Source organism: Cetobacterium sp. NK01 (assembly GCF_024506395.1).
Lineage (GTDB): Bacteria > Fusobacteriota > Fusobacteriia > Fusobacteriales > Fusobacteriaceae > Cetobacterium_A > Cetobacterium_A somerae_A.
The window spans coordinates 979,954-1,095,296 of sequence record NZ_JANIBO010000001.1 but is presented as its reverse complement, the minus strand read 5'-3'; the positions used below and the strand labels follow the sequence as shown (position 1 = coordinate 1,095,296).

General features: G+C 30.2%; 99 protein-coding genes, 19 tRNA genes, 8 rRNA genes and 2 riboswitches (2 of these 128 only partly in view). Of the genes, 74 read left to right on the top strand and 52 right to left on the bottom strand.

The window, feature by feature from the left end; all coding sequences use genetic code 11:
• From NON08_RS05525 to NON08_RS05495, 7 genes are all read right to left on the bottom strand, one after another.
• A 23S ribosomal RNA gene (locus tag NON08_RS05525) occupies positions 1-341 on the bottom strand (it extends 2,576 nt beyond the left edge of the window).
• 176 nt (positions 342-517) lie between these two features.
• Positions 518-2,030: ribosomal RNA gene (locus NON08_RS05520) — 16S ribosomal RNA — on the bottom strand.
• A 426-nt stretch (positions 2,031-2,456) separates the two neighbouring features.
• Positions 2,457-2,573 (bottom strand): 5S ribosomal RNA (rrf, locus tag NON08_RS05515).
• A gap of 49 nt (positions 2,574-2,622) precedes the next feature.
• Positions 2,623-5,538: ribosomal RNA gene (locus NON08_RS05510) — 23S ribosomal RNA — on the bottom strand.
• A gap of 136 nt (positions 5,539-5,674) precedes the next feature.
• Positions 5,675-5,750, bottom strand: a tRNA-Ala gene (locus NON08_RS05505).
• A 52-nt stretch (positions 5,751-5,802) separates the two neighbouring features.
• Positions 5,803-7,315: ribosomal RNA gene (locus NON08_RS05500) — 16S ribosomal RNA — on the bottom strand.
• Between the two features lie 207 nt (positions 7,316-7,522).
• Complete coding sequence (locus NON08_RS05495) at positions 7,523-8,860, bottom strand: DUF1576 domain-containing protein (RefSeq protein ID WP_256690426.1); 1,338 nt, start codon at positions 8,858-8,860, stop codon at positions 7,523-7,525.
• 153 nt (positions 8,861-9,013) lie between these two features.
• On the opposite strand from NON08_RS05495, the gene NON08_RS05490 reads away from it, so the two are divergent.
• Both NON08_RS05490 and NON08_RS05485 read left to right on the top strand, forming a co-directional pair.
• Complete coding sequence (locus NON08_RS05490) at positions 9,014-10,099, top strand: carbohydrate kinase (protein WP_256690425.1); 1,086 nt, start codon at positions 9,014-9,016, stop codon at positions 10,097-10,099.
• Entirely contained in the window at positions 10,096-11,016 is a 921-nt protein-coding gene (locus NON08_RS05485) for a pseudouridine-5'-phosphate glycosidase (protein WP_256690424.1), read from the top strand. Before NON08_RS05490 ends, NON08_RS05485 begins: the two co-directional genes overlap by 4 nt.
• Before the next feature lie 90 nt (positions 11,017-11,106).
• Here NON08_RS05485 and NON08_RS05480 read toward each other — a convergent pair.
• From NON08_RS05480 to NON08_RS05340, 29 genes are all read right to left on the bottom strand, one after another.
• Positions 11,107-11,181, bottom strand: a tRNA-Gln gene (locus tag NON08_RS05480).
• A gap of 47 nt (positions 11,182-11,228) precedes the next feature.
• Positions 11,229-11,537 carry a septation regulator SpoVG gene (spoVG, locus tag NON08_RS05475; RefSeq protein WP_256690423.1) on the bottom strand — a complete coding sequence of 103 codons (309 nt, stop codon included), beginning with the start codon at positions 11,535-11,537 and terminating at the stop codon, positions 11,229-11,231.
• A gap of 32 nt (positions 11,538-11,569) precedes the next feature.
• A complete protein-coding gene (gene ispE / locus NON08_RS05470; RefSeq protein ID WP_256690422.1) occupies positions 11,570-12,430 on the bottom strand; it encodes a 4-(cytidine 5'-diphospho)-2-C-methyl-D-erythritol kinase in 861 nt (286 codons plus the stop codon).
• Positions 12,430-12,720: an RNA-binding S4 domain-containing protein gene (locus tag NON08_RS05465; protein ID WP_256690421.1), complete on the bottom strand. Its 291-nt coding sequence runs from the start codon at positions 12,718-12,720 to the stop codon at positions 12,430-12,432. The genes ispE and NON08_RS05465 overlap by 1 nt, the downstream gene beginning before the upstream one ends.
• Positions 12,721-12,794: 74 nt before the next feature.
• Positions 12,795-13,547 (bottom strand): nucleoside triphosphate pyrophosphohydrolase, encoded by a 753-nt coding sequence (gene mazG, locus NON08_RS05460; RefSeq protein ID WP_256690420.1) that lies wholly within the window; start codon positions 13,545-13,547, stop codon positions 12,795-12,797.
• The gene (locus tag NON08_RS05455; protein ID WP_256690419.1) at positions 13,534-16,305 is read right to left on the bottom strand and encodes a DEAD/DEAH box helicase; all 2,772 of its coding nucleotides are present in this window, start codon (positions 16,303-16,305) and stop codon (positions 13,534-13,536) included. Before NON08_RS05455 ends, mazG begins: the two co-directional genes overlap by 14 nt.
• Before the next feature lie 126 nt (positions 16,306-16,431).
• Entirely contained in the window at positions 16,432-17,784 is a 1,353-nt protein-coding gene (locus tag NON08_RS05450) for a 2-hydroxycarboxylate transporter family protein (RefSeq protein WP_256690418.1), read from the bottom strand.
• A gap of 60 nt (positions 17,785-17,844) precedes the next feature.
• Positions 17,845-19,395, bottom strand: a complete 1,551-nt coding sequence (citF, locus tag NON08_RS05445; protein ID WP_185890847.1) for a citrate lyase subunit alpha — start codon at positions 19,393-19,395, stop codon at positions 17,845-17,847.
• Between the two features lies 1 nt (position 19,396).
• Complete coding sequence (locus NON08_RS05440; protein ID WP_040406397.1) at positions 19,397-20,296, bottom strand: aldolase/citrate lyase family protein; 900 nt, start codon at positions 20,294-20,296, stop codon at positions 19,397-19,399.
• A gap of 10 nt (positions 20,297-20,306) precedes the next feature.
• Positions 20,307-20,588: a citrate lyase acyl carrier protein gene (gene citD, locus NON08_RS05435; protein ID WP_023049999.1), complete on the bottom strand. Its 282-nt coding sequence runs from the start codon at positions 20,586-20,588 to the stop codon at positions 20,307-20,309.
• Between the two features lie 21 nt (positions 20,589-20,609).
• A complete protein-coding gene (locus NON08_RS05430; RefSeq protein ID WP_023050000.1) occupies positions 20,610-21,728 on the bottom strand; it encodes a sodium ion-translocating decarboxylase subunit beta in 1,119 nt (372 codons plus the stop codon).
• A gap of 30 nt (positions 21,729-21,758) precedes the next feature.
• Entirely contained in the window at positions 21,759-22,115 is a 357-nt protein-coding gene (locus tag NON08_RS05425; RefSeq protein WP_023050001.1) for a biotin/lipoyl-containing protein, read from the bottom strand.
• A gap of 18 nt (positions 22,116-22,133) precedes the next feature.
• Positions 22,134-22,445, bottom strand: a complete 312-nt coding sequence (locus NON08_RS05420) for an OadG family protein (RefSeq protein WP_240219144.1) — start codon at positions 22,443-22,445, stop codon at positions 22,134-22,136.
• Positions 22,446-22,469: 24 nt separating this feature from the next.
• The gene (locus NON08_RS05415; protein ID WP_040406399.1) at positions 22,470-23,855 is read right to left on the bottom strand and encodes an oxaloacetate decarboxylase subunit alpha; all 1,386 of its coding nucleotides are present in this window, start codon (positions 23,853-23,855) and stop codon (positions 22,470-22,472) included.
• 178 nt (positions 23,856-24,033) lie between these two features.
• Positions 24,034-24,687 (bottom strand): GntR family transcriptional regulator, encoded by a 654-nt coding sequence (locus tag NON08_RS05410; RefSeq protein WP_256690414.1) that lies wholly within the window; start codon positions 24,685-24,687, stop codon positions 24,034-24,036.
• Positions 24,688-24,699: 12 nt separating this feature from the next.
• Positions 24,700-26,037 (bottom strand): adenosylmethionine--8-amino-7-oxononanoate transaminase, encoded by a 1,338-nt coding sequence (bioA, locus tag NON08_RS05405; RefSeq protein WP_256690413.1) that lies wholly within the window; start codon positions 26,035-26,037, stop codon positions 24,700-24,702.
• Between the two features lie 90 nt (positions 26,038-26,127).
• Positions 26,128-27,342 carry an RNA polymerase factor sigma-54 gene (gene rpoN, locus NON08_RS05400; RefSeq protein WP_256690412.1) on the bottom strand — a complete coding sequence of 405 codons (1,215 nt, stop codon included), beginning with the start codon at positions 27,340-27,342 and terminating at the stop codon, positions 26,128-26,130.
• 59 nt (positions 27,343-27,401) lie between these two features.
• The gene (locus NON08_RS05395; protein WP_256690411.1) at positions 27,402-28,106 is read right to left on the bottom strand and encodes an energy transducer TonB; all 705 of its coding nucleotides are present in this window, start codon (positions 28,104-28,106) and stop codon (positions 27,402-27,404) included.
• Positions 28,099-28,488, bottom strand: coding sequence for an ExbD/TolR family protein (locus tag NON08_RS05390; protein WP_256690410.1), 390 nt, complete (start codon positions 28,486-28,488; stop codon positions 28,099-28,101). Before NON08_RS05390 ends, NON08_RS05395 begins: the two co-directional genes overlap by 8 nt.
• A gap of 4 nt (positions 28,489-28,492) precedes the next feature.
• Positions 28,493-29,101 carry a MotA/TolQ/ExbB proton channel family protein gene (locus tag NON08_RS05385; protein WP_256690409.1) on the bottom strand — a complete coding sequence of 203 codons (609 nt, stop codon included), beginning with the start codon at positions 29,099-29,101 and terminating at the stop codon, positions 28,493-28,495.
• Between the two features lie 89 nt (positions 29,102-29,190).
• On the bottom strand, positions 29,191-29,565 hold the full coding sequence (locus NON08_RS05380) for a hypothetical protein (RefSeq protein WP_256690408.1): 375 nt from the start codon (positions 29,563-29,565) through the stop codon (positions 29,191-29,193).
• A 98-nt stretch (positions 29,566-29,663) separates the two neighbouring features.
• Complete coding sequence (locus NON08_RS05375; protein WP_256690407.1) at positions 29,664-30,518, bottom strand: ABC transporter substrate-binding protein; 855 nt, start codon at positions 30,516-30,518, stop codon at positions 29,664-29,666.
• Positions 30,515-31,294 carry an ABC transporter ATP-binding protein gene (locus NON08_RS05370; RefSeq protein WP_256690406.1) on the bottom strand — a complete coding sequence of 260 codons (780 nt, stop codon included), beginning with the start codon at positions 31,292-31,294 and terminating at the stop codon, positions 30,515-30,517. Before NON08_RS05370 ends, NON08_RS05375 begins: the two co-directional genes overlap by 4 nt.
• A gap of 2 nt (positions 31,295-31,296) precedes the next feature.
• The gene (locus tag NON08_RS05365) at positions 31,297-32,289 is read right to left on the bottom strand and encodes a FecCD family ABC transporter permease (protein WP_256690405.1); all 993 of its coding nucleotides are present in this window, start codon (positions 32,287-32,289) and stop codon (positions 31,297-31,299) included.
• A gap of 60 nt (positions 32,290-32,349) precedes the next feature.
• Positions 32,350-33,492, bottom strand: a complete 1,143-nt coding sequence (locus NON08_RS05360; RefSeq protein WP_256690404.1) for a M23 family metallopeptidase — start codon at positions 33,490-33,492, stop codon at positions 32,350-32,352.
• A 133-nt stretch (positions 33,493-33,625) separates the two neighbouring features.
• The gene (locus NON08_RS05355) at positions 33,626-34,375 is read right to left on the bottom strand and encodes an ABC transporter ATP-binding protein (RefSeq protein WP_256690403.1); all 750 of its coding nucleotides are present in this window, start codon (positions 34,373-34,375) and stop codon (positions 33,626-33,628) included.
• A 2-nt stretch (positions 34,376-34,377) separates the two neighbouring features.
• Positions 34,378-35,409: a FecCD family ABC transporter permease gene (locus NON08_RS05350; RefSeq protein WP_256690402.1), complete on the bottom strand. Its 1,032-nt coding sequence runs from the start codon at positions 35,407-35,409 to the stop codon at positions 34,378-34,380.
• Positions 35,406-36,263 carry an ABC transporter substrate-binding protein gene (locus NON08_RS05345; RefSeq protein WP_256690401.1) on the bottom strand — a complete coding sequence of 286 codons (858 nt, stop codon included), beginning with the start codon at positions 36,261-36,263 and terminating at the stop codon, positions 35,406-35,408. Before NON08_RS05345 ends, NON08_RS05350 begins: the two co-directional genes overlap by 4 nt.
• A 44-nt stretch (positions 36,264-36,307) precedes the next feature.
• The gene (locus tag NON08_RS05340) at positions 36,308-37,150 is read right to left on the bottom strand and encodes a sirohydrochlorin cobaltochelatase (protein WP_256690400.1); all 843 of its coding nucleotides are present in this window, start codon (positions 37,148-37,150) and stop codon (positions 36,308-36,310) included.
• A 121-nt stretch (positions 37,151-37,271) separates the two neighbouring features.
• Positions 37,272-37,451: riboswitch (cobalamin riboswitch) on the bottom strand.
• Positions 37,452-37,612: 161 nt separating this feature from the next.
• On the opposite strand from NON08_RS05340, the gene NON08_RS05335 reads away from it, so the two are divergent.
• Positions 37,613-39,322 (top strand): ABC transporter ATP-binding protein, encoded by a 1,710-nt coding sequence (locus NON08_RS05335; RefSeq protein WP_256690399.1) that lies wholly within the window; start codon positions 37,613-37,615, stop codon positions 39,320-39,322.
• A gap of 35 nt (positions 39,323-39,357) precedes the next feature.
• Here the strand turns inward: NON08_RS05335 and NON08_RS05330 are convergent, their stop codons facing one another.
• The 4 genes from NON08_RS05330 to NON08_RS05315 all read right to left on the bottom strand — a co-directional run bounded on the left by NON08_RS05330 (position 39,358) and on the right by NON08_RS05315 (position 45,482).
• On the bottom strand, positions 39,358-40,788 hold the full coding sequence (locus NON08_RS05330) for a cation:dicarboxylate symporter family transporter (protein ID WP_256690398.1): 1,431 nt from the start codon (positions 40,786-40,788) through the stop codon (positions 39,358-39,360).
• A gap of 49 nt (positions 40,789-40,837) precedes the next feature.
• Positions 40,838-42,181, bottom strand: a complete 1,344-nt coding sequence (locus tag NON08_RS05325) for a CoA-disulfide reductase (protein ID WP_256690397.1) — start codon at positions 42,179-42,181, stop codon at positions 40,838-40,840.
• A 29-nt stretch (positions 42,182-42,210) separates the two neighbouring features.
• Positions 42,211-43,491, bottom strand: a complete 1,281-nt coding sequence (locus NON08_RS05320) for a serine dehydratase subunit alpha family protein (RefSeq protein WP_256690396.1) — start codon at positions 43,489-43,491, stop codon at positions 42,211-42,213.
• 233 nt (positions 43,492-43,724) lie between these two features.
• Entirely contained in the window at positions 43,725-45,482 is a 1,758-nt protein-coding gene (locus NON08_RS05315; RefSeq protein WP_256690395.1) for a sigma-54 interaction domain-containing protein, read from the bottom strand.
• Between the two features lie 153 nt (positions 45,483-45,635).
• On the opposite strand from NON08_RS05315, the gene NON08_RS05310 reads away from it, so the two are divergent.
• Complete coding sequence (locus NON08_RS05310) at positions 45,636-46,007, top strand: NifB/NifX family molybdenum-iron cluster-binding protein (RefSeq protein ID WP_256690394.1); 372 nt, start codon at positions 45,636-45,638, stop codon at positions 46,005-46,007.
• A 2-nt stretch (positions 46,008-46,009) separates the two neighbouring features.
• Complete coding sequence (locus NON08_RS05305) at positions 46,010-46,453, top strand: DUF134 domain-containing protein (RefSeq protein ID WP_256690393.1); 444 nt, start codon at positions 46,010-46,012, stop codon at positions 46,451-46,453.
• Positions 46,454-46,482: 29 nt separating this feature from the next.
• On the opposite strand, the gene NON08_RS05300 is transcribed toward NON08_RS05305, so the two are convergent.
• The 7 genes from NON08_RS05300 to NON08_RS05270 all read right to left on the bottom strand — a co-directional run bounded on the left by NON08_RS05300 (position 46,483) and on the right by NON08_RS05270 (position 54,453).
• Positions 46,483-47,253 carry a MetQ/NlpA family ABC transporter substrate-binding protein gene (locus NON08_RS05300; protein WP_256690392.1) on the bottom strand — a complete coding sequence of 257 codons (771 nt, stop codon included), beginning with the start codon at positions 47,251-47,253 and terminating at the stop codon, positions 46,483-46,485.
• Positions 47,254-47,255: 2 nt separating this feature from the next.
• Complete coding sequence (locus NON08_RS05295) at positions 47,256-47,906, bottom strand: methionine ABC transporter permease (RefSeq protein ID WP_256690391.1); 651 nt, start codon at positions 47,904-47,906, stop codon at positions 47,256-47,258.
• The gene (locus tag NON08_RS05290) at positions 47,896-48,903 is read right to left on the bottom strand and encodes a methionine ABC transporter ATP-binding protein (protein WP_256690390.1); all 1,008 of its coding nucleotides are present in this window, start codon (positions 48,901-48,903) and stop codon (positions 47,896-47,898) included. The genes NON08_RS05295 and NON08_RS05290 overlap by 11 nt, the downstream gene beginning before the upstream one ends.
• A 76-nt stretch (positions 48,904-48,979) precedes the next feature.
• Positions 48,980-49,067: riboswitch (SAM riboswitch) on the bottom strand.
• 70 nt (positions 49,068-49,137) lie between these two features.
• Positions 49,138-50,187 carry an alanine racemase gene (locus tag NON08_RS05285; protein WP_256690389.1) on the bottom strand — a complete coding sequence of 350 codons (1,050 nt, stop codon included), beginning with the start codon at positions 50,185-50,187 and terminating at the stop codon, positions 49,138-49,140.
• 82 nt (positions 50,188-50,269) lie between these two features.
• Positions 50,270-52,012 (bottom strand): phosphoenolpyruvate--protein phosphotransferase, encoded by a 1,743-nt coding sequence (ptsP, locus tag NON08_RS05280; protein ID WP_256690388.1) that lies wholly within the window; start codon positions 52,010-52,012, stop codon positions 50,270-50,272.
• A 91-nt stretch (positions 52,013-52,103) separates the two neighbouring features.
• On the bottom strand, positions 52,104-52,367 hold the full coding sequence (locus NON08_RS05275) for an HPr family phosphocarrier protein (RefSeq protein ID WP_023050032.1): 264 nt from the start codon (positions 52,365-52,367) through the stop codon (positions 52,104-52,106).
• Between the two features lie 223 nt (positions 52,368-52,590).
• Entirely contained in the window at positions 52,591-54,453 is a 1,863-nt protein-coding gene (locus NON08_RS05270; protein WP_256690387.1) for a replication initiator protein A, read from the bottom strand.
• 764 nt (positions 54,454-55,217) lie between these two features.
• Here NON08_RS05270 and rpmH point away from each other — a divergent pair.
• From rpmH to NON08_RS05135, 27 genes are all read left to right on the top strand, one after another.
• Positions 55,218-55,352, top strand: coding sequence for a 50S ribosomal protein L34 (gene rpmH / locus NON08_RS05265; RefSeq protein ID WP_023050045.1), 135 nt, complete (start codon positions 55,218-55,220; stop codon positions 55,350-55,352).
• 64 nt (positions 55,353-55,416) lie between these two features.
• A complete protein-coding gene (gene rnpA, locus NON08_RS05260) occupies positions 55,417-55,758 on the top strand; it encodes a ribonuclease P protein component (protein ID WP_256690386.1) in 342 nt (113 codons plus the stop codon).
• A 13-nt stretch (positions 55,759-55,771) separates the two neighbouring features.
• On the top strand, positions 55,772-56,008 hold the full coding sequence (yidD, locus tag NON08_RS05255) for a membrane protein insertion efficiency factor YidD (protein WP_256690384.1): 237 nt from the start codon (positions 55,772-55,774) through the stop codon (positions 56,006-56,008).
• 1 nt (position 56,009) lies between these two features.
• The gene (locus tag NON08_RS05250) at positions 56,010-56,618 is read left to right on the top strand and encodes a YidC/Oxa1 family membrane protein insertase (protein ID WP_256690383.1); all 609 of its coding nucleotides are present in this window, start codon (positions 56,010-56,012) and stop codon (positions 56,616-56,618) included.
• 10 nt (positions 56,619-56,628) lie between these two features.
• Positions 56,629-57,366: a protein jag gene (locus NON08_RS05245; protein WP_256690382.1), complete on the top strand. Its 738-nt coding sequence runs from the start codon at positions 56,629-56,631 to the stop codon at positions 57,364-57,366.
• Positions 57,367-57,377: 11 nt separating this feature from the next.
• Entirely contained in the window at positions 57,378-58,745 is a 1,368-nt protein-coding gene (gene mnmE, locus NON08_RS05240) for a tRNA uridine-5-carboxymethylaminomethyl(34) synthesis GTPase MnmE (RefSeq protein ID WP_256690379.1), read from the top strand.
• Between the two features lie 87 nt (positions 58,746-58,832).
• Positions 58,833-60,683: a tRNA uridine-5-carboxymethylaminomethyl(34) synthesis enzyme MnmG gene (mnmG, locus tag NON08_RS05235; RefSeq protein WP_256690377.1), complete on the top strand. Its 1,851-nt coding sequence runs from the start codon at positions 58,833-58,835 to the stop codon at positions 60,681-60,683.
• A 107-nt stretch (positions 60,684-60,790) separates the two neighbouring features.
• Entirely contained in the window at positions 60,791-61,606 is an 816-nt protein-coding gene (locus NON08_RS05230; RefSeq protein WP_256690376.1) for a histidinol-phosphatase HisJ family protein, read from the top strand.
• Positions 61,607-61,627: 21 nt separating this feature from the next.
• Complete coding sequence (locus NON08_RS05225) at positions 61,628-62,194, top strand: hypothetical protein (protein ID WP_256690375.1); 567 nt, start codon at positions 61,628-61,630, stop codon at positions 62,192-62,194.
• A gap of 153 nt (positions 62,195-62,347) precedes the next feature.
• Positions 62,348-63,493 (top strand): GspE/PulE family protein, encoded by a 1,146-nt coding sequence (locus NON08_RS05220; RefSeq protein ID WP_256690373.1) that lies wholly within the window; start codon positions 62,348-62,350, stop codon positions 63,491-63,493.
• Positions 63,490-64,644 carry a type II secretion system F family protein gene (locus NON08_RS05215; protein WP_256690372.1) on the top strand — a complete coding sequence of 385 codons (1,155 nt, stop codon included), beginning with the start codon at positions 63,490-63,492 and terminating at the stop codon, positions 64,642-64,644. Before NON08_RS05220 ends, NON08_RS05215 begins: the two co-directional genes overlap by 4 nt.
• A 9-nt stretch (positions 64,645-64,653) precedes the next feature.
• A complete protein-coding gene (locus NON08_RS05210; RefSeq protein ID WP_256690371.1) occupies positions 64,654-65,094 on the top strand; it encodes a type II secretion system protein in 441 nt (146 codons plus the stop codon).
• On the top strand, positions 65,079-65,531 hold the full coding sequence (locus tag NON08_RS05205; RefSeq protein WP_256690370.1) for a prepilin peptidase: 453 nt from the start codon (positions 65,079-65,081) through the stop codon (positions 65,529-65,531). Before NON08_RS05210 ends, NON08_RS05205 begins: the two co-directional genes overlap by 16 nt.
• Positions 65,528-65,863: a hypothetical protein gene (locus tag NON08_RS05200; RefSeq protein ID WP_256690369.1), complete on the top strand. Its 336-nt coding sequence runs from the start codon at positions 65,528-65,530 to the stop codon at positions 65,861-65,863. Before NON08_RS05205 ends, NON08_RS05200 begins: the two co-directional genes overlap by 4 nt.
• Positions 65,844-66,368: a type II secretion system protein gene (locus tag NON08_RS05195; protein ID WP_256690368.1), complete on the top strand. Its 525-nt coding sequence runs from the start codon at positions 65,844-65,846 to the stop codon at positions 66,366-66,368. Before NON08_RS05200 ends, NON08_RS05195 begins: the two co-directional genes overlap by 20 nt.
• Positions 66,337-66,879, top strand: a complete 543-nt coding sequence (locus tag NON08_RS05190) for a hypothetical protein (protein WP_256690367.1) — start codon at positions 66,337-66,339, stop codon at positions 66,877-66,879. Before NON08_RS05195 ends, NON08_RS05190 begins: the two co-directional genes overlap by 32 nt.
• Positions 66,876-67,568 carry a hypothetical protein gene (locus NON08_RS05185; RefSeq protein ID WP_256690366.1) on the top strand — a complete coding sequence of 231 codons (693 nt, stop codon included), beginning with the start codon at positions 66,876-66,878 and terminating at the stop codon, positions 67,566-67,568. Before NON08_RS05190 ends, NON08_RS05185 begins: the two co-directional genes overlap by 4 nt.
• Positions 67,569-67,615: 47 nt before the next feature.
• A complete protein-coding gene (locus tag NON08_RS05180; RefSeq protein ID WP_256690365.1) occupies positions 67,616-68,188 on the top strand; it encodes a hypothetical protein in 573 nt (190 codons plus the stop codon).
• Positions 68,189-69,745, top strand: a complete 1,557-nt coding sequence (locus tag NON08_RS05175) for a type II secretion system protein GspD (protein ID WP_256690364.1) — start codon at positions 68,189-68,191, stop codon at positions 69,743-69,745.
• Position 69,746: 1 nt separating this feature from the next.
• A complete protein-coding gene (gene rfaE1, locus NON08_RS05170; RefSeq protein WP_256690363.1) occupies positions 69,747-70,733 on the top strand; it encodes a D-glycero-beta-D-manno-heptose-7-phosphate kinase in 987 nt (328 codons plus the stop codon).
• 8 nt (positions 70,734-70,741) lie between these two features.
• On the top strand, positions 70,742-71,218 hold the full coding sequence (ispF, locus tag NON08_RS05165) for a 2-C-methyl-D-erythritol 2,4-cyclodiphosphate synthase (RefSeq protein WP_256691228.1): 477 nt from the start codon (positions 70,742-70,744) through the stop codon (positions 71,216-71,218).
• A gap of 60 nt (positions 71,219-71,278) precedes the next feature.
• Positions 71,279-71,354 (top strand) — tRNA-Val (locus NON08_RS05160).
• Between the two features lie 4 nt (positions 71,355-71,358).
• Positions 71,359-71,435: transfer RNA gene (locus tag NON08_RS05155), tRNA-Asp, on the top strand.
• 5 nt (positions 71,436-71,440) lie between these two features.
• Positions 71,441-71,516 (top strand) — tRNA-Phe (locus NON08_RS05150).
• Between the two features lie 15 nt (positions 71,517-71,531).
• A tRNA-Cys gene (locus NON08_RS05145) sits at positions 71,532-71,606 on the top strand.
• 86 nt (positions 71,607-71,692) lie between these two features.
• Positions 71,693-72,145, top strand: a complete 453-nt coding sequence (locus tag NON08_RS05140) for an S-layer homology domain-containing protein (protein ID WP_256690362.1) — start codon at positions 71,693-71,695, stop codon at positions 72,143-72,145.
• A 20-nt stretch (positions 72,146-72,165) separates the two neighbouring features.
• Positions 72,166-73,515: a glucose-6-phosphate isomerase gene (locus tag NON08_RS05135; RefSeq protein ID WP_256690361.1), complete on the top strand. Its 1,350-nt coding sequence runs from the start codon at positions 72,166-72,168 to the stop codon at positions 73,513-73,515.
• Between the two features lie 42 nt (positions 73,516-73,557).
• Here NON08_RS05135 and NON08_RS05130 read toward each other — a convergent pair whose 3' ends face one another.
• Positions 73,558-74,373 carry a carboxypeptidase-like regulatory domain-containing protein gene (locus NON08_RS05130; RefSeq protein WP_256690360.1) on the bottom strand — a complete coding sequence of 272 codons (816 nt, stop codon included), beginning with the start codon at positions 74,371-74,373 and terminating at the stop codon, positions 73,558-73,560.
• A gap of 103 nt (positions 74,374-74,476) precedes the next feature.
• Here NON08_RS05130 and NON08_RS05125 point away from each other — a divergent pair, with 103 nt between their 5' ends.
• The 4 genes from NON08_RS05125 (at position 74,477) to leuS (ending at position 79,724) form a co-directional block, all read left to right on the top strand.
• Positions 74,477-75,040, top strand: coding sequence for a DUF1694 domain-containing protein (locus NON08_RS05125; protein ID WP_256690359.1), 564 nt, complete (start codon positions 74,477-74,479; stop codon positions 75,038-75,040).
• A 1-nt stretch (position 75,041) separates the two neighbouring features.
• On the top strand, positions 75,042-76,313 hold the full coding sequence (gene murA / locus NON08_RS05120; protein ID WP_256690358.1) for a UDP-N-acetylglucosamine 1-carboxyvinyltransferase: 1,272 nt from the start codon (positions 75,042-75,044) through the stop codon (positions 76,311-76,313).
• Positions 76,314-76,325: 12 nt separating this feature from the next.
• Complete coding sequence (gene rlmB, locus NON08_RS05115; RefSeq protein ID WP_023050517.1) at positions 76,326-77,036, top strand: 23S rRNA (guanosine(2251)-2'-O)-methyltransferase RlmB; 711 nt, start codon at positions 76,326-76,328, stop codon at positions 77,034-77,036.
• Positions 77,037-77,111: 75 nt separating this feature from the next.
• Entirely contained in the window at positions 77,112-79,724 is a 2,613-nt protein-coding gene (gene leuS, locus NON08_RS05110) for a leucine--tRNA ligase (RefSeq protein ID WP_256690357.1), read from the top strand.
• 50 nt (positions 79,725-79,774) lie between these two features.
• Here leuS and NON08_RS05105 read toward each other — a convergent pair whose 3' ends face one another.
• Together NON08_RS05105 and aroE are read right to left on the bottom strand one after the other, a co-directional pair.
• Entirely contained in the window at positions 79,775-80,128 is a 354-nt protein-coding gene (locus tag NON08_RS05105) for a hypothetical protein (protein WP_256690356.1), read from the bottom strand.
• A gap of 20 nt (positions 80,129-80,148) precedes the next feature.
• Positions 80,149-80,952 (bottom strand): shikimate dehydrogenase, encoded by an 804-nt coding sequence (gene aroE / locus NON08_RS05100; RefSeq protein ID WP_256690355.1) that lies wholly within the window; start codon positions 80,950-80,952, stop codon positions 80,149-80,151.
• Between the two features lie 100 nt (positions 80,953-81,052).
• Here aroE and NON08_RS05095 point away from each other — a divergent pair, with 100 nt between their 5' ends.
• From NON08_RS05095 to NON08_RS04975, 25 genes are all read left to right on the top strand, one after another.
• Positions 81,053-81,706 (top strand): Crp/Fnr family transcriptional regulator, encoded by a 654-nt coding sequence (locus tag NON08_RS05095; protein WP_256690354.1) that lies wholly within the window; start codon positions 81,053-81,055, stop codon positions 81,704-81,706.
• Between the two features lie 199 nt (positions 81,707-81,905).
• Positions 81,906-83,418, top strand: a 16S ribosomal RNA gene (locus NON08_RS05090).
• A gap of 52 nt (positions 83,419-83,470) precedes the next feature.
• Positions 83,471-83,546, top strand: a tRNA-Ala gene (locus NON08_RS05085).
• A 136-nt stretch (positions 83,547-83,682) separates the two neighbouring features.
• Positions 83,683-86,592 (top strand): 23S ribosomal RNA (locus NON08_RS05080).
• Between the two features lie 49 nt (positions 86,593-86,641).
• A 5S ribosomal RNA gene (gene rrf, locus NON08_RS05075) occupies positions 86,642-86,758 on the top strand.
• Between the two features lie 10 nt (positions 86,759-86,768).
• Positions 86,769-86,844, top strand: a tRNA-Asn gene (locus tag NON08_RS05070).
• Between the two features lie 124 nt (positions 86,845-86,968).
• A complete protein-coding gene (locus NON08_RS05065) occupies positions 86,969-88,579 on the top strand; it encodes a hypothetical protein (RefSeq protein ID WP_256690352.1) in 1,611 nt (536 codons plus the stop codon).
• Positions 88,579-89,814, top strand: coding sequence for an exopolysaccharide biosynthesis polyprenyl glycosylphosphotransferase (locus tag NON08_RS05060; RefSeq protein WP_256690351.1), 1,236 nt, complete (start codon positions 88,579-88,581; stop codon positions 89,812-89,814). Before NON08_RS05065 ends, NON08_RS05060 begins: the two co-directional genes overlap by 1 nt.
• Before the next feature lie 4 nt (positions 89,815-89,818).
• The gene (locus NON08_RS05055) at positions 89,819-90,616 is read left to right on the top strand and encodes a glycosyltransferase family A protein (RefSeq protein WP_256690348.1); all 798 of its coding nucleotides are present in this window, start codon (positions 89,819-89,821) and stop codon (positions 90,614-90,616) included.
• Positions 90,617-91,675, top strand: a complete 1,059-nt coding sequence (locus NON08_RS05050; RefSeq protein WP_256690347.1) for a glycosyltransferase — start codon at positions 90,617-90,619, stop codon at positions 91,673-91,675.
• Complete coding sequence (locus tag NON08_RS05045) at positions 91,672-92,793, top strand: EpsG family protein (RefSeq protein ID WP_256690346.1); 1,122 nt, start codon at positions 91,672-91,674, stop codon at positions 92,791-92,793. Before NON08_RS05050 ends, NON08_RS05045 begins: the two co-directional genes overlap by 4 nt.
• A 14-nt stretch (positions 92,794-92,807) precedes the next feature.
• Entirely contained in the window at positions 92,808-93,923 is a 1,116-nt protein-coding gene (locus NON08_RS05040) for a glycosyltransferase family 4 protein (protein WP_256690345.1), read from the top strand.
• Positions 93,905-94,891, top strand: coding sequence for a glycosyltransferase (locus tag NON08_RS05035; protein ID WP_256690344.1), 987 nt, complete (start codon positions 93,905-93,907; stop codon positions 94,889-94,891). The genes NON08_RS05040 and NON08_RS05035 overlap by 19 nt, the downstream gene beginning before the upstream one ends.
• Positions 94,892-94,896: 5 nt before the next feature.
• Positions 94,897-95,664, top strand: a complete 768-nt coding sequence (locus NON08_RS05030; protein WP_413774042.1) for a glycosyltransferase — start codon at positions 94,897-94,899, stop codon at positions 95,662-95,664.
• Between the two features lie 180 nt (positions 95,665-95,844).
• Positions 95,845-95,932 (top strand) — tRNA-Leu (locus NON08_RS05025).
• A gap of 9 nt (positions 95,933-95,941) precedes the next feature.
• Positions 95,942-96,017 (top strand) — tRNA-Met (locus tag NON08_RS05020).
• A gap of 30 nt (positions 96,018-96,047) precedes the next feature.
• Positions 96,048-96,123 (top strand) — tRNA-Gly (locus NON08_RS05015).
• Between the two features lie 7 nt (positions 96,124-96,130).
• Positions 96,131-96,206, top strand: a tRNA-Lys gene (locus tag NON08_RS05010).
• A 6-nt stretch (positions 96,207-96,212) separates the two neighbouring features.
• Positions 96,213-96,289 (top strand) — tRNA-Arg (locus tag NON08_RS05005).
• 5 nt (positions 96,290-96,294) lie between these two features.
• Positions 96,295-96,371, top strand: a tRNA-Ile gene (locus NON08_RS05000).
• Between the two features lie 7 nt (positions 96,372-96,378).
• Positions 96,379-96,453: transfer RNA gene (locus NON08_RS04995), tRNA-Glu, on the top strand.
• Between the two features lie 7 nt (positions 96,454-96,460).
• Positions 96,461-96,544, top strand: a tRNA-Ser gene (locus NON08_RS04990).
• A 33-nt stretch (positions 96,545-96,577) separates the two neighbouring features.
• Positions 96,578-96,653 (top strand) — tRNA-Phe (locus NON08_RS04985).
• Positions 96,654-96,668: 15 nt separating this feature from the next.
• Positions 96,669-96,744, top strand: a tRNA-Val gene (locus tag NON08_RS04980).
• 3 nt (positions 96,745-96,747) lie between these two features.
• A tRNA-Asp gene (locus NON08_RS04975) sits at positions 96,748-96,824 on the top strand.
• Positions 96,825-96,915: 91 nt separating this feature from the next.
• On the opposite strand, the gene yfcC is transcribed toward NON08_RS04975, so the two are convergent.
• Positions 96,916-98,415, bottom strand: coding sequence for a putative basic amino acid antiporter YfcC (gene yfcC / locus NON08_RS04970; protein ID WP_256690342.1), 1,500 nt, complete (start codon positions 98,413-98,415; stop codon positions 96,916-96,918).
• Between the two features lie 137 nt (positions 98,416-98,552).
• On the bottom strand, positions 98,553-99,764 hold the full coding sequence (locus tag NON08_RS04965; RefSeq protein WP_256690341.1) for a NupC/NupG family nucleoside CNT transporter: 1,212 nt from the start codon (positions 99,762-99,764) through the stop codon (positions 98,553-98,555).
• A 484-nt stretch (positions 99,765-100,248) separates the two neighbouring features.
• Here NON08_RS04965 and yaaA point away from each other — a divergent pair, with 484 nt between their 5' ends.
• From yaaA to NON08_RS04900, 13 genes are all read left to right on the top strand, one after another.
• Positions 100,249-100,455, top strand: a complete 207-nt coding sequence (gene yaaA, locus NON08_RS04960) for a S4 domain-containing protein YaaA (protein WP_256690340.1) — start codon at positions 100,249-100,251, stop codon at positions 100,453-100,455.
• A gap of 31 nt (positions 100,456-100,486) precedes the next feature.
• Positions 100,487-101,587 carry a DNA replication/repair protein RecF gene (recF, locus tag NON08_RS04955; protein WP_256690339.1) on the top strand — a complete coding sequence of 367 codons (1,101 nt, stop codon included), beginning with the start codon at positions 100,487-100,489 and terminating at the stop codon, positions 101,585-101,587.
• Complete coding sequence (locus NON08_RS04950; protein WP_256690337.1) at positions 101,565-102,116, top strand: DUF721 domain-containing protein; 552 nt, start codon at positions 101,565-101,567, stop codon at positions 102,114-102,116. Before recF ends, NON08_RS04950 begins: the two co-directional genes overlap by 23 nt.
• Positions 102,103-104,013 (top strand): DNA topoisomerase (ATP-hydrolyzing) subunit B, encoded by a 1,911-nt coding sequence (gyrB, locus tag NON08_RS04945; protein ID WP_256690336.1) that lies wholly within the window; start codon positions 102,103-102,105, stop codon positions 104,011-104,013. Before NON08_RS04950 ends, gyrB begins: the two co-directional genes overlap by 14 nt.
• 47 nt (positions 104,014-104,060) lie before the next feature.
• Complete coding sequence (gene gyrA / locus NON08_RS04940; RefSeq protein ID WP_256690335.1) at positions 104,061-106,514, top strand: DNA gyrase subunit A; 2,454 nt, start codon at positions 104,061-104,063, stop codon at positions 106,512-106,514.
• Between the two features lie 23 nt (positions 106,515-106,537).
• Positions 106,538-107,311: a universal stress protein gene (locus NON08_RS04935; protein WP_256690334.1), complete on the top strand. Its 774-nt coding sequence runs from the start codon at positions 106,538-106,540 to the stop codon at positions 107,309-107,311.
• Positions 107,312-107,315: 4 nt separating this feature from the next.
• Complete coding sequence (locus NON08_RS04930) at positions 107,316-107,777, top strand: metallophosphoesterase family protein (protein WP_256690333.1); 462 nt, start codon at positions 107,316-107,318, stop codon at positions 107,775-107,777.
• Between the two features lie 26 nt (positions 107,778-107,803).
• The gene (pheS, locus tag NON08_RS04925; RefSeq protein WP_256690332.1) at positions 107,804-108,820 is read left to right on the top strand and encodes a phenylalanine--tRNA ligase subunit alpha; all 1,017 of its coding nucleotides are present in this window, start codon (positions 107,804-107,806) and stop codon (positions 108,818-108,820) included.
• Between the two features lie 16 nt (positions 108,821-108,836).
• Positions 108,837-111,230: a phenylalanine--tRNA ligase subunit beta gene (gene pheT / locus NON08_RS04920; protein WP_256690331.1), complete on the top strand. Its 2,394-nt coding sequence runs from the start codon at positions 108,837-108,839 to the stop codon at positions 111,228-111,230.
• Positions 111,231-111,259: 29 nt separating this feature from the next.
• On the top strand, positions 111,260-112,468 hold the full coding sequence (locus NON08_RS04915; protein ID WP_256690330.1) for an L-serine ammonia-lyase: 1,209 nt from the start codon (positions 111,260-111,262) through the stop codon (positions 112,466-112,468).
• Positions 112,469-112,537: 69 nt separating this feature from the next.
• Positions 112,538-113,104, top strand: a complete 567-nt coding sequence (gene pth / locus NON08_RS04910) for an aminoacyl-tRNA hydrolase (protein ID WP_256690329.1) — start codon at positions 112,538-112,540, stop codon at positions 113,102-113,104.
• Positions 113,105-113,209: 105 nt separating this feature from the next.
• Positions 113,210-114,520, top strand: a complete 1,311-nt coding sequence (rsxC, locus tag NON08_RS04905; protein WP_256690328.1) for an electron transport complex subunit RsxC — start codon at positions 113,210-113,212, stop codon at positions 114,518-114,520.
• A 10-nt stretch (positions 114,521-114,530) separates the two neighbouring features.
• On the top strand, positions 114,531-115,343 hold the 5' portion of the coding sequence (locus NON08_RS04900; RefSeq protein WP_256690327.1) for an RnfABCDGE type electron transport complex subunit D. It continues 120 nt past the right edge of the window; the window shows 813 of its 933 coding nt (coding positions 1-813); it begins with the start codon at positions 114,531-114,533; its stop codon lies off the right edge, out of view.

The window sequence follows — 115,343 nt, the reverse complement described above, 5'->3', positions numbered from 1 at the left end:
CGTATCAATATGTCGAATACCTTGCAGTTCTTCAGACGATCTTCCCGCTACCCCGTAGATGCAACGGCTGCATCCTTGGCACATCTACGGTTTGGGCTCACCCCCGTTCGCTCGCCGCTACTTAGGGGATCGTTTTTACTTTCTTTTCCTCGGGTTACTTAGATGTTTCAGTTCACCCGGTTCCCTCTTTCGTGCTAAGACTCCATCTTAGCAGATTTCTCCATTCGGAAATCTTGGCATCACAGTTCGATTGCAACTCCACCAAGCTTATCGCAGCTTACCACGTCCTTCATCGGCTCTTACTTCCTAGGCATCCTTCGTGTGCCCTTAATATTTTAACCTTGTAATATAATTCATATTATTTAGACAGACTAACTACTCAATTTAAGATTGACTTAAAAATGAATTGTTAGTTAATTTAGAATATTTTCTCAATATCTACTATATAGTTTCCAATGTCCAAGTTTGATAGTAAAGAACACTATCAATCGAATAGAGAAAAAGTTAGTCTCCTTAGAAAGGAGGTGATCCATCCGCACGTTCCCGTACGGATACCTTGTTACGACTTCACCCCAATCGCTAATCACACCTTAGGAACATCCCTCCTTACGGTTAGGCCTGCTACTTCAGGTGCAACCAACTCTCGTGGTGTGACGGGCGGTGTGTACAAGACCCGAGAACGTATTCACCGCAACATGCTGATTTGCGATTACTAGCGATTCCAACTTCATGTACTCGAGTTGCAGAGTACAATCCGAACTAAGAACAGCTTTAAGAGATTAGCTCACCCTCGCGGGTTGGCAACTCTCTGTACTGCCCATTGTAGCACGTGTGTAGCCCAGCGTATAAGGGGCATGATGACTTGACGTCATCCCCACCTTCCTCCTGCTCATCGCAGGCAGTATCGCATGAGTGCTCAACTTAATGGTAGCAACATACAATAGGGGTTGCGCTCGTTGCGGGACTTAACCCAACATCTCACGACACGAGCTGACGACAGCCATGCACCACCTGTCACTAAGTTCCGGCAAGCCGGCACGAATCCATCTCTGGAAACTTCTTAGGATGTCAAACGCTGGTAAGGTTTCTCGCGTTGCGTCGAATTAAACCACATGCTCCACCGCTTGTGCGGGTCCCCGTCAATTCCTTTGAGTTTCACACTTGCGTGCGTACTCCCCAGGCGGATCACTTATCGCGTTAGCTTGGGCGCTGAGGTTCGACCCCCAACACCTAGTGATCATCGTTTACGGCGTGGACTACCAGGGTATCTAATCCTGTTTGCTCCCCACGCTTTCGCGCTTCAGCGTCAGTATCTGTCCAGTGAGCTGACTTCTCCATCGGCATTCCTACAAATATCTACGAATTTCACCTCTACACTTGTAGTTCCGCCCACCTCTCCAGTACTCTAGAAAAACAGTTTCCAACGCAATACGGAGTTGAGCCCCGCATTTTAACATCAGACTTATTTTTCCGCCTAGACGCGCTTTACGCCCAATAAATCCGGATAACGCTTGCGACATACGTATTACCGCGGCTGCTGGCACGTATTTAGCCGTCGCTTCTTCTGTTGGTACCGTCACTTTCTTCTTCCCAACTGAAAGCACTTTACAATCCGAAGACCTTCATCGTGCACACAGAATTGCTGGATCAGGCTTGTGGCCCATTGTCCAATATTCCCCACTGCTGCCTCCCGTAGGAGTAAGGGCCGTGTCTCAGTCCCCTTGTGGCCGTTCACCCTCTCAGGCCGGCTATCCATCGTCGCCTTGGTGGGCCATTACCCCACCAACTAGCTAATGGAACGCAAGGCTCTCTCTTGGCGCATATAGCTTTCATAAGTTTCCCATGCGAGAATCTCATAATATCCGGTATTAGCTGTCGTTTCCAACAGTTGTCCCAGACCAAGAGGCAAGTTCCTTACGCGTTACTCACCCGTCCGCCATCCTCATTACCCGAAGGTAAATCGAATCGACTTGCATGTGTTAAGCATTCTGTCAGCGTTCATCCTGAGCCAGGATCAAACTCTTCATTCAAATATATTTAAAGTCCTAAGACTTACGTTTACACCATTTATTGGTTTGCCATTTCTGGCATTTGTTATTTTCATAACTTCTGACTATTTTCTCTATTCGGTTGTTAATGTCCTTTAGTTTTCGTTCGTCTGTGGTGTTCCCCACTGACATATATAATCATACCACAGCATATGAATTTTGTCAACAAACTTTTTTTGTTTTTTTAAAATATATATAGTAATTTATATCATTAGACTTTGTTTTTATTGACTTTGTTTGCTAAAAAAATATTTTTTATTTTTTTATTTTAATAAAAATTCAACTTATTTAAATTTAAATTTTTCTAAAAAAAAGAAAAAAACTTTTAATACCACAATTGTTTTTCTAGGACTTATAGTAGCAATAAAGATGCTTCTATAAGTATTTTTTTTGCAAAAAATAAAAAAAGATTGGCAACTTCCTATCCTCCCAGGGGGCTGCCCCCCAAGTACTTTCAGCGTTTATGGGCTTAACTTCCAGGTTCGAAATGTTACTGGGTGTACCTCCATAGCTATCGTTGCCAATCAATATTTATTTGTGTTCTTGAACACTTGAAACTATATAGTAGTATATTAAGGTTAAAACTTCGATATATTAGTATTGGTCAGCTAAAAGTCTCACAACTCTTACACCCCCAACCTATCAACCTCCTAGTCTCGAAGGTATCTTAAAGAGTACTTATCTTGAAGTCAGTTTCCCGCTTAGATGCTTTCAGCGGTTATCTGTTCCAAACGTGACTACCCAGCTGTGCCACTGGCGTGACAACTGGTACATCAGAGGTTTGTCCATCCCGGTCCTCTCGTACTAAGACAGATCTTCTCAATACTCTAACGCCTACAGTGGATAGGGACCGAACTGTCTCACGACGTTCTGAACCCAGCTCACGTACCGCTTTAATGGGCGAACAGCCCAACCCTTGGGACCTTCTCCAGCCCCAGGATGCGATGAGCCGACATCGAGGTGCCAAACTCTACCGTCGATATGGACTCTCGGGTAGAATCAGCCTGTTATCCCCAGGGTAGCTTTTATCCGTTGAGCGACGACCCTTCCATTCGGAATCGCCGGATCACTATGTCCTGCTTTCGCACCTGCTCGACCCGTCAGTCTCGCAGTTAAGCTCTCTTATGCCATTGCACTCTACGGTTGATTTCCATCCAACCTGAGAGAACCTTTGAACGCCTCCGTTACTCTTTCGGAGGCGACCGCCCCAGTCAAACTGCCCACCTAGCACTGTCTTCGAGGGTACAAACCTCAAATTAGAATTCCGACATAGTATGGTTGGTATTCCACCAGTGACTCCGCGTAATCTAGCGACCACACATCTTAGTCTCCCAACTATCCTATACATACGATGCCAAAACCCAATACCAAGCTACAGTAAAGCTCCATGGGGTCTTTCCGTCCTACTGCAGGTAACCGGTATCTTCACCGGTAATACAATTTCACCAGGCCTCCCGTCAAGACAGCTCTCAGATCGTTACACCATTCGTGCAGGTCGGAACTTACCCGACAAGGAATTTCGCTACCTTAGGACCGTTATAGTTACGGCCGCCGTTCACCGGGGCTTCAATTCGGAGCTCTCACTCCTCCTCTTAACCTTCCGGCACTGGGCAGGTGTCAGCCCATATACGTCGCCTTACAGCTTAGCATAGACCTGTGTTTTTGTTAAACAGTCGCCTGAGACTCTTCACTGCGGCCTCTCATAGCTTTGCGTCGCGTGTACGCTCACCATAAAAGGCACCCCTTCTCCCGAAGTTACGGGGCTATTTTGCAGAGTTCCTTAACGAGAGTTAGCCTGTCCGCCTTAGATTTCTCATCCTGACCACCTGTGTCGGTTTGGGGTACGGGCACTAATATCTTTATAACGCTTAGAAGCTTTTCTCGGCAGTGTGGTATTTGCACCTTCCATCTTACGACTCCTCATCACACCTCACGTTTAGTCTAGCGGATTTTCCTACTAGACCACGCTACATGCTTGAACTGGCACTTCCGTTCGCCAGCGTGCATAACCTCCTGCGTCCCTCCATCACTTGATATCAGTGGCACAGAAATATTAATCTGTTTTCCATTCGCCTACGCAATCTAGCCTCGGCTTAGGACCCGGCTTACCCAGGGGAGACAAACTTTACCCTGGAACCCTTGGTCTTCCGGCGTGGGGGATTCTCGCCCCCATTCTCGCTACTTATTCCTGCATTCTCACTTCTGATACCTCCAGAGTCTCTTGTCGATTCTCCTTCAACGGCCTACAGAACGCTCTCCTACCAGTCGCTTACGCAACTCCACAGCTTCGGTTTATAACTTACCCCCGTTACATTGTCGGCGCAGAGACTCTCGACCAGTGAGCTATTACGCACTCTTTAAAGGTATGGCTGCTTCTAAGCCAACCTCCTGGTTGTTTGTGAATCTCCACCTCCTTTCCCACTTAGTTATAATTAGGGACCTTAGCTGGTGGTCTGGGTTGTTTCCCTTTTGACCATGGAAGTTAATTCCCATAGTCTCACTCCTGAGCTCTAGAATTATGGTATTCGGAGTTTGATTGACTTCGGTAAGCAGTATGCCCCCTAGGTCATTCAGTGCTCTACCCCCATAATTGAACACTCAAGGCTGCACCTAAATGCATTTCGGAGAGAACGAGCTATCTCCTGGTTCGATTGGCTTTTCACCCCTAAACCTACCTCATCTCCCAACTTTTCAACGGCGGTGAGTTCGGGCCTCCACTGTGTCTTACCACAGCTTCACCCTGGACAGGCTTAGATCACCAGGTTTCGCGTCTACGCCCAGCGACTATGTCGCCCTATTCAGACTCGGTTTCCCTTCGGCTCCGTTAAACTTAACCTTGCCACTGAACGTAACTCGCAGGATCATTCTCCAAAAGGCACGCCATCACCCCAAAGGGCTCTGACCGCTTGTAAGCACACGATTTCAGGTTCTATTTCACTCCCCTCCCGGGGTTCTTTTCACCTTTCCCTCACGGTACTATGCGCTATCGGTAAGTAAGAGTATTTAGCCTTACGAGATATGGTCCTCGCAGATTCACACAGAATTCCTCGTGTTCCGTGCTACTTGGGAGAGATCATACATTTGATACGGTTTACCTGTACGAGGCTTTCACTCTCTACGGCAGGCCTTTCCAGACCTTTCCAGTTCGGCGTATCAATATGTCGAATACCTTGCAGTTCTTCAGACGATCTTCCCGCTACCCCGTAGATGCAACGGCTGCATCCTTGGCACATCTACGGTTTGGGCTCACCCCCGTTCGCTCGCCGCTACTTAGGGGATCGTTTTTACTTTCTTTTCCTCGGGTTACTTAGATGTTTCAGTTCACCCGGTTCCCTCTTTCGTGCTAAGACTCCATCTTAGCAGATTTCTCCATTCGGAAATCTTGGCATCACAGTTCGATTGCAACTCCACCAAGCTTATCGCAGCTTACCACGTCCTTCATCGGCTCTTACTTCCTAGGCATCCTTCGTGTGCCCTTAATATTTTAACCTTGTAATATAATTCATATTATTTAGACAGACTAACTACTCAATTTAAGATTGACTTAAAAATGAATTGTTAGTTAATTTAGAATATTTTCTCAATATCTACTATATAGTTTCCAATGTCCAAGTTTGATAATGTTTTGGTGGAGATAAGCGGAGTCGAACCGCTGACCTACGCAGTGCAAGTGCGTCGCTCTCCCAACTGAGCTATATCCCCATACTTACAAAGAACAGTATCAATCGAATAGAGAAAAAGTTAGTCTCCTTAGAAAGGAGGTGATCCATCCGCACGTTCCCGTACGGATACCTTGTTACGACTTCACCCCAATCGCTAATCACACCTTAGGAACATCCCTCCTTACGGTTAGGCCTGCTACTTCAGGTGCAACCAACTCTCGTGGTGTGACGGGCGGTGTGTACAAGACCCGAGAACGTATTCACCGCAACATGCTGATTTGCGATTACTAGCGATTCCAACTTCATGTACTCGAGTTGCAGAGTACAATCCGAACTAAGAACAGCTTTAAGAGATTAGCTCACCCTCGCGGGTTGGCAACTCTCTGTACTGCCCATTGTAGCACGTGTGTAGCCCAGCGTATAAGGGGCATGATGACTTGACGTCATCCCCACCTTCCTCCTGCTCATCGCAGGCAGTATCGCATGAGTGCTCAACTTAATGGTAGCAACATACAATAGGGGTTGCGCTCGTTGCGGGACTTAACCCAACATCTCACGACACGAGCTGACGACAGCCATGCACCACCTGTCACTAAGTTCCGGCAAGCCGGCACGAATCTATCTCTAGAAACTTCTTAGGATGTCAAACGCTGGTAAGGTTTCTCGCGTTGCGTCGAATTAAACCACATGCTCCACCGCTTGTGCGGGTCCCCGTCAATTCCTTTGAGTTTCACACTTGCGTGCGTACTCCCCAGGCGGATCACTTATCGCGTTAGCTTGGGCGCTGAGGTTCGACCCCCAACACCTAGTGATCATCGTTTACGGCGTGGACTACCAGGGTATCTAATCCTGTTTGCTCCCCACGCTTTCGCGCTTCAGCGTCAGTATCTGTCCAGTGAGCTGACTTCTCCATCGGCATTCCTACAAATATCTACGAATTTCACCTCTACACTTGTAGTTCCGCCCACCTCTCCAGTACTCTAGAAAAACAGTTTCCAACGCAATACGGAGTTGAGCCCCGCATTTTAACATCAGACTTATTTTTCCGCCTAGACGCGCTTTACGCCCAATAAATCCGGATAACGCTTGCGACATACGTATTACCGCGGCTGCTGGCACGTATTTAGCCGTCGCTTCTTCTGTTGGTACCGTCACTTTCTTCTTCCCAACTGAAAGCACTTTACAATCCGAAGACCTTCATCGTGCACACAGAATTGCTGGATCAGGCTTGTGGCCCATTGTCCAATATTCCCCACTGCTGCCTCCCGTAGGAGTAAGGGCCGTGTCTCAGTCCCCTTGTGGCCGTTCACCCTCTCAGGCCGGCTATCCATCGTCGCCTTGGTGGGCCGTTACCCCACCAACTAGCTAATGGAACGCAAGGCTCTCTCTTGGCGCATATAGCTTTCATAAGTTTCCCATGCGAGAATCTCATAATATCCGGTATTAGCTGTCGTTTCCAACAGTTGTCCCAGACCAAGAGGCAAGTTCCTTACGCGTTACTCACCCGTCCGCCATCCTCATTACCCGAAGGTAAATCGAATCGACTTGCATGTGTTAAGCATTCTGTCAGCGTTCATCCTGAGCCAGGATCAAACTCTTCATTCAAATATATTTAAAGTCCTAAGACTTACGTTTACACCATTTATTGGTTTGCCATTTCTGGCATTTGTTATTTTCATAACTTCTGACTATTTTCTCTATTCGGTTGTTAATGTCCTTTTCCATAATTCTTGCCGGCGGTGTTTCCCGCTGACAAAAATTATAGTATCATAAATTTTAAACTAAGTCAATAACTTTTTTAATTTTATTTTTTTATTTGTAATCATCATGTAGATTATCCTCTGTTTTTCTAATTAAATCATGCAATGCTTTTTGTCTTTGTAAATATTTAGCTCTTCTTTTATTCACACTTTCTTTAGTTGTATTTATTATAGGTAATAAAAATCCTGCTATAATTCCTGCAGAAAATCCATTGTTATAAAGATTTAGTCCGCCATGAATAACACCTATACTTTGAACTACAGCTATATGTAACATTCCTGCAACTACTCCCCAGATTGGCCCATATACTCCTGCTACTGGTGCTAAAGATGTTCCGAACAAACCTGACAAAGCAATTGTAAATCCATCTGTTTTACTTCCAAATTTTCCTAAAAATACTCCTAGTAAAATCGGTGTTATATTCAATATTGTTTTTCCATAGGCTGAAAATCCAACTATTGTTAATATTCCTGCTAGTAATGGTCCATTTAATGTTTGTCCTAATAGGATTGGGTACATCATTGCTACAAATCCCATTATTCCCATATTTATAAAAGTTAGTCCATATCCATACTTAACAACAAAATCACTTTTTAACCCTGTATCTTTTAATAAAGTCTTATATCCTGCAAAACTTTTATTGTTTATATAGTAACCTATGAATATCAACGATAAAAATACTCCGCTAGCTATAACCTTTAATTCTAAATCATGCTCAGTTGAAATTATTCTTTGAGGAACAACAACAAATTGATAAAGTTTTAATACAGAAGCTATTACTGCTCCTAATATTCCACCAGTAAATCCTAAATTATAAAGATTGAACCCTTCATGAAATCCAGCCATTTTTTTGGCTAAAGGAGTTACAATAAAACCAATTACAATCCCTAAAACAATTGCATTTATATACGCATACTCACTTAATACATGTATATTAAAAGCTACTTCACTTATAAATGGTGCTAAAGCACTTGTAAAAGAAATTGTTACAAGAATATCTTTAAAATCTATGTGCTCATACTTCGAATAAAGAATCCCTCCTACATAAAAAGGAAGTATATTTAGTATATTCTTTCCAAAGAAAGAAAATCCAAAAACTGTAAAAAACGAAGCTATTGCAATTCCATTTAATGGAGTTCCTAAAAGTCTCATTAAAGTATAGTTAAATATAAAAATTAAAAAAGCATTTAAAAATGTTGCTCCCATACCACCTATAACTAAAAAATCAGTTATTAATACTGTCGGCGATGTTAAAATCCTTATAAATCCACCTAAAACGTTTTCCTTTCCTCTAAAAACAAAATAAACAAACATAGCAAAAAGTATTCCTGCTATTACTTCTGTTAGAAGCCAAATCTTTTTGCTTCTATTTCCCTTAAAATTATCCAATCTATCACCCCTTTTAACTCTCTATTAAAATTTTAATATTTTTTCCATTAAAAATCAATTTTTTTATGTATAAATCATTGACTTTTCAATACTTCAATGATAATATTTAAACAAAAGTTTATTTATATAAACATTTGTTTAAAGGAGGTGTTTATGACCAACAGAGAAAAAGAGATTCTAAAGTGGATTGAAGAGAATCCTTTTATATCTCAATCGGAATTAGCAGAAAAAGCTGATATTGCTCGTTCTTCTGTTGCAGTGCATATTTCTAATCTAATAAAAAAAGGAAAAATAATTGGAAAAGGATATATCATTCAGAAAAAATCTTTTATTTCTGTTATTGGAGGAACTAATATTGATATTTCTGCTCAATCTTATCTTCCTTTAAAAGATTATGATTCTAATCCTGGAAAAGTTAGTACATCTTTTGGTGGAGTAGGAAGAAATATTGCTGATAATCTATCTAGATTAAATCAAGATGTTGAATTAATAACAGTAATAGGTGATGATTTTAATGGTGAAGAAATCAAAAGAAATTGTAGAGTCTTAGGCATTAATATGTCCAACTCTTTAACAATTAATAACTCACCCACATCAACCTATATATCAATTTTAGATGATAATAATGATATGAAGTTAGCTATCTCAGCTATGGATTTATACGAAAATCTTACTATAGATTTCATTAAATCTAAAAAAGAGATTTTAGATGAATCTAAACTTTGTATAATTGACACAAATATTCCAAAAGAAACAATTAAATACATAGTTGATAATTTTTCAATTCCTATATTTTTAGATTGTGTTTCTACAACTAAAGCTTTAAAAATAAGAGATTTCATTGGAAAGTTTCATACTTTAAAACCAAATCAACTTGAAGCTGAAGCACTTTCAGGAATAAAAATAACCAATCAAGAATCTTTAGAAAAGTGCGCTAACTTTTTCATTGAAAAAGGAGTTAAACAAATTTTTATCTCTATGGGAGAAAATGGAGTTTTTTACTCTAATGGTACAAATTTCGGTCATATGAAACCTTTTAAAACTAAGGTTATTAATACTACTGGAGCTGGCGATGCCTTTATGTCTGGGATTGCCTATAGTTATTTAGAAGAGTTAGATATTATTGAAAGCTGTAAAAATGGAATCGCTTGTGCTGCAATTGCAATTGCAAGCGAAAAAACTATAAGTGATAACATGTCTTTAGAAAATATGAATAGAATCAAGGAGGAAAATTTATGAATTTAGCAAAATATTTAGAAATTTCAAAAGAAGTTAAGGAAGCTCTGGAAAACAACAAACCTGTTGTAGCTCTTGAATCTACTATAATATCTCACGGTATGCCTTATCCTCAAAATGTTGAGACAGCTTTAAAAGTTGAAGAGATTGTTAGAGAAAATGGAGCTGTTCCAGCTACAATTGCAATCTTAAATGGAAAACTTAAAGTTGGATTAAGTAAAGAAGAAGTTGATTATTTAGGTAAAAAAGGACTTGAAGTAACAAAAGCTAGTAGAAGAGATATCCCTGCTATTTTAGCTTCTGAAGCTGACGGAGCAACAACTGTTGCATCAACTATGATAATAGCTGCTCTTGCAGGAATAAAAGTATTTGCTACTGGTGGAATTGGTGGAGTACATAGAGGTGCTGAAACAACAATGGATATATCTGCTGATTTAGAAGAATTGGCAATGACTGATGTTGCTGTTGTTTGTGCTGGAGCCAAATCAATTCTTGATATTGGTTTAACATTAGAATTTTTAGAAACAAAAGGAGTTCCCGTATTAGGATACCAAACTAAAGAATTACCAGCTTTCTATACTAGAAAAAGTGGATTCAAAGTGGATTATCAAATGGATACTCCTGAACAAATTGCAAAAACTTTAAAAGCAAAATGGGATGTAAATTTAAAAGGTGGAGTTGTTATTGCAAATCCAATTCCTGAAGAGTTTGCTATGGATTTTGATACTATTACTACAGCTATCAACAACGCTGTTGCTGAAGCCGAAGAAAAAGGAATCAAAGGAAAGGATAGTACACCATTCTTGCTTGCAAAAGTAAAAGATATAACAAAAGGAAAAAGTTTAGAATCTAATATTCAGTTAGTTTTTAATAATGCTAAACTTGCCTCTAAAATAGCTAAAAATTATTGCGAATTATAATATAAATTCCCTCTTAAAATTTTTAAGAGGGAATTATTTTTATATAAAAAAATGGGAACCTTTTAAGTTCCCGTTAAATACTATTTTAAATGGCTGGGGTGGCTGGATTCGAACCAACGCATGACGGAGTCAAAGTCCGTTGCCTTACCGCTTGGCGACACCCCAACATCAGTAAAATAATATCATTTTTTTTTGACATTGTCAACGATTTTTTATTCTTCTACAATTTCTTCTACTACTTCTATTGGTGTTAATTCCTGTGACATAACTTCTTTATACTTAGCTATAACTGAATCTGTTATATCTTTTCTAAGTTCAGGTGTTATTGGATGAGCTATATCCTTATATTCTCCATCAGGCATTTTTCTTGAAGGCATAGCAACAAACATTCCTTTTTGACCATCAATTACTTTTAATCCGTGAATTACAAAACACTCCTCAAAAGTAACATCAGCATAAGCTTTTAACTTAAGTTCGTTCTCATTTTTCACTGTTCTTAATCTTACATCTGTAATTCTCATTCTAAATGCACCTTCCTTATGATTTAGTAGTTTTATTTAAAATTGCAAAGAAAGATCTCGCAATCGTTAAATCTGTGTCTTAGATTACTAACTTTTTCTTCAATATCCTTTATTAAAAATGCATAATACGCACTCCCACTTCCTGACATAAAAAACTTTAAATCTTCTACTTCTAATAATCTTTTTCTAAATTCAATCAAATTTTTATCTGATTGCAAAAGTGCTTCTTCCAAATTATTTTCAATATTTTTTTCTACCAGTGCTAAATTATTTTCCTCTAACCCTATTATTATTTGATCAATATTTGATTTTTGAGGATTTTTTATATTTTTTATCTCTTTATACGCTTCGATTGTAGATACTCCAAAAGGAGGTTTTATCAAAACTAAAGATACCTTAAGGTTATTTTTTATCTCCTTTAGTTCTTCACCTATCCCTTGAACTCTTGCTGGTTTATTTAATATAAAAAAAGGAACATCTGCTCCAACGCTTTTTCCTAAATCTACCAACTCTTGAAAAGATAAAATATTTTGATGATAATTATTTAAAAAATTTAAAAATACGGCTCCATTAGAACTTCCTCCTCCTAATCCTGCTTGATGAGGAATAATCTTCTCTAAAAATATTTCTATTTCTAAAGAATCTAATTTTGCCTTTTCATAAAATTTTTTATATATTTTATAAAGAATATTACTTGAATCTACAGGAATATCCTTTTTATTTGTTTTTATTTTTAAATCGCCAATTTTATCTTCAATTTTTATTGTTAATTTATCACATAAATCAATTGGTATCATAGTCATATCTAGTAGATGATATCCATTTTCCAAAACTCCAACTATATTTAGACCAATATTTATTTTGGCATTTGATTGAAGATTATATACATTCATTAAAATATATCCTCCTCACCATCTAAATCAATAATAATCCCTTTACTATCTAATAGTTCAACTAGCTCTGATGTCTTATTTTTAGCTACATTTCCTTGTGGAACTTCTAAAATTTTAAATTTAAAATATTTATTATAATATTCTAACTCTAATTCCATTCCCACTTTTACTTCTGTACTAGCTTTAGCTACTTTCCCATTTAATTTAGCTTTTCCTCCATCTACAACTAGCTTTGCTATAGGTCTTCTTTTAATTATTCTACTTACTTTTAAAAATTTATCTAATCTCATCTTGCCACTTCCCTTTTCGTAATATTATATATACCTTATTTTTTTCATATGTCAATAGCTCTAAAAAAATATTTTTATTTTTTTGCCTCTTCCCATAATCTATCCATCTCTTCTAAAGTTGCCTCTTGTAGGTTACAATGCTTTTCAACGTATCTAAAACGCTTTTCAAATTTATTAGAAGCTTGATTTAAACAAAGCTCTGGATTTATTCCTAAATGTCTAGATAAGTTAACTAAAGCAAAAAATAAATCTCCTAACTCCTCTTTAGCTTTTTCTTCATTTCCAACCATGACTTCATCTCTTAATTCATCTATCTCTTCTTCAATCTTATCTATAACTCCATGTATTTCAGACCAATCAAATCCTACCTTTGATGCTTTTTTTTGCAATTTTTCAGCTCTTAAAAGTGCTGCCATTCCCTTTGGAATTCCATCTAAAACAGAGGTTCTTTCAGCATGCTCTTTTTCATCTTTTTTTATCTTCTCCCAATTAATTAAAACTTCATCTGTTGTTTTAATATCTGCATTATTTCCAAAAACATGAGGATGTCTCCTTATCATCTTTTCTGAAATACTATCAATGACATCTTCTATTTTAAACTCACCTTTCTCTTCAGATATATTAGATTGAAAAACAATTTGAAGCAACAAGTCCCCTAATTCACTTTTTAATTTTTCTCCACCTTCATCCATAGCTTCTAAAACCTCATAAGTTTCTTCTAGTAAATGAGGTTTTAAAGTATTTAAAGTTTGTTCTTTATCCCAAGGACATCCATCAGGTTCTCTTAATTTTTTTATAATTTCCACCAAATCGTCAAACTTTTTCATTTAAATCATCATCTCCCTTATACCAATATAAAAATTTTAAAATATCTTCAAAATAATACAAGCCACTATCTTTTTGTGAATATCTAGCTTTTTTCTTTTCAATAAGGTTCATTATTTTTTCAAAATTTATATAATCATTATCAAATTTCAAAAAATATTCACTATCTTTTTGTACTATTTCCTGTATTTTTAATTCTTTAGCTAGTATTTTTATCTCTAAGTATCTCAATAAGCTTATAACTTCTTTAGGTAAATCTCCAAATCTATCTATTAATTCCTCTTGTATTTCATATAGCTTTTTTAGATCTCTTGTATCTACAAGTCTTCGATAGATTATTAATCTTTCATCTCCCTCTATATAATCTTTTGGAATATAAGAATCTTCTTGTAATATAATTTTTGTCTCAAAATCTTCTTTATAATCTCCTTTTACCTTTGAAATCTCTTCTTGTAAAAGTTTTGTATATAAATTATAACCAAAAGTTTCTAAAGCTCCATGCTGCTTATCTCCTAAAATTTCTCCTGCTCCTCTTATCCTCATATCTTCTAAAGATAACTTAAAACCTCCTCCAAATTCTCCTATTTCTTTTAAAGTTTCTTTTCGTTCAGAAGCTTTTTTCCCTAATTTTTTATCTTTATCTACTATTAAATAACAGTATCCTTTTCTTTTTCCTCTTCCTACTCTTCCTCTAAGTTGATAAACTTGTGAAAGTCCTAGTTTATCTATTCCTTCTATAAGAATAGTATTTGCATTTTCTATATCAATACCGTTCTCTATAATCGTTGTACTTAAAAGAATATCTACATCTCCATCTTGAAACATCTTTAATTTATCTTTTATACTTTTAGGAGTCATCTTTCCATGAATGTAATCTATTACAACAAACTTTGGTAAAATTTTCTTTAATTCATTTAATTTATCTTCAATTCTTTTAACTCTATTAAAAATATAAAAAACTTGCCCTTCTCGAGCAATCTCTTTCATTATTACTTCTCTAATCTCTTTTTTTTCATTATTTATAAAACTTGTTTCTACAGGCACTCTTCCTTCAGGTGCAGTTTCTATAACAGATATATCTCTAATTCCTAATAAAGCATAATTTAGAGTTCTTGGTATTGGTGTTGCTGTTAGTGTAAGCATATCTACATTGTTTTTCATTTTCTTTAATTTTTCTTTGTCTTTTACTCCAAATTTTTGCTCTTCATCAACTATAATAAGACCTAAATTTTTAAATTTTAAATCTCCTGACAAAACTCTATGAGTTCCAATAACAATATCTACACTTCCATTTTCTACTTTTTTTATTATTTCTTTTTGTTCTTTATCCCCACTTAATCGACTTAATAACTCCAATGTTATTGGATAATCTTTGTATCTTTCTATAAATCTATCATAATGTTGTTGGGCTAAAACCGTTGTAGGTGCTACAATTAAAACCTGCTTTCCATCCATTACACATTTAAAAGCAGCCCGAATAGCTACTTCTGTTTTTCCATACCCCACATCTCCACAAACAATTCTATCCATAACTTTAGAAGATTCCATATCCCTTTTTACATCTTTTATAGCATTTTTTTGATCTCTAGTTTCTATATAAGGAAATTTTTCTTCAAACTCCTCTTGCCAAACTGTATCTGGAGAAAACTTATAACCTGTATGAAGAGCTCTTCTAGCTTGAATTTCTACAATTTCTTTAGCAAATTTTAGCATATCCTCTTCTAACTTCTCTCTTCTTCTTTTAAAACCTCGTCTTCCTAAATTGTATAGTTCTGGAGTTTTTCCTGTAGATACTAAAAATCTTTCTATTTTATTTAATCCTTCTATAGGAACAAATAACCTATCTTCATCAGCGTACTTTATAGTTAAGTAGTCTTTTCCATCAATCTCTTGGATACCTAAATAAATACCTACTCCATAATTTTCATGAATAATATAATCTCCTTCTCTAATTTGAGAGATGTTTTCATATCTTATTCCATCTTTTTGATTTAAAGTCTTAACTTTTTCCGTATCTCCTTCACTTTTTATAACATCTATTTTTTTTGAAATACTCTCTATCTTTTCATAAAGTTTTCTTATTTCATCTTCTCGATCTCTATCTCTTACTATACATTCTTCTAATTTATAATTTACTATTTCAGAATTTTCTAAGTAAATATCACATTTTCTATTTTTTTTTATTTTTTCTAAAATTTCTAAAAAATCTATTTTTATCAAATTATTTTTGTTAATATACATATTTACTCTACTTATTTTCTCTAAGCTTTTTTGATCTATTAAAGAAAAATATGTTATTCTATCTATTTCATCTCCAAAATACTCTATTCTTATTGGATTTTCTCCATTTAAAGGAAATATATCTACTATATCTCCCCTTATAGAAAACTCCATTCTTTTTTCAACTAAATAATTTTTTTTATATCCATTTTTTTCTAAAACTTCTATTAAATTTTTTCTTTTTATTCCAACTCCTAATTCTATTGTTAAAACATCACTATTTAGAGAATATTTTGTTAAAAGCCCTTCTAAAGATGTTAAAATTATTAATTTTTTATTACTTTTTAAACTTTCTAAAAGTTGATAGTTTACTTTATAATAATCATCTTCCTCTTGTATATTTGAAAGTTCAATTAAATCTATTTCTTTTTGATCAATTAGATTTTCAAAATAAATATCTATATTTTTATTAGAGGACCCTATATATACTACACTATTTTTATTCTCTATTAAAAATTTCGGAATATCTTTTCTAAACATATACGCCTCCTAATTATTCTTTACTTTATCTTTATTATACATTATTTATTTTAAATTAAAAGAAAAAGAGGTCGGAGTAATCCAACCTCTTTTAATGTATGTAAATTAAATTAACTAAGAGCTAAATTATGCAAAGAATCCAAATACCATAGATCCTAGGATAAGCATCATTGCTCCTCCTACTCTTGAAGAGATTTGCGCGAAAGAAATAAGTTCCATTCTATCTGCTGCTCCAAGAACTGCGATATCTCCTGATCCACCTCTATTAGCCATACATAATCCTGCTGTAATAGCAGCTTCTACTGGGTAGAACTTCATCTTTTTAGACGCTAACATAATTAATATTACTGCTCCTAAAACGATTGCTAAAGCGATTACTAAGTTAGCTATAGATAGAGAGTTTATAATCTCTTGTACATCTGTACCAAATCCTACTGCTCCCATTAATACCCAAATTGTATATTTAGAGAAGTACGCTTGAATCTCTTTTGCTCCAGCTTTTAATGCTGCAGGAACAACGTTTAATATATTTAAAATGATAGAGTAAATTACTAAGAATGCTAATCTATGCATTTCAAATGGGAACTTTAATGAAGTCCAAATTACTCCTGAAATATGAGAAAACATAAATAATACACCTATAAAGATAAATGCTGAAGCAATATCTTTTGGAGTAACTACAATTTTAGGTCCAGCTTCCTCTTTTACAGCTTCTTTAGTATCATCTAATATTAAATTTCCATTTCCTGTTAATCCTGGATGTTTCTTTCCAAGTTCTTTTAAGAATGCTCCTGTAAAGATAGCTATAACGTTAGCTATTGTTAATATAGAGATTGCAAATGCAAACCAATCTTTTGGATTTCCACCAGTTTTTTGAGCCCACATCTCTGACATAGGGATAGCTCCTGCTCCAGTTCCTCCACCCATTATAGGTAAAACATAGTTCATAATAATATCTAAAGGTTCTTTTCCAAATATAAGTCCAGCTCCTACTCCACCTAATGTAGCTCCTGCAACTCCAATTAAAATTAATGGAATATAACCAGCTATTGATTGAAGAAGTGTTTTTCTATTTACTGTTAAAACTGAACCAACTATTAAAGCTGGAATAAATAACTCCAAGAAGTTTACTGGTTGTTCACCATAGAAAACATCAATTGCTTTTAAAACTTTTGCTGGAACTAAATTATAAGTACCCATTACTGCCGATGCAAAGAATACTAGAACTGTTCCTCCACCAATGTAGTCATTCCATATTGGAATTCTATCACCAATTTCTCCAAATAAGATACCAAATACTGCTAATATACCGAATATTACTAGAAAGTTACCTCTTAAAAAAGCTGCTTCTTTTCCACCAAAAGGTAAATACACAGTTAATGCAACTATTGCTAATAAACCTAGGAACATTTGAATTGATAATCCGCTCCACTTTGACTGTCTTGGATCAAACAGTTCTTTGAAATTTTTTTGTGCCATTTTTCTCCCCTTATTTCTTTAATTTATATATGTTTTTTGAATTTTGATTTATATACCCTACTATCTTTTTATTTTTCTAACAACATCAATTATGCTACCGTCTCTATATTCAACAACAGCTACAACTTGATCTTCAAACTCTATCTCTTTTGGCTCTCCAACAATAAAGTTTGCTAATTCTCTTAATTTCTCCATAGTTACTAGCTCAATTCCAGCTTTTTGGAATCTTTCTAATAAGTCAGTTCTAGTTGGATTTACAACTACTCCATAGTCTGTTACAACTACATCTACTGTACTTCCTGGAGTAACTACAGTTGTTACTTTATCAATTATTGTAGGTATTCTTCCTCTTGTTAATGGAGCAACTATAATTGATACATTTGCTGCTGCTGCTGTATCAGAGTGTCCTCCTGAAGCTTCTCTAATAACTCCATCTGAACCTGATATAACGTTAACATTAAAGTCCTTATCTACTTCTAAAGCACTTAAGATAACAAAGTCTAACTTATTTACAGCTGGTGAACAATTAAATGGATTTGCATAGAAATCAGCACTTACTTCTACGTGCTTTTCATTTCTTCCTATTGATTCAACTGCTGCTAAGTCAAAACATTGTGTATCATAAAGTTGTCCCATTAGCCCCTCTTCTAATAAGTCAACGAAAGCTTTTGTTATTCCCCCTAAACCAAAGCTACACTTTATATTTCTTTTTAATAACTCTTCTCTTATAAATCTTGTTACTGCTAATGAAGCTCCTCCTGAACCTGTTTGCATAGAGAAACCATCATTAAAGTATCCTGATGCTAACATTACATCTAAAACTTTTTTAGCCATTAATAACTCTTTTGGATTTGATGTAAATCTTGTAGCTCCAGACATTATTCCATTTGGATCTCCAATCTCGTCAACTACTACAACATAATCAACTTGTGTTTGTGGAATACTCATTGGGCTATTTGGATAGTCAACTAAAGTATCTGTTATTATGATTACTTTATCAGCATGAGCTGCATCTACCTTTGCATACCCTAATGATCCACAAAGTGATTTTCCTTTTACTCCGTTAGCATTTCCCATGCAATCTGATGATGATGCTCCTAAGAACGCTACATCTATTTTTATATCTCCTTCAACAATAGCTCTTGCTCTTCCTCCGTGAGATCTTATAACTGCTGGGTAATCCCCTAACATTCCATTAGATATCTCTTTTGCTAAATCTCCTCTTAACCCACTTGAACCTAATCTATTTACTACACCAGCTTTAATATGCTTTACAATTCCTTCATGTGCTTTAGTAAATGAACTAGCTTCTACTCTCAGGTTTTTGAATCCCATCTCAGCTAATTTATCTAAAACCATTGGTAAAACTTTATCACCATTTCTAAAGTGGTGGTGGAAAGATATAGTCATTCCATCTTTTAATCCTGAGTTTCTTATAGCTTCTTCTAAAGAATCTACAACTTTAGTTCTCTTTATAGCACCTTTTAAAGATTCAGCATTTTCATTAACAGATCCTTCAGGTTGATTAGTAAATGGAGCTTTATATGCTTTTCTTTCTCCGTAACCTTTTATTGTTTTTAAAAGATTTTCGTCAACTCTTTTATTTATCATATTACTCGTCTCCTCCTAATCTTACCCCAGCTGCTTTTGCTAGTCTTAAAACATGTTCAGCTCTTTCAATAATTGGCTTATCTACCATTTTACCATCCACTGTAAATACACCTTTATTTTGCTCTAAAGCTTCTCTTGTTGCATCTACAATTTTCTTAGCTTTCTTTATATCAATATCTGAAGGAGTATATACTTTGTGAAGTAACTCAATTTGTCTTGGGTGAATTAATGATTTTCCTGAGAATCCCATTTGCTTAATCATTGTTGCTTCTTTTATAAATCCTTCGTCATTATTTACATCTGAGTAAACAGAATCTAAAGCATCTATTCCAGCTGCTCTAGCTGCCATTACTATTAATCCTCTTCCTGTGAATAACTCTACACCTTCTGGAGATCTATTTGTTTTTAAGTTAGTTACATAGTCCTCTCCACCAATAGCCATTCCTACTAGTCTCTTTGAAGAAGTTGCAATTTGGTAAGCGTTTAAAGCTCCTAATGGACTCTCTATAGCTACCATTAACTTTGTTGTTCCAACTGGAATTCCAGCCTCTTTTTCAATTCTTTCTACATGAGCCTCAACATCTAAAACATCTTTTGGTGTATCTGTTTTAGGTATTCTTATGATATCTGGCTGAGCTCTTACAATAAATTCTAAGTCCTCTACTCCATACTCTGTATCTAAAGCATTGATTCTTACAACTGTTTCTATATTTAAACTCTTATATACTGGTCTCATCTTTTGTAACATGTTGTAAACTAAAAATCTAGCTGAATCCTTTTCTGTTACAGCAATTGCATCCTCTAAGTCAAACATTATTGAATCTGGTCTATATATATGTACATCTTTTATTACTCCTGGATTATTTCCTGGAATAAAAAGCATCGAACGTCTTAATTTCATTTTTTTCCTCCTACTTCCAAGTGAATTTTTGTTGAGCTGCTCTTGTAACAACTGTTTGGATTCTACTTTTGATTACTGGCTCTATTGCCCCTTTGTCATTAACTAAAACTTTAGCTGAAGTAACTCCAAGCTCTTCTAAGCTTTCTAAAATTACTCTTCTAACGTCATCTCCGTATTGTCCCATTACAACGCTTTCAATTTCTAATTCAATTCCTGTAGCATTTGGCTCAATTATTACGTACATATCACTCGATTCAAGAGTACCTGCCACTGCTTTTACTTTGATCTCCATCTCCTGGCCTCCAATTTATTTTTATTTAAACATTGCTAGTAACACTCCTGCTGCTACTGCTGAACCTATAACTCCCGCTACGTTTGGTCCCATTGCATGCATCAGTAAGAAGTTACTTGGATTTTCCTCTTGTCCTACTTTTTGAACAACTCTAGCTGCCATTGGTACAGCACTTACTCCTGCTGCTCCTATCATTGGATTTATTGTACCTTTGCTAAGTTTGCACATAACCTTTCCAAAGATTACTCCTCCAGCCGTTCCAAAAGAGAAAGCGAAAAGTCCTAAAATTATTATTTTTATTGTTGCAAGATTTAAAAATGCTTCTGCATTTGTTGTAGCTCCAACTGTTAATCCAATAAATATTGTGATTATATACATTAAAGCTCCCTTTATATGTTCAACTAAGTTTGGAACAAGTCCACTTTCCTTAGCTAAGTTTCCAAACATTAACATTCCTACTAGCGGAATTGCTGATGGAATTATTAAAGTTACTACTATTGTTACTACTATTGGGAAAAGAATTTTTTCTCTCTTACTTACAGTTCTAAGCTGAGTCATCTTTATTTGTCTTTCCTCTTTAGTTGTAAACAATCTTATAATTGGTGGTTGAATTACTGGTACTAACGCCATATACGAATACGCTGCAACCGCTATTGGTCCTAACATATGTGGTGCTAATTTTGAAGTTAAGTAAATTGCTGTTGGTCCATCTGCTCCACCTATAATACCTATAGATGCTGCTTCATTACCATTTAATCCCAATAGAACTGCTCCTACAAAAGCTCCAAAAATTCCAAGTTGTGCTGCTGCTCCAAGAAGTAAACTCTTAGGATTTGCAATTAACGGACCGAAGTCTGTACTTGCTCCAATTGCTAAGAATATTAACGGAGGATAAACTCCATATTTAACTCCTTGATATAAAATATTTAAAAGTCCATCTTTATCCATTATTCCTTCACTTACTGGTGCTGGTAGATTAACTAATAGCATTCCAAAAGCTATTGGAAGTAAAAGATATGGTTCATACTGCTTCTTTATTGCTAAAAACAATAGGAATAAGGCAACTAATATCATAATACCTTGATTTACTGTCATCATTGCAATTCCTGTTGTTGCAAATAGATTATTTAAAAACTCCATTTTAACTCCTCTCTACTTCGTTCATTATTATTAAGCTATTGTTGCTACTACTACTCCACCATCAATTGTGTCACCTTTATTTACAGTAATTGACTCTACTACTCCATCAACTGGTGATACGATTGGATTTTCCATTTTCATAGCTTCTAATATTAGTAAAGTGTCTCCTGCTTTTACTCTAGCTCCTGGAGTTACCTCTATTGATACTACTAAACCTTGCATAGGTGCTTCAACTTTTGTTCCATTTCCTGCTGGTGCAGATACTGGAGCAGCTGGTGCTGCAGTTGTTGATGCTGGTGTTGATATTGTCCCATTTACTTCTTTAACTGATTCTACTTCTACCTCGTATACTTTTTCTCCAATTTTAACTTTATATACTTTTATCATCTTTAGTTACACTCCTATTTAGTTTAATTCTTTTATTCCTACAACTCTTACATTGGCATCTTTATCTTCTCCAGCTGCCTCTATACATGCTACCATCATTGCTACTCTCATCTCTTCACTTGTTATTTTAGATGGATCAAACTTTTCTCTTTCAACTTTTTTTGGTGCTGCTGCTGGTGTAGCTTTTTTTACCTCTTGAACTTTTTCTGCTGGGATATATTTAAACAGAGAAAGAACAAAAGCTAATATAGCTAATATTGTAAATACAACTAGCATACTTATTAAAGTTATTTCAAGAGACGTTATAAGTGATATTGCTCCTTTAAACATTCTTATAAATCATTCTCCTTTCAACTAAAAAATTATATTTATATTTCTGTACTCTTTTTCTACTTTAGGTTTATTTCTATTTTCTAAGTATGGCTTAGCAATTTGTGGGAACATAGCATACATTAAAACATCTTCTGGACATTTTGCTAAATCTCCTATCTCCTTTGCTATTTCAGCATATTCAGGTTTTAAAAGATCTGCTGGTCTTCCTGTAAATACTGGCTCATCTCCAATAATCTTCTTCTTTATATCTTCAGACATTGGTGCTGGAGATTTTCCATATAGACCTTTTACATAATCCTTTATCTCTTTAGGAACCATTTTATATCTTTCTCCAGTCAATACGTTAAATACTGCTTGAGTTCCTACCATTTGACTTAATGGTGTTACTAACGGAGGGTATCCTAAATCTTCTCTAACTCTTGGAATCTCTTTTAAAACATCCTCATATTTATCAGCTGCTTTTTGAGCTGTTAGTTGAGAAACTAGATTTGATAACATTCCTCCTGGTAGCTGGTATTCTAAAATACTTGGCTCAACAAAGTAAGCTTGCATATTTAAAACCTTTTCATCCATATATTTTTTTCTAATTGGCTTAAAGTACTCTGCAATCTCTTTTAAAAGTGTTAAATTAAGTTCTGGATCTCTTTCTCCACCTTCAAAAGTTCTAACCATAGATTCTGTTGCTGGTTGTGCTGTTCCTCCTGCAAAAGTTGAAATTGATGTATCTATAATATCAATTCCTGCATCTACAGCTCTTAAATATAGCATACTTGCTATTCCACTTGTAGCATGAGTATGTAACTCTAATGGTACATTAATTACTGACTTAATCTCTTTTATTAAGTTATATCCTGTTTCAGGTAGTAATATTCCAGCCATATCTTTTATAACGATTGAATCAGCACCCATACTTTCCATCTCTTTTGCTAACTCTTTATAGTACTCTGTTGTATGAACAGGACTTATTGTATAAGCGATTGAAAGCTGACAGTGTCCACCATATTTTTTAGTAGCTTCTGCTGCAACCTTTAAGTTTCTTGTATCGTTTAAAGCATCAAATATTCTAATTATATCAATACCATTCTCTATTGATTTTTTTACAAATTCTTCTACTATATCATCAGCATAGTGTCTATATCCTAAAAGGTTTTGCCCTCTTAATAGCATCTGTAACTTTGTATTTTTTGCTCTCTTTTTTATCTCTCTTAATCTCTCCCAAGGATCCTCATTTAGAAATCTAATACAAGCATCAAAAGTGGCTCCTCCCCAAACTTCTAATGCATGATATCCAACTTCATCCATTTTTTCTACAATTGGAAGGATCTCTGCAGTTGTCAATCTTGTGGCTATTAGAGATTGATGTCCATCTCTTAGACAAGTTTCTGTTATTTTAACTTTATTTTTCAAAATATCCTCCTTGGTATCCGGTGTCCCGTATTCTGTATACAATTTTTCATCTACACTAAAGTATACAATATTTTTTGTATTTGTCAAACTATTTTTTGTATGTTTAATATAATGAAAAATATAATTTTAGTACAGTGTGAACTACTTTTCCAAAAAAAAATCAGAATTTCTTCTGATTTTAACTTTCTACCTGATTCATTAAGAACTCTTTTGCCTCTAATAAATGCTTTTTATTTACTGCTATTGCTTCCTCTTTTTTTCCTGCTTTTATTAGCTCCACTATTTGTGTATGATCTCTATGGGCACTTAATCTTCTATTGTTATTTTCAGCTGATATTTTTCTAAATTTTTTAAGATAAAGATTCAAGTTATTTATTAAAGTTACTACTCTTGGTAAATCTGAAATACTATATAGAATCTTATTAAACTCTGAAAAATATTTAAAAACTTCTAAAGATTTCTCTTCATCGTTGACTATAGATGCTGCTTTAGCAACGTTTTCTTCTAATCTTTCAATATCTTTATTTGTTACTCTTTCGAATAACTCTTCGAATATAACTGTTTCTAAAGCAATTCTTATTTTCACTACCTCATCTACATCTTTTTTTGTAGTTTTTGGAACAGTTACCCCACCCTTTTCTCTTGCTTCTATTAGTCCCTCTAACTCCAACATTCTAATAGCTTCTCTCAATGGAGTTCTACTTATATTAAGTTTTTCTGCAAATTCCTCTTCTACTATTCTACTTCCTTCTTTAATCTTTCCATTCACAATCTCGTCTTTTAAATAATCGTAGACTTGTTCACGTATAGATTTTTTCTTTTTTATAACCATCATATTCCCCTTTTATTCGATTGTCTCCAGATATTCCCTAAGTGATTCAATAAAGATATCTAACATTTTATCTATCTCTTCCTCTTTGATTATATAAGGTGGCATAAAATAAACAATATTTCCTAATGGTCTTAAAATAGCACCTTTTTTTAAAGCTATTTTGTATATTTCATATCCGGCTCTTTCTCCAGGAATATCAACTAATTCAATAGCTCCAATTAATCCTATTTGTCTATATTCTCCAAAATATGGGATATCCTTTAATTTTTTTTCTGCAGCTTTTCTTAGATAATCACCTTTGTTTCCTATAACTTCTAGTATATTTTCTTCTTTAAAAATTTTTAATGTTTCAACTGCTATTCTACATCCTATTGGATTTCCAGAATAACTATGAGAGTGTAAAAATGATTTTCCTTCTGAATAATCTGCATAAAAAGCATTATACAATTTATCAGTTATCAATACTATAGACATAGGAAAATATCCCGCTGTTAATCCTTTTCCTATACACATAATATCAGGACTAACATCTGCATGCTCTATAGCAAACATTTTACCTGTTCTTCCAAATCCCATTGCTATCTCATCTACTATTAAGTGAATATTCAATTTTTTTGTTAACTCTCTTAACTTTTTTAAGTATATTGGAGAGTATATTCTCATTCCAGCTACACCTTGAACCATAGATTCAATAATTACTCCTGAAACAGTATCTCCATTTTCCTTCAAATATTCTTCCATATAAATGAAACACTCAGCATTACAGCTCTCTCTTTTTTTCCCAAAAGAGCATTTAAAACAATCTGGCCCTTTTATCTTTGCTCCCTCTCTTAAAAGAGGTTTATATACATCTGTAAATCTATCCATATTTCCAACACCTAAAGCTCCAATTGTTTCTCCATGATAAGCTCCTTCTATTGAAACAAACTTATTTTTTTGAGGATTTCCCATTTGGGTATGATATTGAAAACTTAATTTTATAGCTACTTCTGTACTTGATGAACCATTATCTGTAAATATAAGCTTATTTAATCCTTCTGGGGCAACCTCTGTTAATCTTTCTCCTAGTTCAATTGCTGCCTCGTGAGAAAAGTTTGCAAAAATTATATGTTCTAATTTATCTATTTGCTCTTTTATAGCTGCATTAATTCTTGGATTACAATGTCCAAATAAATTTACCCACCAACTTGAAACACAGTCCATATATCTATTTCCAAATTCATCTTCTACGTATAATCCATCTCCTTTTACTATTACCATAGGAGGCAGCTGTTCGTAATCTTTCATCTGTGAGCAAGGATGAAAAATATGTTCTAAATCTTTTTTTTGTAAATCACTTAGGTTTTTCATTTAAGGTACACCTCTTCAATTATAAAATTCATATATTTAATACAAAAATAATCTTTAGTGCCTATTATAACATAAATACTTTTTTATTACCTATTTTTTTCTTTTTCTACTAGATGGAATTCCAAGTTCCTCCCTATATTTTCCAACTGTCCTTCTCTGTAAATTGAAGTTTTTTAATAAAAGTTTTTCTAAAATTTTTTCGTCTGAAAGTGGTGAATTTTTATTTTCATTTTTAATAATCTCTATAATTTCATCCTTTATTATATTCGCTTTATCATCCAAAATAATATAATTTCTTAAATTTTCTACTTTTCCATTTATTTTTATATATTTATCTTTTAAAGCTCTAGAGATTGTTGATTCATGTAAAGTTAACTCATAAGCTATATCTTTTACTTTCAAAGTTTTCAATGGTTTATTGAAAATAATATATTCTTTTTGATAATTTAATACGTAGTTTCCAACTTTTAATAGTGTTTCCTGTCTTTTTTTTATACCTCTTTCTATTGCTAAAAGTAATGCAAATTCATTTTTTGATCCCTCATCATTTTTTAGTTTTATTTTTGGAATATCCTCTTCATTTAAACTTACAATAATATTATTTTCTAAAATTTCTGCTATTAAATCTGGTATTATATACCTAGTTTTCTTATTAACATAAAATCCTCTAGCTGGTTTAGGATTTAACTGCTTTATTATCTCTACATAGTTTGCAACCTTTTCCATTGTTATATCTCGTTCTAAAGCTATTTTTTTTAAATCATTTTTTGCTATATCCTCTAAATTTTTTTCTAAAATAAGCTCCAAAGTAGGAGTTAAAATATCTTTATGATTTAACTGTATTTTTAAACAGTCTATTAAATTTTCTGCTCCTACTCCCAAAGGTTCTAAAGTCTTTAAAATACTTAATGCTTTTTTAAAAGGTATTAATTTAAAATTTCCATCTTTTCTTAATTCTTCTAAATTCCCTATTAAATAACCTTTTTCATCTAAATTATTTATTAGATACCCTAAAATTTCCTTAGTTTTTTTCTCTAAATCTAAATAAGTAACTTGTTCCTCTAAATAATCAATTAAACTCTCATCTTTTTCACTAATATTTTCAATATAATTTTCATAATCATCATTTTTTAATATTAAAGGCTTTGAGTATATTATCTCTATATTTGGATTTTTTATACTTTCATCTCTTAAGTAATCTCTTAATTCTTTTAAACTCATTTTTAAAATATCTATAGATAATTTCATCTCCATAGAAAGTGCCAACTTTAAACTTTGATCTAAGGTTAATTTAAAATCTACCATTTTTCCTCCCCATAAATATAAAACAGGTAGAGTTCATATTTCTTACTCTACCCAATCTCTTATCCCTTTTTAAACTTAAATTCTTTTTCAAAATGAACTCTTATTATTTTTCCTTTATATGTAATTGGTTTAAATTTCCATTTTTTTAATGCTTTTTCAACTTCTTCTTTAAAACCAAATTTAGTTTCTCCTGATATAAATTCTATATTTTTTATACTTCCATCTAAATCTACAAGAAATTTTACCTTTACTATTCCTACCCCATTATATCCAATTTTTCTAGCTTTTAGTGGATATTGAGGATCAATTTCTTTTATTATTTCATACTCTATTCCATCTAAAGAGACTGCTGTAAAGACTCCATCTTCCCCTTGTAAAAATCTATTTTGATCTTTAAATTCATTATATTTTTCCTTTTTCTCAGAAACTTTATCTTTTTTATTTAAACTACTATCTTTAGATTTTTTTTTCTCTAGATTTTTTTTAGTATTATCTTTTTTTATAACTTCTTTTTTTATAATTTTTTCTTCAACTAATGTTTTTTTCTTTTCTTCAACTTTATTTTCTATACTTTTTTCCTTTTTTTCTTTCTCCTCTTTTTCCAAAGAAACATTTGTAATATTACTAATTGCTTTTCTATTTTTTACTGATACTATCACACTATTTTTCTCTTTAAATTTTATCTCCTCATCTTTTGAAAATCCAATTATAGAAAATATAATTATCCCATGTAGAAAAGCAGATAAGAGATAAAATTTATTCATAAAAATTCAGCTCCACTTTATCTACACCATTGTTTTTTAAAATACCAATCGACTTTACTATAACCTCATATTTTAAATCTTTATCTGCACTTATTGTCATTTCATTTATGTTTATTATTTTCTCTCCTATTTTTTCCAGAATAACAGGATTAGAAACTTTATCAATCATTAAAAAATAATTTTCATCTTTATCTATAACTAATTCATACACTCCTTTAGATGATTCTGAAACTATCTCACCTTTTGGAAGCTCTAATTTAAATCCACTATATTTATCAAAAGTTGTAACTAACATAAAAAAAATCAAAAGCAGGAAAACAACATCAATTAAAGGAGTTAAGTCTGGAGTTGCTAAACTTCTTCTTTTAGTTCTTCTTTTCATTATCTTACCTCTTCACTATATTTACTATAAATGTCGCTACTTTTTCTACTTCTAAACTCATTTTTTCTATTTTCTTGTTAAAAATATTATAAGCTATTATCGAAGGAATAGCTATTATTAAGCCCCCTGCAGTTGTTAATAATGCCTGAGATATTCCTCCTGCTATAGCATTTGGATCTCCAGTTCCAGAGATTGCAATTTTTCCAAAAGCTTGTATCATCCCTGTCACTGTTCCTAAAAGTCCTATCATTGGTGCTGTATATGCTATTATCCCTAAAATATATGTATTTTTTTCTAAAATATCCATCTCTTCTAACTCTATCTCTCTCAAAAGTTCATCACTATTTTTATAATCTCCAACTAAACAATAACGAATTAAAAATTTTGTAAGAGTTTTACCTACAACACCTTTTTCTTTTTTTGAAAATTCGATTGCTTCATCGTATTTTTTATCTATTAAAAGTTCTTTAATCTCTTTTTTAAACATTGAATCAACTGATGTTTTATTTTTTATAAAACACAAAGACCTCTCTAAAATTACTCCTAAAGAAACAACTGATAAAATAAGTAAAATATAAAGAATCGGTCCACCAGCTTTTATATAATATAACATCTCACCCTCCAAAATTTTAATAATATTTATACTTAAAGTATATATTATTCAACAAAAAAGAGCAAGGAATTAACCTTGCTCTTTAGTAACTAATTGTTAGTTTTATTAGCTTTTAACATATCATATCTCATTTTCATTTGCTCTGTTTTCATCTCAGCTTGAATATTAGCTCTATCCTTATTTATTTTTTCAATATTTGTAAAATTAGGATTTTCTTTAGCCATCTCTTTCATCATAGCTACTTTATTTTCTTGAAGTTTAATTCTTCCCTCTTGAAGCTTTGGATTTGTTCTCATTTTTTCTCTCATTAAAGCTTTTTCTTCACTTGTTTGACATTGACCTACCATCATTTTTCCACCATTATTATATGTGTTATTTGACATTCTGTGTCCATTATTTCCTTTTGCCATTGCCACTGTTCCTAATCCTAAAGCCATCATAGATACTAATAAAAATTTTTTCATTTTCATACCTCCTAAGTTTTCTTTGTCTTTTCTTTACACACTTATATTAACAAAGTTTTATGGCTAAAATATGGCAAATTTTAAAAATTTGACTTTTTTTATTTTTTTAATTGAAAATAAACTTTTTCTATTTCATCGAAAACTCTATGGGAAGCTCTTAGTATTTCACTTGAATCAATTACGTGTATGTTTTTAGTTTTATAAGCTTTTGTTTCTTCAATTAAAGGTATTCCATTTACTATCCCGTCAATATTTTTTATACTTCTAGTTCCTATTATATAATCTGGATTTTCTTTTAAAATATACTCTGAAGAAACTATTGGTTTTTTACCCATTTCTGGTACTATGACCTCTAATCCCAATGTTTCTAATATTTCTACAGGAAGAGATTTTTTTTCAAAAGATGTTGGAGGAGTATCAGAATATAATACTAAAGCTTTGCCCTCTAATTTTAAATTACCTTTTATATAGTTTAATTTATTATTCAATTCTTCTACAACCTTTATACTCTCACTTTCTTTATTTGTTAGTTTTCCTAAAATCAATGTATTTTTTAAAATGTCATTTAAATTTTTATTAGAAAAAGTTATTGAAGGAATATTAAATTTATCTAATCCTATCTTTTCATTTCCCATAACATTAAAAATAACCAAATCGGGATTATAAGATAATATCTTTTCTAATGATGGTTTTGATATATTTCCAGCTAATGGTAATTTTTCTGTTTTTTCTTTTGGCCATATCTCTTTACTATGGTTTGCTATTGCTACAATTTTATTTCCAGCTCCAAGTTTATATAAAATTTCTGCAGCACCAAAGTTATATACAACTATTCTGCTATACTCTTTTAAGATTATCTTTTCTCCTTTTTCCCCAATAACATATTTCCCATCTATATCTAAAGAAAAGATATTTGAGAATAATAGAAAAAAAATCACAATTATCCTTTTCATTTTTCACCTCTTTTTGGCAATACGTATATATCTTCGTCTAAGTTTAAAATCTCTGGTTTAAAACCATATACTTTTTCTAACCACTCTTTTTTTATTACATCTTTAGGTCTACCTGCAATTGGTATTTTTCCATCTTTTATAAAAAGAATTCTATCACAAAATAAAGATGCTAAATTTATATCATGTATAACGATTATTCCTATAAGATTTTTCTTTTTTATTCTCTCTTTTAATAACTCTAAAAATTCTAAAGAATAATTTATATCCAATGCTGAAGTTGGTTCATCTAGGAGAATTACTTCTCCCTCTTGAATAAATGCTCTTCCTAACAAAACTCTTTGAAATTCTCCTCCACTTAAACTCTTTATATCTCTATTTAAATACTCTTGTAAATTTAATTTTTTTATTACATCTTGTATAATTTTTTCATCCTCATCACCAAGACCTTTAAAACTATTTTTTAAATGTGGTACTCTTCCTAGCTTTAAAATTTCTAACACTGTAAAATTTAAATTTTGACTTGACTTTTGAGCTATAAAAGACACTTTTTTAGCAAAAGATTTTCTTGAAAAATTTTCACTATCCAAATTATCAAGGTATATTTTTCCATTAGTTTTTTCTAAAAATCCCATAATAACTTTTAAAAGTGTAGATTTTCCACATCCATTAGCTCCTAATATTCCTACTAATTCTCCTGGTATAAAGTCATGAGTTATGTTTCTCAAAATCTCATTTTTCCCATATGAATATGCTACATTTTTTAATTTTAAAGTCATCGTTATACACCTCTTCTATTTTTAAAAGCTAAATATATAAAAAATGGTGCTCCAAATATAGCAGTTACAATTCCTATTGGTATCTCCATTGTAGTAGAGACTCCTCTTGAAATTGTATCGCAAAATAAAAGAAAAAATCCACCATAAAACATTGATAATGGAACTAATTTAATATTACTGCTTCCAAATATAATTCTTATTAAGTGAGGAATTATAAGTCCTACAAATCCAATCATACCTGTAAAGGCAACTGAAAAGCCAACCATAAATGTTGATATCATAAGTACTTTATATTTAAATTTTTTTATATTTATTCCTAAACTATGAGCCTCTTCATCAGAAAGGAGGATTACATCTAAGTTATATCTATTTATATAAAAATATATCAATGAAAATGTCAAAGGAATTAATAGAATTATAATTTTTTTCCAATCCCCTCCTCCTAAATATCCCATTGTCCAAAGAACCACTCTAAAACTATCCTCTCCAACTAGATACATTGTTAAAGAGATTATTGCTCTTAAAAGAGCTGATATTGCTATTCCTATAATTAAAAGGGTAGATAAATCTAAATTTCCTCTTTTATTATTAGAAAGTTTAAAAATTAAAATTGAAGTAATAAAAGAAAAAATTGAACCAAAAATTCCAAAATATGTTTCTGAAAAACCTAATAAAAAAGCTATTACTGCTCCAAATGTTCCACTTGCTGAAATTCCAATTATATAGGGATCTGCCATTGGATTTTTAAAAAGAGTTTGAGTTATAGCTCCACTACTTCCAAGCAACATACCAACTATTATTGCCATAATAGTTCTTGGAACCCTTAAATTCCAAAAAATTTTATATTCTAAAGAGTTATTGTCTCCTCTACCAAAAAGTAATTTTATTCCATTAAAAAAATTTATTTCATAATTTCCTATGAAAAGTGAGACACAAAATAAAAATACTAAACATACTACTGAGGTTGTTATTATAACTTTATTTTTTGAAATCATTATACATCTCCTTAAACTTTTATCAAAAAATAAATCCCCCAATCAATTGGGGGATTTTTATTAAAATTTTAGATACGTCAACGGATTCTCTATTTTTCCATTTTTTCTTATTTCAAAATGTAAGTGAGGCCCACTAACCCTTCCTGTAGCTCCACTTAATGCTATATGTTGATTCTGAGATACTTTTTGACCTTTTTTTACATCTATTTTGCTTAAATGAGCATATCTTGTTTCATACCCATCTGAATGTTTGATTATAATAAGCTTCCCATACCCACTTGCTCTACCTGCAAAACTAACAACACCTTCTCTAGCTGAAACAACTTTTGTTCCTGTTTTAGCTTTTAAATCCACTCCTGCATGATTTAAAACTCTTTTTAATACTGGGTGTTTTCTAGAACCGAAACTACTAGTTAAACTCATAGCCATCAATGGATTTGAAAAAGTACCTAAATTAGTTTTTTTAACATATTCTTGCTTAAAACTATTTAAATATCTTGAGACTTTAGGTTCTCTTAAGAAAATTTTAGCACCTACTAAAAGTCTATCAACTTCATTATCTTCTTTTATTGTTTTAACATCCACTTCAAATCTCTTTGACAAACCTTCAAAAGTATCTCCTTTTTTTACGGAATAGAATATTCCTGGTTCTGTAGGAATATTAATTTTCTTTCCTATCTGAAGTACTCTTAAGTTTTTATCAATATTATTTGCATAGATATAATCTGTTCTTATTTTATATTCTTTAGATAAATCTGAAATTGTATCTCCTTTTTTAATAACATACTCCATATTTTCTAAAACTATTTTTTCTTCTAAATCAATAGTATTATCAAGTTCTGCTAATTCTTGTCCCTCTTGATCGTCCCACTCTTTAGCTATTTTATTCTCTAATTCTAAATCCTCTAACGATGATTCATCTACTATAGATTCTTCTATTTTTTTATTTTCTATCTTAGTTACTTCACTTTTTGACGAAGTAATTTTATTTTCAACATTTTCTTCAGTATTTTTTTCTATAGTTTCTGTTTTTTCCATTACAACGGTTTCAGTCTCTATATTACTCTCTATTTTTACAACCTCTTTATTTTCAATTATCTCTTTATTTTTAGCCTCGTTATTCTTTAATGTAAACTCTCTGTAAAAAACTGATGTTACTAAAAAGACTAAAATACCTATTACTATCTTTTTCCCTCTTTTCATAACCCACCATTCTTTTCCTTAATTTTGTTATTTTTATAAATTTTTATAAATTTTACCATATTTTTATCTTTTTAGTCTAGCTTTTATTTTTTTTGTATTTTTTCTGAATATAATTAATTTTTTTATAAAGAATTTATAAAAAAATTACTATTGGTTTGTTATTTAAGGGATGAGTTATCACTTTTACCTCTATTTGGAATATCTCCTTTATTTTGTCGGATACGATTACCTCTTCTGGTGTTCCTTCATATTTTATCTCACCATTTTTTATAGCAAAAATATAGTCACAATAACGACTTGCTATATTTATATCATGAATTACTGCAACTATTGTTTTATCAAGACTTTTTACTAAATCCATAATTTGATATTGATATCTAACATCTAAGTGATTTGTTGGCTCATCTAATAATAGCACTTCACTTTGTTGTGCTATAGATCTAGCTATTAAAACTCTCTGCATCTCCCCTCCAGAAAGTGTTAAAAAACTAGAGTCTTTTAGATGTTTCATCCCAACCTTTTCTAAAGCTTCATCTATTTCATTTTCATAATCTTTTTTAGAAAATAACGAACTTTTATTATACTTTCCCATTTCAACAATTTCTTTAACTGTAAAATCAAAGATTACCTTTTGATTTTGACTTAAAACAGATATCTTTTTAGATAAATCTTTTACAGAATAATCATTTAGTTCAATTCCATCTAAATAAATGCTATTTTTTTTAGGGATATAATTTCTATAGATATTTTTTAAAAGGGTGCTTTTTCCACATCCATTTTCTCCAATTATCCCAATAAATTTTTTTTCTTTTATATTTAATTTTATATTTTTTAAAATATCTTTCTTTTCTATTTTAAAATCTAAATTATCTATTTTTATCACAATTATCCTCCAAAATTATAACTATTTTTTCTTAACATACTCATAAAAAATGGAGCACCTAACATAGATGTTATAACTCCTATTGGAATCTCTTGTGTTTTAAATATAACTCTAGTTAAAGTATCTGTTCCTAATAAAAATAAAGCACCCAAAAGAATTGCGCAAGGTATTAATCTTTTATGATTACTACCTACAAGTCCTCTACATATATGAGGAATTACTAATCCAACAAATCCAATTACTCCTGTTGCTGAAACTATAAAACCAGTTAAAAAAGTAGAAATTATGACAATAAAAAATCTTAATTTTTTTACATCAACTCCTAATGTTTCAGCTAATTCATCTCCTGCTATTAAAATATTTAATTCTCTATATTTTAAAGTTACTAAAATAATTGAACATATTAAAACTAAAAATAATATTATTAAATTTTCCCATCTAGCTCCTGCTAAACTTCCAGAAATCCAAAACATTGCTCCTCTTAATTGTGATTCATTTTTTGCTGTAGTTACCAAAAATGTTGTAATCCCTGAAAATAATGATGAGACTGCAACTCCTATTAAAACTAATTTTGTACTAGAATATCCACTATTTCCCGCTAAATAAAATACCAAAAAAGCTGTAAAAGTTCCAAATATAAAAGCTCCTACTCCTGGTGAAAAAGACCATCCTAAAATACTTCCCAATACAATAGATATTACAGCTCCTGTACTAGCTCCTGAAGATATACCTAAAATATATGGACTAGCTAAAGAATTTTTCGTCAAGGCCTGCATTAAAATTCCAACTAAAGATAATCCTGCTCCACTTAATAAAGCTAAAATAACTCTTGGTACTCTTAAATTCCATACAATCATCTCTGTAGATTTTTTCCATTCAATAAAAAAAATCTCTCTTTTTAATATTTTATTTACTAAAATCTTCCAAACATGAACTGGAGATAATGAAACACTTCCTATTGTCACTGCTACTGTTCCTAAAATTATAATTAAAATAAGAGATATTATAATTATATTTCTATCTTTTACTTTCACTTTTTATCCTCACTTAATCCACTGGAAATTATTTCAATTCCTTTACTAACCTTTATTCCTGGTGAAATATAACTCAATGGTATTCTTATAAATCTATTCTTTTTTACAGCTTCTAATTGAGATATTGGAGAGTTATTTTTTAAATATTTTATTTTATTTTCATAACTCGTATTACCATAATCTATAACTATTATAAACTGAGGATTTTCGTCTAAAACTTTTTCCCAAGCTCCAACTCCGAAAGAAAAATTTGTATTTTTAAAAATATTTTCTCCTCCTGCTATATCAATCATAGTATTTCCTATTCCATTTCCACCTACTACAAAAGGAGCTGATTCTTGGCTATCATATGCGAAAACTTTAACTTTTTCTTTAAATTTATTTTTCTCTTTTATTATACCTATATCTTCCTTCATTTTCTTAACAAGATTACAAGCATTTTCTTCTAAATTAAATATATTTCCAAAATTTAAAATGTCATTATAAATATCCTCTATTTTTGAAGTATCTTGAGATTTAGTAAAAAAAACTTCTACACCATTCTCTTTTAGTTCCTCTACTGTTCCTAAATTTTTAGGTGTTGCTATTGATTTCCAACCAGTTAAAAAATTAGGATTTAAAGCATAAAATTGCTCTTTTGTAGGTGCTGATTTTGATAAAATAGGAATTTTATCATATTTTTCTTTTAACTCAGGCAATATTTCATCATCTAAATATGAAGTTCCTAAAAGTTGATTTTCTGCTCCTATAGCTAATAAAATCTCTGTTGTAAATTGTGATGTTGAAACTGCTCTAATACTCTCTCTAGAGAAACTTAAAGTAGTTATTAATAAAAATAATACTATTTTTTTCATACTTTCTCCTTTTAATAAAAAGCGGAAGAGTTTAACTCTTCCAATTAATGAGAAGCTTTTCTTCCTTTAGCATACTCTGCTTTTTTTACTAATATGTCTTCAGGTTGTCTAGATTCTAACTCTTTAGCTTTCTCTATAAATATATTTTGAATAGATTCAATCTCTCCCAGTCCTTTTAAATTTACCTCTATCTCAAAACCATTTTCTTCTAGAGCCTCTTTCCAATCTTCTGCTATATCATTTTTAGCATGATCTCCTGCCACAAACATAAGAGGCATTAAAGTAACTTTTCTTTTATTATCTCTTTTTAATTCTTTCACAACATTTTCTAAACTAGGATATCCCTCAACAGTCCCAATATATATAGAGTTTTTTAAATCTCTAGTTATGTAGGCCAGCATAGGATATGCTGACAATGCTGGATGTTCTGTTCCATGTCCTATCATTACAACACCTTCATCGTGTTTTAAATTGCCAATTTCTTTTTCTATAACTTCAATTAAGTTAAAATAATCCTGCACTTCTGTCAATAAAGGAGTTCCTACTCTAATATCTTCAAATTTATCAGAGTAAATCTCTACTTCTCTTTTAAGAGCTTCCATCTCTGTTCCATTTATTATGTAAGTAGGTTGTATAATTACATGTTGATAGCCTTGTTCTATTAATTTCTCTAAAATTTGAGAAGTATTTAAATTTTCAATACCTCTTTTAGATAATATTCTATTTATAATTCTTGATGTATAAACTTGAAAAAAATCAAGTTTATCAAACTCTTTCTTTAATTTTTCATTTATTATATCTATTGTTTTTTCTTTTGTATCTTCGTGTGTTGTTCCAAAATGTGCTGCTATAATTGCACCTTTTTCCATGTTTTTGTAAAAATTCATACCTAATCTCCCTATATCATTTTAATATACTATTTTAAATCAAAAATTTTCACCAATAAAAAAAACCTCCCTTTTGGAAATACTAAAAGAGAAGCGTAATTTTCTTTACCTTCTCTGTCCTCGCAGAATTTTAAATAATGGCAGGTCTCCTGACTTAGATTCACCCTACTAACAGCCCTTCCCAAGGTTAAAATTACCTCAGTGGTATTGCTATTTTCATCCTCTATACAGTGGCGGGACCGTTTGAGATTTACACTCAATTCCCTTTTAATCAAATTGAACCATTACAGTTTATCTAATTAATATTAACACTTTATCGTACAAATTTCAATCAAATTATCTAAAATTTATAACATTATCATCTATTATTTATATTATTTATTATGCTAAGTATTGACTTTTATATAAAAAAAAAGTTACTATTAAAGTTAGAAAGAAATGTATATTAAGGAGAAATTTTTTATGAAAAAGACATCTTTTGGAACTCTTATTTACTATTTAAAAAAGGAAAATAAACTTCTTATTCTCTTTTTAAGTGTTAGGTTAGCTATGACTGCTATTGACGTTTACTCTCCTCTTTTAATTAAAAATTTAATTGATGATGCTCTTCCATCTAAAAATATTAATCTACTGTTAAAATTTTCTGTAGTTTTAATAGTTCTTTATATTTTACGATTAATCTTCGCTGTTAATTCACAAGCCAATGGAAAATTAATGGGAAGTAAGATTAAACAAAGTATGAGAAATGACCTTTTAAGTAAACTTTTAAATCAACCTAGTGAATTTTTTAAGAAAAATCAAAGTGGAGATTTAATATCTAGAGTTATTAATGACTTAGATAGTGTTTCTACTCTTTGTCATAGAGGTTTAGAAGATTTCATTTTCTCTGTTATAACTATTTTAGCCTCTATTTTTATTATGTTTGATTTTGATTTAAAACTTTCATTGATTACCTTATTTCCTTTACCATTAACATTAATATTTGTTTATAGAGAAAATAAAAAAATGAAAGCGGGACATCGAAATGTTCGAAAAAATTCAGGTCTACTTTCTGCTAATCTTCATGATATTTTAAGAACAATTGCTTTTTTAAAAGATAATTATTTAGAAGATTATGCACAGAAAAGATTTTTTGAAAAAAACTCTACTCTTTTAGAAAGTGAAAAGAGAAATATGGTCCCTTCTAGCTTAATTGTTTCTGGAGTTACTTTTTACTCAAATATAACACAACTTATAATTATTTTGGCTGGTGGTTATCTCTATATAAAAGATGGAGTTACAATGGGAGTTATTTTATCTTTCTTACTTTTAGTTGATCGTTTTAGACTTAGAATTATGAGAATGGTTGGTCTTGTTGATATATATCAAAAAGGAATATCTGGAGTTAATAGATTTACAGAAATTATAAATCTTAAAAATAGAGTTGATGGAGAAATTCCATTAAAAGAGCCTATTACTTCTATTGAGTTTAAAAATATTGGTTTTTCTTACGATGAAAAATCTATTTTACAAAATTTTAATTTAAAAGTAAAACAAGGTGAAAAAATAGCTTTAGTTGGAGAAAGTGGAATTGGAAAAAGCACAACTGCTTCTCTTTTAAAAAGAGCGTTAACCCCTACAAGTGGAGAAATTTTAATTAATAATATCCCTTTAAATAGCATAACTTTCAAAAGTTATTTAGAGCGACTTGGAATTGTTGATCAAAGCGATTATATTATAAATGGAAGTCTTATTGATAATATAACTCTTATTAAAGAAAATTGTTTAGACAATGAATTAAATTTTGCAATTGAAAAATCATATGTTTATGAAATTTTTGACAAATTTCCAGAAGGAGAAAATACTATCATTGGTGAAGGAGGAGTTCATGTGAGCTCTGGACAAAGACAAAAAATTGCTATGGCTAGATTATTCTTAAAAAATCCTGATTTGATTCTTTTAGATGAAGCAACTAATGCCTTAGATATTATCAATGAAAAATCTATTTTAAAAAATATAAAAGAGGAATATAGTGATAGAATTGTTATCGCAATAACTCATAGACTTAGTATCCTTGAAGATTTTGATAAAATCTATGTCTTGGGAGATGACAATATTGTTGAATCTGGTTCATTTAAAGAACTTTTAAAATTAGAAGGTAAATTCTATAGGTTATATCATGGAATTAGATAAAGTAAAAGCCACCTTAAAGGTGGCTTTTTTTATTATTACTCAATCTCAGAAGAGTTTGCTTCATTTCCTGCTTCTGCATCTTGATAAACTTCATGATTTAAGTTTCCTAAACTCTTATCAACCATTAATGCGTTTGTAACTGATCCAATTACGTTTAACATTGTTCTTGGCATATCGATAATAGGATCGATTGCTAAGATTGGGTTAATTAGAGGGAACATAGCTGCTAATCCAGTTCCTGATAAAGCAACTGAAGCTGCCATTGTTGCTGTTCCTGGAATTCCTGCAATTCCTAATGAACTAATTGCCACAACAATTATAGACATTACTATTAATGTTGCATCAATTGGATGTCCACTCATATTTGTAACAAATACAATTGTTAATGCTGGGAATATTCCTGCACAACCTTGCATTCCTGCTGTTGTACCAAAACTTGCAACAAAACTTGCTGTTGATTCACTAACACCTAGTTTATTAGTTAATGTTGAAATTGTTACTGGTAAACATCCAACACTTGATCTAGATGTAAATGCTAAAATCATTAAAGAGATACTTTTCTTTACATATGTAAATGGATTTAATCCAAAGAATGATACTGCTATCATCTGTATTACAAACATAACTGCTGTTGCTAAGTATAAAACTGCTATGAATTTTCCTACTTCTGCTATTGCTCCAATACCTTTTTGTGCAATTGTGTTTGCTAATAATGGTACTACTGCTAAAGGCATCCATCTAATAATACTCATTGCCATTGATACTATAATCTTTTGAGAAGCATTTATTAAATCAAAGAATGGCTTTACAGTATCCATATATTTCTTTGACATTCTCTTTGCTGCTACTCCAACAACTGCTGAGAATATAACTAATCCAACGATGTTTAACTTAACCATTGCTTCTACTGGATTCGAAGGAATAAGAGCTTTTAATGTATCAACAATGTTGCTAACCTCTCTGATTTTTCTTCCACCCTCTGTTGCTACAGCTTGTGCTGCATCAGTTGAAACTTTTCCAACTTCAAATAGATTTCCTAAAAGTAATCCTACACCTACAGAAATTGCAACCATTACTAAAGTAATGATTAAACTTCTCTTTACTAAATCTCCTAAATTCGCATCCTCTTTCATGTTTATAATAACATGTATAATAGATACCATAACTAATGGAATAACTAACATTCTAATTAAAGAGATAAATCCTCCACCAAGTAAGCTGTACCATAGTGTTGTCTCTTTTACAAATGTTAAGTTCATTGGATCCTCTGGGAATCCAGCTACAAATTGAATTGCTAATCCTAAAATTAAACCAACCACTGTTGCAACCATAACTTTTGCTGAAAAGTTAAATTTTTTCTTTGGTAACATATTTATTAGAAATAAAATTACTAATAAAGCTACTAAGAATCCAACAGTTTTCAAATCACTAATCATTAAAAATTGTTCAAAAAATACATTGTTCATTGTTTTTTTTTCTCCCGTTTCTATATTTTAATTTTTATTGAAGCCAATATTATTTTGCTACATTTCCAGCTACATTCATTACATCCCATGTTCTTGCAAATGGTGGTGCGTAACAGAAATCCATCATTCCAATCTCATCTACTGTTAACTTAGCATAAATCGCTGTTGCTAAAGAGTCTACTCTTAAAACTGCACCTTTTTTACCTGCAATTTGTCCTCCTAAAAGAACTCTTGTATCTGCATCATATATAAGTTTTACAAATATATCCTCTCTACCTGGATAGTAGTTAGTTTGATTCTTATCTTTTATAAATACAGTTTTATAGTTTATTCCCATTTTTATTGCTTCAGATTCTGTTATTCCAGTTCTTCCAGCCTCTACATCCATAACTTTTACTGCTGCTGATCCTAAAGTTCCTTGGAACTCAGTTTCTATTCCAGCTAAGTTTTCTCCAACTATTCTACCAATTTTATTAGCAGTTGTTGCAAGAGGAATATACACATTTTCTTTTCTTACTAAATGAGGAACTGTTGCACAATCTCCTGCTGAGTAGATTGAATCAATACTTGTTCTTCCATGGTTATCTATTACTAAAGCTCCATTTCCTAACATTTCAATTCCTGTTTCTTTTAAGAAAGCTGTATTCGGTCTTACTCCTGTTGATACAACAACTATATCAGCTGGGTATTCACCTTTGTTAGTTTTTACTTTTACAACTTTTCCATTTTCCTCTACAATCTCTTGTACAATCTCTTCTAAGTGCAGTTCTACACCTTCGTGAGTTCTTATTTCCTCTTCCATAACATCAGTTATCTCTTTATCAAAACTTTCTAAAAGAACTCTATCACCTAATTGAATTATTCTAACACTTCTTTTTCCTAAATGTTTAGCTGCCTCTGCTACTTCAAGTCCAATATATCCAGCTCCAACTATAATTATATCTTGATTTTCATCTTTTAGCATCTCTTCTTTTAAGATAATTCCATCTGTATAATCTTTTAAAGTATAAACACCTTTAGTAGATAAGTTTTTAATTGGTGGCATTATTGCATGAGCTCCAGTAGCTACCATTAATTTATCATAGTTATCATTAAAGATATCTCCTGTTTCTAAATTTTTAACAGTTATCTCTTTTTTCTCAATATCAATAGCTATAACTTCATGTTTAATTTTAATATTCATTCCTGCTTCAATAAATTTCTCTACAGGTCTTGCAATCATATTATTTGGACTTTCAAAAAAGTTTCCAACATAATATGGAAGTCCACATGCTCCCCATGAAACAACTTCAGTTTTTTCATAGATTACTAATTCAGCTTCCTTATTTAATCTACTTGCTTTTGCTGCTGCTGACATTCCAGCGGCAACTCCACCGATAATTATTATTTTCATTTCTCCTCCTAAAAATCTATCTTAATAAACTAGTTATTTAACATTATTTCTAAAACAACTTCATCAGTTTTTCTTAATCCCTCTTGAGCTAAAACTTTTACATTTGCTAATGTTGCTTCTACATCTTTTCCAACAATACCTTCTCCATACTCAAAATTTCTTTTCTTTTTTGATAAGAAGTATGAATCAAAAGCCATTCCTACTGAGCTAGCTATTTTTGTAGCACATGAGCTTTTAGCACCATCACATAGCATTCCTGATAATGTTGCTAATGTTGTTTCTATTGCTGAATCTATTCTGTCTAAAGGCATTCCATCTAAAAATGCCAATGCTCCTGCAACTCCTCCACCAGCACAAACAACTCCACAATAAGCTGATAATCTTCCTACGTTTGATTTTATATGAATTGTTGTTAAATGAGAGAAAAATAATCCTCTTAATAGTTGTTCATGACTTAATCCTTTTTCCTCACAATATTTTATAACAGGTAATGAAGCTGACATTCCTTGATTTCCACTACCACTAGTAGTCATTACAGGCATAGAACAACCATTCATTCTAGCGTCGCTTCCAGCACTTGTAAAACTTACCATTTTATTTTTTAAATCTTTTCCATAAATCCCTTCCTGCATACCTTCATATAAACTTTTACCCATTCCTATTCCATAATCATTTTTTAATCCTTCATTTGCTATAGCTGAATTATAAGCTATAACTTTTTCAAAAATTGGAGCAATCAGAGATAAATCAATTGTTTTAGCTAAATCATGAATTAACTCTACAGTTAAAAAACTCTTATCTGTCATTGTATCTCCTGTTACAACTTCATCACATGATAATCCCTTTATCACTTCACCATTTTTTTCTATTTTTACAATATTTGTATGATAATCTTTAATCTCTATTGTTACAGTATCTTTTCCTAAAATTCCTGTAGCTCTCATATGAAGTTTTACATCTCCTTCTATTTTTGTAGCTACAACTTTTTTATTATCTAAATACTCTTGAACTTCATTTAATCTTGTTTTATCAACATCAGATATAACCATTAACTCTTTTCTAGAGTCTCCTAAAATTGTTCCTAAAGCAACCGCTGCCTCTATTCCTACCATTCCATTAGAATTTGGTATTTTTACACTTTTAACATTTTTTATTAAATTTCCTGACAAAGCAATATCTATTTTTTCAGGTACTCCACCTAATATTGTCGTTAATTTACTTCCTATATATGCTAAAGCTATTGGCTCTGTACACCCTTCTGCTGGAACTATCTCTTCATTTAAAATACTTAAAATCTTATCTACCATCATTTTTAATGCCTCCTTAAAATACTTCTTTAAATTTTACAATATACAAGTATATAATAAGCAATTTTCATTCCAATAGATATTATTTTTATAAAATTGTATTTTTTTTAATTTTTTTGTTTTATTTTCTATATTTATTTAATATTATTTAACAAAATTTGATATAATTTAATTTTACTTTTTTTCATTTTGAAAAATTTTTCATTTTGAAAAAAACTTTTTTTCATTTTGAAAATTTATAGCTTGTATTTTTGAATTTTCCTATATAATGTTGTTAAACCTATACCCATTTTATTAGCAATATTTTTCTTTGCTTCAGTATCTTTACCAAATAATTCCAATGCTTTTTTTATATATCGTTTCTCAATTTCATGAAACTCTTCTATTTCTAAGTTATCCTCAAATTTTTCATCACTTTTTTTGAAAGCATTACTTATAGATTTATTTTCTAATAATTTATCTGGTATAGTTGATAAACTAAGAATATCACTATTATCTGAAAGATTAAACATAAATTCTACAACATTTTCTAGTTCTCTTATATTTCCAGGCCACGAATATTTCAAAAATAATTTTTCTACTTCTATATCAATAAAACTAATATACTTTTCTGTTATCTTATTATATTTTTTAATTAAGTTTCTAGTTATTGGTAAAATATCCTCTTTTCTATCCCTTAAAGGTGCTATTTCAAAAGGAATTACTTTTAATCTATAATATAAATCTTCTCTAAATTCTTTTTCTGCTATTTTTTTCTCTAAATCTACATTTGTTGCTGCAATAATTCTAATATCTAATTCTATATTTCTATTTGAACCGACTCTTGTTACTTTCCGTTCTTGAAGAACTCTTAATATTTTTGCCTGTAAGTATAATGGCATATCTCCAATTTCATCTAAAAATATTACTCCTCCATTTGCTAATTCAAATTTTCCCATACGACCATTTTTGTCTGCTCCTGTAAAAGCACCTCTTACATATCCAAAAAGTTCACTTTCTAAAAGAGATTCTGGAATTGCCGCACAATTTATAACAACAAATGGAGCATTTCGCCTTGAACTATGATAATGTAAAGCTCTTGCAACTAACTCTTTTCCTGTTCCGCTTTCTCCTGTTATTAAAACTGTTGATTTTGATGGAGCTACATGTTTTATACGTTCTTTTAATAAATTAGTAAATTGTGATTCTCCAATTATATTTTTTAATGAAACACTATTAGATGTTTCAACTAAGCCTCTTATTCCATCGTTTACCTTAGTCATATCATCAAAAATAAAAATTTTTTCATTTTTTCCAAAAGCTTCAAAAGGTAATATCTTTCCCAAGACATTTAATTCTTTTTCTTCAACTTCTAGTTTATAAACTTCTTCTTCCATTAAAAAATCATTTTGAAAGCTTAAGTTTAGTTTTTTTCCAACTACACTACTATCTAAATCTATTTTTTTTAAAGCAAAATTATTAGCACTTGTTATGATTCCAGCACTATTAAATCTTAAAACACCCTTTTGTATAGTATTTAAAATTGTTGAAAGTATATTTTCTCTCTCTGTTTTTTCTAGATTTTCATTGTATTCAATAAATCTTACACTAATTAATTCAGCCATTTGTTCAACAAAATCTAAATAATTTTTTAAATTTTCTAAAACTCTTTTCTTTTGATTCTCATCAAAAGAAACTAAACTAATTAAACCGATTATTTTGCCTTCATACATTATAGGCGTTGATATTTCAAGAACTTCTAAGCAACATTTTTTTTCTGAACAACCATTACAAATTTCATCCTCTCTAGGATTTAAAATAACTGTTGTCTCTTTAGTTTCTAATGTTTTTTTATTAGCTCTCCCTTTTATTTTTTCACCTATCTTTTGAGGTCCACTTCCCGTTATTCTTATAAGATTTTTATCACAAATACCTACATCCATAGAAAATAGCTTTGATATTGTTTTAGCATATTTTCTCAACTCATCTTTTATTACTAACAAATCGGTTTTCATTGTACTCCCTTTTAATTTATACTATTTTTATATATGTATATTATCAAAAATAATCGTAACAGTCAATTTTAAAAAAATAATTCTTGACTTTTTTTATAAAAAAACTTAATATTAATTATAGCATATGCCAATAACTAAAAAAGAGGTGTTTTTATGAAAATTGCAGTTGTCGCTGAAAATAACAAAATTAGTCAACATTTTGGAAGAGCAAAAGGATTTTTTGTTTACGATGGTAATAACAAAGAATATCATGAAAGTAAGGGTCATGGAGCTATCCCTGAACAATTAAAAGATTTAGATGTTCAATTTGTAGCTTGTGGTGGAATTGGTGAAGGAGCTTTAAATAACTTAAAATCTCTTAATATTAAAGTTTTTTCTGGACTAGAAGGATTTTGTGATGATATAGCTGATGGATTCTTTAAACATATCCTAGTTAATGGAGAAGCAGTGTGTAATAGTCATGATCATCACCATGATCACCATCATGGGCATGGGCATTCTTGTAACTGTAAGTGCGGAAAGTAAAGATGGCAAGACCTACTAAAGTTAGAAGTGTTGAGTTTATTCCAAATGAAACAAAATTTATTCCAGAAGGAAGTAAAAATTGTAACATTCATTTTAATAATATAAAAATAGAAGAATTAGAAGCTGTTAGACTTAAAGATTTAGAAAATCTTTCTCAAGAAGAGTGCGCAGAAAAAATGGGAGTTTCTAGACAAACTTTTCAAAATATTTTAAACTCTGCTAGAGTTAAAATAACTGAAGCTTTAATTATGGGTTACGGAATTCAACTAAAAGGAGGAGATTTTAAAACTCCTCATTGTCAGTTTATATGTAATTCTTGTGGACAAACTTTTATTCCAACGCTAAAAAAAGATTTAGATTTTTGTCCTAATTGCAATTCAGAAGATATATTTTGTACAAAAAAGAAAGTCAAATGTAAAAAAGTTTGTAAATTAGATATAAAATAAAAAAGTGAGTTCAAACTCACTTTTTTTTATTAAAAAGCTGGAACTACTCCACCTTTATAAGTATTTTCTATAAAAACTTTTACCTTTTCACTTTGTAAAGCTTTTACTAATTTCTGAATATCCTCTCTTTTCTCGTCACCCTCTCTTACAGCTACTAAATTAGCATATGGTGATTCTTTTCCTTCAATTATTAAAGCTTCTGTTAAAGGATTAAGCCCTGCTTCAATAGCATAATTTCCATTTACTACTGCTAAATCTACATCATTTAATGCTCTTGGAATCTGAGCAGCATCTAATGACTTAAATTTTAAGTTATTCTTATTTTCAACTATATCAAATTCTGTAGCTAGTAAATCATTTGGATTTTTTAATTTTATAATTCCATTATTATGTAAAAGTATTAATGCTCTTCCTCCATTTGTAGGATCGTTTGGAATAGCTACTATTCCACCCTTTTTTAAGTTTTCTATTTTATTAACTTTTTTAGAATAAACTCCTAAGGGTTCTACATGAACATTACCTGCTGATACTAATTTTAAATTTTTTTCTTTAGAGAAAGTTTCTAAATACGGTTTATGTTGGAAAAAATTTGCATCTAATTCTTTTGAATCCAATAATAAATTTGGAGTTACATAATCTGTTAATTCTACTATTTCTAGCTCTACATTTTCATTTTTCAAGTCCTCTTTTACTAATTGTAAAAGTTGTGCATGTGGCACCGGAGAAGCTCCTACTTTTAATTTTGCCCCAAAACTTATAACTGATCCTAATAAACTTAATACTAAAACTAATTTCTTCATAACTACCTCCCATTTTTTTTCAATCTATTTGATATTAAATTTCCAACTAATTGAACTCCTTGAACTAAAACTATAATTACTAAAACAGAATAAATCATTATATCTAATTTAAATCTATTATAACCAAATCTAATAGCTAGATCACCTAAACCACCACCACCAATGGCTCCAGCCATTGCAGATAATCCGATCAAATTAATAATTAACAGTGTAATCCCTTGAATTAAAGACGACAATGATTCAGGAATCATTACTTTAGTTATTATTGTTAAATTATTAGCTCCTAAACTTTCACTTGCTTCTATAACTCCCTTATCCACTTCTAAAATACAGTTTTCAACTATTCTTGCCACAAAGGGGGCTGCTGATATTGATAAAGGTACTATTGCTGCTGTACTTCCTATTGTTGTCCCTATTATAAATCTAGATAGTGGTAATAATAAAATCATTAAAATTATATACGGAAATGATCTTGTCACGTTTATAATTCCATTCAAAATTCTATTTATTCCTCTATTTTCAAATATATTTCCATCTGATGTAATTGCTGCTAAAATTCCACAAGGAAATCCTATTCCTAATGAAACTACAGCAGATAATAAAACCATATATATTGTCTCTATCGTCGCTTGTACTAGCATATTAAATACCATCGTAAATAACCTCCACTCCTACATCTAAGCTTGGAAACCAAGCTATTGCTTCATTTTGTTTATCCATATCTCCTATTAATTCAACCATTAAATGCCCTACCTGCATAGTTGATAAAAGATCAATTGCACCGCCTAAGACATTTATATCTATATTAAACTTTTTTACAGCTTTAGATAATATGGGATCTCCTGCTACTGAGCCTAAAAACATTAATTTTATAACTTTATTTCCAGATTTTTTTATGTAATCAATCTCCTCTTTTTCTTGAGGTGGAACATATGATATTAATTCTTTTGTAATCTCTGTTTTTGGACTTAAGAATATTTCATATGTTTTTCCAGTTTCTACAACTTCACCGTTTGACATAACAGCTACTCTGTCACAAATTTCTCTAATAACTTCCATTTGATGAGTTATTAAGACAACTGTTAATCCCATTTTTTTTTGAATATCTTTAATTAATTTTAATATAGACTTTGTAGTTTTTGGATCTAAAGCGGATGTTGCTTCATCTGATAAGAGAACATCTGGATTATTAGCTAAGGCTCTAGCTATTGCGACTCTTTGTTTTTGTCCTCCAGAGAGTTGAGTCGGATAAAATTCCTCTTTATCTTCAAGTTCTACTAACTTTAAAAGTTCTTTAACTCTTACATCAATTTCTACTTTTGACCAACCATCAATTTCTAAAGGAAATGCTATATTTTCTTTAACTGTCCTAGATTTTAATAAATTAAAATGTTGAAATATCATTCCAATTTTTTTTCTTTTATTTAATAGTTCTTTTTTTGAAAGTTTTGATAAATCTACTCCTTCAATCTCTATTTTTCCTGTTGTCAATGGCTCTAACCCATTAAATAATCTTATTAAAGAGGATTTTCCAGCTCCACTTAATCCAATAATTCCAAATATTTCACTTTTCTCAATCTTTAAAGAAACATCTTTTACAGCATGAAACTCATTATTATAAATTTTATTCACTTTTTCTAAAGTAATCATTTTATCCTCCCGTATAAAAAAAACTCCCATCTTAATCTTTAATTAAGATGAGAGTAAGTAAACAAGACTTCTACTTCTCCCATCTATCTGGAGTTAGCACCACACCTTAATGGTAGGTTGCTGAAACGTCATCGGGCCAGTCCCTCAGTCTCTCTTGATGGTTTGATGTATAATATCTTATTTGAAAAAAAATGTCAATATTTTTTTAAAATAAAATTTTATTTTTGTTTATAGTCATATAAGCTCCCTTTTTATTCTATCATTTATACAAGATAAAAATTCATAATGAGGGACTTTTAAATGTTTTATACTTTCTTCTAAATCATGAAATATCTCTACAAAATCCTCCTCTTTTACTGAATCATCCACTAAAATAAATGAACTATCCATGCTAATATGAACTATTTTAAACTTTTTATTATTGATTATAGACATAATACCTTCGCTTCTTTTTGAAAATCCATCTCCATATCCTAAACGAATCTTTGCAATTTTTTTATATTTTCCTATCTCTATATTCTCTTTTTTTTCATATCCAATATATTTTAAATCTTTTAAACTTTTTACTCCTAAAATTTTTCCTGTTAATTTAAAAGCTCTTTTTATACAAGGATCATAGTAACCTATTTCTTGAAGTCCAAAAAGAATTGTTCCACATCTTATATGAGTACAATTTTTACCTTCTATGGATATCACTCCTGCACTATTTTGTATATGAATGATTTCAAATCTTTCTTTTCCTAACTCCATTAACATTTGAGAAAAACGTTCTTCTATTAAAATCATATCATCATAATCTGCTGCAAATACATGTGTACAAAATCCTTTAAATTTTAAATTTTTTTCTATAACCAATTTTTTTAAACTATCAAAGTCTTCTTCTATAACCCCATTTCTTCCAAATCCAAAATCTAATTTCAAATGTAGTTGTTTTGTTGAAATCCCATTTTTTAAAAGTTCTTTTAATTCTTTTAAACTATTAACAACCATTTGAACATTTTTATTATTTTTTATAAATTCTAACTCATCAATAGTTTCTAAAATAATTATATTTATATCAGCTATTTTTAACTTTAAAATTTTTTCAGCTTCACACTCTCTTGCCACGGCAAAATACCTACACCCAGCATCAGCTAAAAAGTTAACTACATTTTCTATTCCATGACCATAAGCATTAGCTTTTACAACAGCTATTATATCTTTATTTCTAAGTTCTTTTAGATAGTGATAGTTATGTAGAATATTCTCTTTAAAAACTTTTACTTTAAAATCTTTTAACCCCATAACCACTCTCCCTATTATTTTTTTATAATAGTATACCCTAAAAATAAAAAAAGGTGAAACTTTGTTTCACCTTTTAAAGGATTTATCCTAATACTTCTTCATTATATTTATCTATTTCTGCTAATACATCCTCTGTTGTACTCATTGACATTACTCTTTCAACTAAAGCTTCTGCTGAAACTTTGTCTATAGCCATTACATTTTTCTTTACTCTTGCAACTGAAATAGCTGACATTGAGAATGCATCTAATCCCATTCCAAATAATAAAGCTGTTGCTCTAGCTTCTCCTGCAAACTCTCCGCACATTGATATAGAAATTCCACCTTCATGAGCTCCATCTATTGCTGCTTTAATTGCTGCTAAAACCCCAGGGTTGTATGTATCATATAAATGAGATATTCTCTCATTTCCTCTATCTACTGCTAACGTATACTGAGTTAAGTCATTTGTTCCTATTGAGAAGAAGTCAACTTCTTGTGCAAACCACTTAGCTCTAAATGCTGTAGCTGGAGTTTCAATCATAATTCCTAATTGAATATCTTCATCAAACTTTATTCCTTCAGCTCTTAATTCAGCTTTACACTCTTCTAATAGAGCTTTTGATTTTCTACACTCTTCTATTGAAATTACCATAGGTAACATTATTTTAATATATCCAAATGCTGATGCTCTTAAAAGCGCTCTAAACTGTGTTTTTAAGATTTCAGGTCTATCTAGGCATATTCTTAGAGCTCTCCATCCTAAGAACGGATTTTCCTCATGTGGTAGCTCCATATAAGGTAATGATTTGTCTCCACCTATATCCATTGTTCTTATTGTTACTGGATAAGATTTTCCATTTTCATCTTTCATTGACTCAGCAACAATTTTATATGCTTCAAATTGCTCATCTTCTGTTGGAAATCTATCATTTGCCATAAATAAAAATTCTGTTCTATAAAGTCCTATTCCATTAGCTCCATTTCTTAAAACTCCTGCAACATCTTTTGGTGATCCAATATTTGCCCAAGCTCCAACTGTTTTTCCATCTTTTGATGTAGCTGTTTTATCCTTTAACTGTTTTAATAACTCTTTTTCTTCTAAATATTTCTCTCTTTTTTTAGAATATTTTTCAATATCTTCTTCAGTTGGATTAATTATAACATCTCCAGACAATGCATCTACTACAATTGGTGCATCATTTGTTACTAACTCAGTTATATTTCCTGTTCCTACTACTGCTGGAATTTCTAAAGATCTAGCCATTATAGATGAATGAGCTGTTTTTCCTCCAATATCAGTTATAAATGCTACAACATTTTTTAAATCTAATTGAGCTGTATCAGATGGAGTTAAATCTCTTGCTACAACAACTGAATTTGCTGGAAGCGAAGAAAGATCCACAATATCAATTCCTACAATGTTATATAACCATCTTTTTGCTATATCTCTTAAGTCTGCTGCTCTTTCTCTTAAATACTCATCCTCTAAATTTGCTAACATATCACAATATCCGCTGATACCTTGCTCTAAAGCATTTTCTGCTGTTATTTTTTCATCTTCAATTAGTTCGATAACTTCATCAAATAAATCCTCATCCTCTAATAATGTTATATGTCCATCAAATATCGCAGCTTTATCTTCACCTAATTGTCTTGCTGTTTTTTCTCTTATTTTTAATAGCTGCTCTTTTGTTTTGTCTCTACCTTCGATTAATTTTTCTTTTTGAATCTCAACATTTGAGCATTCTCCTTTATCTATAAAAAGTTCTTCTTCTTTATATAAAAATACCTTTCCTACTGCTACCCCTGGAGATGCATCTATACCTTTTACAAATTTTCTCATATCTTATCTCTCCCAAAATTTAATTTTTTTGACAAAAAAAAGGACAGAGTCACCCCCATCCTTCTCACACTTTAAACTATCGTCCTATTCATTAGTCCTTTAGATTTTCAAGTAGGTGAGCTAACTTCTCAACTGCTTCGTTCTCATCTTCTCCTGCAGCATGAACTGTTATTTTTGCACCTTTTTTAATTCCTAAAGAAAGTAATTTTAATAAAGATGTTCCCTTTACTTTTTTTCCTTCTTCATTTTCTAATTCAATTTGAGATGTAAATGTTTTTGCTAAACTTACAAATTCGTTACCAGGTCTTGTATGTAGTCCTGTTTCGTTTTTAATTTCAACTGTTTTACTTACCATAATCCTACTCACCTTTCTACATTTATTGTTTATTATTATAAAAACATAAAATTTAAATCTATTATTCTAATATAGAATACTGAATTTTCAAAATTTTGTCAATTTTTATTTTGAATTGTTTTTTTGCCAAAAAATGTTCATTTTTAAGTCTTTAATTGTGTATTTTATGATATTTTAACTATTTTATACACTCTGATTTAACATATTAAACATTTTGTTAAATCTACTCATTTATAACTCTCTCAATATATTTCTTTATTGTATTAAAATAGATTTTTTTTGATTTCCTTTTCATAGTAAGTAAAAAATTCACATCAATATTCTCTTCTAAAGAGCAAAGTTTAATAGCCTGTTCTTCTATTTTTAATTTTTCATACTCATCATATTCATCAAAAACCTTTAAAATATCTACAGATATATCAGTTTCATCAATTAATTCTTTTAAGCTATTTATCACTGGTTTTTTTACTGTCCTTCTAGCTTGATTAATCTTCTTTTTACTAATTAATCCCTTTTCCTTAACAATATTATTAAAAAGAGTTAAGTTTTGTTTTGATACATCGCTCTCTTGACTTAAGAGGTTTTTTAGAACACCATTTATATACTGAACTAAAGTTGTTTTTATGTTTGAATTCAAATTTTTATATATAATTTTTAAAACCTCAATTAATATAATTTCTCCTTCTTCTATAAAAATCTTCTTAATTTTAGTATCTGTTCTTTTATCCCAAGATCTTGAAACATATATATTTTTCTTTGCTTTTTGTATATTTTTTATAACTTCTTCTGGATATATAAACTCACTATTCTTTTCTATTTTTTTTACTATTTCTTTTTTTTCTACTAATTTTTTTTCTATTTTTAGAATTTCTTTTTCTATTTTTTCTTTTTTAGGTTTTTCTTCTACAGCTTCTATTATTTCAGCTTCTTCTATATCTTCACTATTAAAATTAGGTCTTTCTATATATCTTTCTTTTTCTTTAGAATATGTTATTTCTTTTGGCCTATTTGATTTATTTGTTTCTATAAATGATGAAACATGACATTCTCCATCTTTTTCACTATTAAATTTATATATTATATAATATGTATCTTCCTCTTTATCTTGATATGAATCATAATATTCTACATATCCTAATTCAACTAAAATATCATAAGCTTTTTCTACTCTTTTTAAAACTTGTTTCATTCTACAAAGAACATATGTTTTTGTATCTCCATTTTTATTAACTCTTTCTGTTGTTTGTTCAGTTTTTAATGGAATAATTGCTGCTATTGTTCTTAAATTTATTCTATCCTCTTGTTTTTCATATCTAATCTTACTAATATATTTATAAATTCTTCCAGCTATCGGATCTTTTGCTAAAATTTCCATTAACGCTTTTGAATTATATTTTATGTATCTTTTATCACTAATTTTTTTTCTAATATTTTTATTCAAAGTTACTCTATAATAAATTTTTTTTCCTTTTTTTAATTTTTGATAAGTTAAAAGTTTAAACTCTTCATCTTCAAATTTATATTTTCCTAATTTTGTATGATTTGAAACAATGAATTGATATTCTGTATTTTTTAAATTTTTCAATGCTTGCTCAACTTTTGTATAATAAGTTCTATTCATTTTATTACCTAAAAAATTTACTATAAAATCCGAAATTTCAAATTCTATATATTCATCTTCATCTTCCAAATCTTTTTTAGCCTCATATGTTGAAATTAAATACGTATAAATTTTTTCTTCAAATATTGAGGGTTGAAAAACCTTATCTTTTGAATCTTTCGCAACTAATGTACAGTACATTGTTACCCCTAAATCTTCAAAAGAATATTGAAAATTAACTCTTTTATTTTGCTTTTGTGGAGTAAAAAATGGAAAAACAATCATTTCTACCGGTATATTTATAACATTATCTTTTAAATTTAAAAAATTTCCAGTTTCTTTTATTATAACTTCTCTAACTTCTATATCTGGTAGTTGATTAAGCCTTATATCTATTTTTGTTATATCTGTTAAAAGAGAACCTGTAGAAGTTATATTAAAATTTTCTACAATATCTTCTTTCTCTTTTTTCACCTTTTTTTCCATAAAAACCTCTCTATAATTTTATAATACCAAATATGTATATATACAATAATAAATATATTTAGCGTAATATAATATACCATTTTTTCTGTATATTAACAATAATATTTTTTGTTTTTTTCCACCCCTTATAATCATTAAGGTCTTTTATTTTTTTTATTAAAAAACTATTGAAAAATAAAGGTTTTTAAAATGTATATTATCAATAATATTTTTATTTTATTATAAACATTTGATTTATATAGCTTTTTAAATTTTACTTAATTATAAAATCCTTAAGAATCAAGGTTTTATAAAATGTATATTATCAATAATATTTTTAATTGTTTATAAACCCTTTATTTTATTGATATTTCTTCATTCATCTTTTTAAGAAACATAATAAAATCAAGACTTTTTATAAATGTATATACACAATAATATTTTTAATTGTTTATAAACCCTTTATTTTATTGATATTTCTTCATTCGTCTTTTTAAGAAACATAATAAAATCAAGACTTTTTATAAATGTATATACACAATAATATTTTTTTTTATATAAACGCTTATAAATTAAGGGCTTAACATATGTTTTTTTTTTAACTTAGTCAGTACATATAACATTATACAAAAAACAAAAAACAACTATGTGTGTAAAGTTAAAAAATATGATTTTCTTTTTTATTTTTAGGATTAAATTTTTATTTATTAGAATTTACTTGACAAAACTCAAAATTTCTTCTAAAATATTTATCTGAAATATAGATATTTTTAGGAGGTGAAAAAATGAAAAGAACTTATCAGCCAAATAACAGAAAATACAAGAAGGATCACGGATTTAGAGCTAGAATGGCAACTAAAAACGGAAGAAAAGTATTAAAGAGAAGAAGAGCAAGAGGAAGAAAAGTATTATCAGCATAAAACCCGGTGATCTAAAACACCGGGTTTTTAAAGATTTAAGGACTATTTTAGGGAGTTAAATATTATGATTAATTTAAAAAAAAATAGGGAGTTTCAAAATGTTTATAATTATGGAAAAAAATCATTTGGATATTACTCTCTTATTTTTTTTAAAGCAAATGAAACTGATCAAAACAGATTTGGATTTGTAGTAAGTAAAAAAACAGGAAATGCAGTTTGTAGAAATAGACTAAAAAGACTATTTAGAGAGTATTGTCGTTTAAATGAAAAAAACATAATTTTAGGTTATGACATAATTTTTGTTGCTAAAAGAACAGCTGGAGAAAAATTTAAAACTTTAAGTTTTGAGGAGATGAAAATAGATCTTGACCGTGTTCTTAAAAATTCTAAACTATTTAAAAAATAGTTTACTATTTATTTTGAAAAAAATTATCTTAATTTCAATAAGATTTTATCAAAAATATATTTCAATATTTTTGGGGAAAAATTGCATATTTCAACCTTCTTGCTCAAAATACATGTATGATGCTATTGAAATACATGGTGTTTTTAAAGGAGTGTATTTAGGAATATTAAGAATTTTAAGGTGTCATCCATATTCTCAAGGAGGATATGATCCTGTGCCACCAGTTAAAAAATACGGAGGAAAAAAATAAAATGGAATTTTTATACAAAATATTTGAACAAATATTACTGTTTATAAATGGAATTACAGGAAATTTCGGTTTAGCTATTATAGGATTAACGATATTAATAAAAATAATATTATTACCGTTAACATTAAAACAAGACAAGTCAATGAAGAAAATGAAAGAACTTCAACCAATATTAGAGCAATATAAAGAAAAATATGGTCATGACAAAAATTTATTAAATCAGAAAACAATGGAACTTTACAAAGAGAAAAGTGTAAATCCGGCTGGAGGGTGTTTACCACTTTTAGTTCAATTACCTATTTTATGGGCATTATTTGGAGTTTTAAGAGCTGAAAGAGGAATAGTTCCTGCAGAATCATTCTTATGGATGAATTTATTACAACCGGATCCTTATTATATATTACCTGTTTTAAATGGAGTTGTAGCATTTATTCAACAAAAATTAACAGGAACAGATAGTAATCCACAAATGAAACAGATGATGTATATATTCCCAATTATGATGGTATTTATATCTTATAAAATGCCAGCAGGATTACAAGTATATTGGTTAACATCAAGTTTTGTAGGAATAGTACAACAATATTTCATAATGAAAAAAGGAGACTAAGACTAAAGTTATGGAAAATATAATTGAAATCAAAGCGAGTAATAGAGAAGTTGCTATTGCTAGAGCTATAAAGATATTGGAGGTTACTGCTGATCAAGTTGTTCAAGTTACTGAATTAGAGAAGCCTAAGTCGTTCTTTGGTTTTTTTGCTAAAGATGGATTATATAAAGTTGAAGTTAGCAGGGAAGTAGAAGCTGAAGAGATTAAGATTTCAGGTCCAGAAAAAGATGAAGTAGTAAAAACTACAGAGAAATCAGAAACTAAGATAGAAGCAGAACAAGAAAAAAAAGAATTAAAAAAAGAATTAAAAGAAAATAGAGAAAAAGAGATAATAAAAACATCTCAAGAGTTATTAAATAAAATGGGACTTGAATTAGAAGTTGAAATTTTAAGATTAGAGGGTAGAAATTGTGTTATAAACCTTTATGGTGAAGATAATGGAATAATTATTGGAAAAAAAGGTAAAACATTAAATAGCTATGAATATCTATTAAATACTTTGATTAAAGATGTTAGAATAGATGTTGATGTAGAAGGATTTAAAGAAAAAAGAAATGTAACGTTAAGAGATTTAGCAAGAAAGATGGCTGAAAAAGCTATGAAAACTACTAAACCAATAAAATTAAATCCAATGCCACCAAGAGAAAGAAAAATTATACATGAAGTTGTTAATAAATATTCAGAATTAGATACTTATAGCGAAGGAAAAGACCCTAAAAGATATATTGTTATTAGAAAAAAGAAATAGGGGTGAGTTATATGTTTGATACTATTGCTGCCATTTCAACTCCAAGAGGAGAAGGTGGAATAGGAATTGTTAGAATGTCGGGAAGTGATTCTTTATGTATACTAACAAAAATATTTAAACCTATATCAAAAAAAGATGTTAGTGAACTTAGAAACTTTAGCATTAACTATGGTCATCTTTATGATGGAGATGAAATTATAGATGAAGTTTTAGTTTCAATAATGAAAGGACCTAACACTTATACAAAAGAAGATATTGTAGAAATAAACTGTCATGGTGGTTTTCTAATTACAGAAAAAGTTTTAGAATTAGTTTTAAAAAGTGGAGCTAGAATAGCTGAAATAGGTGAATTTACTAGAAGAGCTTTCATGAATGGAAGATTGGATCTGACTCAAGCTGAAGCTGTAATAGATTTAATACATGGAAAAACTGATAAAAGTATATCATTATCATTAAATCAACTTAGAGGAGATTTAAGAGAACAAATTGATATATTAAAAAAACAACTTTTAGATGTTTCTGCACATGTTAATGTAGTTTTAGATTATCCTGAAGAGGGAATAGATGATCCATTACCACATGACTTAGTTGAAAATTTACATAACGTTGTAAATACAACAGATGCTTTAATTAAATCTTATAATAAAGGAAAAATGATTAAAGAAGGTGTAAAAACGGCTATTGTAGGAAAGCCTAATGTAGGAAAGTCAAGTTTATTAAACTCTATTCTAAGAGAAGAGAGAGCTATAGTAACTCATATAGCTGGAACTACTAGAGACATTATTGAAGAAGTTGTTAATCTAAATGGAATTCCTTTAGTTTTAGTAGATACTGCAGGAATAAGAAAAACAGATGATTTAGTAGAAAATATAGGTGTAGAAAAATCAAAAGAGTTAATTGAAAAGGCAGATTTAGTTCTATTTGTTGTTGATAATTCTAGAGAATTAGATGAAGAAGATTTAAAAATTCACGAGAGAATTCATGCTGATAAAGTTATAGGTCTTATAAACAAGACAGATGTTGAATCTAAATTAGATACAACACCATTAACAAAAATAAAAAAATGGATAAAAATTTCTGCATTAGAAAAAATTGGAATAGATTCAATGGAAAAAGAGATATATAATTATGTTATCTCTGGTCAAGTTGAAGATAGTTCAGAAAAATTAGTTATTACTAATGTTAGACATAAATCAGCACTAGAAAAGACTAAACAAGCTGTGGAGAATATATTTGAAACAATAGATATGGGATTACCAATGGATTTAATAGCTGTTGATTTAAAAGAAGCATTAGATTCATTGTCAGAGGTAACAGGAGAGATTAGTAATGAAGATCTTTTAGATCATATTTTTAGTAATTTCTGTGTAGGAAAATAAAAGGTATTAGCCACGGATTTATTGTCTGTGGCTATAATTTTTTTGATATTTATTTATGTATATGGACAAAAATAAAAGGAGAAACATATGACTTTTAATTATGACGTAATAGTTGTTGGAGGAGGACACGCAGGAGTTGAAGCAGCTTTAGCAAGTGCCAGATTAAATAGAAGAACTCTGCTTTTTACATTGGCATTGGATAATATAGGAATGATGTCGTGTAATCCGTCAATAGGTGGACCTGGAAAAAGTAATTTAGTAGCAGAAATTGATGTTTTAGGTGGAGAAATGGGTAGACATACTGATCAATATAATCTTCAATTAAAACATTTAAATACAAGTAAAGGACCTGCTGCAAGAATAACAAGAGGGCAAGCAGATAAGTTTTTATATAGAACAAAAATGAAAACTTTACTTGAAGAAACTGAAAATCTAGATATTATACAAGATAGTGTAGATGAGCTTTTAGTTGAAGATGGAGTTATAAAAGGTGTTAAAACAGCTTTAGGGATAGAATATTATTCACAAACTGTAGTATTAGCTACAGGAACTTTTTTAAAGGGTAGAATTGTTATTGGAGATGTAAAATATCCTGCTGGAAGAATGGGAGAAAATTCAGCTGAAAAATTATCAGAAAGTTTATTAAAAAATGGTGTGCATTTAGAAAGATATCAAACAGCAACACCTCCAAGAATAGATAAAAGAACTGTAGATTTTTCTGTTATGAAACCACTTTATGGAGAGGAACATCCAAGATATTTTTCTATATATACACAAAAAGAGAAAAATAATGTTGTACCAACATGGTTAACTCATACATCAGAAGAAACATTGAATGTAACAAAAGAAATGTTAAAATATTCTCCAATAGTTTCTGGGATAATAGAAACACATGGACCAAGACACTGTCCATCTTTAGATAGAAAGGTTTTAAACTTTCCAGATAAATATGATCATCAAATTTTCTTGGAATTAGAGTCAAGTGAATCAAATGAATTATATGTAAATGGTTTAACAACAGCAATGCCTCCATTTGCACAGGAAGCAATGTTAAAGTCTATAAAAGGACTAGAAAATGCTAAAATAATGAGATATGGATATGCTGTAGAGTATGACTATGCACCAGCTTCACAATTATATCCAAGTTTAGAAAATAAAAAAATAAAAGGATTATTTTTTGCAGGACAAATAAATGGAACATCAGGATATGAAGAAGCTGCTACACAAGGATTTATTGCAGGAGTTAATGCAGCTAGAAAAACTTTAAATAAACAGCCTGTAATTTTTGATAGAAGTGAAGGATACATAGGAGTATTAGTTGATGATATTATTCATAAAAAAACCCCAGAACCTTATAGAGTTTTACCATCAAGATCAGAGTATAGACTAACTCTAAGGTTTGACAATGGTTTTATGAGACTATTAGATAAAGCTGAAGAGATAGGAATTGTTTCAGAAGATAAGATTAATTATTTAAAAAAATGTAGAGAAGATGTATATAAAGAGATAGAGAGAATAAAAGAAACAAAAGTTCCTATGAAAGATGCTAATGAATTATTAGAGAAGAAGGGAACAGAACAAAGATTAACTAAAGGAGTTCAAGCAAATGAACTTTTAAAATTTAAAGAGATATCATACGATGATTTAGCTCATTTATTACACATTCCTGAATATCCTGAATTTGTAAAAAATCAAATTGAGACGATGATAAAGTATGAGGTATTTATTGAAAGAGAAAGAGAACAGATTGAAAGATTTAAAAAATTAGAAGCACTAACTATTCCTGAAAATTTTGACTTTGATACTGTAGTTGGAATTTCAAATATAGCTAAGGCTGGATTAAAAGAGATTAAACCTCTTTCAATAGGAGAAGCTTCAAGAATAAGTGGAGTAACTGGAAATGATATAGCTTTACTTTTAGCAGCTTTAAAAAAATAACAGTACTATGATCAATAATAAAAACTGTAAATAATAAGTTAAATAACTTGTGTTTACAGTTTTTTTTGTTATACTAATATCTATAAAGTGATTTTAGGAGGAAAAAAGTGATTATTAATGACTATCATATACATAGTAGTTTTTCAGGAGATTGTATAGAAGATTTAGATAGAATTTGTGAAAGGGCAAAAGAATTAGGAATAAAAGAGATTGCTATAACTGATCATATGGATTTAGATGTAATTGGAACTTCTAATAGTAATGACTTTATTTTAAATTTAGATGAGTATGTACCGACAATTTTAAAACTTAAAGACAAATATAAAAAAGATTTAGATGTAAAATTAGGAATGGAATTTGGAATTCAAAGACATTTAGGAGAAGTTGGAGATAACATTATAGAAAAATATCCATTTGATTTTATAATATCTTCTGTTCACAGTGTGGATAAATTACTTTTAGATCAAAAGGAGTTTTGGGAAAATAAAACGAGAGAACAAGCTCATGATAAATATTTTTTAGAAATATTAAAAAGTGTAGAAAACTTCAATGGGTTTAGTGTTCAAGGTCATCTTGACTTTATTACAAGATATGGTGGTATTGACAAAAAAGGTTTTATAGATTATATAAGATATCAAGATATAATTGATGAGATTTTAAAAAAAATTATCTCTAAAGGAAAGGGTATTGAAATTAATACTTCTGGAATAAGATATAATGAGAATAGATTTTATCCTTGTGATGATATAATAAAACGTTATTTTAAGCTAGGAGGAGAGATTCTAACAATAGGTTCAGATTCACACAAAGCATCAGATTTAGGCAAAGATTTTAAAAAAGCGTATGATTTTTTAGAAAGTATAGGAGTAAAATATATTTCATCTTTTGACCAACTTGATGTATCTTTTAAAAAAATAAAATAACCTCTTTAAAAGAAGGTGATTATGAACAAAAATATGAAAAACAAAGGACTAACTTTTTTAGAAACAATAGTATCAGTTACTATTATTTTTTTAGTTAGTTCTTTTTTTGTGTATCAAATAATTAATTACAATGAAAAAATGGATTTAGAATCAAGTCGTCGCATATTGCAAATGTTCTTTATGAAATATTTAAATAAATCTATTTATGAGAAAAATAAATATTTTATAGAAATAAATACATTAGAAAAATATGTGAGTGTAAAGAAATTAAATACAGAAGAGATTGAAAGAATAAGTCTTCCACCAAAGCTAAAATATGAAATTCCATATAATAATGCTAGAAATTCAAAATTTAAACTTGAAACTACTATAACAGGAAATTTAAGTAAATCATTTACTCTGTATATATTTGGATACAAAGAACAAGTTGAAAACAGATTAGCTTTTTATATTTTTCAAAAAGAAAAACTATTAAAAATAAATACGTATTTAAATTTAACTGTAAAAGGCATAAATTATAATAACATAATAGAATATCATTATTCTCAAGAAGGTGAAAATAGAATAGGATGGATAGAAGAAGAATAAGTTTAGTAAAATCTATTTTTTTATGTTTTCTTTTTATAGTAGTTTTGGTAAGAACAACTTATAAGGGAAGGGTTTTAAATAAATATATAAAAACTTCTACAAAAGATAAAAAAATTGATTTTAAAGTTTTAATAATTCAGAGGAAGTGATTTTATGGATGGAAATATTTACTTTAAAAGGGAGATTTTTGAAATAAAAGATTTTAATGAGTTAAAATATAATAAAGAAGACATTTTAGAATTCTTAAATAGTTTAATATGTTATAGTTTAAAAGAACGAGTATCAGATATCCATATAGAATCTAAAGAAAAAATTGTAAAAATAAGGGTAAGAATTGATGGTATTTTAAAAGAATATGAAAATCTTAATAATAATTTTGGTTTAAAATTATTAACTAAATTAAAGTTAATGAGTGAACTTGATATAGGAGAAAAAAGATTACCACAAGATGGTAGATTTAAAGGAAAATATTTAAACGAGAAAATAGATTTTAGAGTTTCTTTTATACCTACTATATTTGGAGAAAGATGTGTATTAAGAATACTCAAGAATAATATCTCAAAAGTTTCTTTAGAAAATTTAGGCTTTTCAGAAGAAAATTTATCAAAATTAAAAGATTTAGTTAGAAGGAAAAATGGATTATTAATATTTTGTGGTCCAACAGGAAGTGGAAAAACTACAACTCTTTATTCAATAGTTAACTATTTAGATGATGAAAGATTGAATATAGTAACAATAGAAGATCCTATAGAATATCAATTTTCAAATATAAATCAGATTCAATGTAAAAATGAAATAGGACTTAATTTTGCAACTGTTTTAAGAAGTGTTCTAAGACAAGATCCAGATATAATTTTAGTTGGAGAAATAAGAGATAAAGAAACTGCTGAAATAGCTTTAATGGCTTCTTTAACTGGTCATTTAGTAATAACAACACTTCATACAAAAGACTCTCTTTCAGCTATAGATAGATTAATAAATTTTGGGATAGATCGATTTATCATAGCAACAGCTATAAATGCAATTGAAAGTCAACGATTAATAAGAAAAATTTGTCCAGTTTGTAATGGTGAAAAAAATAATAATTGTTGCAATGAAGGATTCAAAGGCAGAGAAATAGTTGAGGAGATAATATTCTTTGATAAAGAAATTAGGGAGATTATTATAAATAAAAATACAAGTGAATTAGAAAATTATTTAAAAAAAATTGGATTTAAAAATATCTTAGAAAATGGCATCTTAAAAGTAAATAATAAATTAACAACAAAAGAAGAAATTATCAAAGAGTGTTTGATATGAGGTTATATAGATGTTTAGTTTTAAATAAAGAAAATAATAAATTAGAAAAAATATATTGTGAAAAAAATAAAAAAACACTTTTAAAAAAAATTTTATTAGAAGAGAATATACTAATAAAAATTTTAGAGATTCAATTTAGAAAAAATATAAAAGAAAAAGAGTTAAGAGAAGTTTATTTAAAAATAGGAAGATTGTTAAATGCAGGACTTTCATTAAAAAAAGCGATAGAGTTTCAAAAAAATAATCAAAAAAATTTGACTTTGAATTTTAAGATTTTTAATATTAATAGTCGTTTGGAAAAAGGAGAAGATATATATGAGATTTTAAAAGATGAAGATTTAATAAAAGAAAGAGAATTATTAATTATTTTTGTTTCTGAAAACGTTGGAAAAATAGGTGACGGTTTTTTAAAAATAGCTTATTTAAAGGAAAAAAAAGAAAAATTAAAAAATGATTTAAAAATTGCACTTTCATATCCAATTTTTATTTTGTTTATATCAACAATAATAATAATATTAATTTTCATTTTAATTGTTCCGAATTTTCAAATATTATACGATTTAAATAAAGATGACTTGCCACTATTAACAAAAATAATTTTAAAAATAAAAGATATATTTTCAGAGTATTCCTACGCAATTTTAATAATAATTTGTGTAGTTTTTTTTTGTTCAAAATTACAAAAAGTAAAAAGACAATTACAAAGAATACCATTTATAAAAAAATTTTTATATGAAAAATATATCATAAATATTTTAGATAATTTATCGATATTATTAGAAGCTGGCATATCTATTGATAAAGGGGTAGATATAATTTTAGATAATTTAGATGTAGGAAATTTTAAAAATAAAATTTATATATTGAGAAATTTAAAAAAAGGAGAAACCTTATCTAGTTGTTTTAAAAAATTAGAAATTCTTTCTTTAGAGGAGATAAATATGATTTCTGTTGGCGAAGAAAGTTCTAAAATTGAAGTTATTTTAAAAGAGATATCTTTATCTAGAAATGAGGTATTAGAAAGAAAGATAAAAATAATGTTAAAATTAGCAGAACCTATTTTATTATTGTTAATAGGAATATTGATAAGTATTTTTGTGGTTGGTTTATATTTACCTATTTTAAATATGAATGAAATATTAGAGATTTGAGGAGGGGTAATGAGAAAAAAAATAAAAGGATTTAGCGTTATTGAAATTGTTTTAGTATTAGGAGTAATTGGAATTTTAAGTAGTTTCATAGCTCCTAAAGTAAGAGATTATTTAGCTATGGCAAAAGATTCTAAAGTTATAAATGCTCTTCAAAGTTTAAGAATGGCAAATGAAACGTATTATTTAGAGAATGGAAATTACCCAATGTTTGAGCAAAGTAATATAACAACAATTTTAGTAGTTTTAGAAAAATATATAGGAAATAAATTTCAGTTGACTAATGGAGAATTATTATTAGATGTTGGCGGAAGTAAAGAAATGGCTGACAGTAAAGATATAAAATATGGAGGAAAAATCAAAATAGAAATAGAAAATAACGATTTTATATTAAAGCCAACTGATGAAATTTATAAATTTAATTTGAGGGGAGACGAATGGTCAAAGCTCTAATTTATATTTTTATAAGTATTATATTTATTGATATTATTATACGAGATAGAAGGGATAAAATTATTTTAAATAAAAGTAATATATCTCTTCTTTTTTTAGGTTTAATTTTATCAGTTATAGAAAAAGATTTTGTAGAAAGAATTTTAGGTGCAGCAGTTTATGTATTGCCATTTATTTTGATTTATTCTTATGGAAGTGATTTTTTAGAAAAAGATTGTATGGGAGTTGGTGATATTAAATTAGTTATTTCACTAGGATTTCTTTTAAAATTTGAAAGTTTTTATAAAGTATTATTGTTTGTAAACATAAGTTTTATCATTCCATTATTTTTTCTGGTAGTAAAATATTTATTTTTCAAAAAAGTTGATAAAGAAATTGCATTTGGCCCATTTTTAATTTTAGCGTATATTTTGCTTTTATTTTGGGGAGAGATATGAGAAATCAAGAAATAGGAGGGACATATTTAGAGACCTTAATAGCTTTATTTTTATTATTAATTGTTTTAAATCCATTATTTTTTTCTCTCATATATTTAAAAAGAGGATTTAATTATATTGATGAGGTTAATAAAATTGAGAATGAAATTGAAAAAGCACGCTCTTATTATAAGATAGCTGAAAATAAAGATAGTTTTTTTATTTGTGATAAAAATTATAAAATTGAAATAAAAAAAAATAGAGTTTTTGAAGAAATTTATTTAATTGAGATAAAAATAGAAAAAAATAAATTGAAAAGAGAGAGTAAATTATATGTATATAAACAAAAATAAAGGTTTTTCTTTAGTTGAAATAATTGTAACATTAATTGCGTCAATATTGGTTTTTCAAGTATTATATTTTTATTTAGATGAGATTAATAGTGAAAAGAAACAAAATTTTTATAGATTACGTTTTAATAAAGATATGAAATTAATTTTAACTAAAATTAATAATTCAATATATGAGTCATCAAATTATAAAATTTATAATTTATTTCAAATGAATACTTATATTGATTATACAAAATTAAGTTTAAAAAAAGGTAATACTTTAATAATTGAAAAATATATACCTTTAGAAGAGCGATATACAGAGATTGAAATTTACCATTTTATAGATAATTCTATATATTCTTTTGCAGGGAAAAAAATAAGAAAAAATGAAATAACAGTATTTTTAGAAAGTAGAGAACGGATATTAAAAAATCTAACTATAGATTTTAAATTGGAAGAATATGGAGTCTCAATGGAGGGATTTTATTTGAATGAAAAAATTAGAAAAGATTTTAAGAAATAAAGGGTTTATATTACCAGTTACTTTATTTTTAGTTTTCGTATTAATATGGATATTTTCCATAGTTTTGCTTAGTTATAAAAATGAAATTAGTAATTTTTATGTATTAAAAAATTCCAATGAAGATTATTGGTTTATGGAAAATTTGTCAACTATTGCTGAATATGAAGTTTTTAAGGGAGAAAAACAAATTAAAAATTCTAATTATAAAGATATTATAGAGTATTTTGAGGGAACTGAATTAGTATGGATCGATATTTATAAAGTATCTGAAAGTGGTTATAGAAGAGATGAAGTTAAACATAATGGTACTTTCATAAAAGAAGACCAAGTTAAATTAACTCCGTTTATAAAAAATATTTTAGAAATAAAATTAATTAAAGATATAGAAATTGAAACTCAAAGAATTGAAATAAAAATATTTTTATTCTATGAGTATCTTGTAGGAGAAACGAATTTATTTAAAAGTTATAAAAGAGAAATAAGAAAGATTGAGGTTAACTTAAAAAAATGAAAATAATAGATATTAGTGAGAGAGGAATAAAAATCTTAGAAGATGGAGAAATAATAAATCAAAGTTTATTTGAAAATGAAGAAAATATTCCTCAAGAGATAAAAGAGCTTCTTTCAATATATGAAACTTCAGATGTTGTTATCTTAAAAATTCAAATACAATTAGGAGAAGATATTCAAAATGAAATAAAAAATGTTATAAAAAAATCTGGTTGGAAATTAAAAGATAGTAACAAATTTAATAAAAAAATAAAATTAATAGCTATTGGCATATTTTTAATTGAATTATCTTTTAGTGGGATAATTTATAGTAATAAATATCGATTAAATAAAGTGAATCAAAATTTAAAGAATGAAATATCAATATATAAAAAAAGAATTTCCAACATGGATAAGGAGTTTATTTTTCTAGAAGAAGATAAAGAAATAAAAATAGATTTCAAAAAGAGTAGAGTAGTAAAATACTTAATTTTTATATCAGAAATTTGTAAAATTTCTGACATAAGTTTAGAGAAAGTAGAAATTAAAGAGAATAAAATATTTTTAACTGGTTTTAGTGATGATATAAAAAAAATTTTTAATTTAAAAAAATATAGTTTAGAAAATTCTCAACTGTTAGGTTCAACCTTTGATTATATAAAAAAAGAGGGGGAGATATTATATTTTTTAATGGAATTAGAGATAGAATAAAAGAGAATTTTGAAAATATTAAATTTATATTAATATTAGTTAATTTTATGATTTTATATTTTTTAATTTTCAAACCACTTATAAATTTAAGAAAAGAAATTTGGCTTAAAGATAAATTAAAAATAGAGATTGAAGTTTTAAAGAAAAGTTTTTTAAAAAAAGAGAATGAATTAAATAACTTAAAAAAAGAAAAAGAAATTTTTATTTCAGAAAATATTGTTGAAGATAAAAATAAACTTATTTTTCAAAGTGAATATGATGTTTTTAAATTTATAGATCAACTTTCAAAAGATAACAATATAGACATACAGGTAATTGGAAGAGGCATTCAAAAAAATGATTATATAGAAAATAAAGAAAACTTATTTTTTTTTCATGGAATTGGAAAGGAATTAAGTATTTATAATTTTATATTTCAGATAGAAAATGAAAAAAAAAATATATCTCTGAATCAAGAAAATATTACAATAGAAATTATTGGTGATGTTATAGAGTTAAAATCGAATATTATGTATATAAACAATAATAAAAAAGAGATATTAGATTATGATTATTATAATAATGGAATGTTTAGAAAAAGTAAATCTAGAGACTTAAAAAGAAAAAGGAGAGTAATTTAAATGATATATAAAATTTGGATTTTACTTATATTTATCCATATAAATACTTTTACGATAGAAACTTATCCAAAAGAGCTAGATTTAAAAGATGTTCCTATAACCGATGTTTTTGCACATCTTTCTAAATATTCAAAATACACATTAATAGGAGATTCCTATGTAAAAGATATTGTTGTGGATGGATATTTTAAAAAAGGTACAGCTATAGAAGAGATTTTAGAAGTTATAGAAAAGACATATGGATTATCAAAAATAAAAACTGGAAAAACTTTAATATTTCGTGGAAGAAAATCTGAAAATAAAGATATGCTTATTGGGAAAATTTATGATATAAATACAAATAAAGAATTAAAAAATATAAAAATCATATTGAAAAAAAAGGATAAAATAGAAGTTTTTTCAGGAGATTATGGTGAATATTTAATAGATGATATTATAAAGGGAACCTACTTTATCTCAGTTTTATCTGAGGATTATTATTATGGAGGAGATTTTTTAGAAATAAAAGATGGAATAAATCAATTTGATCTTTATGTAGAAAGAAAAAATTTAAAATATTCAAAAAATATACCACAAGAAAGAGAACAAAAAAACAAAAAAGATGATATAATAGAAAATATTTTATTAGAAAATTTAAATCATGAAGAGATTGAAAAAATAATTAAAGAAACTTTTGATGAAAAATTAAAGACTTCAATTAGTGCCGGAAATAATTCTATTATACTTTTTGGAAAAGGTGAGCATATTTATTCTGCTAAAAAGTTAATTAAAAGTTTAGATAGAAGAAAAAAACAGGTCAGAGTAACAGCTGAAATTATAGATGTAAAAGAAAATCTTTTTGAAGATCTTGGGTTTAATTGGGTATATGATACTCAAGGAAAATTATCAGATAAGAGTAGTGGAGTTTATTTAGAAACTTTGATATCAGGAACAGTAGATGGTTTAGGTGATATAATGGGAAGCTCTATAAATTTTGTTAGCAAATTTAATAGTGGTAAAGATGTTTTAGACTTAACTTTAAACTTATTAGAAACAACACAAGATTTAACAATAAATGCTTTGCCTTCTATAATATTACTAAATGGAGAGACGGGAACTTTAAAAATGACAGAAGAGGTAATTGTAGGACAAGACAAAGAGGAAAGTACTAATAATGATATGATAACCTATACACCTATTTTTAAAGAAGCTGGAATAATTTTAAAAGTTTTACCATATATAAAAGAGGATAACAGTGTATATTTAAGCATTAATTTGGAGGCAAGTGATTTTAAATTAAAAAAATCTTTAAAACCAAGTGATATAAACTCAGGAACATTTAATGCAGATGGTGGATCAAAAGTATCTAGAAATTTGGAGACAAAAGTTAGGTTAAGAAATAATGATGTTATTTTAATCGGTGGATTAAAAAGGAAGATAGATCAAAAAATAAATAGTAGAGTTCCTATTTTGAGTGAAATTCCTGCTGTTGGAGTTTTATTTAAAAGTAAATCAAGTAGATTAGAACACACAGATTTGTATATAAAATTAAAAGCTGAAGTAATAGAGGAGATTTAAAATGGAAAAAAGTAGATTAGAAGAGATACTTAAAAGTTTTCAAAATTTAAAAGTAGCAGTTGTAGGAGATATGATGCTAGATGATTATTTAATAGGAATCGTTGAAAGAATATCTCCAGAGGCACCCGTGCCAGTTGTATCAATAAAAGAGGAAAGATTTGTATTAGGTGGAGCAGCGAATGTAGTTAATAATCTTTCAACATTAGGAGCTAAAGCAGTTTGTTTTGGAGTTATTGGAGAAGATTTTGATGGAGATAGATTAGTAAAAGAGCTTGAGAAGAAATCAATTGAAACAACAGGAATAGTAAGAAGTGAAGATAGACCAACAATAGTAAAAAGAAGAATAATTGGAGGAAATCAACAACTGCTTAGATTAGATTGGGAAGACGCTAGACCAATTAATGAAAGTACAGAGGATCTTTTAATAAAACATATAGAAAAAAAGATAGAAGGATTGGATGCTATAATTTTATCTGATTATGATAAGGGAGTATTAACACCTAAAGTTGTAAAAAAAATAATATCTCTATGTAGAGAAAAGGGGATAATAGTAACGGTAGATCCAAAACCTAAAAATGCTTTGAACTATGTAGGGGCTACATCTATGACTCCAAATAGAAAAGAAGCAATAGAGTGTTTAGGTAAAAAAAGTTTTGATAATATAATAGAAATTGGAAAAGAACTAAAAGAAAAGTTAAATTTAGATAATCTTTTATTAACAAGAAGTGAAGAGGGAATGAGTTTATTTGAAAAAGATGAAGTAATAAATATTCCAACATATGCAAAAGAAGTTTTTGATGTAACAGGAGCAGGAGATACAGTTATTTCTGTATTTACATTAGCAAGTGCAGCGGGAGTATCTTTACATGAAGCAGCTAAAATAGCAAATACTGCAGCAGGAGTCGTAGTTGGAAAAATGGGAACATCGACAGTTACAACAGAAGAAATTCTAGAATTTTATAATAGAATTTATAATGAATGGAAGTAGGAAATATTATGTTAAGAATAGGAAATGGATATGACGTTCATAAGTTAGTAGAAGGAAGAAAATTAATTCTAGGTGGGGTAAATATACCTCATTCAAAAGGTGTTTTAGGACACTCAGATGGAGATGTATTAGTTCACGCTATAATGGATGCTCTTTTAGGAGCATTAGCCTTAGGAGATATAGGACAACATTTTCCAGATACTTCAAATGAATTCAAAGATATTGATAGTATGATTTTATTAGAAAGAGTTTTTAGTTTAGTTAAAGAAAAAAACTATAAAATTGTTAATTTAGATTGTATAATTGTTGCTCAAAACCCAAAATTAAAACCTTATTTGGACTTAATGAGAGAAAGAATTTCTAAAACATTAAAAACAGATATATCAAATGTGAGTATAAAAGCTACAACAGAAGAAAAATTAGGATTTACAGGCAATGAGGAAGGAATAAAGTCTTATTGTGTTGTTCTTTTACAAAAAAAATAAAAATAATAAAAAAATAGTTGCGTTAAATAGTGGATTGTGCTATACTACTCTTGTCTTCAAGGAAGCATAGCTCAGTTGGGAGAGCACCTGCCTTACAAGCAGGGGGTCACTGGTTCAAGTCCAGTTGTTTCCACCATAATGGGGGTGTAGCTCAGTTGGTTAGAGCGCATGCCTGTCACGCATGAGGTCGCGAGTTCGACCCTCGTCACTCCCGCCATTATTGCCCAGATAGCTCAGTCGGTAGAGCAGGGGACTGAAAATCCCCGTGTCGGTGGTTCGATTCCGCCTCTGGGCACCATTCAACTTTATAGAAGGCGACGTCGCCAAGTGGTAAGGCAGAGGTCTGCAAAATCTCTATTCACCAGTTCAAATCTGGTCGTCGCCTCCAAAATTAAAATCCAAACAGCTTAAGGGCTGTTTTTTTTTATTCTTTGTGCTATAATTGAAAAAAAATTAACCATAAAGAGGTAGTGTATGAAGAAAATAATTGTGATATACTTTACACTGATAGCATTAACATATGGACAAGGAAAAGAACTGATATTTGAAGATGTTCCAAAAAATCATTGGGCATATAAAGCGATTGAAAATCTTGTTAATGAAGGAGTAATTTCAGAAGATAGCTTTTTATTTAAAGGAGAGTTTCCAGTTTCGAGGTATAGTTTTGCAGAGGGATTGAATAGAGCATTTAATGTTTTAAACGAAAAAAAAGCTAATAGAGGAGATTTAGTTATTTTAGAAAGTTTAGTTTATGAGTTTTCTAGAGAGCTAACTAAAATCGGTTTTGATGCAGATCTATTTAATGGAAAAATTGAAAACATGAGAGTAGATGTTGAGGTTATAAGACAAAAAAATGATGAAACTCAAAAGCAAGTAAATGAGCTTAGAAAAAGAATAGAAGTTCTAGAAAAAAATGCAGGTATATAACTAATATGGAGGTATAAATTATGAAAAAGTTATCATTTGATTATTCAAATGCACTAGATTTTTTTAAAGAAAATGAATTAGCTTTAATGGAAGCTCAGTGTAAAACGGCAACAGAAACTTTAATGAATGGAACAGGGGCAGGAAACGACTTTTTAGGATGGGTTGATTTACCAACTACTTATGATAAAGTTGAATTTAACAGAATAAAAGATGCTGCTCAAAAAATTAAAAATGATTCTGAAGTTTTAGTTGTTATTGGTATTGGAGGATCTTATTTAGGAGCAAGAGCGGCAATAGAGTTCTTATCTCATACTTTTTATAATAACCAACCTAAATCAAAAAGAAAAGGACCTGAAATATACTTTGCAGGACAGAATATATCAGGAAAATATTTAAAAGAATTATTAGAAATAATTGGTGATAGAGATTATTCAGTTAATGTTATTTCTAAATCAGGAACAACAACAGAGCCAGCTATTGCGTTTAGAGTATTTAAAAAACATTTAGAAGAGAAGTATGGAGTTGAAGGAGCAAGAAAAAGAATATATGCCACAACAGATGCTAGTAAGGGAGCTTTAAAAAAATTAGCAACAGATGAGGGATATGAAACTTTTGTTGTACCAGATAATGTAGGAGGAAGATTTTCTGTTTTAACAGCTGTAGGATTATTACCAATTGCAGCAGCGGGAATTAATATAGATGAATTAATGGCAGGAGCTAGAGATGCTCAAGAAGATTATAAAGCGCCTTATGAAAATAATGATTGTTTAAAATATGCTGTAATTAGAAATATTTTGAATAGAAAAGGTAAAGATGTTGAGATGTTAATAAACTATGAGCCTAGATTACACTATATAGGTGAATGGTGGAAGCAATTATTTGGAGAATCAGAAGGTAAAGATGGAAAGAGTTTATTACCTGCAGCAGCAGATTTTTCTACAGATTTACACTCAATGGGACAATTTATTCAAGATGGAAAAAGAATTTTAATAGAAACACTTGTAAACATTGAAACACCAGAATGTGATATTATAATAGAAGAAGATAAATTAGATCTGGATGGATTAAATTATTTAGCTGGAAAAGGTATGGATTTTGTAAATAAGAAAGCAGCTCAAGGAACAGTTTTAGCTCATGTAGATGGAGGAGTTCCTAATTTAATAATTAATTTACCAGAAGCGACACCATATCATTTAGGATATATGTTCTACTTCTTTGAAAAAGCTTGTGGAGTAAGTGGATACATATTAGGAGTAAATCCATTTGATCAGCCAGGAGTAGAAGCATATAAAGCAAATATGTTTGCTTTATTAGGAAAGAAAGGTTTTGAAAAACAAGCTGAAGAGTTAAACAAGAGATTAAATAAATAATATAACAAAAAAGAAGCTATAAACTAGCTTCTTTTTTTACAATTACTCAGTAAAGATATTAAATTGTCTTAAGTCCTTATTTATTGTAAAAATATTACTTTTAAATCCTAAACTAGGAACTCTAAAGTATGCTTTTTCATAATTTAGAATATCTCTAAACTCAAAAAGTCCATCTTTAGAAGTTTTTAAAGAAGCAATGATTTTATTATTATTTCCATTTATAAGTTCTAGCTCTACTTCTTTAAGATAATTATTTCCTTTAACTAAAGCACCGGATATATAAAACGTCTTAGCTTCAAGAACTATAGATATATCATTGATAAATTTCTCATTTTGAATTAACAAAGAGATACCATTTCCATAGAATCCAGATTTTTGAGCAAAAATAGAGATTAGTCCAACATGACCTTTAAAAGAAAAAATTCCATTAGAATTTGTAGTTATATCTAAGAGATCTTCTCCTATTTTAACTTTAACTTGTGTATCCTTCATAGGTTCTCCAAAATTATTTATAACTTTTCCGTAAATCGTAATTTTATTATCTGTCATATTTAAAATAAGATTTTCAGGAGGATTGAAAATATAGTCAACAAAAAAATTTTTTCCAACTAAAGAACTATATCCATCTTTTTTTACAGTAACTCTATATTTATTTTTAGGTAATTCAACAGAAAATTCTCCATTGATATCGCTTTTTATACATTTAACATTGTTAGAACTGTTAAAAAAACAAACAGTTGCATCTCCTAATCTAAACTCTTTATCAGTGACAAATCCAGAAACAGTAACAGTTTTATTTTCTGCTAAAATACTCAATGAAAAAGCAAAAATAAAACATAAAAAAAGTCTAAATCTCATAGAACCTCCATTAGATTAATGTTATATTTAATTATATCACTTTTTTGATTTTATATGCTATAATTATTAATAAAAATAAAATTTTTATAGAAGGTGATTTTAGTTGGTAGATGATATAATAAACGAAAGAGAAAAAGCAAAGTTACACTTCTTAAAAACTCAAACAGAAAAGTTAATTTATTTAGGGGAATTTAAAGAAAATGTTTTAGCAGCTTTAGAAAAGCCCGAGATTGAAAGAAATTTTATTCATAATGAAATAAAAGAGGCTATGAAAGATCCTCGAGCGGTTTTACTAAAAATTAGAAGAGATATACCTTTTGATTCAATAAAACCTTATATAGATGAAGCTGAAAAAATAGGGCTTAGATATACACTTGTAGACGATATAACTTTTAGGGGAAATATTGGTTTAGTTGTTGTATCGCAAGAAGCTCTAGATAATGAGAATCAAGAGGTTGTATTGGAAAGTGCAACAAAAATATATACTGATGCAGGTCTAAGTGAGGCTTTTATATATGGAGAAGGACATAAAATATGCCCAAAGCACTATAAAGAGCTGAAAGAAAAATTGCCAGAGCGACTAAATAAATTTCAAGAAATGAATTTTTTTGATAGATTATTTGGTAAAGTTTGCCCAATAGACAGATTTGACAAAAAGGAGAGATAGCATGAGCGTAGAAGCATTTAAGATAATTGGTGGAAAAAAAATAAATGGAGAATTGAGAGTAGAAGGTGCAAAAAATGCTGCTTTACCAATATTTGTTGCAACTTTAATAGAAAAAGGAACATATGTATTAAATAATGTTCCAAATTTAAGAGACATAGTTACTCTTGTCCAACTTTTAGAAAGTCTAGGATTAGAAATTGAAAAAATAGGAGAACATTCATATAGAGTAGTTAATAATGGATTAAAATCACTAGTAGCATCATATGATTTAGTAAAAAAAATGAGAGCGTCATTTTTAGTTATGGGACCTATGTTAGCTCATGAAAAAAAGGCGAAAGTATCTTTACCAGGAGGATGCGCAATTGGATCAAGACCTGTAGATTTACATCTAAAGGGATTTGAAGCACTAGGTGTTGAGATAAAAATTGATCATGGTTATGTAGAAGGCGAAACAAGGGAACTTATAGGTGGAAAAGTTGTGTTTGACTTTCCAAGTGTAGGAGCCACAGAAAATGTTGTTATGGCAGCGGTAAAAGCAAAAGGAAAAACAATAATTGAAAATGCTGCAAGAGAACCAGAAATAGATGATTTATGTAATTTTTTAAATAAAATGGGAGCAAAGATAGAGGGTATTGGAACTGGAAGATTAGAAATTGAAGGAGTAGAGAAGTTAACACCTTGTGAATATTCAATTATTCCAGATAGAATAGTAGCTGGAACTTTTATAGTTGCATCACTTATGTTTGATGGTGCTATTACTGTAAGAGGAGTTATAAGAGATCATATTGAGAGTTTTATATCAAAGTTAGAGGAAATGGGAGCAGAGTTTAATATTGATGGAGATATTTTAACAACAAAAACTAAGTTAAAAGATCTGAAAGCAGTTAAAGCTACAACAATGCCACATCCAGGATTTCCAACAGATTTACAATCTCCAATGATGACTTTAATGTGTTTAGTAAAAGGGACAAGTGAGATAAAGGAAACAATATTTGAAAATAGATTTATGCATGTTCCTGAATTAAATAGAATGGGAGCAAATATTTCAACAGATGCTAATATAGCGAGAATTGATGGAATAGAAGTATTTTCTTCAGCAGAGGTTATGGCTAGTGATTTAAGGGCAGGAGCTTCTTTAATATTAGCTGGATTACTTGCAGATGGAGAAACTATAGTAAATAGAATTTATCACGTGGACAGAGGATATGAAAATTTAGAAGTAAAGTTAAGAGCGTTAGGGGCAAATATAGAAAGAATAAAAGTAGAAATATAAAAGGGTGAGAAAATGGAAAAAGTAATAGGAATAAATCCTGTAATAGAGTTATTACAAAATAAGTCTAACAATATTGAAAAAATTGAAATATTTAAAGGGATGAGAGAAGAAAAGCTAGGTAAATTAAAGGCTTTGGCTTCAGCTAGAAATATAAAATTATTTCAAGTTGGGAAAAAAGAGGAGAATTCTCAAGGGGTAGTGGCATATTTAAGTGATTATGACTACTATATTGAGTTAGGAGAATTTTTAGAAAAGATAGCTAGAGATGAAAAATCAATAGTTTTAATTTTAGATGGAGTTCAAGATCCAAGAAATTTTGGAGCAATAATTAGAAGTGCTGAAATATTTGGAGTAAAAGGAATTATAATTCCAGAAAGAAATTCAGTTAAAATAAATGAAACTGTTATTAAAACTTCAACTGGAGCCATAGAACATGTTGATATAGTAAAAGTTACAAATATATCTGATGCAATAGAGAAGTTAAAAAAGTTAGATTTCTGGGTTTATGGTGCTGAAGGATCTGGAAGTAAGTATTATCATGAAGAGAAATATCCAAATAAGACAGCTCTTGTATTAGGTAGTGAAGGTGAAGGTATAAGAAAGAAAGTAAAAGAGAATTGTGATATTTTAGTTAAGATCCCAATGCATGGAAAAATTAACTCATTAAATGTTTCTGTAGCTGGAGGAATAATACTTTCTGAGATAGCAAAAAATTTATATTAAATAAATAAACCTGTGGAAGTACAGGTTTTTTTATGCTATATTATGAGATAAAATTAAAGCTAATGGGGTGAAGAGATGAGAGAATATAATTTTAGCCAAATTGAAGAAAAATGGCAACAAAAATGGAAAGAAGAAAATATATTTAAAACTGAAAATAAAGTTGAAGGAAAAGAAAATTACTATGTTTTAGAGATGTTACCATATCCATCTGGAAAACTACATGTTGGTCATGCTAGAAACTATACAATAGGAGATGTTATAGCAAGATATAAAAGAATGAAAGGGTATAATGTACTACATCCAATGGGATGGGATTCTTTTGGACTACCTGCAGAAAATGCTGCAATTCAAAATGGTGCGCATCCAGCATTATGGACAAAATCAAATATAGATAATATGAATAGACAGTTAAAAATGATGGGATTATCATATGACTGGGATAGAGAGATAGCTACTTATACTCCTGAGTATTATAAGTGGAATCAATGGATATTTAAAAAAATGTTTGAAATGGGATTAGTTTATAAGAAAAAATCAACTGTAAACTGGTGTCCAGATTGTCAAACAGTTTTAGCAAACGAGCAAGTTGAAGATGGAATGTGTTGGAGACACTCTAAAACTCCTGTTATCCAAAAAGATTTAGAGCAATGGTTCTTTAAAATAACAGATTATGCAGAGGAGTTATTAGAAGGACACAAAGAGTTAGTTAATGGATGGCCAGAAAAAGTTTTAACAATGCAAAAAAACTGGATTGGAAAATCTTTTGGAACGGAAGTAAACTTCAAGTTGGTTGAAAAAGATGAAAATTTACCAGTATTTACAACAAGGGTTGACACATTATTTGGAGTTACTTATGCTGTAATTGCTCCAGAGCACCCATTAGTAGATGAAATTATAAAAATTAATCCAAGCATAAGAGAAGCTGTATCTGCAATGAAGAATACTGATATGATTGAAAGAACAGCTGAAGGAAAAGAAAAAAATGGTATAAATACAGGTTGGCATGTAATAAATCCTGCAAATGGAGAAAAAGTTGAGTTATGGATAGCTGACTATGTATTGATGAACTATGGAACTGGAGCTGTTATGGCTGTACCAGCTCATGATGAAAGAGACTTTGCTTTTGCTAAAAAGTATGATTTGCCAATAAAAGTTGTAATTAATCCAATAGATAAAGAAACAAAAAAAGAGATTGTGATAGAAGCTTCAGAGATGAAAAATGCTTTTGTTGGATCTGGAGTAATGACAAATTCTGAAGAGTTCAACGGAATATCTTCAAAAGAAGCTTTAGTTAAAATAGCAGAATATGTAGAAGCAAAAGGATTTGGAGAAAGAACAACAAAGTATAGATTAAAAGATTGGGGAGTTTCAAGACAAAGATATTGGGGAACACCAATTCCAGCTTTATATTGTGAAAAATGTGGAGTAGTTATGGAAAAAGATGAAAATCTGCCAGTATTATTACCAACAGATGTAGAATTCACAGGTAATGGAAATCCTTTAGAAACATCAGAAAGTTATAAGCACTCAGTATGTCCTTGTTGTGGTGGACCTGCAAGAAGAGATACTGATACAATGGATACATTTGTAGACTCATCATGGTATTTCTTAAGATATTGTGATCCTAAAAATACAAATTTACCATTTGAAAAGGAAATAGTTGATGGATGGGTTCCAGTAGACCAATATATTGGTGGAATAGAGCATGCTGTAATGCACTTATTATATTCAAGATTCTTCTCAAAAGTTTTAAGAGATATGGGATTATTATCATCAAATGAGCCTTTTAAGAGATTATTAACTCAAGGTATGGTATTAGGGCCATCATATTACTCAGCAAACGAAAATAGATTCTTATATCCAGATGAAGTTGAAATGAAAGGATCTCAAGCTTTCTTAAAAACAACAGGTGAAGAGGTACAAGTTAAAGTTGAGAAAATGTCAAAATCTAAAAATAATGGTGTAGATCCAGAAATTATGATAAATAAGTATGGAGCGGATACAACAAGATTATTTATTATGTTTGCTGCCCCACCTGAGAGAGAGTTAGAGTGGAATGAAAATGGATTAGCAGGAGCAGCAAGATTTTTAAATAAAATTTGGAGATTAGTTCTTGAAAATAAAGAATATTTAACAGATTCAACAACAATTGATTATGTTAAATTAAGTAAAGAAGATAAAGGATTAGTTAGAAAATTACATCAAACAATTAAAAAGGTAACTGAATCTATCGAAGCTGACTACCACTTTAATACATCGATAGCAGCAACTATGGAGTTATTAAATGAGATGCAAGATTTTAGAACTCAAGTTTTAGGAACAGATAAAGAAACATCAGAATCTAAAAAGATATTTAGAGAAGCGATGGTAAATGTTGTTATTATGTTATCACCATTTACACCTCATTTCTGTGATGAGTTATGGCAAGAGATGGGAAATAAAGGCATGTTATTCTTAGAATCATGGCCAACTCATAAAGAAGAATTAACTGTAGCAGATGAGATATCAATAGCTGTTCAAGTTAATGGAAAATTAAGAGGAACTTTAGAAGTAGAGAGAACTGTTTCTAAAGATGAGTTAGAAAAGAAGGCATTAGAAATAGAAAATGTTAAGAAGTTTATTGAAGGGCAAACTGTTGTAAAAATAATAGTTGTTCCAGGTAAAATTGTAAATATTGTAGTGAAATAAATTCAAGAAAAAGGAGAGTTTTTCATACTCTCCTTTTTTTCTTAAAAATTTTATTTTTTAAATTTATCCCAAAAACTAGGTTTTTGAGCCTTTTTCATTCTTTTCTCTTCTGCTTGTTCTCTGTGATAATTTGACCAATTCGGATTATTTTTCATGTTAGTTTTCATTTGCTTCATATAATTATAGGTAGCTTTAGTATTTTTATATTTTGTTATAAAATTATTTTTTATATCAACAAAAGTTTGAATAATTCCTTGAAAAAAACCAATAAATTTTTGAATTACTCTTTTATACCAGGTAAACTTATAGATCTCTTTACAATTTGGACATCTATATTTTGCGACTTTATCCATTATTTTCATTTTTTCTTTACACTTTGGACAAGTAATAATAATTTTTTTCATAAGTAAAAATTCCTCCAATATTATTTATAGACTATTTGATTAAGTTCATTGTATATTTTTTCGTAATTAAAGTCTTCTTTATTCCAAATTTCTTCTGACTTTATTCCTTGTGAAACTAGCATATAAAATCCATTATTATAAATTTTACCTTTGCTTTTAGCATATTTTAAAAATAAAGTTTCTTGAGGATTGTATATTAAATCTAAAATAAAGTCAAAGTTTTGTATAATCTCTTTATTAACAGGTGAAAGATTAATATTAGGACTAGTTCCAACAGGTGTTGCATTTATTAAGAGATATCCAGATATTTCTGTAAGTTCTTCATAGGATATTACAAAAACATCTTTTAGATTTTTTTTTGTACTTATTTTATTTCTTGTTACAACAGAAACAATAGCACCACAATCTAAAAGAGCCTTAATTGAAGCCTTAGCAGCTCCTCCAGTTCCTAAAACAACAGCTTTTTTATTTTTTAAATTTAAATTCATTTTTTCAAATGTTTTTATAAGACCAAAGTAATCTGTATTATATGCAACAAGTTTTCCGTCTTCAAATTTTATACAATTTGTAGCTCCAATTGATTGGACTTCTGGAGATAAAATATCTACAAATTTTAAAATAGATGTTTTATAAGGTGTAGTTATATTAATTCCTAAGATTTTATTTTTTTTTAAGTTTTCAACAAATGATTCTAACATAGATTCATGTTTTAAGTCATAAACTTTATAATTAGCTTTTATATTATATAATTCAAAAATTTTATTATGTAAAATTGGAGAAAAAGTATAAGATATATTTTTTCCTAATAAACCAAATTTTTTCATAAAATCACCTCTTAATATCAATTATAATATTATTTTTTCTAATAAACAATGCTATTATAATATAAATTAAATAAAATAAAAGTGTTAGAGGTGTTTTTACATGAAAGAGTTAAAAAAATTAATAGAATTTAAACTATTTGAAAAATTAAATGAAAAGGATTTAAATTTTGTATTTAATAATATATCTTATCAAATACAGAAATTTCATAAAAATGACACTATTTTTTTTAGAGAAGAAAGATTAAATGGTCTTTACATAATAATAGATGGTGTATTAAGTGCAGAAATGTTAAAAGATAATGGAGAGATACAGAAAATTGAAAATTTACTAAGAGGAGATATTATTGCATCAGCCTTTATCTTTGGAAAAGAAAATAATTTACCAGTTGATTTAATAGCCTTAAGTAGTGGAGAAATATTGCACATAGATAGAGAAAATCTATTAAAAATATTTAATTTAAATGAAAATATATTAATAAATTTTTTAAATGAAATTTCAGATAAAACTCAATTTTTATCGAATAAAGTTTGGAAAAGCTTTAATAATAAAACGATAAAAGAAAAAATGTTAAATTATATTTTTGAAAATACTAAAAATAACAAAGTTGTTTTTAAACATTCAATAAAAGAATTATCTGAATTATTTGGAGTAAGTAGACCTTCTCTATCTAGAGTAATTGGAGAATTTGTTGAAGAAGAAATATTAATTAGAGATGGAAAAAATAAATTTATTTTAAATAAAGAAAAAATTTAAATAAAAAATAAAAAAAGTGTTGACATGAGGCAGATATTGTGGTATTATACTTCTTGTAGCGGGAACAACCGCCACGCAAAAATCAAAGGACATTAACAACCGAATAGAGAAAATAGTCAGAAGTTATGAAAATAACAAATGCCAGAAATGGCAAACCAATAAATGGTGTAAACGTAAGTCTTAGGACTTTAAATATATTTGAATGAAGAGTTTGATCCTGGCTCAGGATGAACGCTGACAGAATGCTTAACACATGCAAGTCGATTCAAGTTACCTTCGGGTAACGAGGATGGCGGACGGGTGAGTAACGCGTAAGGAACTTGCCTCTTGGTCTGGGACAACTGTTGGAAACGACAGCTAATACCGGATATTATGAGATTCTCGCATGGGAAACTTATGAAAGCTATATGCGCCAAGAGAGAGCCTTGCGTTCCATTAGCTAGTTGGTGGGGTAACGGCCCACCAAGGCGACGATGGATAGCCGGCCTGAGAGGGTGAACGGCCACAAGGGGACTGAGACACGGCCCTTACTCCTACGGGAGGCAGCAGTGGGGAATATTGGACAATGGGCCACAAGCCTGATCCAGCAATTCTGTGTGCACGATGAAGGTCTTCGGATTGTAAAGTGCTTTCAGTTGGGAAGAAGAAAGTGACGGTACCAACAGAAGAAGCGACGGCTAAATACGTGCCAGCAGCCGCGGTAATACGTATGTCGCAAGCGTTATCCGGATTTATTGGGCGTAAAGCGCGTCTAGGCGGAAAAATAAGTCTGATGTTAAAATGCGGGGCTCAACTCCGTATTGCGTTGGAAACTGTTTTTCTAGAGTACTGGAGAGGTGGGCGGAACTACAAGTGTAGAGGTGAAATTCGTAGATATTTGTAGGAATGCCGATGGAGAAGTCAGCTCACTGGACAGATACTGACGCTGAAGCGCGAAAGCGTGGGGAGCAAACAGGATTAGATACCCTGGTAGTCCACGCCGTAAACGATGATCACTAGGTGTTGGGGGTCGAACCTCAGCGCCCAAGCTAACGCGATAAGTGATCCGCCTGGGGAGTACGCACGCAAGTGTGAAACTCAAAGGAATTGACGGGGACCCGCACAAGCGGTGGAGCATGTGGTTTAATTCGACGCAACGCGAGAAACCTTACCAGCGTTTGACATCCTAAGAAGTTTCCAGAGATGGATTCGTGCCGGCTTGCCGGAACTTAGTGACAGGTGGTGCATGGCTGTCGTCAGCTCGTGTCGTGAGATGTTGGGTTAAGTCCCGCAACGAGCGCAACCCCTATTGTATGTTGCTACCATTAAGTTGAGCACTCATGCGATACTGCCTGCGATGAGCAGGAGGAAGGTGGGGATGACGTCAAGTCATCATGCCCCTTATACGCTGGGCTACACACGTGCTACAATGGGCAGTACAGAGAGTTGCCAACCCGCGAGGGTGAGCTAATCTCTTAAAGCTGTTCTTAGTTCGGATTGTACTCTGCAACTCGAGTACATGAAGTTGGAATCGCTAGTAATCGCAAATCAGCATGTTGCGGTGAATACGTTCTCGGGTCTTGTACACACCGCCCGTCACACCACGAGAGTTGGTTGCACCTGAAGTAGCAGGCCTAACCGTAAGGAGGGATGTTCCTAAGGTGTGATTAGCGATTGGGGTGAAGTCGTAACAAGGTATCCGTACGGGAACGTGCGGATGGATCACCTCCTTTCTAAGGAGACTAACTTTTTCTCTATTCGATTGATACTGTTCTTTGTAAGTATGGGGATATAGCTCAGTTGGGAGAGCGACGCACTTGCACTGCGTAGGTCAGCGGTTCGACTCCGCTTATCTCCACCAAAACATTATCAAGCTTGGACATTGGAAACTATATAGTAGATATTGAGAAAATATTCTAAATTAACTAACAATTCATTTTTAAGTCAATCTTAAATTGAGTAGTTAGTCTGTCTAAATAATATGAATTATATTACAAGGTTAAAATATTAAGGGCACACGAAGGATGCCTAGGAAGTAAGAGCCGATGAAGGACGTGGTAAGCTGCGATAAGCTTGGTGGAGTTGCAATCGAACTGTGATGCCAAGATTTCCGAATGGAGAAATCTGCTAAGATGGAGTCTTAGCACGAAAGAGGGAACCGGGTGAACTGAAACATCTAAGTAACCCGAGGAAAAGAAAGTAAAAACGATCCCCTAAGTAGCGGCGAGCGAACGGGGGTGAGCCCAAACCGTAGATGTGCCAAGGATGCAGCCGTTGCATCTACGGGGTAGCGGGAAGATCGTCTGAAGAACTGCAAGGTATTCGACATTATGATACGCCGAACTGGAAAGGTCTGGAAAGGCCTGAGAGTGAAAGCCTCGTACAGGTAAACCGTATCAAATGTATGATCTCTCCCAAGTAGCACGGAACACGAGGAATTCTGTGTGAATCTGCGAGGACCATATCTCGTAAGGCTAAATACTCTTACTTACCGATAGCGCATAGTACCGTGAGGGAAAGGTGAAAAGAACCCCGGGAGGGGAGTGAAATAGAACCTGAAATCGTGTGCTTACAAGCGGTCAGAGCCCTTTGGGGTGATGGCGTGCCTTTGGAGAATGATCCTGCGAGTTACGTTCAGTGGCAAGGTTAAGTTTAACGGAGCCGAAGGGAAACCGAGTCTGAATAGGGCGACATAGTCGCTGGGCGTAGACGCGAAACCTGGTGATCTAAGCCTGTCCAGGGTGAAGCTGTGGTAAGACACAGTGGAGGCCCGAACTCACCGCCGTTGAAAAGTTGGGAGATGAGGTAGGTTTAGGGGTGAAAAGCCAATCGAACCAGGAGATAGCTCGTTCTCTCCGAAATGCATTTAGGTGCAGCCTTGAGTGTTCAATTATGGGGTAGAGCACTGAATGACCTAGGGGGCATACTGCTTACCGAAGTCAATCAAACTCCGAATACCATAATTCTAGAGCTCAGGAGTGAGACTATGGGAATTAACTTCCATGGTCAAAAGGGAAACAACCCAGACCACCAGCTAAGGTCCCTAATTATAACTAAGTGGGAAAGGAGGTGGAGATTCACAAACAACCAGGAGGTTGGCTTAGAAGCAGCCATACCTTTAAAGAGTGCGTAATAGCTCACTGGTCGAGAGTCTCTGCGCCGACAATGTAACGGGGCTAAGTTATAAACCGAAGCTGTGGAGTTGCGTAAGCGACTGGTAGGAGAGCGTTCTGTAGGCCGTTGAAGGAGAATCGACAAGAGACTCTGGAGGTATCAGAAGTGAGAATGCAGGAATAAGTAGCGAGAATGGGGGCGAGAATCCCCCACGCCGGAAGACCAAGGGTTCCAGGGTAAAGTTTGTCTCCCCTGGGTAAGCCGGGTCCTAAGCCGAGGCTAGATTGCGTAGGCGAATGGAAAACAGATTAATATTTCTGTGCCACTGATATCAAGTGATGGAGGGACGTAGGAGGTTATGCACGCTGGCGAACGGAAGTGCCAGTTCAAGCATGTAGCGTGGTCTAGTAGGAAAATCCGCTAGACTAAACGTGAGGTGTGATGAGGAGTCGTAAGATGGAAGGTGCAAATACCACACTGCCGAGAAAAGCTTCTAAGCGTTATAAAGATATTAGTGCCCGTACCCCAAACCGACACAGGTGGTCAGGATGAGAAATCTAAGGCGGACAGGCTAACTCTCGTTAAGGAACTCTGCAAAATAGCCCCGTAACTTCGGGAGAAGGGGTGCCTTTTATGGTGAGCGTACACGCGACGCAAAGCTATGAGAGGCCGCAGTGAAGAGTCTCAGGCGACTGTTTAACAAAAACACAGGTCTATGCTAAGCTGTAAGGCGACGTATATGGGCTGACACCTGCCCAGTGCCGGAAGGTTAAGAGGAGGAGTGAGAGCTCCGAATTGAAGCCCCGGTGAACGGCGGCCGTAACTATAACGGTCCTAAGGTAGCGAAATTCCTTGTCGGGTAAGTTCCGACCTGCACGAATGGTGTAACGATCTGAGAGCTGTCTTGACGGGAGGCCTGGTGAAATTGTATTACCGGTGAAGATACCGGTTACCTGCAGTAGGACGGAAAGACCCCATGGAGCTTTACTGTAGCTTGGTATTGGGTTTTGGCATCGTATGTATAGGATAGTTGGGAGACTAAGATGTGTGGTCGCTAGATTACGCGGAGTCACTGGTGGAATACCAACCATACTATGTCGGAATTCTAATTTGAGGTTTGTACCCTCGAAGACAGTGCTAGGTGGGCAGTTTGACTGGGGCGGTCGCCTCCGAAAGAGTAACGGAGGCGTTCAAAGGTTCTCTCAGGTTGGATGGAAATCAACCGTAGAGTGCAATGGCATAAGAGAGCTTAAACTGCGAGACTGACGGGTCGAGCAGGTGCGAAAGCAGGACATAGTGATCCGGCGATTCCGAATGGAAGGGTCGTCGCTCAACGGATAAAAGCTACCCTGGGGATAACAGGCTGATTCTACCCGAGAGTCCATATCGACGGTAGAGTTTGGCACCTCGATGTCGGCTCATCGCATCCTGGGGCTGGAGAAGGTCCCAAGGGTTGGGCTGTTCGCCCATTAAAGCGGTACGTGAGCTGGGTTCAGAACGTCGTGAGACAGTTCGGTCCCTATCCACTGTAGGCGTTAGAGTATTGAGAAGATCTGTCCTTAGTACGAGAGGACCGGGATGGACAAACCTCTGATGTACCAGTTGTCACGCCAGTGGCACAGCTGGGTAGTCACGTTTGGAACAGATAACCGCTGAAAGCATCTAAGCGGGAAACTGACTTCAAGATAAGTACTCTTTAAGATACCTTCGAGACTAGGAGGTTGATAGGTTGGGGGTGTAAGAGTTGTGAGACTTTTAGCTGACCAATACTAATATATCGAAGTTTTAACCTTAATATACTACTATATAGTTTCAAGTGTTCAAGAACACAAATAAATATTGATTGGCAACGATAGCTATGGAGGTACACCCAGTAACATTTCGAACCTGGAAGTTAAGCCCATAAACGCTGAAAGTACTTGGGGGGCAGCCCCCTGGGAGGATAGGAAGTTGCCAATCTTAAAAAAGTGCTTCTTTAGCTCAGTTGGTAGAGCGCACGACTGTTAATCGTGTTGTCGCTGGTTCGAGCCCAGCAAGAAGCGCCATTTTTTTATTTTTTGTAGAAATAATAAAATTTTTTAAAGAGCTAAAAGCTCTTTTTTTTATACAATTATTTCAATATAGTGTATAATATTAAAGAATTAAAAAAAATAGACGGGGTGAAAAGTAATGAAAAAAGAGAAAATAACGGTCTTATTAATATCTATAATAATAATATTTTTTGGCTTTGGGTTGTTATTTAATAAAAAGAAAATCGAGAATATTTTAAAGAATAATAAAAGTATTTCTAAAATATATGAAAATAGTGAAAAGAAAAAAAATGAGAAAATTTTTGATACAAAATTAAAAGATAAAAAATTAAAAAGAATCTTAGAAAGTTTATCAACTGATAAGATGGAAATAGCTGCATCTGTTTTATCCGATGGAAAATTAGTTGATTTTATAAATAGTCCAAATATACAATCATATATTGAAAATACTGATTACACTAAAGCAATAGAAAATGCTAAGGTAATAAGAGAGTTAAAAGAACTATCTTTGCTTTCTCCAGAGTTAGGAAAGTATTTTAAAGAGGATTTAATAAAAAATAATTTTGAAAATACTATTAAAATTATTGAGAATAGACCAGAAGTTATAAAAATAAGAGAAAGAATAACAAAATTATTACCAATAAAAAATAGTAAAGATACCTTTGCTCAATTATCAGAAGAAGATTTAATGAAAATAAGTGAAATTTTATCAAAATCACCAATGACTGTTGAGTTTGTTGAAAAAAAAGATATAAAAAAATATGATTTAGAAGAAGTGGTAGAAATTAGTAAAACTCTTTATAAAATTGGAAATGTAAATCCAAGTTTAGCAATAGAAATAGAAGATATGTTAAAAGGATTTGATATTAGAAAGGCAGCTTTATATGGCGACTTATATGTTCAAGATGAAAAATATGAAAAAGAACTAAAAAAAGAGTATGAAGAAAAAAAATATACATTTGAAGATCCTTTTTTAAGATATAATCCATATGGACGAACTCCTTTAGCTTATGGAATGAAATATGAATCTAATAAAGACTTTGATTTAATACGAGTTACTGTACTTGGAATGGGAGGAATGCCTAACTTTTCTTATGAAAAGAAATATAGTTCAGGAGAAATTTTGCCGATTGTAGGATTATATCCAAAATCTGAAAATACAGTTATTATAGAGCAATTAAATCCTATAGATAAAAAAGTTTTAAAAGCAAAAAAATTAAAATTAAAAACAGTTCCAGTTGATGATAAATTACCAGCTATTTATGTAGAAAAAAGAGTTCCAGGAAGTATTCAGCCCGGGTTTAATTTAGCTTCTTACAATTTAAGTGATGAAGGGCTACCCTTTACTTTTGATAGCATGGGAAATATAAGATATATTTTAAAAACTGGGAAAGAGATGAGAAAAGTTAAAATCGCAAAAGAGGATGCTGGAATTTGGGAAGTAAAAAATGATGAGGATAAATTTCAATTAGATATTTTAGGTAAAATATTAGGAAGAATTGGAAGAGATGATGAAGATGGAACAAGTAAAAATAAAAAAACAAAATATTTAGTTAGAAATAATAATGTATTAACAGTAGTTTCTTATAGAGATGATGCATACCCGACTGCTTTATTTTCAGAGTTTGGTTTGGACTCTAAAGATGAAATTTTTAAAGCAATAATATTTTATGATAAAAATGGAGCTGATGAAAATATAATAGAGGATGGAGAAAGAGTCATTCTTTATGAAGGAGATAGTGAAAATTAATGTTAAGATTGTTTTATATAGGAATTTTAGGAGTTATTTTTTCGATTTTGATAAGTTTATTTAATTTGTCTTTTGAAATAAGTTTAATAGGAATAGGAGTATTTTCTTTTGTAATGCTGGGATTATATCTTTTTGATTTAATGAATTTTGATGTGCCTAAATACTCTATAAAAAATTATTTAAATGTAATTGGAATAAATATGGTATTCTTTTTTATATGGTTCTTTATAAGTTGGGATTTTTGGTTAATTATATTTTTTATATTATTTACTTCAATTACAATTCTTATAAGAGCAGTTATAAATATGTTTGTATATAGAATTAAACCCGTTACTATTTATGGAGATGGAGAATTAAAAATAAATTTAGAAAAGAGTTTAGAAAAATTAGAAGGGTATAAATATATAAATTTTAAAGAAAATATAGATGAGTTAGAAGAGTTTGTAAAAATTAATAATATCAAATTGTTATTATTGGGAAAAATAAAATTAGAAGAGAAAGAGATTGAAAAAATTTTAAAAATAAAATTAAGAAATACTCATGTTATGAGTTATTTAGATTATATGTTAGAGATTGAGAAAAAAGTAGAAGTATCGTATATAAATGAAGAGTGGTTATTAAATGCCTATGGATTTGAAATTTTAAGAAGTAAATTTCAAAATAAAGTAAAAAGAGTATTTGATATAGGAATGTCAATAGTAATTGGAACTTTAACTTTTCCCGTTATGATAATTGCTGCAATAATTGTTAAATTAGAAAGTCCAGGACCAATAATTTACTCCCAAGAAAGAGTTGGAGAAAATGAAAAAGAATTTATGGTTTATAAATTTAGAAGTATGAGACAAGATGCTGAAAAAGATGGAGCAAAATGGGCTCAAAAAAACGATCCAAGAGTTACAAAGTTTGGAAATTTTATGAGAAAAACTAGAATAGATGAATTACCTCAATTATTAAATGTAATTAGAGGAGATATGAGTTTTATTGGTCCAAGACCAGAAAGAATGGTATTTATAAAAGAACTAGAAAAGCAAATACCTTATTATGGACTTAGACATATGGTTAAACCAGGTCTTACAGGTTGGGCTCAGGTTATGTATCCTTATGGAGCAACAGTGGAGGATGCTAAGAATAAGCTTGAATATGATTTGTACTATATAAAATGCTATAGTTTATATCTAGATATTGTAATTTTATTTAAAACTCTAAAAACTGTTGTTTTTGGAAAAGGAAGGTAGAAAAATGATAACTGTATTTACACCCACCTATAATAGAGAGAATACACTGAGAAGGTTGTATAAAAGTTTAAAAAATCAAACAGTGAAAAACTTTGAATGGATAGTTGTAGATGACGGATCAACAGATGGAACAGAAAGATTAATAAAAGAGTTCATAGATGATGATGAGATACCCATATTTTATAAAAAAATAAAAAATGGGGGAAAAATGAGAGCTATAAATGTCGGAGTAGCCTTAGCTAGTAAAGAGTTATTTTTTATAGTAGATAGTGATGATTATTTAAATGAAAGAGCTATGGAGACTATAGAAGAAGAAACTATAACCTTGCCTAATGATTATGCAGGTGTTGTTTTTAGAAAAGTAGAGGTTTTTGATGATGGAAAGAGCGTGCGAGAAAATGAAACTTTTGGAGGGGCCCAAATAGATAGTACTCCAATAGATATTTTTTATAATAAAAAAATTTTGGGAGATAAAGCTGAAATTGTAAAAACTTCTATAATGAGAGAGTATCCTTTTCCAGAAATAGAAAATGAAAAATTTGTCCCTGAGGGATATATATGGAATCAGATAGGTGAAAACTATATGTTTAGATATATTGATAAAGGAATCTATTTTTATCAATATTTAGAAGATGGCTATACAAGAAGATTTTCTGAGATTATTAAGAATAATCCAAAAGGGTTGAAACTTTATTATAAATATATGTTAAAGAAAAAAATACCAATTAAAAATAAGATAAAATTTTTAATTAGATTTTTCCAGGCTGTATATTATGATTGGAAAAAAGAAAGGAAAGGTTAAATGAAAATACTTCACATAATAACATCTTTAGAGTTAGGTGGAGCTGAAAAACTATTGTTAGATTTAATACCTGCACAAAAGAAGCAAGGAGTAGAAGTAGAACTATTAGTTTTAGACACAAAAGGTGAAAAGTTTATAAATGAATATAAAAAAAGAGGAATAAAAATCCATACAATTAAAGCAAATAATAAGTTTAGTTTTAAGAATGCTTTAGAAATATCTAAACTAATAAAAAAAAATAATTTTCAAATAGTTCATGCTCATTTGATTCATGCCCAAATATGGACGAGCTTAGCAAGATATTTAAATAAAAATATTATATACATAACAACGGAGCATAGTACGCATAATAGACGACGAAATAATAAGTTGTACAAAGTTTTAGATAAATTTATATATAACTCTTATGATAAAGTTGTAGCGATTTCAGAGGCAACAGCTAAAGAGCTTATTAGATGGACTGGAATAAGCTTGAAAAAAGTTGATATTATATCTAATGGTGTTTCGTTAAGAGCATTTATGGGGAAACCTAAAGAAAAAAGAGGTAATAATCTAATAATGGTCTCAAGGTTTCATCCCTCTAAAGATCATTTAACAGTAATAAGGGCAATGGAGAGATTACCTAAAGATTATACAATAACATTTGTTGGAGAAGGAGAAACACAGGAGATTGCAAAACGTGAAGTTTTAATGTTAAATTTAAATGATAGAGTTCAATTTTTAGGATATTCTAACTCTGTTTCATCTCTTTTAAAAAGAAGCGATATAGCTATTCAATCATCAAACTTTGAAGGGTTTGGTTTAAGTGCATTAGAAGCTATGGCATCAGGAACTCCTATAATAGCAAGTAACGTTGAGGGCTTATCAAATGTAGTGGGAGATAGTGGACTTCTTTTTGAATTAGGAAATGTAAATGATTTAGTAGAAAAAATATTAAGTTTAGAAGATTCAGATCTTTATTTAGAGAAAAGTAAAGCGGGAATAAGAAATAGTTTAACATATTCCATAGAATCTACAGCAAAAAAATATATAGCTATTTATAAAGAGGAACTAAAATGATTTTTATAATAATAGCTTTAGCTTTAATGATTTTAGGTATTTATGATATTTTTGGAAAGAATGAGGTTTATAAAAAAATAATATTAAAAAGTATTGTTATTTTTTTAATACTATTTTTAGGAACAAGAGGTTTTTTAGGATGGGATTGGTATTTTTATTATCCTTCTTTTATGGAAAAAACCTATATTTATGAAAAAGGATATATGATTTACACATCTTTAATTGGTGGTATTTTTAAAAACTATATTTTCTACCAGGTAGTAACAACAACTATTGATTTTATAGCCTTATACTATATTTTTAAAAAATATTGTAAATATCCGATAATAGCTTTTGCTATTTTTTTTAGTATTCAAGGATTACATATTGAAGTAGAATTATTAAGGAATATAAAAGCAATAGTTTTATTTTTATTTTCATTAAAATACATAGAAGAAAGAAAGATTATACCATTTTTTATTTTAAATATATTGGGAGTTTTATTTCATACAAGTGCATTAGTTTATATGCCGATGTATTTTATATTAAATCACAGATATAAAGAGAGATTTATATTAAGTTTATTTGTATTTGGAAGTATATACTATCTTTTAGATTTAAAAATATTTCAAACTATTTTTAATATGAATTTAAATATTTTTCCAGATATATTAAAAAGTAAGATTATAAATTATAGAGAAGTTATACCAACTAGTTTAAATAGAGGATTTAATATATTTTACTTAGAACGAGCAGTACTGTTTTTTTTAGCATATAACTATGAAAAAAATATAATTATAAAAAATAGTTCATATATGTGGATATTTATATTTTTATTTACATCAGAACTGTCAATTGTATCTCTTAGAATAGGAATTTTATTTGTTTATGGAGCGTGGCTAGTTTTAGCAAGAAGTATAGAGGATACAAAATATAAAGGTGCTCTTATAGGGCTTATATTTTCTATATGTTTTCTTAGAATATATGAAAGTATAAATTTTCCAGGAAATAAAATAAACTATAAATACGAGAATGTCTTTTTTAATAAGTTGAACTATAAAAAAAGAGAAAAAGAGTTAATTGAGAGTAAAAAGTATTTAAAAGATAGTCATGGAAAAGAGTTACTAATTCAATATTAAAATGAGAGGTATTTATGAAAAAGTTAAAAATATTTTTTACAGCCAATGTCCTTTGGGATGTATATATATTCAGATATGGAGTTATAAAAGCTTTAATAGAAGATGGACATGAAGTTGTAGTTATAGCTCCAAATGATTCTAGAATAGATTTTCCTAAAGAATTAGGAATTAGACATATTCCCATAGAGTTGAGTTTAAGAGGAGTAAACCCCATAAAAGATTTTCAATTATATCTTCAATTATTTAATATTTATAGAAAGGAAAAGCCTGATATTATTTTTCATTATACAATAAAACCTAATATATACGGAACTTTAGCAGCAAAAAGAGCTAATATTCCTAGTATAGCTGTTTTAACTGGTTTAGGATACTCTTTTGTAGAAGGAGGAATAATTTCTAAAATAGCCAAAACATTATATAAAGTATCTTTGAGTTATTCTAAAGAGGTTTGGGTATTAAACGAAGATGATAAGAAACAGTTAATAGATGAAAAAATAGTAAATGAACAAAAATTATTTGTTTTACCAGGAGAAGGTGTTAATACATCAAAATTTTCTCCAATCTTTAGAGAGGAAAATAAAGAATTAATTTTTTTAATGGTAGCTAGAGCTTTTTATGATAAAGGGGTCAGAGAATATGTAGAAGCCGCATCAATTATAAAAGAAAAAGGTTATTTAGTTAAATTTTTATTTTTAGGAGCTTTAGGAGGGAATGCTGCAAATGGAATTGATGAAGTAAAAATGAAAGAATATGAAGAAAAAGGTATATTAGAATACTTAGGTCATAGAAAAGATGTAGAGACTATAATAAATAAATCAGATTGTGTAATTTTACCTTCTTATAGAGAGGGAATATCAAAAGTTCTAATGGAAGCAGCAAGCATGGAAAAACCAATAATAACAACGGATGTTACAGGATGTAGGGAAATTGTAGAAAACGATAAAAACGGTTATTTAGTAAAAGCGAAAAATTCTTTAGATTTAGCTGAAAAAATTGAAAAATTTATTAATTTATCAACTGAAGAGAGAAAAAAAATGGGAAAAAATGGTCGAAAAAAAATATTAAATGAATTTGATGAAAAAATAATAATAGAGATATATAGGAGAAAACTATGGAACTTACATTTATAGTACCTGTTTATAATGTTGAAAAGTTTTTAAAAGAATGTTTAGATAGTATATATAGTGTGAAAGATATAAAATATGAAGTTATTTTAGTAAATGATGGTTCAACAGATGGAAGTTTAGAAATATTAAAAGAGTATAAAATGAAATTTCCAAATATAACAAAAATTATAAATAAAGAAAATGGTGGATTATCTTCAGCAAGAAATGCAGGAATAAGGGATGCAAAAGGAGAATATCTATCTTTTATTGATAGTGATGATATAATTGATTCAAAAGGATTTGAGGAGTTTTTTAAAGAGGGTCAAAAGTTGGATTTAGATATAATGGTTGGAAATATGAGATATTTTTCTGGTGAAAAAATAGGAGAACCTTTATTTAGATCACAAGAGATTAAAGATTTTACAGTGGGAAAAGGAAGTAAGTTTTTTTTAACTCTTTTTCAAGGTACAAAGTGTTTTAGAGAAGAAGTAGTTGATGATGTATATAAAAGAGATTTTATATGTGAGAACAAATTATATTTTCATGATAATCTAATACATGAAGATAGTTATTTTACTCCAATGGCATATTTGAAAGCTAAGCGAGTTAAGTATATAGATACAGCATTTTATTATTATAGACAAAGAAATGGAAGTATAATGAGTGTAGTAACAGATAAGAGTATAAATTCTTTAGAAAAAATATGTTATATGTTATTAAATGAATATAGTAAAACTGATAATTATGGAAGAGAAGCACTTTCAAAACTTTTACCAAGCTTTTATAAAGTGATAGTATATAGATATATAAATTCAAATAAAAATTATAAAGAAAAATTAAAAAATTATAGAGCAATATTTAAAGAAGTAAAAGGAGTAAAAAATAAAAATTTTGAAGAAATATTAGTATATATCGCTCCAAAATTTTCTAATTTATTAAGAAAATTAATGGGAAAAGACATAGGAAACACACAAAAAATACCTAAATTTTAGGAGGAATCATGGAGAAGAAAATACATTACATTTGGTTAGGAAAGGGTCCAAAACCTAATATAATGGATATATGTATAAATTCATGGAGAGAAAAATTACCTGGTTATGAAATAATTGAATGGAACGAAGAAAATTTAGATTTTTATAATGAAATTGAACGAAATCGATTTTTAAAAGAGTGTTATAATAGAAAGCTATGGGCATTTTTATCAGATTATTTTAGAGTTAAGGTTTTATATGAATATGGAGGAATTTATTTAGACTCAGATATGCAAATTTTAAAGTCTTTAGATCCATTTTTAAAAGAAGAAATGTTTATAGGTATGGAGGATGAAAAACAAGTTAGTGCAGGTATAATTGGAGCAAAAAAAGGACATAGTTTTTTCAAAAAAATGTTAGATTTTTATGAGGAAGATATTTGGAATATTAATATATATACAATTCCAGCAATAATTCAATATACATTAGAAAAAAACTATGATTTTATAGCAGAAAATAAGATTGTAGAATTGCGAGAGGGAATAAAAATATATCCTTACGAATATTTTTATCCATATCATTTTACAGAAGAATTTTCTTATAATAAAATAACTAAAAACACTTATGGAATTCATTGGTGGGGAAAAAGTTGGCACGGAAATAATAAAAAACTTTATTTTTTAGAATTTAAAACTTTAAAGGGTTGCAAAAAAAAGTTAGTTAATTTACTTATTTTTTTTCATATCTTAGAACCAATTAGAAAATTTTATGAAAAATTTATAAAAAAAATATAGTTATACTTCCTTTCAAAAACCATTGAAAAATATAGGTTTTTGAGAGGATTACTATAAAAACAAAAAAAACTTTAAAAAAAATAAAAAAACTTGTTGACTTTATTTATAATTTATGATATTATTATTAATGTCCGTGAGGGACAGCGAAACGCGAAAGCGAAACGCTCCTTCAACTAGGAAGCCTGGGTGGCGGAATAGGTAGACGCACAGGACTTAAAATCCTGAGCTATCTGATAGCGTGCCGGTTCGATTCCGGCCCCAGGCACCATTTATATATCGCGGGGTAGAGCAGTTGGCAGCTCGTCGGGCTCATAACCCGAAGGTCGTTGGTTCGAATCCAGCCCCCGCCACCAAAACAATTAAATAATAAGATGGAATAATATGCGGGAGTAGCTCAGTTGGTAGAGCGTCAGCCTTCCAAGCTGAATGTCGCGAGTTCGACCCTCGTCTCCCGCTCCATAAAAATGCGTCATTAGCTCAGATGGTAGAGCACACGACTTTTAATCGTGTTGTCACTGGTTCGAGCCCAGTATGACGCACCATCTAATGTGTCTGTAGCTCAGCTGGATAGAGCAACGCCCTTCTAAGGCGTGGGTCAGGAGTTCGAATCTCTTCAGACACGCCATTAACGGATCCATAGCTCAGTTGGTTAGAGCACTCGGCTCATAACCGAGTGGTCGCTGGTTCGACTCCAGCTGGATCCACCACTCACCTGCCCCGTTCGTTCAGTGGTAAGGACAATAGATTTTCACTCTATAAACAGGGGTTCGATTCCCCTACGGGGTACCATTAATATGGAAGGTTATCCTAACTGGTAAGGAACCGGTCTTGAAAACCGGCGTCGCAAGACTTCAGAGTTCGAGTCTCTGACCTTCCGCCATTTTAAAGGTACCTATAGCAGGTAACAAAAGATGCCCAGATAGCTCAGTCGGTAGAGCAGGGGACTGAAAATCCCCGTGTCGGTGGTTCGATTCCGCCTCTGGGCACCACTAAAAAATCTATAAGGAAGCATAGCTCAGTTGGGAGAGCACCTGCCTTACAAGCAGGGGGTCACTGGTTCAAGTCCAGTTGTTTCCACCATATGGGGGTGTAGCTCAGTTGGTTAGAGCGCATGCCTGTCACGCATGAGGTCGCGAGTTCGACCCTCGTCACTCCCGCCATAAAAAGATTTTTAAAGATGTAGAGATACATCTTTTTTTTATATTTGTATTAAAATAAGGTAGGAGTAATTTATTCCTACCTTTAATAATTTTATTGGAAATTAGTTAAAACACCTATAACAATAAATGCACAACCAAGTATAAATAAAATACCTTGGAATTTGATTTGTTGTTTTGCCCAAACTCCCCATTCAACTTTTGAGATTCCTAAAATTGCCATTAGGATACCAGAAGTTGGTACAATCATATTTGTAAATCCATCTCCAAGTTGGAAAGCTAGCACAGCAACTTGCCTTGGAACACTAACTAAGTCCGAAAGAGGTGCCATAATTGGCATTGTTAAAGCTGCCTGCCCAGAACCAGATACAACAAAGAAATTGAATACAGACTGGAAGAAGTACATTGCAACTGCAGATATAGAAGCATGTAATCCACCTAGAATCCCTGCTACAGCGTTTAAAATAGTATTTAAAACTGTAGGAGTTCCAGCGTCTACTCCACCTAAAACTAGCACTATACCTTTAGCCATACCAACAACTAAAGCTGCTCCGATAAGATCTTCAGCACCTTTTCTAAATGAAGTAGCAATATCATTAACAGTCATGTCGTTTAATTTAAATACTACTCCAATAATTCCAGAAACAATACCCATAATAGTAAATTGCGCAGCTATTTCAGGTAAGTAATATCCGTGGAAAACAACTCCCCAAATAATCCAAGACATTCCTAAGAATATTGTTAAAAATACAAGTTTATGTCCTAACTTAAATTCTAAATCTTCTGTTTCATCAGCTTTAAAATCATCTCTAAAGAACTTATCAGTTTCATAAGATATTGATAACTCAGGATTAGCTTTAACTTTTTTAGCATATCTCATAGTATATATAATTCCAAAAGCTGTAAAGAATATCCACATAACTATTCTAAACATAGCTCCAGAAAGTACAGGAACCCCAGCAACTCCTTGAGCAATAGCCACGCTAAAAGGGTTCATCCAAGATGTAGCAAATCCAATTTGAGTTGAGATATAGCACATAAAAATACCTGTAATAGAGTCATATCCCATACCAACAACGATAGGTATAAGAATCATAGCAAAAGGAATAGCTTCCTCTCCCATACCAAATACAGCTCCACCTAAAGAGAAAAGAAGGAAAACAAGAGGTATAAGTAGTGCCTCAGATCCCTTAGTTTTTTTAATCATATTAAGTATTCCAGCTTCAACAGCTTTAGTTTTTAAAATAATACCAAAAGCTCCACCAGTGATAAGGATAAATGCGATAATACCAACAGCAGTTCCCCATTTATCTCCACTAACAAGACCTTCAAAGATATAGTTAGTAACACTCATATCTCCACCAGCAGCAAATATAGGAATACCTTTAGTAAGAGGTTGTCCTAAATCGTTTAACGCATATTTAAAACTTCCTGGAACAGGAACAGTTCTCGTTTTCATACCAGCTTCAGTGGCATATTGAATCTTTTCCATGGTAAAGCTACCAACAGGAATAAGGTAAGTAAGAATTGCAGCAAAGACAACTACAAAAAAGATAATGACATAGGTATCAGGTATTCTGATTTTTTTCTTCATTGTTTCCTCCCAGTTAATTATTTTTGTTTGTACGAGTATATAATATAAAGTTTCAAAAAACAATAGAGAATAAAAATAATATAAAAAATATATAATAAAAAAAGACAGGAAATTTTCCTGTCTTAAATTTAAAAATATTAGAAGAATACTCCAGCAATAACTCCGTTTAAAAGAGAAGCTAGGAAACCTGCTAAAACTGCTCTCATACCAACTTGAGCAATTTCACTTCTTCTATTAGGGGCGATAGCTCCTAAAGCTCCAATTTGAAGTCCTAAAGATGCTACATTTGCAAACCCTAATAAAGCGAAACTCATTATAGCTATTGTTTTTTCAGAAAGACCAGCGATATTTTTTGTAAAATCAACATAGGCAACGAATTCGTTAAGAACCATTTTTTGTCCTAATAAACTTCCTGTATAAACAGCTTCGTGCCAAGGAATTCCCATAGCGTAAGTAATTGGTGCAAAAATATAACCTAAAATAGATTGAAGAGTTAATTGGATTCCAAATAGATCTCCGATACCACCTAAAATCATATTAACTAATGAAACTAGTGCAATAAAAGATATAAGTATAGCACCTATAATAAGAGCGATATTCATACCGTCGATAGTACCTTTTGCAGCAGCTTCGATAACATTAACTGAATCACTTTTTGTGAACTCAATTTTTTCATCTTCTGACTCAGCTTGAGTTTCTGGCATAATTAGTTTGGCAAAAACTAATCCACTTGGAGCAGCCATGAAAGAACCAGCGATCAAATATTTCATAGGAACACCTAAAGCGGCATAAGCAGCTAAAGTAGAACCAGAAACAGAAGCAACTCCACAAGTTAAAACAGCAAAAAGTTGTGATCTGCTTAAATTTGCTATATAAGGTTTTATAACTAGTGGCGCTTCAGTTTGACCAAGGAAAATATTTGCAGCGGCAGATACAGATTCTGCTTCTTTAGTTCCTAGAAGTTTTGATATTCCACCACCAATATATTTAATAACAAGTTGCATTATTCCTAAGTGGTATAATACAGAGATTAAAGCACCGAAGAAAATAATAAGAGGCAGAACGTTAAAAGCAAAAACAAATGCTATATTAGTTCCAGGAGAATATAATCCTCCAAAAACAAATTGTATTCCTTCGTTGGCTTGAGCAATTATTTTATTGAATCCGTTAGAAACAGACTCAAGAACATAAGCTCCACCAGATGTTTTCATTACTATAAAAGCAAATACAAATTGCAGTGCAAAACCGGCTAAAATAGTTCTCCATTTGATATTTTTTCTATCGTATGATAGAAGATAACCTAAAAATAAAATTACAAAAATCCCGAATATACTTCTCAGTATAGACACATTACCAGCTCCTCTATAACTATAATATTATTTTGATATTACTATCAAAAATTACTTTATCCTTTTAATTATATTCTAAAATATATAATATACATAGGACAAGTTGCCTAGTAAAAAAAATATATGTATACGCATAAAAATAAAACATAAAAAAATGTACACTTTTTAATTTGTAAATATAACAAAAAAAACTTAAATAAAACTAAAAGTTTTAAAAAAAACATAAAAAATTAAGATGTACACTTTTTATTTGTAATAAAAATAAGATATTTTTTTTATTTTTATAATAAAATATACATAGTTTTATTATATTTAAAAGAGTTAAAAACATACTATATGTATACATATTGAAAAAAATAAAAAATAAAAATAAAAATAGAAATTATAAGTAGTTTAGCTCATAGACCCTTTATAAATCTTATAGAAATAAACTTAGTTTTATGGTAAAATGTATAATAGACTAAAAATATTTTAGGAGGTTAAGATGCAAGAAATAAAAATTTCTACAGAATTTATTAAATTAGATCAATTTCTTAAATTTACTGGTGAAATTGGTACCGGTGGGCAAGCTAAAGAGCTTATTTTAGATGGACAAGTTAAAGTTAATGGTGAAATAGAGGAAAGACGTGGAAAAAAACTATATCCAGGAGATAAAGTTGAATTTTTAGGATTAGTATTCGTAGTAGCTTAAATTTATTTTAATTTTGAGGTGAAATAAACAATTGGAAATTCTTGAAATGAATTATATAAATTTTAGAAATTTAGAAGATAGAAATATACAATTTTCTCCAAGGTTTAATTTATTTTTTGGAAAAAATGGACAAGGGAAAACAAGTATACTAGAAGCTATTTATTTCAGTGCTACTGGAAAAAGTTTTAGAACCTCAAAAAATATAGAGTTAATAAAATATAACAAAGAAAAGATGGGAAGTTATATTTCATATAGAGATTTAATATCTGAAAAAAGTTTAAGTGTTAAAATTGATAAAAAGCATAAAGAATATAAATATAATAGTAAAAAAACATCTTTTGATGAGTTTTACGGCAAGCTAAATGTAATAACATTTATTCCAGAAGATATAGAGTTAATAATGGGAAGTCCTGGTTTTAGAAGAAGTTTTTTTGATGCAGAGATAGCTCAAAGTAACTTTGAATATTTTAAAAACTTAAAAGATTATAATAAACTTTTAAAAATAAGAAATAAGTATTTAAAAGAGAAAAATATCAAAGACGAGATGTTTTTAATTTATGAGAATGAATTTATTAAACTAGCAGCAAAAATTATTTTAAAAAGAATAGAATATGTAAAAAATATCTCAATAATTTTGAATTTGAATTACCGAAAACTTTTTGATGATAAAAAGGAGCTTAGCCTAAAATATGAAAGTTTTATAGAAGATTATAAAGGGGTAACTTTAAACTTATTAGAAGAGGCTATAAAAGATAAAATAAACAATTTAAAATATCAAGAATTACGTTACGGATATTCTTTAGTAGGACCTCAAAGAGATGACTTTAAATTTCTTTTAAATGGAAAAGAAGCAAAATCATATTCATCTCAAGGAGAAAAAAAATCTATAATATTTTCTTTAAAACTTTCAGAGATAGATATGATAATAAGAGAGAAAAGAGAAACACCTATTTTTTTAATAGATGATATTTCCTCATATTTTGATTCTATAAGAAAAGAGAGTATTGTGAATTATTTAAAAAAAAGAGAATTACAAGTTTTCATTAGTTCAACAAGTGATTTAAATATAGAATCTAAAAACTTTAGAATTGATAAAGGAGAGATTCAAGATGGACATTATGAATGTAAGTGAAGCAGTGGAAGAAGCTATTATTAAAAGTAGAAAGTTAAAAGAAGGAATAATAAGAGGACATTGGAGAGATATTGTTGAAAAACTTTCTAAAAAAAGTGAACCTCTTTGGATAAAAGAGGGGATTCTATATGTATTGGTTGAAGATAGTATATACCTTCATCATATGTCTATGAACAAAAATAAATATTTAAAGAAAATATTAGAAATTTTAAAAAAAGATTATGTAAAAGATATAAGATTTAAAGTTTCCAAGGTTCAAAATTGCGATTATATAGATTTTATAGAAAGAAATCCTAACGAAGATAAAAAAGAGGAATTTATTTCAGAGCTTAAAGATTTAAGTTTAGAAGAAAAAATAGATATTTTAAAAAAGAAGGCAAAAGAGCGAGAAAATGCCTTAAAATTAAAAGGTTATAAAAAATGTGATATTTGTGGAATGATGTTTTTTGGAGAAGGAGACAGTTGTAAACCATGTTCTTTAAAAAATATTGCAGATAAGATATTGGAGGATGAAGATGACAACAAATAATTATCAAGCAGAAAATATTACAGTTTTAGAAGGATTAGAAGCTGTAAGAAAAAGACCTGGAATGTATATAGGAACGACTTCAGAAAGAGGTTTACATCACTTAGTGTGGGAGATTGTAGATAACTCAGTTGACGAAGCATTAGCAGGTTACGCAACAAAAATAGAAGTATCAATATTACCGGATAACATAATAGAGGTTGTAGATAACGGAAGAGGAATACCCGTAGATATACATCCAAAATATGGAAAATCAGCATTGGAGATAGTATTAACAGTTCTTCACGCAGGAGGAAAGTTCGAGAACAATAACTATAAAGTTTCAGGAGGACTTCATGGTGTTGGAGTATCTGTAGTTAATGCACTTTCTGAATGGACAGAAGTTACAGTTAGAAAGGCAGGAAAAGTTTATTATCAAAAATATAATAGAGGAGTACCTGAAAAAGATGTTACAGAAATAGGAGTAGCAGAAGATAGTGGAACAACAGTTAGATTTAAAGCTGACTATGAAATTTTTGAAACTTTAGTTTATAGTTTTGCAACATTAGAGACAAGATTAAGAGAATTAGCTTATTTAAATAAAGGACTTACTATAGTTTTATCTGATTTAAGAAAAGAACCAGCTAAAGTTGTTAATCTAGAGTTTGAAGGTGGAATTTTAGATTATATAAAAGAGATTGAAAAAGATAGTACTCCAATAATAAGAGCTCCTTTTTATATGAGTGGAGAAGTTGATAATGTTTCTGTAGAAATAGCAATGACATATAATACTAATCAAAGAGAAACAATTTACTCTTTTGTTAATAATATAAATACTCATGAGGGTGGAACTCACGTAAGTGGATTTAGAACTGCTCTAACAAGAGTAATAAATGATTTAGGAAAAAGTACAGGTCTTTTAAAAGATAAAGATGGAAAGTTACAAGGTTCGGATATAAGAGAGGGATTAACAGCCATTGTTTCTGTAAAAGTTCCTCAACCACAATTTGAAGGACAAACTAAAACTAAATTAGGAAATAGTGAAGTAACAGGTATTGTTTCTACAGTAGCTGGAGCTCAAATAAAAATGTATTTAGAAGATGCTCCTAATGATTTAAAAGTTATAGTTGAAAAGATATTAAATTCAAAAAGAGCAAGAGAAGCTGCTCAAAGAGCAAGAGAATTAGTTCTTAGAAAATCAGCTTTAGATATTGGATCATTACCTGGAAAATTAGCAGATTGTTCTTCAAAAAATCCAGATGAATGTGAAGTATATATAGTTGAGGGAGATTCAGCAGGTGGATCAGCGAAGCAAGGAAGAGATAGATCATTCCAAGCCATTTTACCATTAAGAGGAAAAATACTAAATGTAGAGAAAGCTGGATTACATAAAGCCCTAGAAAATGCTGAAATAAGAGCTATGGTTACTGCCTTTGGAACAAGTATTGGCGATAATTTCAATATAGAAAAAAGAAGATACGGAAAAATAATAATAATGACAGACGCGGACGTAGATGGAGCACACATAAGAACGCTAATACTGACATTCTTATATAGATATATGGTAGATTTAATCCATAATGGAAATGTTTTTATAGCTCAACCACCTTTATTTAAAATAACTCAAGGAAGAACAGTATCATATGCTTATACTGATAGACAGCTAAAAGAGATAATAGCTGGACTTGAGGGAGAGGATAAAAGATATACTCTTCAAAGATATAAAGGATTAGGAGAGATGAATCCTGGACAACTTTGGGAAACAACTATGGATCCAGATACGAGAACTTTATTAAAAGTTACAATAGATGATGCAAGAGAAGCGGATATTTTATTTGATAAACTAATGGGAGATAAAGTAGAACCAAGAAGAGAGTTTATTGAAGAACATGCTGAATTTGTAAAAAATCTGGATATATAAATGTATATATACAGTAATAAAAATAATGTTCTAGGAGGAAAAGAATAATGTCTAATGTGAATAATAGATATATAGAGGAAGAATTAAAGCAATCCTATCTAGATTACTCTATGAGTGTAATAGTTAGTAGAGCATTACCAGATGTAAGAGATGGATTGAAACCAGTACATAGAAGAATTTTATTTGCTATGAACGAGATGGGAATGACAAGTGATAAACCTTATAAAAAATCTGCGAGAATTGTTGGAGAAGTATTAGGAAAATACCATCCACATGGAGATTCAGCAGTTTATAATACAATGGTTAGAATGGCACAAAATTTTGCTTATAGATATGAACTTGTAGATGGACACGGAAACTTTGGATCTATTGATGGAGATTCAGCAGCAGCAATGAGATATACTGAAGCAAGAATGTCTAAGATAAGTAATGAATTATTAGAAGACATAGATAAAGATACAATAGATTTTAGAAAAAACTTTGACGACTCATTAGATGAACCAATTGTTTTACCTGCAAAGTTACCTAACCTATTATTAAACGGAGCTACAGGAATAGCCGTAGGAATGGCGACAAATATTCCTCCTCATAATTTAGGGGAAGTTGTAGATGGAATTTTAGCTTTAATAGATAATAAAGAGATTACACCAGTGCAATTAATGGAATATATAAAAGGTCCAGATTTTCCAACTGGTGGAATAATAGATGGTGAAGCTGGAATTTATGATGCTTATACAACTGGAAGAGGAAGAGTTAGAGTTAGAGGAAAAATTGAAATAGAAGAGGCAAAAAACGGAAGAGAAAGCTTAATAATAAAAGAGATACCTTATCAGTTAAATAAAGCTTCTTTAATAGAAAAAATAGCTAATTTAGTAAAAGAAAAGAAAATTGTTGGAATCTCAGACTTAAGAGATGAGTCTGATAGAGATGGAATTAGAGTTGTAATAGAATTAAAAAAAGGTGAGGAATCAGAGTTAGTTTTAAACTCACTATATAAATATACGGAACTTCAAACAACATTTGGAATAATAATGTTAGCATTAGTTAACAATGTTCCAAGAGTATTAAATTTAAAAGAAATACTTGATGAGTATTTAAAACATAGATTTGAAGTTATAACTAGAAGAACAAAATTTAATTTAAATAAAGCTGAAAAAAGAGCTCATATTTTAAAAGGATTTATAATAGCACTTGAAAACATTGACAGAGTTATAGAAATTGTTAGAGGTTCAGCAGATGGAAATGAAGCAAGAGTTGCATTAATAGATAAATATGGATTTAGTGAAGAACAAGCAAAAGCTATATTAGATATGAGACTACAAAGATTAACAGGTCTTGAAAGAGATAAAATTGATAGAGAACACGAAGATTTAAAATCTTTAATAATAGAGCTAAATACGATTTTAGCAGATGATAATAAAGTTTATGATATTATAAAAGAAGAATTAAACGACATAAAAAATAAATATAATGACCCAAGAAGAACATCAATTGAGAAAGAAAGATTAGAAATTAGACCTGAAGATCTAATAAAAGATGATAGTGTTCTTGTTACAGTAACAAATAGAGGTTATGTAAAGAGAATGGAGTTAGATAAGTATAAAGCTCAAAAAAGAGGTGGAAAAGGAGTTTCGACTCAAAATACAATAGAAGATGACTTTGTTGAGAGAATGGAAGTTATGTCAAATTTAGATACAATGATGATTTTCACAGATAAAGGCAGAGTTTTCCATCTAAAAGTTTATCAAATTCCAGAATCTTCAAAACAGGCTAGAGGAAGACTTATAGGAAACTTAATCAAATTAAAGGAAGATGAAAAAGTTAGAGAAATAATAAAAATAAGAGAGTTTAGCCAAGATAAAGAACTTGTATTTGTAACTAGAGATGGAATGGTTAAAAAGACAAATTTAAGCGAATATAAAAATATAAATACTGCTGGATTAAAAGCAATAAAGTTAAGAGATGGAGACGATATAATATTTGTTGGAATCTTACCAGTTGATTCGAAAGAACAGATATTCTTAGCAACAAAATTAGGTCACTCAATAAGATTCTCTAAAGATGATGTAAGAGCAACAGGAAGAGACACAAGTGGAGTAAAAGGAATATCTCTTAGAGCAAAAGATAAAGTTATATCAGCATTATTAATAGATGACGCAGCAAATGAAACTATTTTAACTATTACAGAGAGTGGATATGGAAAAAGAACAAGAGTAGATGAATATCCATTACAATCTAGAAGTGGAAAAGGTGTTATAAATATAAGATGTAGTGATAAAAATGGAGAGGTTGTAGCAGTTAAACCTGTAAAAGATGAAGAAGAACTAATGGTAATAACATCTTCAGGAATTGTTATAAGAACTTCAGTAAATCAAATCTCGATAATTGGAAGAGCAACTCAAGGTGTAAAAATTATGAGAGTAAATGAATCTGAATCTGAAAAAGTTGTATCAATTGCAAGTTTTAAAGAGGAAGAAGCAGAAGACGCAACTCAAGAGTAATTTAATCTATAGGAGGAGTTATTATGAAAAAAGTTTTAGTTGTATTTGGAGAAGGATCAAAAAAAAATGTACTAATAGATAGTGCTATATTTTTTAAAGAAAAATTTGGATACGAAATAGTCCCTTTGTATGTAAAAGATGTAAGAAGAGACGAGATTATACCAGCAACAATGGATGGAATGATAGTAAACTTAAGTAATAATTCCTTCTCTCAAGAAAGAGATGCTTTTGAAGAAGAGGAAGTTAAACATTTACAGGAAAAACTTAGAGTAAGAGGAATAAACTCAAGATTGAATGTGGAGTTTGGATTTCCTTGGGATATAATAAAAGAATATATGAAACTTGCAGATTTATTAATTTTTGAAAAAGGTGAAGCTTTATCAGAATCAGCTATAACAGTATTAAAAAATCACTTTAAACCTATAATTATGGTTGGTGAAAAAGCGATAACTTCTTTAGATAAAGTTGGAATTTCAAGTGATGATGGTGTAAAAATAAATAAAAGTACATTTTCATTTATAAACATTTTTCCAGAAATAACAAATTTTTCTATGTTAACTTTACTTTATGATATAGAGAATAACTCTTTATTAAAATATTTAAAAGATAAAGGAAAAGTTGTAGACTGTAAAAATTTTAATGGAGAATTAGCAAAAGAAGATTATCTAAAAGAAGTTAATAAATTAGATCTTTTAATAATGGGAAATTTAAGTAGAGGATATTTCTTTGAAAAAATTACAGGAAAAAAAGGTTTGAATATTATGGAGAAATCAGAAATATCAATATTTATAGGATAAAAAAATGAAAATATTAATAATTACAGATTCTCATGGAAACATGGGTAAAATTTATGATATAATAACACAAGAAAATCCTAATATAATAATATGGACAGGAGATCATAGTTGGGATGGAGAAGAGTGTTCTTTTGCTTTTCCTAATATAAAATTTTATATTGTTAGAGGAAATTGTGATGTTTTTGACAGAAACTTTAATGATAATGAGATAGTAGACATTGATGGAGTAAGAATATTAATAACACATGGTCACCTTTATAACGTAAAAAAAGAGATGCATACATTAGAAACAATAGCTGAAAAATACAAAGTAGATGCTGTTTGTTTTGGTCATACACATATACCATACTATAAAGAAAAAAATGGAATAAAATACTTTAATCCAGGTGCTTTAAAGGATAATAGATATGGAGTATTGACAATAAAAAATAAAGAGTTGACTTTTAATTATAAAGATATAAAATAACAAAGCCTTGTTTTAGGAGGAAACAGATGAAAAATAAGCTGAATGCTTTAAAGGATGAAGCTAGTTTAAATATCCAAAAAGCAGCAACACTACAAGAAATTGATGAAATTAGAGTTAAATATTTAGGAAAAAAAGGTGAATTTACAGAAATCTCTAAATCTATGAGAGATTTATCGCCAGAAGAGAGACCTGCTTTTGGACAAATGGTAAATGATGTTAAAACTATTATAACAACTCTAGTTGAAGAGAAAACAAATGAGATTAAAGAAAAAGTAAAAAAAGAGCAATTAGAATCTGAAACACTAGATATTTCTTTACCAGGAAGAGAAGTTTCTACAGGAGGATTACATCCAATAACGGAGACTATGAACTTTTTAAAAAATATATTCGTTGAAATGGGATTTGACGTAGCAGAAGGACCAGAAGTAGAGTTTACTTCATATAACTTTGATGCATTAAATATTCCAGAAACACATCCTTCAAGAGATTTACAAGATACATTTTATATGAGTGAAAATGTTGTTCTAAGAACACATACGTCTCCAGTACAAGCTAGATATATGGAGAAACATCAACCACCATTTAGAATGGTTTGTCCAGGAAAAGTTTATAGAAATGATTATGATATATCTCATACACCTATGTTCCACCAGATGGAAGGGCTAATGGTAGGACCAGAAGTATCATTTGCTAATTTAAAAGCTATGTTAGAGCAATTTGTAACAAGAGTATTTGGTGAGACAAAAGTTAGATTTAGACCACACTTCTTTCCGTTTACAGAACCAAGTGCAGAGATGGATGTACAGTGTGTTATTTGTAAAGGTGAAGGATGTAGACTTTGCAAACATAGTGGATGGTTAGAAATAATGGGATGTGGAATGGTTGATCCAGCTGTATTAAAAGCTGTGGGATACGATTCAGAAGAAGTATCAGGATTTGCATTTGGAATGGGAATTGAAAGAATAACAATGCTAAGATATGGTATTGATGATTTAAGAGCATTTTTTGAAAATGATGTAAGATTCCTAAAGCAATTTAAATAAAAGGTGGAGGCATATAATGTTAATTTCGTTGGATTGGTTGAAGCAATATGTCGATATAAAAGAGGACATAAAAGAGCTAGAAAATACTTTGACTATGATAGGTCAAGAGGTTGAAGCTATAGATGAGCAGGGAAAAGATTTAGCAAAAGTTGTTATAGGTCAGATAACAGAGTATGGAAAACATCCTGAATCTGAAAAATTAACGCTTTTAAAAGTTAATGTTGGAGCAGATGAAGATCTTCAAATAGTTTGTGGTGCTCCTAATCATAAACTAGGTGATAAAGTTGTAGTTGCAACAATTGGAGCAATTTTGCCTGGAGATTTTAAAATAAAGAAAAGTAAAATAAGAGGAGTAGAGTCTCAAGGAATGCTTTGTTCTGAAGTAGAGCTTGGACTTGGAACTGACGGTGATGGAATTATAATACTTCCTGAAGATGCTCCATTAGGTGTAGAGTATAGAGTTTATAAAAAGTTAAATGATGTAATATTTGAACTAGAAATTACTCCAAATAGACCTGACTGCTTATCTTATATCGGTATAGCTAGAGAGATAGCAGCATATTATGGAAGAAAAATAAAATGTCCAGAGTTTGAATCTAAAAAAATTATTGAGAGCATAAATACAGGACATATAGATGTAAGAATAGAAGATAAAGAGAGATGTAAAAGATTCTCTGGAAAAGTTATAAAAAATATAAAGGTTGGAGAATCACCAGAGTGGTTAAAGAATAGATTAATTTCTATGGGATTAAAACCAATAAACAATGTTGTGGATGCAACTAACTATATACTATTTGAATGTAATCAACCATTACATGCTTATGATTTAACAAAGATTGCTGATAGAAAAATTATTGTTAGAAAAGCCATAGATGGAGAAAAAATAGTAACATTAGATGGAGTAGAAAGAGAATTAAATAGAGGAGAACTTGTTATAGCTGATGCAGAAAAACCTTTAGGAATTGCTGGTATAATGGGTGGAGAATCTAGTAAAGTAACAGAAGAAACAACAGAAATTTTCTTAGAGTGTGCATACTTTACTCCAGATAACATTAGAAAAACATCAAAAGAAATTGGATTATCAAGTGACTCTTCATATAGATTTGAAAGAGGACTAGATATAGAAAATACTGCTGAAGTTTTAGAAAGAGCGGCTGACTTAATATCTCAACTAACAGGTGGAGAGATTTTAGAAGGATGTATTGATAAGTATATTGAAAAATATGAAAAAATAGAAATTCCTTTAAATATTGAAAAATTAAGAAAGTTTATGGGAAAAAATATAGAGATAGATGTGGTTGGAAAAATTCTTACAAATTTAGGAATTAAAATAAAAACATTAAACTCTACTACAATACTAGCAACGCCACCATCTTATAGAGGTGATTTAACTAGAACAGCAGATTTATATGAAGAGATTATAAGAATGTATGGTTTTGACAATATAGAAAATAAAATGCCAGAAGAAAATATAAAGCCTGGAGTTAAAGATTCAATGACATTAGTTGTTGATGAAGCTAAAGAAGTATTAGCAAAATTAGGATTACAAGAGGTTATAAACTATAGTTTTATTTCAAGAGAAGCTATAAAAATGTTAGGAATAACAGAACCTACTCTAGAGATAACAAATCCTATAAGTGATGATATGGCTGTTATGAGACCAACATTAATTTATAGCTTATTAATGAATATAAGAGATAATTTAAATAGAAATCAAAATGGTTTAAAATTCTTTGAAGTGTCAAGAGTATTTACTCCAAAAGAGGATGGGTTAGCAAATGAAACACTGAGAGCATCAATAGCTCTTGCTGGGAAATCATTTAAAACTTTATGGAATCCAAAACCAGAAGCAATGGATTTTTATACATTGAAAGGTTTTGTTGAAAAATTCTTAGAGTATATAGGAGTAACGAGATATCAATTAGAAAGATCAGAGGATAATAACTTCCATCCAGGAAGAAGTGCTGATATAAAAATAGGAAAAGTTAAAATTGGAACTTTTGGAGAAATTCATCCAGAATTAGCTGAAAATATGGATATTAAAAGAGAAAGAGCATATGTAGCTGAGTTAGATTTAACTACTTTATTAAACTATAGAGCTAAAAAAGTTAAATATGAAAGAATTGTAAAATATCCTGAAGTAACAAGAGACTTAGCAGTTGTTTTAGATAGAGATGTACTTGTAGGAAAAATGTTAGATGACATTAAAAAGTCATCAAATCTAATTGAAAGTGTAGCTATATTTGACGTTTATCAAGGGGAAAAAATAGAAGCTGATAAAAAATCAGTTGCTATAAGCATCGTTTTAAGAAAGAAGGATGGAACTCTTGAGGAAAACGATATCAATATAACTGTTGATAAAATCTTAAAGTTAATAGCTAAAAACTATAATGGAGAGATTAGACAGTAAAATTTTTAATTAAAAGTTCAGGAGGAAAAATGGATTCACTAAGAGAATTATTTAAGGTCGGAAATGGACCATCAAGCTCTCATACAATGGGGCCAGAGAGAGCAGCAAAAAGATTTAAGGCAGAAAACCCGGATGCAGCAAGCTTTAAGGTAGAATTATATGGATCGCTTGCATTAACAGGAAAAGGGCATTTAACAGATTATATAATAATAGAGACGTTAAAGCCTAAATCTACAGAAATAGTATGGATGCCAGAGTATGTTCATCCGTATCACACTAACGGAATGAAGTTTATCGCTTTAGATAAAGAGGGAAATGAGTTAAATTCTTGGTTAGTTTTCTCTGTTGGTGGAGGAACAATCATGGAAGAAGGACAGCAAAGACAAGGTGGATCAAGAGTTTATTCTTTTGGAACAATGGCTGAAATTATGTCATGGTGTGAAAAAAATAAAAAAGAGTTATGGGAATTTGTTACTGAAAATGAAGGGGAATCAATTTGGTACTTCTTAGATCAAATAAGAACTGCTTTAGAAGCTTCGGTTCAATCAGGACTTTCTAAAAATGGTGTATTACCAGGAACAATTAGACTACAAAGAAGAGCTCAATCATTCTACAGAAAAGCAAGAAATGATAAATCTAGAGGTGGATTTGTTGGAAGAATTTTTGCTTATACATTAGCTGTATCAGAAGAGAATGGAGGAGGAGGTAGAGTTGTAACTGCCCCTACTTGTGGAGCTGCTGGAGTAATCCCAGGATTAATGTATGCTTTAAAAGAAGAGTATAACTTATCAAATGATGAGGTACTAAAAGGTCTTGCAATAGCTGGATTAATAGGTAACATAATAAAAGAAAATGCAACTATATCAGGAGCAGAAGGTGGATGTCAAGCAGAGGTTGGATCAGCTTGTGCAATGGCAGCGGCAATGGCATGTTTCATATTAGGAGGATCGTTAGAGCAAATCGAATATGCAGCAGAAATGGCATTAGAGCACCATTTAGGATTAACATGTGATCCAGTTGGAGGATATGTACAAATACCTTGTATTGAGAGAAACGCAGCGGCAGCAGTAAGAGCATTAGATGCAGCTCAATATGCATTATATACTGATGGAAAACACAGTATTTCATTCGACCAAGTTGTAAAAACAATGGGAGAAACAGGAAGAGACTTAAAAGAGGAGTATAAAGAAACTTCTCTAGGAGGACTTGCAAAATACCAATTTGATGGAAATTGCTAATAAAACCTTTTGAAAGAGAGAATCTAGGATTCTCTCTTTCTTTATAGTTTATAGATTTTAGGAGGAAAAATGAAATTAATAGTAGGACTAGGAAATCCAGGAAAAGAATATGAAAGAACAAGACATAATGTAGGATTCGATATAATTGACGAATTCGCAGAAAAAAATGGGTTTAATGTTTTTAAAGATAAATTCCAAGGACTAATAACAGAAAAAACAATTGATGGAGAAAAAGTAATTCTATTAAAACCACAAACATACATGAATTTAAGTGGGAATTCAATAGTTCAAGTAGTTAAGTTTTATAAAATAAATCCAGCGACAGATTTAATAGTGGTTTATGATGACATGGATTTACCTTTAGGAAAATTAAGAGTGAAAATGAATGGAAGTGCTGGAGGGCACAACGGTATAAAATCTATAATTTCTCATTTAGGACAAGACTTTATGAGAGTTAAATGTGGAATTGGAAAAGCTAAAAATAAAGATGAAAATATTAATTTTGTACTGGGTAGGTTTACAAAAGAGGAAAGTGAAATTGTAAATCCGATGTTTTCTACTGTGAATTCATTGTTAGAAGATGTATTAAAAAACATACAAATAGATAAAATTATGCAGAAATATAACAAAAAGTAACACAAAAAAGCAAAAAAATAGTTCAAAAAAGTTGTTAAATATAAATAAATATGTTATCCTAACAATGGAATATAGTTTGTTAACTACAAAGGAGGGAATATTTTTATGAAATTCTTCGGATTCAAGGGAGGGGTACATCCACCTGAAAATAAGATCCAAACAGAAAATCAAGCTGTAGAAGTATTAACAGCACCAAAAATGGTTTTCATCCCACTTCTTCAACATATAGGGGTTCCTTTAACGCCTTGTGTAGAAGTTGGAGAAAGAGTTTTAAAAGGGCAGATAATAGCGGATTCAGATGCTTTTTTATCGGTGCCTGTACATGCAACAGTAAGTGGAGTAGTAAAAAAAATAGAAAATTTACCATTTCCACTAATGGGAAGTGTACAAACAATTGTAATTGAAAATGATGAAAAAGATGAATGGACTACTTTAGAAAAATTACCAGAGTGGAAAAATTCAACAAAAGAGGAATTATTAGGAATAATTAGAGCAAAAGGAATTGTTGGTCTTGGAGGAGCGGCATTTCCAACTCATATAAAATTAAATCCACCATCAGATGTAAAAATAGATATGTTACTATTAAATGGTGCAGAGTGTGAACCGTATCTAAATTCTGATAACAGAGTTATGATAGAGGAGTCAACAAAAGTTGTTGAAGGAATAAAAATTATGAAGCATATCTTAAATGTAGATAGTGCTGTTATTGGAATTGAGGACAACAAATTAGAAGCAATAGAGATTATGAAAAAAGCTTGTCAAGGGACAAATATAGAAGTTATGCCATTAAAGACTATGTATCCTCAAGGAGGAGAAAAATCTTTAATAAAGGCAATACTAAATAAAGAAGTTCCATCAGGAAAATTACCATCTGCAGTGGGAGTAGTTGTAAATAATACAACAACAGCAGCAGCAATTTATGATGCAGTTGTGAATGGATTACCACTTATAGATAAAGTTGTAACAGTTACTGGAAAAGCTATAAAAGAGCCTAAAAATTTAAAAGCAGTTATAGGAACACCTATTTCAGAACTTTTAGAAAAATGTGGTTATAATGAAGAAAATGTAGAAAAAATAGTAATGGGTGGACCTATGATGGGAATGGCTCAATTAACTTTAGAAGTTCCTGTTATTAAAGGAACTTCTGGGCTATTGGCATTAACTAAAGAGGAAACAAATTATTGTAAACCTAAGGCTTGTATAGGATGTGGAAAATGTGTTGACGCATGTCCAATGTCTTTAGAACCTATAATGTATGCTAGATTAGCTGAATTTTCACAGTGGGAAGAGATGGCAAAATACCATTTAATGGATTGTATAGAGTGTGGATCTTGCGCTTATATTTGTCCAGCAAATAGACCGCTAACAGAAGCAATAAAAATTGGAAAAGCTAAACTTAGAACAATGAAAAAGTAGGAGGAAGAAAGTGGCAAAAATTTTAAAGATGGGGCCATCGCCTCATATCAGAACTAAGGAAACTGTTGATGATGTAATGTATGATGTAATAATCGCATTATTACCAGCACTTTTAGCAGCATGCTATTTTTTTGGAATTAGAGCAATTATAGTTACAGCAGTATCAATTTTATCTTGTATGGTAACAGAGTATGTTTGTCAAAAATTAATGAAGCAAGATGTTCAAATTTTTGATGGAAGTGCCGTTATAACAGGAATTTTATATGCTTTTGTTATACCGCCATACATGTCTTTAGTTTATGTTGTAATAGGAGCTGTTGTTTCAATAGCTTTAGGTAAAATGGTTTTTGGTGGGTTAGGTCATAATATATTTAATCCAGCTTTAGTAGGAAGAGCTTTTGTACAAGCTTCTTGGCCAGTTGCAATAACAACATTTATGTATGATGATGTTGGAGGAGCTACTCTTTTAGATACTATGAAAAGAGGACTATCATCAGATGTTGCTTTAATTGAAAATGGAAATCTTTATTTAAATACATTTATAGGTAAAATGGGTGGATGCTTAGGAGAAACATCAGCTTTAGCATTACTTATAGGTGGATTATATTTAATATATAAAAAACAAATTGATTGGAAAGTACCTGCTATAATGATAGGAACAGTATTTGTGGCGTCTTTAATAGCTGGAGCTAATCCTATTTTACATATTTTTTCAGGTGGATTATTCTTAGGAGCGTTTTTCATGGCAACAGATATGGTAACTTCTCCACATACACCAAAAGGTAGAGCTATATTTGCCTTTGGAATAGGAGTATTAGTTTCT

What these genes read in the sequence shown, in the direction of transcription:
- citF (WP_185890847.1), bottom strand. Translation starts at nt 19,395, where the DNA reads ATGATAAATAAAAGAGTTGACGAAAATCTTTTAAAAACAATAAAAGGT.
- NON08_RS05345 (WP_256690401.1), bottom strand. Translation starts at nt 36,263, where the DNA reads ATGAAAAAAATAGTATTATTTTTATTAATAACTACTTTAAGTTTCTCT.
- rpmH (WP_023050045.1), top strand. Translation starts at nt 55,218, where the DNA reads ATGAAAAGAACTTATCAGCCAAATAACAGAAAATACAAGAAGGATCAC.
- NON08_RS05205 (WP_256690370.1), top strand. Translation starts at nt 65,079, where the DNA reads ATGGTCAAAGCTCTAATTTATATTTTTATAAGTATTATATTTATTGAT.
- NON08_RS05365 (WP_256690405.1), bottom strand. Translation starts at nt 32,289, where the DNA reads ATGATTTCAAAAAATAAAGTTATAATAACAACCTCAGTAGTATGTTTA.
- NON08_RS05295 (WP_256690391.1), bottom strand. Translation starts at nt 47,906, where the DNA reads ATGGTATTTAATATGCTAGTACAAGCGACGATAGAGACAATATATATG.
- ispF (WP_256691228.1), top strand. Translation starts at nt 70,742, where the DNA reads ATGTTAAGAATAGGAAATGGATATGACGTTCATAAGTTAGTAGAAGGA.
- spoVG (WP_256690423.1), bottom strand. Translation starts at nt 11,537, where the DNA reads ATGAGAATTACAGATGTAAGATTAAGAACAGTGAAAAATGAGAACGAA.
- NON08_RS05055 (WP_256690348.1), top strand. Translation starts at nt 89,819, where the DNA reads ATGATAACTGTATTTACACCCACCTATAATAGAGAGAATACACTGAGA.
- NON08_RS04915 (WP_256690330.1), top strand. Translation starts at nt 111,260, where the DNA reads ATGGATTCACTAAGAGAATTATTTAAGGTCGGAAATGGACCATCAAGC.
- NON08_RS05335 (WP_256690399.1), top strand. Translation starts at nt 37,613, where the DNA reads ATGAAAAAGACATCTTTTGGAACTCTTATTTACTATTTAAAAAAGGAA.
- NON08_RS05305 (WP_256690393.1), top strand. Translation starts at nt 46,010, where the DNA reads ATGGCAAGACCTACTAAAGTTAGAAGTGTTGAGTTTATTCCAAATGAA.
- NON08_RS05190 (WP_256690367.1), top strand. Translation starts at nt 66,337, where the DNA reads ATGAAAAAATTAGAAAAGATTTTAAGAAATAAAGGGTTTATATTACCA.
- NON08_RS05490 (WP_256690425.1), top strand. Translation starts at nt 9,014, where the DNA reads ATGACCAACAGAGAAAAAGAGATTCTAAAGTGGATTGAAGAGAATCCT.
- mnmG (WP_256690377.1), top strand. Translation starts at nt 58,833, where the DNA reads ATGACTTTTAATTATGACGTAATAGTTGTTGGAGGAGGACACGCAGGA.
- NON08_RS05140 (WP_256690362.1), top strand. Translation starts at nt 71,693, where the DNA reads ATGAAGAAAATAATTGTGATATACTTTACACTGATAGCATTAACATAT.
- bioA (WP_256690413.1), bottom strand. Translation starts at nt 26,037, where the DNA reads ATGAAAAACCTAAGTGATTTACAAAAAAAAGATTTAGAACATATTTTT.
- NON08_RS04935 (WP_256690334.1), top strand. Translation starts at nt 106,538, where the DNA reads ATGAAAAAAGTTTTAGTTGTATTTGGAGAAGGATCAAAAAAAAATGTA.
- NON08_RS05340 (WP_256690400.1), bottom strand. Translation starts at nt 37,150, where the DNA reads ATGAATTTTTACAAAAACATGGAAAAAGGTGCAATTATAGCAGCACAT.
- NON08_RS05310 (WP_256690394.1), top strand. Translation starts at nt 45,636, where the DNA reads ATGAAAATTGCAGTTGTCGCTGAAAATAACAAAATTAGTCAACATTTT.
- ispE (WP_256690422.1), bottom strand. Translation starts at nt 12,430, where the DNA reads ATGAATGTATATAATCTTCAATCAAATGCCAAAATAAATATTGGTCTA.
- yfcC (WP_256690342.1), bottom strand. Translation starts at nt 98,415, where the DNA reads ATGAAGAAAAAAATCAGAATACCTGATACCTATGTCATTATCTTTTTT.
- yaaA (WP_256690340.1), top strand. Translation starts at nt 100,249, where the DNA reads ATGCAAGAAATAAAAATTTCTACAGAATTTATTAAATTAGATCAATTT.
- NON08_RS05465 (WP_256690421.1), bottom strand. Translation starts at nt 12,720, where the DNA reads ATGAGATTAGATAAATTTTTAAAAGTAAGTAGAATAATTAAAAGAAGA.
- NON08_RS05200 (WP_256690369.1), top strand. Translation starts at nt 65,528, where the DNA reads ATGAGAAATCAAGAAATAGGAGGGACATATTTAGAGACCTTAATAGCT.
- NON08_RS05485 (WP_256690424.1), top strand. Translation starts at nt 10,096, where the DNA reads ATGAATTTAGCAAAATATTTAGAAATTTCAAAAGAAGTTAAGGAAGCT.
- rfaE1 (WP_256690363.1), top strand. Translation starts at nt 69,747, where the DNA reads ATGGAAAAAAGTAGATTAGAAGAGATACTTAAAAGTTTTCAAAATTTA.
- NON08_RS05330 (WP_256690398.1), bottom strand. Translation starts at nt 40,788, where the DNA reads ATGAACAATGTATTTTTTGAACAATTTTTAATGATTAGTGATTTGAAA.
- NON08_RS05440 (WP_040406397.1), bottom strand. Translation starts at nt 20,296, where the DNA reads ATGAAATTAAGACGTTCGATGCTTTTTATTCCAGGAAATAATCCAGGA.
- NON08_RS05425 (WP_023050001.1), bottom strand. Translation starts at nt 22,115, where the DNA reads ATGATAAAAGTATATAAAGTTAAAATTGGAGAAAAAGTATACGAGGTA.
- NON08_RS05290 (WP_256690390.1), bottom strand. Translation starts at nt 48,903, where the DNA reads ATGATTACTTTAGAAAAAGTGAATAAAATTTATAATAATGAGTTTCAT.
- NON08_RS05380 (WP_256690408.1), bottom strand. Translation starts at nt 29,565, where the DNA reads ATGAAAAAATTTTTATTAGTATCTATGATGGCTTTAGGATTAGGAACA.
- mnmE (WP_256690379.1), top strand. Translation starts at nt 57,378, where the DNA reads ATGTTTGATACTATTGCTGCCATTTCAACTCCAAGAGGAGAAGGTGGA.
- NON08_RS05395 (WP_256690411.1), bottom strand. Translation starts at nt 28,106, where the DNA reads ATGAATAAATTTTATCTCTTATCTGCTTTTCTACATGGGATAATTATA.
- NON08_RS05225 (WP_256690375.1), top strand. Translation starts at nt 61,628, where the DNA reads ATGAACAAAAATATGAAAAACAAAGGACTAACTTTTTTAGAAACAATA.
- NON08_RS05195 (WP_256690368.1), top strand. Translation starts at nt 65,844, where the DNA reads ATGTATATAAACAAAAATAAAGGTTTTTCTTTAGTTGAAATAATTGTA.
- pheS (WP_256690332.1), top strand. Translation starts at nt 107,804, where the DNA reads ATGAAAAATAAGCTGAATGCTTTAAAGGATGAAGCTAGTTTAAATATC.
- NON08_RS05270 (WP_256690387.1), bottom strand. Translation starts at nt 54,453, where the DNA reads ATGGAAAAAAAGGTGAAAAAAGAGAAAGAAGATATTGTAGAAAATTTT.
- NON08_RS05095 (WP_256690354.1), top strand. Translation starts at nt 81,053, where the DNA reads ATGAAAGAGTTAAAAAAATTAATAGAATTTAAACTATTTGAAAAATTA.
- NON08_RS05050 (WP_256690347.1), top strand. Translation starts at nt 90,617, where the DNA reads ATGAAAATACTTCACATAATAACATCTTTAGAGTTAGGTGGAGCTGAA.
- NON08_RS05325 (WP_256690397.1), bottom strand. Translation starts at nt 42,181, where the DNA reads ATGAAAATAATAATTATCGGTGGAGTTGCCGCTGGAATGTCAGCAGCA.
- NON08_RS05245 (WP_256690382.1), top strand. Translation starts at nt 56,629, where the DNA reads ATGGAAAATATAATTGAAATCAAAGCGAGTAATAGAGAAGTTGCTATT.
- NON08_RS05060 (WP_256690351.1), top strand. Translation starts at nt 88,579, where the DNA reads ATGTTAAGATTGTTTTATATAGGAATTTTAGGAGTTATTTTTTCGATT.
- NON08_RS05135 (WP_256690361.1), top strand. Translation starts at nt 72,166, where the DNA reads ATGAAAAAGTTATCATTTGATTATTCAAATGCACTAGATTTTTTTAAA.
- rpoN (WP_256690412.1), bottom strand. Translation starts at nt 27,342, where the DNA reads ATGGTAGATTTTAAATTAACCTTAGATCAAAGTTTAAAGTTGGCACTT.
- NON08_RS05275 (WP_023050032.1), bottom strand. Translation starts at nt 52,367, where the DNA reads ATGGTAAGTAAAACAGTTGAAATTAAAAACGAAACAGGACTACATACA.
- gyrA (WP_256690335.1), top strand. Translation starts at nt 104,061, where the DNA reads ATGTCTAATGTGAATAATAGATATATAGAGGAAGAATTAAAGCAATCC.
- NON08_RS05430 (WP_023050000.1), bottom strand. Translation starts at nt 21,728, where the DNA reads ATGGAGTTTTTAAATAATCTATTTGCAACAACAGGAATTGCAATGATG.
- NON08_RS05385 (WP_256690409.1), bottom strand. Translation starts at nt 29,101, where the DNA reads ATGTTATATTATATAAAAGCTGGTGGACCGATTCTTTATATTTTACTT.
- rnpA (WP_256690386.1), top strand. Translation starts at nt 55,417, where the DNA reads ATGATTAATTTAAAAAAAAATAGGGAGTTTCAAAATGTTTATAATTAT.
- aroE (WP_256690355.1), bottom strand. Translation starts at nt 80,952, where the DNA reads ATGAAAAAATTTGGTTTATTAGGAAAAAATATATCTTATACTTTTTCT.
- mazG (WP_256690420.1), bottom strand. Translation starts at nt 13,547, where the DNA reads ATGAAAAAGTTTGACGATTTGGTGGAAATTATAAAAAAATTAAGAGAA.
- NON08_RS05370 (WP_256690406.1), bottom strand. Translation starts at nt 31,294, where the DNA reads ATGACTTTAAAATTAAAAAATGTAGCATATTCATATGGGAAAAATGAG.
- NON08_RS05045 (WP_256690346.1), top strand. Translation starts at nt 91,672, where the DNA reads ATGATTTTTATAATAATAGCTTTAGCTTTAATGATTTTAGGTATTTAT.
- citD (WP_023049999.1), bottom strand. Translation starts at nt 20,588, where the DNA reads ATGGAGATCAAAGTAAAAGCAGTGGCAGGTACTCTTGAATCGAGTGAT.
- NON08_RS05185 (WP_256690366.1), top strand. Translation starts at nt 66,876, where the DNA reads ATGAAAATAATAGATATTAGTGAGAGAGGAATAAAAATCTTAGAAGAT.
- NON08_RS05410 (WP_256690414.1), bottom strand. Translation starts at nt 24,687, where the DNA reads ATGGTTATAAAAAAGAAAAAATCTATACGTGAACAAGTCTACGATTAT.
- NON08_RS05040 (WP_256690345.1), top strand. Translation starts at nt 92,808, where the DNA reads ATGAAAAAGTTAAAAATATTTTTTACAGCCAATGTCCTTTGGGATGTA.
- NON08_RS05315 (WP_256690395.1), bottom strand. Translation starts at nt 45,482, where the DNA reads ATGAAAACCGATTTGTTAGTAATAAAAGATGAGTTGAGAAAATATGCT.
- NON08_RS05300 (WP_256690392.1), bottom strand. Translation starts at nt 47,253, where the DNA reads ATGAAGAAATTAGTTTTAGTATTAAGTTTATTAGGATCAGTTATAAGT.
- NON08_RS05450 (WP_256690418.1), bottom strand. Translation starts at nt 17,784, where the DNA reads ATGGCACAAAAAAATTTCAAAGAACTGTTTGATCCAAGACAGTCAAAG.
- NON08_RS04950 (WP_256690337.1), top strand. Translation starts at nt 101,565, where the DNA reads ATGGACATTATGAATGTAAGTGAAGCAGTGGAAGAAGCTATTATTAAA.
- NON08_RS05320 (WP_256690396.1), bottom strand. Translation starts at nt 43,491, where the DNA reads ATGATGGTAGATAAGATTTTAAGTATTTTAAATGAAGAGATAGTTCCA.
- NON08_RS05215 (WP_256690372.1), top strand. Translation starts at nt 63,490, where the DNA reads ATGAGGTTATATAGATGTTTAGTTTTAAATAAAGAAAATAATAAATTA.
- NON08_RS05390 (WP_256690410.1), bottom strand. Translation starts at nt 28,488, where the DNA reads ATGAAAAGAAGAACTAAAAGAAGAAGTTTAGCAACTCCAGACTTAACT.
- ptsP (WP_256690388.1), bottom strand. Translation starts at nt 52,012, where the DNA reads ATGAGAAAATTTGTAAAAGGTATAGATGCATCTCCAGGGGTAGCAGTA.
- murA (WP_256690358.1), top strand. Translation starts at nt 75,042, where the DNA reads ATGAGCGTAGAAGCATTTAAGATAATTGGTGGAAAAAAAATAAATGGA.
- NON08_RS05360 (WP_256690404.1), bottom strand. Translation starts at nt 33,492, where the DNA reads ATGAAAAGAGGGAAAAAGATAGTAATAGGTATTTTAGTCTTTTTAGTA.
- NON08_RS05065 (WP_256690352.1), top strand. Translation starts at nt 86,969, where the DNA reads ATGAAAAAAGAGAAAATAACGGTCTTATTAATATCTATAATAATAATA.
- leuS (WP_256690357.1), top strand. Translation starts at nt 77,112, where the DNA reads ATGAGAGAATATAATTTTAGCCAAATTGAAGAAAAATGGCAACAAAAA.
- NON08_RS05210 (WP_256690371.1), top strand. Translation starts at nt 64,654, where the DNA reads ATGAGAAAAAAAATAAAAGGATTTAGCGTTATTGAAATTGTTTTAGTA.
- NON08_RS05180 (WP_256690365.1), top strand. Translation starts at nt 67,616, where the DNA reads ATGATTTTATATTTTTTAATTTTCAAACCACTTATAAATTTAAGAAAA.
- gyrB (WP_256690336.1), top strand. Translation starts at nt 102,103, where the DNA reads ATGACAACAAATAATTATCAAGCAGAAAATATTACAGTTTTAGAAGGA.
- NON08_RS05375 (WP_256690407.1), bottom strand. Translation starts at nt 30,518, where the DNA reads ATGAAAAGGATAATTGTGATTTTTTTTCTATTATTCTCAAATATCTTT.
- NON08_RS05175 (WP_256690364.1), top strand. Translation starts at nt 68,189, where the DNA reads ATGATATATAAAATTTGGATTTTACTTATATTTATCCATATAAATACT.
- rlmB (WP_023050517.1), top strand. Translation starts at nt 76,326, where the DNA reads ATGGAAAAAGTAATAGGAATAAATCCTGTAATAGAGTTATTACAAAAT.
- pth (WP_256690329.1), top strand. Translation starts at nt 112,538, where the DNA reads ATGAAATTAATAGTAGGACTAGGAAATCCAGGAAAAGAATATGAAAGA.
- pheT (WP_256690331.1), top strand. Translation starts at nt 108,837, where the DNA reads ATGTTAATTTCGTTGGATTGGTTGAAGCAATATGTCGATATAAAAGAG.
- rsxC (WP_256690328.1), top strand. Translation starts at nt 113,210, where the DNA reads ATGAAATTCTTCGGATTCAAGGGAGGGGTACATCCACCTGAAAATAAG.
- NON08_RS05130 (WP_256690360.1), bottom strand. Translation starts at nt 74,373, where the DNA reads ATGAGATTTAGACTTTTTTTATGTTTTATTTTTGCTTTTTCATTGAGT.
- NON08_RS05105 (WP_256690356.1), bottom strand. Translation starts at nt 80,128, where the DNA reads ATGAAAAAAATTATTATTACTTGTCCAAAGTGTAAAGAAAAAATGAAA.
- NON08_RS05285 (WP_256690389.1), bottom strand. Translation starts at nt 50,187, where the DNA reads ATGGGGTTAAAAGATTTTAAAGTAAAAGTTTTTAAAGAGAATATTCTA.
- NON08_RS05035 (WP_256690344.1), top strand. Translation starts at nt 93,905, where the DNA reads ATGGAACTTACATTTATAGTACCTGTTTATAATGTTGAAAAGTTTTTA.
- NON08_RS05455 (WP_256690419.1), bottom strand. Translation starts at nt 16,305, where the DNA reads ATGTTTAGAAAAGATATTCCGAAATTTTTAATAGAGAATAAAAATAGT.
- NON08_RS05220 (WP_256690373.1), top strand. Translation starts at nt 62,348, where the DNA reads ATGGATGGAAATATTTACTTTAAAAGGGAGATTTTTGAAATAAAAGAT.
- NON08_RS04930 (WP_256690333.1), top strand. Translation starts at nt 107,316, where the DNA reads ATGAAAATATTAATAATTACAGATTCTCATGGAAACATGGGTAAAATT.
- NON08_RS05250 (WP_256690383.1), top strand. Translation starts at nt 56,010, where the DNA reads ATGGAATTTTTATACAAAATATTTGAACAAATATTACTGTTTATAAAT.
- NON08_RS05420 (WP_240219144.1), bottom strand. Translation starts at nt 22,445, where the DNA reads ATGTTTAAAGGAGCAATATCACTTATAACGTCTCTTGAAATAACTTTA.